This is a genomic window from Trichormus sp. NMC-1 (assembly GCF_001858025.1).
Taxonomy (GTDB): domain Bacteria; phylum Cyanobacteriota; class Cyanobacteriia; order Cyanobacteriales; family Nostocaceae; genus Anabaena.
This window is the reverse complement of sequence record NZ_LZQD01000003.1, coordinates 247,692-363,034: the sequence shown is the minus strand read 5'-3', so window position 1 is coordinate 363,034 and position 115,343 is coordinate 247,692. Positions and strand designations below refer to the sequence as shown.

The following is a 115,343-nucleotide window of genomic DNA, read 5'->3' as shown; positions in this document are numbered from 1 at the left end:
GCACTTCTTACTCTTTTGCTTTAATATCAGTAGCAGCGGCTTTAGAATTGGCTGGGGAAAAAATTACAGATGTCCGCTTGGCTCTAGGTGGAGTCGCACATAAACCTTGGCGAGCCACAGCCGCAGAAAAGTTTTTAATAGGTAAATCGGCAGATATCACCACATTTACACAAGCCGCAGATATCGCGTTACAAGGAGCAAAACCCTTGGCTGATAACGGTTATAAAATTGAACTCACAAAACGGGCAATTCGTCGCGCCCTCAAGGTTTCGGCTCAAGGAGGAGGCATCGCATGAATAATACAATAATTGGGACTGGCATTAACCGCAAAGATGGACAAGCAAAGGTAACAGGTACAGCAACCTACGCAGCCGAACATCAAATACCCAATTTAATACATGGTTATCTCGTAACTGCTAGTATCGCCAATGGGAAAATTAAAAGTATCAATACCCAAGCCGCAGAAAAAGCACCAGGGGTAATTACCGTTTTCACCCATAAAAATGCCCCGAAAATTTTTAAGCCCACCAACAACTTTGTCAACTCCAAAATCTACGAAGCACGGCTACCATTAGCAGATGACACAATTCATTATGCTGGGCAGATTATTGGCTTAGTAGTAGCAGATACCTTTGAACAAGCAAGAGACGCAGCCCATTTAGTTCAAGTAGAATACACCACCCAAAAACCCATTTTAGACCCCAAGCAAGCGACCTTTAAAAATGCTCCTTCCATGTTTGGGGAAGAAATGAAATTTGAAAAAGGGGACTTTGCCGATAGCATGGCAGGTGCAGCAGTAAAGATTACAGCTACCTACAAAACAGCCACAGAACTGCACGCCCCAATGGAACCTCATGCCATTATTGCTCACTGGCAAAATCCCGATTCCCTCACTGTCTATGAAGCAACTCAGTGGGTAGCTGGTAGTCAGAACACATACTCAGAACTTTTTGGACTCACACCGGAGCGAGTGCGGATTGTTACGCCATTTTTAGGGGGAGGATTTGGTTCTAAAGCTTTTCCCTGGCCTCATGGAATTCTTTGTGCAGCAGCGGCTCGGAAACTCCAGCGCCCTCTGAAAGTAGTTCTCAGCCGCCGACAAATGACAGCCAATTCTGGACACCGTTCGGCAACTGAGCAAACAGTTCGTTTAGCTGCAAATACTGATGGTAGTTTGCAGGGAATTGAACATACTGCTAAATCCTATACTTCCCCAGTTGATGTTTTTACTGAACCCTGTACAAATATCACCGCAGTCATGTATGCTGCCCCAAATCTGCGCCTCCAGCAAGAACTAGCAGTCATGAATATCGGTACACCCACATTTATGCGTGCGCCTGGAGAAAATCCTGGTTTATATGCCCTAGAGTCAGCAATGGACGAATTGGCCTGGGAGTTGGGAATAGATCCCATAGAACTACGGTTAAAAAACGAAACTAAGGAAAATACCCGGCGTGGTTTACCTTTCTCGGCTAAACATTTTGCCGAATGTCTGCGGGTGGGTGCAGAACAATTTGGTTGGCAAGAAAGACCGAAAAAACCTCGTTCTCTGACTCGTGACGGTAAATTAATTGGTTGGGGAATGGCTAGTTGCACTTTTCCCGGTTTACGAGGTGCAGCTTCCGTGAAAATCAGGCTTTTAGCAGATGGTACGGCTCATGTTCTCACCAGTGGAAATGATATGGGTACGGGTGCATATACTATTGTTGCCAGTACAGCAGCCGCAGGTTTAGGGCTACCTGTGGAAAAGGTGCGGGTGGAATTGGGTGATTCTCTATTCCCTAACGGTAGTATGGCTGGTGGTTCGCAAATGACTGCAACTTTAATTCCTGCGGTCATGGTAGCTTGTGAGGAAGTTCTCAAAACTGCCCAAGCCAAAACTGCCGAGGAGGCTTTTGCAAGTCTGCGTCAATCTCAACGGGCGGCTTTTGAAGCAACAGGCTCTTCTGCTCCTAGTCAAGAGGGTAGTAAATGGGCTTTTCAGTCCTGGGGCGCACATTTTTGCGAAATCAGTCTCGATGAGGAAATCGGGCGCTTACAGGTGACGCGGTGGGTATCTGTGATGAATATTGGTAAGGTGATGAACGCTAAAACCGCAGCTTCTCAAATTCGGGGGGCTGTAATTATGGGGATTGGGCAAGCTTTGATGGAGGAGTGCCATTTTGATCCCAATATCGGTTATCCCGTGGTTTATGATTTGGCTACTTACCATTACCCAACTCATGCAGATATTCCCCGGATTCAAGTCTCTTTTGTGGGTGAACCGGATTTGAATTTTAATCCTGCGGGGGTTCGTGGTGTAGGGGAAATTGGGATTACAGGTGTTGCACCAGCGATCGCTAATGCCATCTATCATGCTACAGGTAAACGCATTCGGGAGTTACCAATTACGCCCGATAAGTTAATTTAGCGGTGTTTTTGCGTCTGTGTGGGAAATCTTCTTTTTTCTCACGCAGAGGCTCAGAGGCTCAGATAGAGTTTAGACTTGACAAGACTTAAAAGGTATTGTATGATTATGTTATGAGTGGGAAAGTGTGCGCCCATATATATAACGGGTTTTTGGTTATCAAGATTATTTTGTCAGAATCAGGATGTCCAGGATTTAAAGATGTTCAGGATGGGTAATTGGTAATTGCCAAAATGCCCTAAAAAAGCTTCAAGCTCAACCTTGATATAGGATAGGACTTAGTGAATTCTGTTTAAACTTGATATTAAATATGAAAGAGTTAAATACTATTCTGGCAGTATTTGCAGAAAGTCAACACACTAATGAACCAGTCTTTCTCGCAACGGTTGTTAATGTTCAAGGCTCTACCTATCGTCAACCAGGGGCGCGGATGCTGATCACGTCATCAGGTAAAATGGTGGGAACGATCAGCGGTGGTTGTCTGGAAAATGATGTATTAGAGCATACTCGTGTCTCAATACCAGATGGACAAGCAATTGTTGTTACTTATGACACCACTGCTGATGAAGATATTGTCTGGGGGTTTGGTCTGGGTTGTAATGGTGTGGTAGAAGTTCTGATTGAAAGTCTTAATAAAGATGATCCACGTAATCCCTTAGCTTTTATTAATAAGTGTTTTTCTCATCACCAACAAGGCATTATTGCCACGGTTTTTGCTGTGGAGGGTACAGTAAATGTACAAGTGGGAGCGCGTTTAATCCTCAACTTAGATAATAATATAAGTACTAATATTGCTGAATCTAGTTTAACTAAAGTCTTAATTAAAGACGCGCAGACTGCGTTAAAAAATCAACTTTCAAGTTTTCATAAATATCAACTTTTATCAGGTAAAATTAGTGTTTTTATCGAGTTTATTCAGCCTCCTCCACACCTGATTATTTTTGGTGCAGGTCGTGATGCTGTACCAGTAACAGAGTTTGCCAAAGCTTTAGGTTGGCAAGTGACTATTGTTGATTGTCGAGCCTCAGAGGCTACTCAGGAGCGTTTTCTCATAGCTGATGAGGTCATTCTTACCCGTCGAGAAATTCTCCATCAACAGATATGTGTAAATGAACATACTATTGCTGTGGTAATGACACATAATTATCTCGATGATTTAGAAATTCTTAAAGTGCTACTACCATCTCCAGCATTATATTTAGGTTGTTTGGGATCGAAACAGCGCACTGCAAGATTAATGATGGATTTACAGAAAGAGAGTGGAGAATATACCCCACAAGAATTACAAAAGTTATCCGCTCCTGTGGGTATGGATATTGGTGCAGATACACCAGAAGCAATAGCATTATCTATCATGGCAGAAATTCAAGCCTTACTCACAAATCGTCATGGTGGTTTTTTAAAAGACTGCACTGAACCAATTCACCCCCGAAATCAGGTGCAGGAAATTAAAATTGAGCAATCAGAACCAATTTTCATGGAACAATGACTGAATCAAATATTGCAATGATTATTCTGGCAGCTGGGGCATCAACCCGCATGGGTAAACCGAAACAACTTTTACTTTATCGAGGACAGAGCTTAATTAAGCATACAATTGAAAATGCGATTGCTTCGGTGTGTAAACCTATAGTAGTAGTGTTAGGAGCAAATGCTGAAAATATCCGTTCTGAAATTAGCGAACCTGCTATTAGAATAGTTGAAAATCCAGATTGGTCTTTGGGAATGAGTTCCTCAATTCGTCGAGGAATTTTATCAATTATAACTGATTATAAAAATATAGATGCAGTAGTTATTACTGTTTGTGATCAGCCGTTTGTTTCTTATGAAATTATCAATCATCTAGCCTCAACATACAATTCTACAAAGAAACCTATCATTGCTTGTGAATACGCAGATACATTAGGTGTACCTGTTTTATTTAGTCAGATTTTTTTCTCAAAATTAGCAATTTTGAGTGAGGATGTAGGCGCAAAAAAATTAATTAAAACCCACTATCACGAAGTTTTTAGTATTCCCTTTCCTTTGGGTGCAATTGATATTGATACACCTCACGATTACCAACAAATTGAGTAACTGCCTCAATACCTTCGCCAAAATCCTGCAACCCAACAAAAGTCCGTCAACTCAACCTATAGCAGGAGTCAGGAGTCAGGAGTAAAACCCTCTTGTAGTGGGAGTTTCATTATCAATTGATGTCCTAACCACCCTGTCCACGGCTATACCTGATTTAATGTTTTTAGGTAAGAATTCAGGATGGAGAATACTTACGTTTTTAGCTTAACAATACCTTAGCCAAAAAAGAGTATGGAGAGAGGTTGTAGCAATATTAACTTCCCAGTTGATCCTTACTGCTAAGGTGGGAGACGTTGCTGAATAAGGAGATGATTGAGGCTGACACGGAGACGCGGTGACGCGGTGACGCGGTGATTATATATTGATGCAGATTCTCAAATCATCCCGCAATTATGCAATGCCAGGTGGGAATACCTTTCATTGCGTCGTAAAGCCCTAGCAGACGTTGTTCAAACTGCTGAAATTCTTTAGTACCTTGAGGCGTGATTTTTTTAAACTCCTGACGGTAAAGTTCCCCATTGCTATAAACTGCAAAAGTACCTTCAGGAAAGTGATAATGTCCTAAAGGATCATAAGGTATAACTTGGAGAGATTCACCAAGAACATCCAGAACTTGTTTAAGGGTATTTAAACTCTGGGAGTCCGTAAGACCACAATAAAAGGAGGGAAGGGATCAGAATCAAACTCAAAGCCTCGTCTTTTAAAGCTGTCGGCTGCACCACTGGAAATGCAATGACTTTCACAGAGAATGACCCATTTTCCATAACGAGCCAATAATCCAGCCGCATATAAGCCACCGATAGATACCGCTACCAATCACTAAAATATCAGTATCTTGCACAGTTGTCAAAAAATATTACCAATTATCAATCACCCATGACAAATGACAAATTACCAATAAATAAAGCATTAATTCAACTAAAAGGAATTTCTAAATCTTTTGGGACAAATAAGGTTTTAGATAATGTCGATTTGACAATTGAGAGAGGGGAAGCACTAGCCATTATTGGACCGTCAGGAACTGGGAAATCGACAATTTTAAGAATAATTGCCGGGTTATTACAACCCGATGAGGGAGAAATTTATATCCAAGGAGTACAGCGAGATGGGCTGATTGAAGATGGTGCAGAGTCTGTGGGAATTGGCATGGTATTTCAACAAGCCGCCTTATTTGACTCATTGACAGTGGAAGAAAACGTCGGATTTTCATTGTACCAAAATTCCAAATTAGAGCGATCGCACATTCGCCAACTAGTAAATGAAAAATTAGAGATGGTGGGTTTACCAGGAATCGGTCATCTTTACCCAGCAGAACTTTCTGGAGGAATGCGAAAACGGGTAAGTTTTGCCCGTGCAATTATGTCTAATCCCCATAATCCCGCAGATAGTCCAGAAGTTTTATTGTACGATGAACCCACAGCCGGACTTGATCCCATCGCCTCCACGGTAATTGAGGATTTAATCCGCAATTTGCAACGTACACAAGGTATCTGTAGTACTTATGCCATTGTTACCCACCAAGAAAGTACCATTCGGCGCACAGCTGACAAATTAGTATTTCTTTATCAAGGTAAAGTGCAATGGCAAGGTAAAGTGAGTGAAATAGATCACACTGACCATCCTTTGATCAGACAATTTATGAGTGGGAGTATACATGGACCAATTCAGATAGCAGGTTAATACAATCTGGGATTTTAGATTTTAGATTTGGTATTGTGAAATATTATTCTTAGCTTTTCAGAGTTCCATTTGTCGCCAATCAGGACTAGTTTTTCAGGGGAGGGAAAAATGCAGAATCTAATTAACAGCTTCACATCTAGACGAACATTAAGAGAAGGCTCAGTGGGATTGTTACTTCTACTGGGTTTAGGTGCATTTGGGATAATTTTGCTGTGGTTGAATCGAATCACCCCTGGACGCAGTTCTTATAAAGCTGTAGTCGAATTTGTTAACGCTGGAGGAATGCAAAAAGGCGCACCAGTTCGTTATCGTGGTGTAAAAGTGGGTAGTATTTCCAATATTAAAACGGGAGTAAATGCCGTTGCAGTGGAAATTGAAATTACTGATCCTAACTTACTAATTCCATACAACTCATCGATTGAGGCAAATCAGAGCGGATTAATTAGCGAAAGTATTATTGATATCACACCAAAAGCCAGCTTACCTACTGAAACAGTTATTTCTAAACCTCTAGAAAAAGATTGTAATGCCAGCCTGATTATTTGCAATGGCGCTACTAACTTAAAAGGTCAAATTGGTATCAGCGTCGATGAATTGATTCGCCAATCATCTGATTTTGCGGCTCAATACGGTGACGAGAAATTTTTTAACAACGTTAATCGACTTTTAGTCACCTCTGCTGATGCTGCTACTAGTGTTGCTAATCTGAGTCGAGAACTCCAAACGGTCAGCAAAAGCTTTAAAGGACAAATAGGCACATTTTCTAGCACTGCTGCTACAGTACAACAGGCAACAAATCAACTGACGGCAACTAGCGCAAAAACTGCAAATCAATTAGGTGTCACAGCCAGCGACTTTAGTGTAACAGCAAAACAAGCCGGTCGTTTGCTGAATAACTTAGATGACTTATTGACAACAAATCGTTCTTCCTTGGTTGGTGCTTTAAATAATATTACCCAAACCAGTAATCAATTACGTCAGACAGTTACTAGTCTATCCCCTGCGGTTAATCGTCTCACAGAAGGGGAATTATTGAAAAATTTAGAACTTTTGTCTGCTAACGCCGCCGAAGCTTCAGCTAATTTAAAAGATGCTTCCAAAAATTTAAATGATCCTAAAAATATTGTTCTTTTGCAACAAACCCTAGACTCAGCCAGGGTGACATTTGAAAATACACAAAAAATTACATCTGATTTAGATGAATTAACGGGAGATCCCAAATTCCGGCAAAATCTTCTGCAACTTGTCAATGGTCTCAGTAAATTGGTTTCTTCTACACAAGATATGCAGCAACAAGCAAAAGTAGCTGTCACCTTAGACTCTATTAGAACATCATTGAATCAACCAGAAGTTGCAACCCCCATACCAACCCTAAAAGCATTTGTAGCTAAACCCAAATTTGTAACTCCCACCCCAACCCCGAAAGCATTTGTAGAACCACCCGACGAAGTTGTCACTCCCACCCCAACTCCGAAAGCATTTGTAGAACCACCCGACGAAGTTGTCACTCCCACACCAACCCCCCAGGAAAGGGAGCAGGGAGCAGGGGAGACCGTGGGACACGGAGAGGGGGAGACGCGGTGACGCGGAGAGGGGGAGACGCGGGGATTGGGTATTGGTTGTTTCTCCAATGACCAATGACCAATGACCAATGACTAATTCCAATCTTGCTCTTCTTTTTTGCCGCGACTTTTATAAATTCCGCCCACTTCGTGTAGCTGGCGGGTTTTTTCCAACAGTTCAGCTTCCGTTAAACCCCAGCGTTGCAAAACTTTATCTAGGTCTTTTTGGATGTCCCGTGCGCCCGGAAAGCCTTGATAGCGAATTTTCAGCCTAGCCAATTCGGCCAAATTGTAGTCCGTTGCCTCTTGAGAGAGTAAAATATCAATAAAGGGGCGATCCCGATTGTATAAGGGATGTTGTTGATCTTTGTTTCCTGAAGATTCTGTCATAATTCTTACAACTGTTAGGATTTAGGAGTCATCAAGATCAAAGGTTTCAGATTCTCCCAATTGCGCCTTGATTGGTGAGTGACGGCAACCACACCCTAGCTAATACGGCTCTCACCACTGCCATTCAATCTTAAATAAAGATACATTATCTTTAAGAAAATACAAGAAACTTTACATGAGGGTGAATTTATCTCACCCACAGTACAAGCAGCAAGGGAGCAAGAACCCGCTATGTTTGAACACTTCACTTCCGAAGCCATTAGGGTAATTATGTTAGCTCAGGAGGAAGCACGCCGTCTGGGACACAACTTTGTAGGAACGGAACAAATTCTCCTGGGTTTGATGGGAGAAGGAACTGGGGTTGCTGCTAAAGTGCTGGCTGAGTTGGGCGTTAACCTCAAAGATGCACGTCGAGAAGTAGAAAAAATTATTGGCCGAGGTTCTGGTTTTGTCCCACCAGAAATTCCGTTTACACCCAAAGTAAAAAGCCTGTTTGAGCAATCATTTAGAGAAGCTCATAGCCTGGGACACAACTACATAAACACTGAACATTTATTGTTAGGTTTAACAGAGGCTGGGGAAGGAGTCGCCGCCAAAGTACTACAAAATCTGGGAGTTGATTTACACGCTATCCGCTCGGCTGTAATTAGCCGTTTGGGTGAAGATGTGACCGTTTTTGCGGGCGGAGGGAAGAATTCCAAGCGTACCCAAAACCTCACTATAGAAGAGTTTGGCAGAAATCTCACCAAACTGGCTCAGGAAGGCAAGCTTGACCCTGTAGTAGGTCGTCAAAAAGAAATTGAACGCACTGTGCAAATTCTTGGTCGCCGCACCAAAAATAACCCAGTATTGATTGGGGAACCAGGAGTTGGTAAAACTGCGATCGCAGAAGGTCTAGCTCAACGTATCATCAACCAAGATGTGCCTGAAGTTTTGCTCAACAAGCAAGTCATCAGCCTGGATATGGGTTCTGTAGTTGCGGGAACTCGGTTCCGTGGGGATTTTGAGGAACGGCTCAAAAAAATCATGGAAGAAGTTCGCACAGAAGGCAATATCATCCTCGTTATAGACGAAATTCACACCTTAGTCGGTGCGGGTGGTACAGAAGGTGGTTTAGATGCAGCTAATATTCTCAAACCAGCCTTAGCACGAGGTGAACTCCAATGTATCGGCGCTACCACCTTGGATGAATACCGTCAACACATCGAACGTGATGCAGCTTTAGAGCGTCGTTTTCAACCAATTTTGGTCGGAGAACCATCGGTAGAAGAAACTATCCAAATTCTCTATGGTTTGCGCGGTGCTTATGAACAACACCATAAAGTCCATATTTCTGATGCTGCGGTAGTAGCTGCGGCTGAGTTGTCAGATCGTTATATTAGCGATCGCTTCTTACCAGATAAAGCCATAGACTTAATTGACGAAGCTGGTTCCCGCGTGCGCTTGCGTAACTCACGCACCTCCACTGACAAGGAACTCAAACGCGAACTAGTTGGTGTTACCAAAGCCAAAGAAGAAGCAGTTAGACTTCAAAACTTTGACAAAGCTGGTAAACTGCGTGACCAAGAAGTAGAAATTCAAGGTAGACTCTACACCGAAGAAACCGAGAAAAACGCTAAAGCCCCCATTGTAGACGAAGAAGACATCGCCCAAATCGTAGCTTCTTGGACAGGCGTACCAGTTAACAAACTGACAGAATCAGAATCAGAGTTACTGTTACACCTAGAAGATACCCTACACAAACGCCTAATTGGTCAAGAACAAGCCGTCACCGCTGTTTCTCGCGCTATTCGTCGCGCCCGTGTTGGCTTAAAGAGTCCTAACCGCCCCATAGCCAGCTTTATCTTCTCTGGTCCCACAGGTGTTGGTAAAACTGAATTAGCGAAATCATTAGCCGCTTACTTCTTCGGTTCCGAAGAGGCGATGATTCGCTTGGATATGTCCGAATACATGGAAAGCCACAACGTTTCTAAGTTGATTGGCTCACCTCCTGGTTATGTTGGCTACGACGAAGGTGGACAACTAACGGAAGCAGTGCGGCGCAAACCATACACAGTGCTGCTATTCGACGAAATCGAAAAAGCGCACCCCGATGTATTCAATATGCTGCTGCAAATCTTAGATGACGGACACCTCACCGACGCAAAAGGTCGGAAAGTGGACTTCAAGAATACATTGATTATCTTAACTTCCAATATTGGTTCTAAGGTAATTGAAAAAGGCGGTATGAGTTTAGGCTTTGAATTTGATAATCAAGCCGACGCTAGTTATCACCGGATTCGTAACTTGGTAAACGAGGAACTGAAAGCTTACTTCCGTCCAGAATTCCTCAACCGCGTTGATGACATTATCGTCTTCACTCAACTTAATAAAGCTGAAGTCAAGCAAATTGCTGATATCATGCTCCTCGATGTTGCTAGTCGCTTGACGGATAGAGGAATTAAACTCGAAGTCACCGAAAGCTTCAAAGACCGGGTAGTAACCGAAGGATATGACCCCAGCTATGGCGCTAGACCGTTACGCCGAGCAATTATGCGCCTGTTAGAAGATTCCCTGGCTGAAGCACTTCTATCTGGTCAAATTGTAGATGGAGATACAGCCATTGTTGATGTAGACGATGATGGTCAGGTGGTAGTCAGAAAAACAGAAACACGCGAATTGCTGACTGTTAGCTAAAACAAAAAATCATCTCAAAACTACTTGGTTAATAGGGTAAGGGGTAAACCTTTACCCTTTTTCTTTTATATCTAATATTCAAGAGCGATAGAATTCATACCTTAATAGTCATTATCAGCTACACAAATACCTTTACATTTAATACCGTTTGTAGCAGTGCGCTGACAATGAGAACATAGAACTTCTTCCTTTTCTGTTTCTTTATTTATTTTTATACTATCAATTGCCTGTAGCTTGTCTTTTTCGGTTTGGAGTTGTTCATTCATAAGAATGGAGGAATTTCTTGCTGTTTAAATTTTATAACCATTGTAGGTTGGGTTGAATAAAATGAACCCCAACAAAGTTATCAACAACAGCGATAATGTGAATGTTGGGTTGCGTTCCTTAACCCAATTTACAAGATTAGCGATCACTCTAAGTGAACTTGCCGCTAAGATTAGTTCCAGCCCACCTCGAATTGCTAAAGCTGAAAATGGTGATGCTTCAGTATCAATTGAATTGTTAATTCGGGCAATATTAGCCACAGGTGCAACTCCTCAAGATATTAGCCAGGTTATTGCTGATGTGGGGTAAAAGAAATTCAATCCTCAACTCTCCAACTTTTTTCCGCATTTGCTTTACCCCAACACCTGCTTAAAAAGATGCAGCGTACAATTTATCACCAATAATCCCGCGAATAGTCTCAACTAGTTGAGTGTAGACAGAATCGGATAAAACTGGTTGAGAGCTTTGTAACCGAACTTGTTGATCTAAATCAATCCATGATTTACAACCACCGTATTCATCTAAATAAGGAATATCCTGCGCTTGGGGTAGTTTGTAAACACGTAGCAAGAGGATATATAGCGGCTGACGTGGTTTCCATTTTAAGCGATCGCTAATAAAATACTCATTCCAAATATGAAAGGGAAGTAAATCACCCACAATAGACTCATCCGCAACTGGCAAAATATCCGTAATTTCTGCCCAACTACCGATGCGAATTGTTTCTGGATGCCAACCGGAAGTTACTGGATAGACAAGATTCGCATATTCAGCCTTGAGCATGAAAGATTGTTGATGCTCGTAAGTAGGATAGAGCAAAACCTGCTCATGGGCAACTTGAAAGCGTCCGTATCGTTCATGAATACCGCCTTTACGAAGCAGCATAATCGTTTGGCCGTCTTCCAACGCATTTACGGCCACAGCCCATTCCTTAAGAGCATGAAAAGTGGTAGTCAATTCCATGAGCATCTACTTTGACTCTGATTTAATTTCAGTCTAAGACGGTTAAAGTATAAAACTAGTCAGGGAAATAAATTCGAGAAAAACCATGAAAAAACGCACACTGGGTACATCAACCGTACAAATCACACCCATCTTAATGGGAACTTGGCAAGCCGGAAAAAAAATGTGGGTAGGAATTGAGGATGATGACTCAATTAAAACCATCCGCGCTGCCTACGAAGCCGGAATCACCACAATAGATACTGCTGAAGTTTATGGTGAAGGACATTCTGAACAGATTGTAGCTGAAGCACTAGCTGATGTGCGGGATAATGTCGAATATGCCACAAAAGTTTTTGCAAATCATCTCAAATATCAACAAGTAATAGAAGCTTGTGAACGTTCCCTAACAAATCTGAAAACAGACTACATCGACCTTTACCAAATTCATTGGCCTGCCGGTGCATTCAATAGTGAAATTGTCCCAATTGCAGAAACAATGAGCGCCTTAAATCACCTTAAAGAACAAGGTAAAATTCGAGCCATTGGAGTTTCTAACTTTTCTCGTGACCAATTAGCAGAAGCAGCCCAATATGGACGTATTGATAGTTTACAACCACCCTATTCTTTATTTTGGCGGCAAGTAGAAAAAGATGCTATGCCCTATTGTGTTGAAAACAACATTTCAATATTAGCTTATTCACCTTTAGCCCAGGGATTGTTAACCGGTAAATTTCTATCTGGGCATAAATTTGATCCAGCCGATAACCGAGCTAAAAATAAATTATTTCAAGACGAAAACTTTGAACACGCTCAACAAGCATTAAACGAACTTAGTCCCATAGCCGAATACCATAATTGTAGCTTGGCTCAGTTAGCATTAGCATGGTTGATTGCCCAGCCGCAAACAAATGCCATAGCCGGTGCGCGTTATCCTGAACAAGCAATAGCCAACGCCCAAGCATTAGAAATTAAACTTTCTGCTGAAGCAATTGCAGAAATAGATCAGATTGGACGCATTGTCACCGACAATCTTGATCAGCAATCAGTTATGTGGAATTGGTAATTAGGATCAAGATTCCAAGATTATAGAACTAGGACTTACGCATTGACAAGTAATACCAAATATATGGTATGGTTTTTGTGCATTCAAACTTGAATTTTCAACGATTTTTGAGCGATGGCTAGGTTATACTACGCCTACACTCTCTATCTGAGTTAATTGCCAAAAGCCGGAAATGACCAAATTACGTTTGTTCAGATGATGGTTAATTTGTACAATGCGTCAGTCCTAAAACTATAGAAGTAGTAAGACTGAATAAAAGAAAAGTTAGTAGTAAGGGCTTTAGCCCTATCAAACCTAGCAAGAGAGCGATAAATCGCTCACTACGACCAAAATTTTATCTGACATTTAATTCTGTCTACCTACTTAGCAATCCTATTGAAATAACTAATTTAAAGTTTCAGTTGATAATCCACTTGCCTATGTTGCTAAGAGGTTGTTTGAAAAGTATTAGATGAAACCGATAATCAAGAGAAACCTAACCCCCCTTCCCCCTTCCCTACGAGGGAATGGGGGTTTCAAAGCCTCTCCCCGTGTCGGGGAGAGGTTTGGAGAGGGGTTGATTTATACATTAAAAACTTGTCAAACATCCTCTAAATGAAACAAAACATCAAGTTTAGTAAACAAAGGATTGCATCTCAAATAGGGGTGTAAGAGTGTCCCTGTGTCCCCGTGTCTCCGTGTCCTCTTGTCCCTGCCCCCTGCCCCCTATTGCGGCATCTTCATATACCTTTCTTGTCCTTGGGAATTGTAGATGAATAGGGGTAATTGGGCATTTTCACCAATTACTCCTAGGGCATCTCGGAGAGGGGTTGATTTATACATTAAAAACTTGTCAAACATCCTCTAAATGAAACAAAACATCAAGTTTAGTAAACAAAGGATTGCATCTCAAATAGCCAATGCTAAATTATATTCATAAGGACACAGAACTAACTACAAACAACCCACCGGGCAATGACTTAGTGTCCCCTGTCAGCAGCCCAAGCAAGTTTTAGCAGATACAATTAAAGTGGCCAAAACACCTTTTATCAAGGTCGAGCCAAATCCCTAGGCGGAAAAACGGATAAAATGCTGAACTTGCCAGTTTTAACATCCACCCTAGTTATTAACTTTCAATTACTCACTTAACCTTAACAATTTGAAACTTCTGAATTCGCTAGAACCTGGTCAACCCTGACCAGGTTTTTAGATTTTGGTGATCACAACAGAGTGGATATCAGTCTTTAATAGATAAAGCCCAATTACGTAAATATGAATTTACTTGTTCAGGTACTTCATCATGGGGACAATGACCCGCAGATAGGAAGTATTCTGTTAGTTGGGGATAATATTGGTGGAACTTTTGAGAACGTTCTCGCGCTTTCATCCAAGGATCAGCTTCACCCCATAATAACAACAAAGGACAAGTTAATTGCTTTAGCAAAACATCAACTTTTTCTCCTTGGGGAGTGCTAAAAACAGAAACAAATACATCTAAAGCACCTATATCATAAGCAGGACGATAAATTTCTTCTACTAATTGGTCAGTAACGGCACTTTTATCAAGATAAACTTTTTCTAAAGTGCGCCGAATTACCCAACGTTGACGCATATATTGAAATAATAACGACTGAACTAAGCGTTGTTTAAAAGTCCATTGCACAGTTTTACCTAATAGTTTCTGTGACGGATTTTTAGGAGGTTGAATTTGGCTTTTTACTCCTTCTGACTCGGAAAAAGGGCCTGCACTATTCAGCAAGACTACACCAGAGACATTATCAGCACACTGGGCTGCAACACATAAACAAGCATAACCACCCAGGGAATTACCTGCTAATACTGCTTTTTGACCAATTACTTCACTGATAAAATCGTTAATTTGGTCGCGCCATAAGTCGCCACTATACTGTAATTTCGGTTTTGCTGAACGTCCAAATCCCAAAAGGTCTACGGCAAAAACTTGAAAATCTGCACACAGTCCTGTGATATTCTTTCGCCAGTGGTCTGTGGAAGCACCAAAACCATGTACTAAAAGCAAGGGGGGACGCTGAGGTTGTTTCTCTCCCACCTGTACATAGTAAACATTGTGTCCGCGCCATTCCCAGTATTGACCAGATATTGGGGTTGTAGAGGGTGCTATATTTGTCTGCATATTACAAATAAATGTTAAGAGTTGTTAATACTCTTAGGGTAGCAGTGAAATTAATAATTTAGGAAAATACTAAATCATGGAAAATCAAAATCATAATTATTGTCTGAATATTACAGGTAAAACAAAACTGTTAGGAGTAATTGGACATCCTGTAGAACATTCCCTTTCTCCAGTTATGCACAATGCAGCATTGGCTAAATTGGGATTAGATTATGTGTATTTGCCTTTTCCCATAGCACCAGAAAATTTAGAAACTGCTATGGCAGGTTTTGCCGCGATTGGTGTTGTCGGGTTTAGTGTTACAATTCCCCACAAACAAGCAATAATACCTTATTTATCAGAAATTTCACCCATCGCTCAAGCTATCGGTGCAGTCAATACCGTGACTCGTCAAGGGAACGGGTGGGTGGGAACAAACACAGATGTAGAAGGGTTTATTGCCCCTTTACAAACAACGTATCACCAAGATTGGAGTCAGAAAACCGCAGTTATTTTAGGGAATGGTGGTGCAGCGAGAGCAGTTGTTGCAGGTTGTATTCAGCTAGGTTTGGCAGAAATTCATGTGGTGGGGCGAAATTTGCAGAAGTTATCACAATTTCGGCAAAGTTGGCAGAATTCAATCTTTGCAGATAAATTTCAAGTGCATTATTGGGAAGAATTACCAAAACTAATTCCCCAAGCTAACCTGCTAGTCAACACAACTCCTGTAGGGATGCATCCCCATATAGAAAATTCACCTTTAAGTGTAGATGAAATGGAGTATTTATCACCCAATGTTATCGCTTATGATTTGATTTATATTCCTAAACCAACTCGGTTTCTCCAACTAACAGAAAAACAAAAAGCAATTCCCATTGATGGCTTAGAAATGCTAGTTCAACAAGGTGCAGCAGCCTTAAAAATTTGGTTGCAACAGGAAAAAGTACCTGTAAAAGAAATGCGCCAAGCACTACAAAATCATCTGGGTTTATAGAGGATGGGGAGATGGGGAGATGGGGAGATGGGGAAGAAGAGGACGCGGAGAGTGGGAGACGCGGCGACGCGGAGAGTCGCCTGTGTCCGACGTTCGACGCAAATGGTTTCCAGCCCCCGACTTGAGTCTTGGAGAAGAAAAAAGACATTCCTTGCTGGAATCCCCTGACTTTAGACATGGGGTGTAAGAGTGTCCCTGTGTCCCCGTGTCTCCGTGTCCTCTTGTCCCTGCCCCCTGCCCCCTATTGCGGCATCTTCATATACCTTTCTTGTCCTTGGGAATTGTAGATGAATAGGGGTAATTGGGCATTTTCACCAATTACTCCTAGGGCATCTCGCAAGGCTTGGAAGTGACTTTGGATATTAGGGTTGTCACTTTCTAGTTGTTTGTCATATTCCGGGGTTAAACGGACGATAATGCCTTGGTTTTCGATGTTAAAAACGCAAAACCGTATCCCATTAACACAAGTGGTGTTCAGATCAGCGCGAGTTTTTGTCAAATTACCATAGAGTTGGAATTTTTCTTTTGCCTGTCCCAGGGCAGTCGAATAGGGTGGAATCAGAGATTGGGCTTGATTGTAGTAAAAGCTATCTTGGGGAATCTTGTTAGCCATATCCAAAGCTTGCTGCCAAGATGCTACGGCTTCCTGCCATTGATTTTTTTGTCCTTGAACTTTAGCTTGATTAGCTATGTTTAAAGCTCGTTGGTAGATTGTAGAGGCATCACTTTCTTTTTTAGCGCGATCGCTTGCAAACCTGAATTTTGGTTGATAATCTGTGAGCAAGTTTTGTGCTTCTTGGTATCCTGTACTACCTTGGGGAATACTTTTTAAAGTATTGACAACCGTCTGCCAATCGGATTTCACCTTTTGCCAGTCATTCCCGGATTTGGCAGTAGCTTCGCGCTTGATATTGGCATCGGCTAAAACTTTCGTTGTGGCTAGTTTTTTCAGCCATGTTTCTTCCTTGAGCAACTGCTGATTTAAAGTTTGTAAATTGCGTTTATAATTGGGCAAAATTCCCTGCACCAGCCCATAGAGTTCGTGACTAGATTTGATAGACTCTAGTGGAGCGATCGCTTGCCGCCATAAACTTTGTCGAGTGCGTAATTCTTCGAGTCCATTGGCAGGAGTTTGAGTTTTTTGCTCTGCCAAAGCTCCTGTCTGTAAAGCTTTTATCACCAAGCGAATTTTTTCTGACAGCCCTGAAACACTTAAAGTCAGTTCCTGAGCTTGCTGGTAGCGAGGAGACCATTGAGGAATTACTTTGAGACTAGAGACTGTAGTTTCTAGCTGTTGTTGCACTGCTAACAATTCTTTTTCTGACTTAGCTCGGCGCATTAGTTGCTGAGACTCGCTTTGAGTTTGTTCGGCACTTTGCAATTCTTGACATCCACCAATTACACAAGAGCGAGTTAGAAAGAAAGCACCACCACCGAAGATGACAGTCACCCCCAATAAAGCACCTAAAAGGATAGGTAAAGGTGGAAGTGATAACTTTTTGCCCTTTGATAAATTTTGCCCACCTGCAAAGGGGTCAAACTTATCTTCCTCCTCCAAATCATTCTCTCTCTCATCAATAATGGGAGTTTCGGAAAATCGATTCTCGGAGATATAGTCGTCCGAGATTGAGGAAAAGGAAGTATCGGAAATATGGTCGTCCGTAGAGGAAAAAGCAGTTTCCGAAATGTGCTTGTCCGTGATTGAGGAAAATGAAGTTTCGGAAATGTGGTCGCTCGTGATTGAAGAAAATGAAGTTTCGGAAGTGTTGTCGTCCGTGATTAAGGAAAACGGATTCTCATTCTCAGAAATGTAGTCGTCCGTGATTGAGGAAAACGGATTCTCATTCTCAGAAATGTATTCGTCCGTGATTGAGGAAAATGGAGTTTCGGAAATATAGTCGTCCGTGATTGAGGAAAATGGAGTTTCGGAAATGTAGTCGTCCGTTGCCGAGGATGAAGCGTCGGGAAGATAAGGGGGTGGAACAATTAGGAAATTATCTTCAGCAATCGGCTTGGCAGCATCGCTTTCTTGTGTTCTCTTCATCTCCTCATCTAACTGTATCTCCTTAGCCTTCACCATTAGGGATTGTTTGGCATAGGGTAGCTTCTCTCCAGAAACTCTGACATAAAATTTTACCCTTTGACCGTGGTATTGGGATTGCCACTGGAAGGCATCTTCAAGTACCACAAATATTTTTTCCGTATCAACTGTCACACCAGGAGGATGTTGGGTCAAAACCATCAATTCGTCATTCTGCACAGCGCATTTAACATGGAAAACCTTGCCAGATGGAACTTCCAGCAGTAATTGTTCCTGCAAAATACCTGCTAAAAGCTGTATATCTTCTTGTGGGAATGCGATTTTCATAGAGTGTTACTGTTAATTTTCTATATAGTTTTATGGTTGTTATATAGCATGACTTTTTTTCATAAATGAATTGAGGGGCTTGTATCCCTGATGGCAGAGGAATAATTCTTTTTTTACCTTCTGCCTCCTCCCCTCTGCCTTTCTTCGGTCACGCCAGCTATCAGTAATAAGCCGGACTCCCATATTATTTTTGACCAGATGAGATAAAGTACTTGCGTTTGTTACATACAGATGCATAGTTTCAGTATCCCTAGTTTCACGTCTCCTAGAACAAATTTTTAACACAAAGTTTCAATCTGTCACCAGAAAGCAACAGAGCAGTGATTATTTATCCTTTTAATTTTTTATACTGCTAGATGAGAAATTAGACAATCCAAATGCGAGTATAAGTTATCTAAGCAAAAATATACAAGAATATTCCCGTAATTTTAGAGCGAAGCAAGTTGACAGAAGGAGATAGATTAGGTCTAATCAACCAAATAGCAGAGGTCGTTGCTTCCAGAAATGAATTTACCACTTTTGCCGAATTCGATAAAATTGATTGGTGCTAAATAAGTTTTTCTAGTCAACCAAAGCGTGTTTATGTAATCCAAGTGCTGTACAACCTATAAGACAGCATTAGATACCTGCTTTGGAATTGTTAATATAAGGTGTGTGTCAATGGATTTATTGGAATACCAAGTTAAAGAATGGTTTGGAAAGATGGGCATTCCCGTATTACCATCCCAACGAATTGACCATCCTACAGATTTAAAACGCTTAAAAATTCGTTATCCGATTGTACTAAAATCGCAAGTACACGCAGATGAAAGGGTCAAAGCTGGTGGAGTCAGGATTGTGGAAACCACCATTGATGCGATCGCAGCTGCCCAAAATATCTTTAATTTACCAATTTGGGGAGAATTGCCGGAAGTTCTACTGGCCGAATCAAAATATGATGCCAAAGATGAATTTTATCTTGCCGTTATTTTAGATACGGCCCTCTGTCGTCCAGTACTTTTAGGTTGCAAAGAACCGGATATAGATTGGGAATCCCCAGGGGAGAAAATGCAATATGTGGTTGTAGAACAAGAATTCTCGCCATTTTATGCCCGAAGATTGGGGTTAAAAATGGGCTTGCAGGGATCACTAATGCAGTCAATAAGTGACATTGTGGAAAAAATGTACCAGTTATTTGTGCAGAAAGACCTAGACTTGGTAGAGATAAATCCTCTAGCAGTCAGCGCATCTGGACAAGTGATGGCGCTCAATGGTAAAGTCCGAGTCAACGAGCGGGCAATTAACCGTCATCCAGAAATAGCCCAAATGGCGGCCAAGATGTTGAGTCGTAATAGTAGAAATAAAAATAACGGTATTTTGGGTGACTGGGATAGCTTAGAAATGCACGGTAAAATCGGTATCTTAGGCAATGGTACTGGTTCAGTCTTGACAACCTTAGATGCAGTCGCTAATGCTGGTGGTAAACCTGGTATTTCTTTAAATTTACGACATTCTTTTTTAACTGATACCTCACCAACGACCTTTTGCGATCGCTTGGAAACAGGGCTGAAAATTTTAGCTGCTGACAAAACTATTCAAGTGATTCTGATTAACTTTCTGGGTACTATTCCTCAATTGTGCCAAATGCCAGAAGTCATTGCCAACTACCTACAACTAGACCCCAAGGAACTCAAATCTCAGGTGTTAAACTCCAATATAAGTAAAAGTAAGTTGTTACACTTACCACGCTTAGTTATTCGTCTTGCTGGTAGTGATTTCAATAGCGCCAGAACAGATTTAGCCGCACTGAAAACCCAAAGTGAAACTCTCATATTAGTAGAAAATTTAGATGCAGCTGTGTCGGAAGCAGTCCGTTTAGCCAAGTTACCTGCTTATAGAAAATAGTACGCTTTCGTTTGTGATCACCAATGACCAATGATATCGTGTTCGGTTAAAGACTGATAATTAAGGCCGACGCGGAGAGGGGGTGACGCGGTGACGCGGAGAGGGGATGACGCGATGACTAATGACCAATGACAAATGACTAATGACCAATGACTAATGACCGAATTTTATGAACTTAACGCCAGACAGCAAAGTTGTAATCCAAGGGTTCTCTGAATTTATATCAGCAACTCATATTTCTCAAATGAAAGCATATGGAACTAATTTGGTAGCTGGTGTCAATCCTGGATGTGGGGGACAGCAAATGTACGATCTCCCAGTATTTGACTTAGTAGAGGAGGTGACAGCCAAATTCGGGGCAATTGACACCACGATCATTTGTGTACACCCTTACCAAGTGCTAGATGCCGCATTAGAAGCGATCGCTTCTAATATTGGGCAGATCATTATTATCTCCGCTGGTGTTCCACCTTTAGATATGGTGAAACTACTCCGCAAAACTGAGACTCGTGAAATCTTAGTGGTAGGCCCCAACAGTCCGGGAATTATCGTCCCTGGGAAAATTCTCTTAGGTACTCAACCTAGTGAATTTTATATCCCTGGACGAGTGGGGATTGTGAGTCGCAGCAGTACTCTTACCTATGAAGTGGCTTGGGAATTAACCAAAGCAGGTTTAGGTCAATCGATTAGTGTCAGCATTGGTAGTGATGCAATAGTTGGTTCATCCTTCCTCCAATGGCTGCAAATTCTGGATGAAGATGAAACCACAGAAGCGATCGTTTTAGTCGGTCAACCAGGAGGTAGAAGTGAAGAAGCCGCAGCGCAGTATATAACTGAAGCTATTGATAAACCAGTCATTGCTTACATTGCAGGTATACACGCACCACCAACCAAGAATTGGCGACAGATGGGAACGGCAGCAACTGTGATTAGACGCGATACTAATTTTGGAACAACCAAGAGTAAATTAGCAGCTTTTCAAGCGGCGCAAGTTCCAGTTGCTGAAAGTCCGGCTCAGATTCCTGAATTGCTGAAAAAGCTAATTATAGCAAAGTGCTGAGTGCTGAGTGCTGAGTGCTGAGTGCTGAGTGCTGAGTTCTCCCCCTGCCCCCTGCTCCCTGCTCCCTGCTCCCTGCCCTAGAAAGGATGGGACATCAAATTCCCCAATTGATGCTGACACCAAAATTAGTATCTGGTTCGGCTGTCACCGTTCCCAAACCACCTTGTCCAATGGCGTTACTGGCAAAAACGTCAAATGCCAATCCTGCTTTTGGTAAAAAGCGTAAGCCAGTACTCCAAACATCTCTTCCTTCACTCAAGATAGGTGTATATTCTCCAATCAATTGCAGTTTATCGGAAAGAGCCTGGTTAATCCCAAAACCCACACCAATGCGGGAAACTTTCCCAAAAAATCCACCTTTGGGATTAATGGATATGGAAGTTTGGGGACTGAGTTGATAACTAATGGGCAACTCTGTATACAAACTGCCGGTTAAAGATTGACCTTTGAAAGTTGTCTCACTGATGCCTGCAAGTTTAAAACCCAGAGATAGGGAATCGCCTTGTGCTTGATTCAAAAACCGCAGTTTCATCGCACCGCCAATTTTGACACCCGAACCAGATACATCTTGAGCAGAAATGCGATCGCTTGCCCCAAATTGATCAACCATAAGTTCTAACTGTGCATCATTTGTCAAGCCATAGGCCAGGGCAAAACTGGCACTACCATGAGTACCAAGACCGCCTCTAACTTGAAACTTCCCAGTTGGTAAAGTGTTAGCGCTGGCAAGTGTGAAACCATCAAATAGAAGCGTCTGATCTCGATAGGAAAGCGGTGTTTGGGGACGATTGTCAAAATTAGCTGCGTATCCTTGTCCGAAATCAATCACGTGCTTGAAGCGAATCCCCACCTGGAATTCATCACCATCAGGAAGAAAAGCCAGCAAGCCAGTCGTCGGTGTTGTCCCATAACTGTTAGTAGCATAAACCTCTGCCCCCAGTCTGGGATTAACAGCATAATCTACACCTAGAGTCCACAGTAACTGCCGAGAGATAGAGCGGTCTTTGGAATTAAAAGTATTGCCTCCAGAACCAAAAGGCGCTTGAATATTGCCAAACAAATTCAGTCTTTCTGAAGTTTGCCAGCTAAATCCTGTCCCAATGTTGAAAAACGTTCCAAAAAAATTCGCTCCCCTAATTGTTTCCGGGAAGAAAACCACTCCCGGAGTCAGATGCAGTTGCAGATTTCGAGATACGTTATAACTAGCGGGAAACTGCAAAGCGCCCACTGGTCTGGTAATAGAAAACTTTCCCCTCGAACCATTGGGTGAGGGATTCTCAAAAAGATCTGAACTCGCAGATAAGTTCAATAACTGAGCCGTAGCCATCACACCTACAGCCAAACGTTCTGAGGTGATTAATCGATATTTTAACTTTGTTCCATAACTTACGGTTGTCAAATCACCGCAATTGCCTTTAGTTTCGCATTTTGCATAATCATCAAAAATATCACCTGTAAAACCTATTTGGAAGTTATCTGTCACTCCCCAGTCGATATCAACTTGATAGGTTTGCAAACCTGTCCCCGACACAGAATCATCGGTTGGTAGAACTTGCAGAAAACCCGCTTCTCCTTGAACTGCACCCTTTTTCAGCTGGTTGGCTGTTTCCAAGTTATGCAATTTGGTGGGCTGTTCTTGCAATGGAGAAAGGGGAGCTACTCTCTGTACATCTTTGGTAGGATTGGGAGTAGGTAATGGCTGTTCTTGCTCTGTCTGTGCGACTGTTTCCGGAGAAAATACTAAGGGAACCTCCGGCTGTAAATCTTTGGCTTGATTACTAACAGGTAAAATCACAACACTAGGTTTTTCTGCAACTTCCTTTGGCATAGTTTTGATATCAGAAACTATGGGTGCTTCGTCAGATGCATAACATACACTGGGAAAGGCAATAGTTAGCAAGGCACAGGAAAGGATTTTGAGAATATGCATATTTTTTTTGTAATGCTCGAATAAATTATACATTAGACAATGTGTAAAACAGTCCAAAAATGTGGTATCTATAAAAAATTAGATACACGATTTTTTGGGTATTCTATGGCAGAATACGATCAAGTTAAGAGTTTGTGTCACATAAATTTTTAATTGGAAGACTCAGGTTGTAGAAATGACCAATTCTATATGATAGCTTGCGTGGTGTAGCCATAGTTGCGCCAAATACTATCTTTTTTTAACGCAAAGGTACGCAGAGGTTTTCTCAAGATAATTGGCTATGTTCCCAAATAATTAGGTGCATCTTCATGGTATAGCAACGGACAAGGCGGTTAGGACATCAACTAATCCTAAAACTTAGACACTAAAAGGCTTCTAGCACTGTCACCTGTCACCTGTTCCCTGTCACCTGCTATATTACATATTTTCTTTGTATTTTTCTAACAATTTGGGAATATAATCATAGCCATCTACACCAATCACAGTAATCATCTTCGGGCGATTTTGTTGTAAGAGAATTTGGAATTTCTCAGCCCCAATTTGTCCTTTTAAAATTGTTAATAAACCTGCTGCTTGTCGCCACTCGTGGGAAGAAATTTGCTCTAGTAGATACATTCCCAAACTACCAGTATAAATGGCTTTTTCAGAATTTTTAAGATGATAATAAGCTTCTGCTAAATAAGCTAAATTCCGCCCTTGGAGATACAAATCACCGGAAACTTGTGCTGTTTTAAAACCAGCTTCTAAATATTTGATAGCAGCTTCGTATTGTTCTATTACTAAATAGGCAATTCCTAAACTGCTAAAACATAAAGCTTGACTTTGAATATCACCTAATTTTTCTGCTAACTTTAAACCTTGTTCTAGATAATTAATTGCGGATTCATATACTTCTGGTTCGATGTTTTCCAGCTGCTGTGCTTGCATAACTTCGCTGTAACCTAAATTTACCAGCGCGTTGGCTTCTCCAGTTTTGTCACCTGCTTGCCTACTTAAGATTAAGGCTCTTTGACTATAGTTAATTGCTTCTGGATAATTTTTTTCTTGGACATAGGTACGACTGAGGTGGTTGAGATTGGCAATTTCACAAGGACGATCTTTGGCATTTCTGGCTATTTCCAAAGCTTGCTGATGAAAATTAATTGAGCGGGGATATTTGCCTAAAGCTCGTTGAGAATAACCTAAAAGAGTCAAAATTCGGGCTTTTTCCTGTGTTCCTTCTACAGTACGCAAGGGTTCATCTAAATAATCGAGAGCATCTCGCAAAGAACTACCAGAAAAGGAAGCAAAAATCCCACCGTAGAGGGGGAAATAAGGACGCTGGGCAAAGGTTCTCAGAATTTGGAGCATTATTTGTGAAGCGCCATTGCTGTATGCTACTGCTTGGGTTTGAAAAGCGATCGCTAATTGACTCCAAATTACGGCAAAGGTCAAAAATGTAGATATGGATAATTTGGGGCCAGCTTGGATATCATAAGCTTGTTGATCAAACCAGGTAATTAACCCTCTTTGTAGGAACTGTAAAACTATTGCTAGTTCTACCCAATTGCTCAGGGTGATTTGCTGTTGCTTTTGAGTAAATTCTATTGCAGATTGCTCAAGTGCTAAGGTGCGGAAAAATGCTTCTGGAAATTCGCTTTTGACTAACTTTGCCCAACTTGCCCAAGGGCCACGTTCTCCCGGTACACCACCAAATCCTAGAGAACCTTTTTGTTCATACATCCAACTCAGTAGGTTTTCTTGAATTCGCTGCCAAGAAGCGACACCACGAGTAATGCCTGTGGATATTTCCGCTAAATCGGAATTAGCTGCACCAAATTGCTGTAAGGATTTGGCTAACTGCTGTAATTGGGATAAATTTAAGGTATGTTTTTGATTAGGGTCAATCAAACGCAAGAATACGCCTAAACGCTCATCATTGCTGGCAATAGTAATTTCACGGACTGCCAAAATTATCACTTCTGTGGCTTTATTTTGTTCTTGCCAGCGTTGCCATTGTGTTTGAATAGTTTTAATGGCTCTTAAACTGCGCGTGGCCTTAGATTTTTTGAGTTCGTCTGGTTCGTTGTCTACTTGTGCTTGAATGGTATTCAAGCGATCGCTCAAAGCTAACTCAAACACTTCCCCTGTACCGTTCGTGATACCTTTGAGTAACATTTGATATACCTGCTCTACAGAGCTAATCTTACCCTTGAGAGTGGTTTCAACAATTTCATCAATTAATGCAAGGTAATGATCGCGCAAAGGTAGGGAGTCTGACACTTTAGCTAATAGGAAACATCACAACAATTCTAATTCTATAGTAATCCATAAAATATCCGACTTATCTAAGCAGTAGGGTATATCCAGGATCTGTTGTCTCACTTGCCATTACCTTGAATTACTTGAGGAAAAGTACTATTGTGGTGATGTTCACTTTCTTGATCTCAATCAGAAACAGTGGATTTTCTTCGTCCTCGGTTGATCTGTTAAGTAGGTGGGCGTTAAAAATTGTCGTTGGGGCAAGGGAACAGGGAACAGGGAACAGGGAACAGGAAGAGAGCTTTGGGCGATTTTACTTTTCTTCACATACCTTTAAATTTTTCTGTTAACCTACTTATTGAAATCAGTAGTAGTAAGTTACAAAAATAGAGCGATCGCTGTTGTAGTGACAGTAAAAGGCTGTAACAAAGCGCTAGGAGTCAAAGCTATTCACAAAATATCCGGTATCCTCATCCTCTAACAGGATGCAAGGATTTTGGATTGATTTCCCGGATAAATCCGGGAACTTGTACCATCAAGGAATGATATCGTGTTCGGTTAAAGACTGATAATTAAGTCCGACGCGGAGATAGGGAGACGCGGTGACGCGGAGAGTTTTTTTGGATAAGTACTTAAGCGAACATGATATGATTGGTCATTTCTGAAGATTAAAAAAACTGCTGAATTTAAGGATATGCCTTCAGCAGCAATCAAAACCGATAAAATACCGTCTAGTAAAAATTAATTTGATGATTGTTCACAAAATTTACCAATTTTTTGATAAATTTAAAGTAGAGACAATAATTTATAAAGTTGTCTTTTAATTCCTTGCTAGAAAATGAGGTAACAAGGTATGGATACCGCTATTAAATATGACATTGGTATGATAAAGGAAGAAGCACATGAACTTGTGAAAAGGGGACTTCTTAACCGTCAACAGCCAATTTATACTCTTTGCAAATATCTTCCTGACCGTGAATGGACTTATTTTGAGCATGAGCTAGAAAAAAATGAATATCTACTCAGAGACAGGATTATTGACCTGCTTGGTTGTGAAGATTGGCAAGAAGATTAAAACAATACTTAGAATCAATAACAAATAGACAACATCCGAAATCAATTTCAAATTAAGATATAAACTCTCAAAACATACAGCCCTTGAATTAATTCGAGGGTTTTCCAGTCGCAATTCATGCAAAACAAGTAAGTCAATTTAAACAATTCAAAAAACAATTCAAACAGTCACCATCATTTTTTCCTTGCTAAGAAGGTCAACATAATTAAATATAAAATCTACACAAGATAGATTCCCTATTTCCTTGAGAAGTCGGGGATATGTCCATTACATTTTTTTTGGGTTGAGCGACTTATCAGCCCAATTCTCCGATTTTCCGCAGAAGTTGTTGGGTATTTTCTTCTGTAGCCATTCTTGTTGAAGTGATGATTTCAGGAATAATCTGACATTTTTGCCAGAAATTAGCCGCTTTCATTGGCGTGATTGCAACTCACAAAATATCTTCCTGTTGGGGTATGTTCTTCATATTTCATTTTATTATAATTGTCTGGACTCGTGTCACCGCAGGTCTGCCAAATTAGAGTGAGTGGGCAAAAATTGATATGAAGACATTCCCAACAATCAACAGAGAAATTACGCAAATTTCATTTGAATCATTGCAATTGATGGAATGTCTTCCTGTTGGAGTGTGTTATTTGCAGCGTGATGGCATAGTCAGTTTTTGGAACTCATGCCTGGAAAATTGGACAAATATTTCCAGAGAAGAAATTCTTGGTAAGAACCTGTTTTTATATTTCCCTCATCTCAATTGTCAAAATTATGTCGAACAATTAAACCAAACTTTGCAATCTGGAAAAGTGACTGTTTTTTCACCCCAGTTGTACCCGCATTTTTTGACTTGTCTAACTAAAGAGGGAAGGTTTCGTTCGTTGCAAGTCACAGCAACGCCAATTGTGTCCACAAAAAATACAGGTTTTGATGCCTTGCTGTGTATGCAAGAGATAACTAACTCATTGGATCTTTGCCATCAGTGTCTTACTGCTCAAAATTTACAACCAAGCCAAGTAACTTACCCGCAGATGTTTGAAAAAAACCGAGCGGTGCAAATATTAATCGATCCTCTTACTCTGGAAATCTTTGATGCTAATCCAGCCGCAAGTCAATTTTACGGCTATGGACGCGAAGTTCTGCAACAGAAAAAGCTTTCAGATTTAACTGTGTTAGTGGATGGTTCTCCTCTTCCCAAGAAAGCTGTAAAACAATTTGCTTATCCGGGGAATTTTTTATATTTTCATCAGTTAGCATCTGGTGAAATTCGTCAAGTCGAAATTTATTCCAGTCGCATTAATATCGAAAGAAAGAATCTACTCTACTGTATTATTTCTGATCTGACAGAGCGTTTGCAGGTAGAGGCAACTCTTAGACAAGCTAATTCTGAATTACGACGTTTAGTCAATCTCGACGGATTAACGCAAATTGCCAATCGACGATGTTTTGATGCAGTGATCAATTTGGAATGGCAGCGACTGCAACGGGAAAAAACGCCTTTATCATTAATTCTTTGTGATATAGATTATTTTAAAAGCTACAACGACTGTTATGGTCATCCTGCGGGTGATGAATGTTTGCGAAAAATTGCTCAAGCAATCGCTCGCACCTGCAAACGTCCGGCTGATTTGGTGGCTCGTTATGGTGGTGAAGAGTTTGCTGTTTTACTTCCTAACACCCCTTTAGAAGGAGCAGTTTATTTTGCTCAACAGATTCAACAACAAATAGCCAGCTTATCTATTCCTCACCATCATTCTTCAGTGAGCGATTATGTGACATTAAGTATGGGCATTGCTAGTATGGTTCCAGTTCCCGATTATTCACTAGAATACTTGATTAAAAATGCGGACATATCACTATATGCCGCTAAAAATCAAGGACGCAATACATATTCTTATCAGCTTACTCATTAAGTGTAAAACTCAGATACTTTAGCCGTGAGATATTAAGAAGCGAATCTGCGTTTTTGTTTTTTTGCCTATTTTGGAGCCATTAAAAATAATACCAATAAAGAAAAATGATGGCGACAGATGGAAAATTGTAAAGTTAATGCAGTAAGATTTTGAAAATCTAAAATCTCAAATTTAAAATGATAAAGCAATTCCCATTCAAGTGAGGTACGAGCAGTAATAATTAAACGCAGATGGACGCAGATAATTTTGTACTTAATTAGACTAGAAAATGCTTATAAATATTTATACTTTTACAGTGTAGTTTGCAAATGTGAGGAAACTGCCAAGCACAATATCTTTAGTTATATTTCTAAATAATGTCATGATATTTACGTATTTTCCGTTTTTTTAAACAGTATAGCAACGGACAAGGCGGTTAGGACATCAACTAATCCTAAAACTTAGACACTAAAAGGCTTCTAGCACTGTCACCTGTCACCTGTTCCCTGTCACCTGCTATATCTTCACAAGTTCCTCAAATTATTGGGGTATAAAAATAATTGTGTAACTCAGAAGCATCGATTTACGCAAAATATTTGTAGCTTTTAAAGGACTCGAAAATATGCTAGAAATACGACAAAATCAAGAAAATGAGCGCCTATTATCCAAAGAACAAGCCCTAGTCCTACCGTTTAATAGCGTGGGGATTGCAGATATTCCCTTCGTAGGTGGAAAAAATGCCTCTTTAGGAGAGATGATTCAACAACTGAGTTCCAAAGGAGTAAAAGTTCCCACCGGGTTTGCTACCACCGCTTATGCTTATAGATTTTTCATTACTGGGGCAGGTTTAGAAGCTAAATTGAGAAAGATATTTGCTTCTTTAGATGTAGAGGATATAGATAATTTGCGACAATGTGGTCAACAAGCTCGGTCGCTGATGCTCAACACGCCATTTCCGCTAGAATTACAAGAAGCGATCGCACAATCCTATCAAAGTCTCTGTCAAGAATACGGTGAAGATACCGACGTTGCCGTTCGTTCTAGTGCCACAGCCGAAGACCTCCCAGATGCTAGTTTTGCCGGACAGCAAGAAACCTATCTCAACGTTTACGGATTCAAAAGCGTATTAGAATCTTGCCATAAATGCTTTGCTTCTATTTTTACCGACCGTGCTATTTCCTATCGACAAAAAAAAGGCTTCGACCACTTTGAAGTAGCCTTATCAGTCGGGGTACAAAAAATGGTACGCTCTGACTTAGCTTGTTCTGGTGTCATGTTCTCCATTGACACAGAAACAGGTTTTCAAGATGCAGCTTTAATTACCGCTGCTTATGGTTTAGGTGAAACCGTCGTTCAAGGTGCAGTTAATCCAGATGAATATTTAGTATTTAAACCAACTCTCAAACAAGGCTTTAAACCAATTCTCCAAAAACGTTTGGGGACTAAAGAAATTAAAATGGTTTATGACTTAGGCGGGATGAAATTAACCAAAAATGTCTCTGTTCTTGCCTCAGAACGCAACCAATTTGCCCTGAATAATGACGAGATTTTACAACTTGCAACCTGGGCTTGCATTATTGAAGACCATTATTCCCAAGTCCGTGGTATAGACACGCCAATGGATATTGAATGGGCAAAAGATGGGGTGACAGGTGAATTATTTATAGTTCAAGCTAGACCAGAAACAGTACAATCTCAAAAAACGAAAAATGTCCTAAAAAGCTATCAATTAAAAGAAAAAAGTGAAGTTTTATTAACAGGTCGTAGCGTCGGCGAAATGATTGGTCAAGGTAAAGCCAAAGTTATTCTTGATGCGTCGCAAATTCAACAATTTCAAGCCGGAGATGTGCTAGTTACAAACCGCACAGATCCAGACTGGGAACCAATCATGAAAAAAGCTAGTGCTATTGTCACCAACTCTGGTGGGAGAACCTGTTTTGATGGAGATACAAACATTATCACCAATCAAGGTTTTATGACCATTCAGCAAATCTATGAACAAGGATATCAAGGATTATCAACTTTAGCCCTCAACACCAAAACCCATCAAATAGAATGGAAACCCATTACAGATGCGATGAAACGTACATCTCAAGTAATTGGTGTGAGTGTATCTCAAACTGGGAAAGTTACAGATAATATTCTGCGTTTAACTCCTGATCATAAAATGGTCAATCTTCGTAATGGTGAATATACCAAAACTGAGATTCAAGAAATGTTAGATAGCCAAGAAATGGTGCTTGTATCTCAGAATATTCCTAAATTAGGTAACAACAAAAATCAAGAAGCTGATTTGGCTTATCTGATTGGAGGAATAATCACAGACGGCTCAATTTATACTAGTCGAACTCATGGAGAAGTCCAGTTTATTCAAAAGTGTTTACCAGAAAAACAAGCATTCATAGCTACTATGAATGAAAAAATGAATACAGTTTATGGTAAATCCTTTACTTCTTACGAGAAAGCCGAATCTTCAGGTTACATAAGAGGAAAACAGGTAAAAGGGCAAGCTACAGCTTATCGTATTTATTCTAAAGCTATCGCCTACGACTTAAAAGAAAAAGAGCAACAGATTACTCAAATTCTCCTCGAAAATACTCCAGAAGTTTCCTATCAATTTTTAGGCGGTGTAATTGATGGTGATGGTTGCTATGCTAACAACCGCATTAACATCTATATCTCTGAAGAAAATTTACTACAAGCTGTCATTATTGCTTGTTTGAAAATTAATACTGTTCCTCAAGTTACCAGAAATCGTCACATCTACAATGTGCAGATTGTGGAAAAATTAGAGCGAATTTTAGAATATACTCAACGAGTCAAAGGAGATGTTAATCGAAGAACTATTCAAACCCGTTTCTTTGCTACTAATCAACTATTCGGTGACAATGTAACAGGTCAAATCAAACTTAGAAAAGATAAAAATCTCCTGATTTCCGAGCAACAACTCCGTGAAACAGGTCAATTTGAGCAACTTCTGCAAGGTGATATTCGGATGCAACGAGTTGTTAAAGTTGCAGATGCAGTAGAAGCTGAAGTTTATAATATTACTGTTGCGGATCATCATAATTATCTAGTTTTTACCAGTAAATACACTCCTGTAGTGGTTTGTAACTGTCATGCCGCAATTATTGCCAGAGAAATGGGAATTCCGGCTATTGTTGGCTGTGGTAATGCGACGACATTATTACAAACTGGACAAGAAATTACTGTGAGTTGTGCTGAAGGTGAAACAGGCAAAGTTTATGCAGGTTTATTGAACTTTGAAATTCAAGAATTAACACTAGATAACTTGCCACGCACTCGCACCAAAATTATGATGAATGTGGGCAACCCAGAAGAAGCACTAGGTTTAACCGCAATTCCTAATGATGGTGTAGGTTTAGCAAGGATGGAATTTATTATTGCTAACCACATCAAAGCCCATCCTTTAGCATTACTGCATTTTAACGATTTAGAAGATGAACTTGCTAAATACAAAATTGCTGAGTTAACTGCCCAATACGAAAATAAAGCCGAATTCTTTATTGATAAACTAGCACAAGGTATTGGAACAATTGCCGCCGCTTTTTATCCTAAACCTGTCATTGTCCGGTTGTCGGATTTCAAGAGTAACGAATATGCAAACCTCTTAGGTGGTAGACAATTTGAACCGAAAGAAGAAAACCCAATGCTTGGTTGGCGTGGTGCTTCTCGCTACTATGATCCCCGTTACCGCGAAGGTTTTGCCTTAGAATGTGAAGCCATGAAGCGGGTAAGGAATGAAATGGGTTTAACCAACATGATTTTGATGGTTCCCTTCTGCCGAACTCCCGAAGAAGGAAAACGTGTATTGGCAGAAATGGCAGCCAATGGCTTAGTGAAAGGTGAAAATGGCTTGGAAGTTTATGTGATGTGTGAGTTACCCAGTAACGTGGTACTAGCTGACGAATTTAGCCAAGTCTTTGACGGCTTTTCCATAGGTTCCAATGACTTGACACAATTAACTTTAGGACTAGATCGGGATTCTGAATTGGTGGCACATCTGTTTGATGAACGCAATCCAGCTGTCAAGAGAACAATTGCCAAAGCGATCGCTACTGCAAGACAGTTTAAACGCAAAATCGGTATCTGCGGCCAAGCACCCAGCGATTATCCAGAATTTGCCCGTTTCCTGGTTGAAGAAGGCATAGATTCTATTAGTCTCAATCCTGACTCTGTACTCAAAACTCTGTTAGAAATTGCCGCAGCTGAAGGTAATATCATGTCCGCTTGAAACTTATCATTAGACATCTTGTGGTAAATATTGTATGTAGAGACGTTCCATGGAACGTCTCTACAAGGGTTTTAGCCTGTCATAGCCATCCGGTTTGATTTGTGAATTGACTGGTGTAGACAGGTAAGGGACTTCCAACTAAAAAAATATTCAATCGTGTTGACTAATTTAACAATAGAATTAAGTTTGATAACTAAAAAATTAAATCAGTTTCCTACTTTAGTGATTAACTTATCCCCTATTCTTTACCAACTTAGTAAAAATTCGGATTGGTAGTCATCAATAAAATTGCTACATACTGACTGCTTGGGTGAAATCTTCCCTTATTCTCAATCACCCAGTGCAGCGCGGCAAAATCACTACTCAGTGAGAGATTTAACTCAAAAGTTTGTTTGAAGGATGTTTTAATTTTTAATTATGAGAAAGCGGTACTAGTCAATTTTTAATCAACAAAATAATGAAAATAGACTATTAACTATGCAATTAAAGAATCAGATGATTGATTTGCCTTCTTTACATAAACTGATTGATCATCATCCCTTGAAGATTAGTCCTAATAGTCAGGTAGTGGATGCTATTACTTTAATGAATCAAGAACAAAGTAATAGCTTAGAACTCATCAACTTTTCAGCATCATTATCATTGCCATGCCGCAAATCGAGCCAAAAAGTAACTAGCTGTGTTTTAGTGGTAGAAGAAACGCAGTTACTAGGAATATTTACTCTTAGAGACGTATTGAAATTAACAGCATCTGGCATCGATTTATCCAGTGTGACAATGGCTGAAGTGATGACAAAACAACCTGTCACATTAAAACAATCAGAATTTCAGGATATTTCAACAGCCTTTTTGCTTTTAAAGCAGTATCAAATTCACCATTTACCAATTGTAGATGATGGGGGAAAATTGCTAGGAATAGTCACTGAATCTAGCTTGTTAGAAAAGTTAGATCTAGTGAAAATGGTCGGTATTGCCAAAGCGACACAGCAATTTTTAGAAAATTCAACAGGTGAATCCCCACAAAACAATCAGCAAATAGAAGGAGTAGTCCGCGTAGAGGAAACTAAACGCAAACAAGCAGAAGAAGCACTAAGGATGAGTGAGGAGAAATTTCGGCACTTTTCCGAAAACACTCAGACGCTGATCTGGATGGCCTCTAAAGATGGCAAGGAAACCCTCTATATAAACCCGGCTTATGAGAAAATTTGGGGTCGCTCATGCCAAAGTCTGTTCGACAATCCTCAATCATGGAAAGAAGCAATTCATCCAGAAGAAAGCGATCGCATCTTAACAGAAATAAAAGAGCATCATCAAAAAGCTGAACCCACTAGTTTACAGTACCGCATTATCCAACCTAATGGAGCAATACGCTGGATTTGGAGTAGATGCTTCCCTATTAAAAATGAACAAGGCGATCTGGAATATTTTGGTAGTGTTACCGAAGATATCACGGAATACAAGCAAGTAGAAGAAGAACGAAAAAAGACTCAAGAACGACTGACTTTAGCCCTAGAAGCCGCCAACATGGGTATATGGGATTGGGAGATCCAGACCAACAAAACCCTATGGTCTAGCAATATGGGGCTAATCTATGGTTTACCGAATAATACATTATGTCCCAGCCCTGAAGAATTTCTCTATTTAATCTATCCAGAAGACCGTGATAATTTCACCAAAGCTGTAACCAGCGCCATTAAGCAAAAAGTTGAATTTGTCGCCGAATATCGAGTAATTTGGGCTGATGGTAGCCTACATTGGTTAAGCACCAGAGGTAAGGTTTATGATGACGAAAACGATCAGCCAGCCAGGATGCTCGGTACAACTAAAGACATATCGGAACGAAAGCAGGCAGAACAGAAAATCCACGAACAAGCTGCCCTATTAAATATCGCTACCGATGCAATTTTCGTGCGAGATTTCCAGACGGAAATCTTATTTTGGAATCAAGGTGCAGAAAGGATATACGGTTGGAAAAATCATGAAGCTCTGGGTAAAAACCTCAAAGATATTTTCTACTCTAAAACTTCGCAAAAGCAAGAAGTCATCCCTCTCCAGACTGTAGTTAAGTCTGGAACTTGGCAGGGTGAGTTACGTAAAAAAACCAAATTAGGCACAGAAATTATCGTTGAAAGTCGTTGGACACTGATGTTTGACAGTGAGGGACAACCCAAATCTATCCTGATTGTAGATACTGATATTACCAAGAAAAAAGAATTGGAAGAACAGTTTTACCGCACCCAGCGTCTGGAAAGTATCGGGACTTTAGCCGGTGGCATCGCCCACGACATCAACAATATATTGACACCTATTTTATGTGCAGCGCAATTACTCAAAGGTAGATTTGCCAAACATGAAGAACGTCATCCGCAACTATTGACAATTATCGAAAATAATGCCAGACGCGGGGCAAGTTTAGTCAAGCAAGTCTTATCCTTTGCGCGAGGATTAAAAGGAGAACGGGCAATTGTACAAGTTAAACATTTAATTGCAGATATTATTCAAATTGGTAAACAGACATTTCCCAAATCTATCGAATTTGTAGCCCAGATACCCGAAGAACTATGGGCTGTTTCTGGAGACACTACACAACTACATCAAGTCCTGATGAATTTGGCAGTTAATGCCCGTGATGCTATGCCAGAAGGAGGCAATCTCCAAATTGCTGCGGAAAATCTATTTATTGATCAAGCCTATACCCGGATGCATCTTGAATCCAAAGTTGGGACTTACATCGTCATTACAGTTACAGATACAGGGATGGGAATGCCACCAGAAATATTAGATAGAATTTTTGAGCCATTTTTTACCACCAAAGAAGTAGGTGCTGGAACAGGATTAGGTTTGTCAACGTTACTGGGAATTATTAAAAGCCATGACGGTTTTGTGACAGTTTCTAGCGAAGTTGGTAAAGGCAGTACATTTAAGATATTCTTGCCATCTGTAGAAGTTGCTCAAATTCCTAGTATAGAGAACTTGGAAATGGCTTCTGGACAAGGAGAATTGATTTTAGTGGTGGATGATGAACCTGACATTCGTAATGTGGCGACAATCATTCTGGAACAATACAATTATCGGACGATGACTGCAAGTAATGGAATTGAAGCGATCGCTCTCTATGCCCAACACAAACAGGAAATTAGTGCAGTTTTGATGGATATGATGATGCCAGAAATGGATGGTATGACTGCTATCCGCACTTTGCAAACAATAGATCCAAAGGTACAAGTTATTGCTTCTAGTGGATTAAGTACCACAGATATATTGCCTCAAGCTGATAAAATGACAGTGCAAGCAGTTTTATTAAAACCCTATACAGCCAATCAATTATTGCAAAACTTAAACAACATATTGAGAACGGAGAATGGTTAGCCATTTCCAGGTTATAATACAAGAGAAGATCAGAAAAAATTTCAATCCCTTGAAAGTTGCTTCTTGCATAATTGCACCAAGGGTTTTCTAAAGGTTTTACAACCCATTCAATATTGGAGATTACAGTTATAAAAACGAATGTTGGTTCGTTAGATGGCTTAATCCGTCTGTTGTTGGCTATGGCATTGTTTTATCTAGGACTTTTTATTTACAGCGGTACAGGATTAGGCATGGGAATTCACTCATCGACTTTTAAGGAGTTCCATACGTGGACAATAGTATTCCACTCGAAAGTCCATCCCTATCAAGACGGCAACTACTTAACTTTATTACAGGAGCAACTGTTGCTGTCACTGCTGGTGCTGCGCTTTATCCTGTTGGCAAATTCTTCATTGCTCCAGCCGAAAAAACGGGAGCAGGGGGTGCTATTCTTGCTAAAGATATTTTGGGGAAACAAATACCAGCCACGCAAATTCTGGCAGAACCCCCTGGAACCCGCGCCTTGGTTGCAGGTTTGGCAGGAGAACCCACTTACCTAATTGTCAAAGAAGATAATACACTAGATCATATTGGGCTGGTGGATAACTGCACTCACCTTGGTTGTACCTTCCCCTGGAATCCTCTGGATCAGGAGTTTCAGTGTCCCTGTCATGGTTCGCGCTATGCTCCAGATGGAACGGTGGTGCGTGGTCCGGCTCCTCTGCCTCTGAAGATTGTCCAAGTTGCAGTGATCAATAATAGTATTTTGATTTCGCCCTGGACCAAAACCGATCCTCGCACTGGAAAGAAACCCTGGTGGGTCTAAGGATGAAGTGATATGGAACCGATTCGTATTTTTTACTTTTCCGATGTTCTCTGCGTTTGGGCTTATATTGCTCAAATCCGGCTAGATGAGTTGAAAACAACCTTTGAAGACAAGATTGCTATTGCACACCACTTTGTCCCCGTCTTTGGTGTTGCTCGTGAAAAATTGGAGAACCGATGGCGAGAAAGAGGGGGATTGCAAGGATACAGCGATCATGTTCAGGGGGTTGCCAAAAAATTTGATCACATCAGCCTTCATCCTGATATTTGGACTAAGATAACACCATTTTCATCGACATCCTGTCATTTGTTTCTCCATGCGATTCAACTACTAGAAACGAAGGATTTAGTAGAGCCAACTCAACAGGTATTTGAAAAAGCAACCTGGGCATTTCGAGAAGCGTTTTTTACCCAACTGGCAGATGTTTCTGACCGCAAGGTGCAATTTGGAATTGCCGAGGAATTAGGACTGCCGATCGCAGCTATCGAAGCTCAAATTGATAGTGGTGAGGCTTATGCCAAGCTATCCCAGGATTTTGAATTAGTTAAAGAGCATACAGTTACAGTCAGCCCCACCCTGATTTTTAATGAAGGACGGCAGAGACTCAACGGCAATGTGGGCTATCGGGTCATCGAAGCCAATATTCGGGAGTTACTACACAATCCGCCGGGCGAACAATCTTGGTGTTAGGAATGCAAACATAAATGAAAAGATGCGATGCCTTCTCTACGAGACGCTACGCGTAGCTTGCTTCCCCGGAGGGGTACGGCGAGCGCAGCTATCGCCATCCAACAGACTGGATCATTATAGATGTAAAAGAATGGTTTACTTGCCTTTAGCTTTGACCCTGTTTTTGGTCGCTCCAGCAGCTGCGGCGATCGCCATTCTCAGATCACCTTCGATGCGTGGGTACTTAGCTTTATTTGGCTTTTGTATCTTTTATGGAGCCTTTCCACTCCTACTAGCTTGGGGAGGGCTACGTTTATCTGACCACTTTGGTTGTGAGGCGGAAGCGATCATCTTTGTTTGTCCAGGCCCATCCTGGCACGGAGACCTAGTTGCAGGGATGGTATTTGCCCATTGGCTGGCGATCATCACCATACCATCGGCTGTTTTGGGTGTGATTGGACTCCTGATGTCTTGGGTGATCAAAGTCAAGCGTTTGTCTAGCCTCTCCTCTATTTACCGCAGTCGTCGCCACAAAGTAATTGCAGGGATATGTGCAGCGATCGCCCAGCATTGGCGACTACCCATTCAAGGCGTTCGGATTGTCACCGTTATTTTAGCCGTTGCTATCCCTGGACTGATTTTATTTCTCTACCTTTGGTTATGGTTGGCGTTCCCACTCAAACCCCTACCGCAGACCATTTAGTAGGTGCTGGAAATCAAGAAGTCTGAACACCGACCGCTAGGAGAACCCCATGAGTTTACCCACTAACCATCGAACTTCTCATTCCAAAAGTAGAGGCTTAAAGAAGCCATTAGTGTGTCCCTATTGCCAGTATTCTTTTCCCTTAACTTGGCGGCAATACTGGGCTGCACCATTAGGAGGTTATCGATGTTCCCAATGCGGAAAGGTGTCTCATGTCAAAGCTAATTCTTTGTGGGTATGGACAACAATCATCACGGGGGTGATGGTAAGTGGAATAACATCATTTACTTTGGCACTATACATTTTTAATAATCTGTGGATAGGGACACTATTCTTCTTGATTGGCGGATTTGGAGTTGGAATTCTTATTGATCAATGGATGGATGGACATTTAAGACACCTTGAGCCAAGGTAGGCAAATCATGAAATCTAATCTATCCAGTTTGGTTGCGTGTTTAACAGCTTTGAGTCTATTAACAGGCTGCTCTCTCAGTTTGGGTGGGGTTAGAGGCTCTGGAATAGTTAAGACCGAATCTAGAGAAGTGGGTAGATTCTCATCTATTTCTAGTAAATCTATCGGCAAAATTACGATACAGCAAACAGGAAAAGAGTCCCTCACGATTACCGCCGACGACAACATTCTGCCGTTGCTAGAAAGTCGTGTAGCTGACAAGGTGCTGTATCTCACCATTAGAAAAGATACTAGTATGAATCCCATCAAGCCCATTGAGTTCCTTGTGGAGGTGAAGAGCCTAGAGAGCTTGAATATAGATGGTGTCGGTAGTGTTGAAGTAAAGGATATCCAAGGTAAACGGTTGTCAGTTTTCCTTGATGGGGTGGGTAGCATGACAATCGCCGGCAGTGTCGATGTGCTGGAACTCGATCTTTCGGGGGTTGGAAGTTTCCAAGGTGAGAATTTCAAGACTAAGCAGGCGACGGTTCGCAATAGCGGCGTGGGGAGTGCTGTGGTTAATGTCACTCAGCAGTTAGATGCGACTGTATCCGGCGTGGGTTCAATAGAGTATATTGGCTCTCCTCAAGTTCGGGAATCTCGGCGGGGCGTGGGGTCAGTCAAGAAACGTTAGCGATAAGCCAGAGGCTTTACGCTGCGCGTATCGCTTGGATTCAGTAGAGAGAGAATTGAATTAGAATTCTTATCTGATGGCAGCGCCAATGGTAAATGAGGTTGCTGTTATCCTTCTCTGGGGATTGTTTGGGTTGAAGGTGACGCTGATCTATATTGGCTTTGGCGTGGGTTTAGCGATACCTTCGGTCAGCGCAGCTATCGCCTCTGGATACATCATCGGACTCCTGAGATTAGAAAAATGGGTAGAACCATTTGTTTGGGAATTGCAAAAATCTCATCAACAAACAATACTACTCGGTTAAGGCTAAAACGTTGTTATATCGTAGGTTGGGTTGACGTAAGGAAACCCAACAAAACCCCTGATGATGTTGGGTTTTGCTGTCGCTCAACCCAACCTACATTTCCTTAACCGAACAGTATTGCATCAACAAATACCTCTAGAAGGGGAAGACAACCTAGAAGCAGTGGCGTTAACTTGGAGGCAAGTTTTAGCTTTCAAAATGGCAGTAACAGCACTATCTCTTCCTGAAATGGTGATTCTCAAAAAAGTGCTACGACTCCAATTATTAGCTGTATTTGTCGGGTTAATAACCGTTGGCATTATCAGCATCGGCTACATATTCAACGCCATAATTAATTGACTTGTTCCCTTACAATTGCGAAATTATATGATATTTAAGAAATCAATTCAGAGCGTATTACTGGCATTTGCGATCTGGTTTTGCCTCTTGCTTGGTATTGGACAAAACCCGATCCTAGCAGCAACTCTCACGGAAGCTGAATCAATATCTCAAGCAAAGATGCAAACTCTGCCTAAACCAACCAATCTGGAATCGGGAGTTGATAGCTTTCTCACATCGATTCCAGCAGGCTATTACACAATTGCCAATGTCGAAGAGTTAAAAAGCCTGTTAAAGAAATCTCAACCCATGTTAGTAGATGTGCGAGAACCTTCTGAGTATCGCTCTGGACACATACCTAACGCCATTAACATTCCCCTGCGAACCCTGTCACACAATCTAAATCAGATTCCGCGCGATGCCTTCGGCGGGCTACGCCTACGCCCTGTGGTGTTGTATTGCTCCTCCGGTTATCGCTCGGCAATGGGGGTAATGACACTTCACCTATTAGGCTACGAGAATGTACGGGGTTTTCCGCCTAGCTTTGCAGCTTGGAAAACCGCAGGAGAAGCGATCGCCACCGGTCGGTAGTTCTAAATTATCTCATGCCCACCTACTTGTCTTAAATTTTCCCATTTGACACCTGCTAGGCTAGATAAAACAACATCAGCAGCCCCGACTCTCTCAACAGGCCCTAGTCCTACCGCCCACATTCCCGCTGCTTTAGCTGCCTGAATACCTGCCGCTGCATCTTCAAAAACTGCACATTGACTAGGTGGGATTCCTAGCTGTTTGGCGGCATAAAGAAATAAATCCGGGGCTGGTTTGGGTTCTTGCACACTATAACCATCAGCCACAGCATCAAATTTATCCGCAATTCCTAATCGTTCAATGACCACACGAGCATTTTTACTTGCTGAACCCAGGGCTATTTTGATTCCAGCTTGGCGCAAGTCATCCAACAGAGAAACCGCCCCAGGTAACAAATCCTTAGACGTAATATTGTGAATCAATTTCACATAATAGTCATTCTTGCGTTCCATCATCTCCTGAATTTGCACTTCTGAATATCGTCTATCACCAATAATCAACATTAGAGAAGCGCGACGAGAAACACCCCGCAATGCTTCATTAGCTTGGCGGTTAAAAGGTATACCCTCTTCATCTGCTAACTTTTGCCAAGCTTGGTAGTGATAGTCTGCGGTATCTGTCAACACACCATCTAAATCAAAGATAATTCCCCGGATGTTGGGAACTTGGGGAGATAAAGCGGAGGGACGTAAATCAAAATCGTGCCATTTACCGTGCCAGTGTAACTTAAATTGGAGACGTGTCCAACCTGCTGGTAGGTGGGGATTAGCTACGGGGATATTATCCTGAAATTGGATACCACCAAATCCGAAAACTACAACCTGCCAAATTCCCCCAGCACTAGCACCGTGAATTCCATCTTGAGTGTTACCGCGTTTATCTTGCAAATCCACCATAGCGGCTTGCATAAACAGATTATATGCTGCCTGTGATTTGCCTAAATCGGCGGCTAAAATCGCGTGAATTGCCGGTCCCAGAGAAGAACCATAGGTGATATCTGTGCGAGGTGCATAGTAGTCCCAATTTGCTTGTAATGTTTTCTGATTGTAGGGAAATTCAGCCGATTCTCGCATGAGATAAATTAGCATTAACACATCTGGCTGCTTGAGGACTTGGCGTTTGTTGGCTCCTTCAATTCCCAAGACGGTTTGCATTGACTTTTGGCGTGGTTCGTAGTCGGCTAAATTGATATCTTCTAATTGGAAAAATCCCTCACATTGCTCAATTAATTCCGTTTCTGGGTTATAAGAAATCCAAATTTTGTTAATGATTTCTTGCCAATGAGTTCTGATTTCGGTTGTCAGTTGCAATTTCTCGGCTAATTCCGCTGATTTTTCTGGGAACTGACCACGTAACCAATCATCAACTAGACAAGCTTTTTCTAAATGCCATTGCACCATGCGGTTAGTAAAGCTATTGTTATGTACTAACTCGTGGTATTCATCTGCACCTATCACCCCGCGAATTTCATACCGTTGAGTTTGAGAATTAAACTCTACGCGGCTACTCCAGAAAATAGCGGTATCCAATATCATCTCTGCGCCATAATCTCGCATCCACTCGTCGTCCCCAGTTACCTGCCAGTAGTTCCAAGCCCCATAGGTAATATCTGCGCTAATATGAATTTCCCGATCACGACACCAAATCCGCACATCTTCAGCATAAAAATCATTCGGTAGTGACCATCTAGGTGTGACTTCATCCCCTGTCACAGCACTTTCCCAAGCAAACATTGCCCCTTGATATCCATAATGAAGCGCCTTGCGTCGCGCTCCATTTAAAGTGTGATAGCGGTAACTGAGCAGATTTCGAGCTATGGCTGGTTGGGTGAAAGTAAAAAATGGCAGGATAAAGATTTCTGTATCCCAAAAAACATGACCATGATAGCCAAATCCAGACAGAGTTTTAGCGGGAATACTCACCTTGTCATCATCACGTTTCGCAGCAATTAGTAATTGAAATATGTTGTAGCGAACTGCAAAAGCGGCGGTAATATCACCCTCAATCACAATATCACTTTGTTGCCAAACCTCAGCCCAGGCTTTTTCATTGGCATTGCGGAGGGTGATATAGTCTGGTAGTTGAGCGAGTTTTTCTAGTGCTGTTGTTACTGGTTGCTCAACATCCCGCGAGGTAAAAACTGTCACAATTTTCTCTAATGTCACAGTCTGTTCTGATTCAGCGAAAAAAGTGGCGCTGACAGTAGGATAGCCAGGTGCAGTATTAACTTGCAGCACCGCTTCAGTTCCTGATATGGTCATCCGCGCCGCCATGCTGATATCTATCTGCGTGTTGCGGGTGCGACTGTGTAACCAGAACCCTTTGTCAATCTTACCTTGATCTAGTCCTTCCCAATGATTGAAACCTTGATTTTCCGGGTAGCCATTAATACTAGCTTCTATTTCGATTAACCCATGAAAATCTACTGGTGTTAACTGGCAGCGTTGCCCTAAGACATGGTGATCTGCTAGGCTGGCGAAGCGTTCAAAATTGATATCTATGGTCTTCCCTTTGGGACTACGCCAACGCACAGAACGGCTGAGAACTCCCTGACGCAGGTCAAGTTGTCTGTTATATGTTAATATTTCACCTTGGTTAAGGCGGAAGCGTTCCCCATCAATTATTACTACCAATGGTAGCCAATCTGGACAATTGGCGAGTTCCGTATAAACTACCGGCACATCATCATAAACACCATGAATAAAAGTCGCTGATAAAGCGCGAGGATAGCCTTCTTCAAAACTTCCCCTTGTCCCCAAGTAGCCGTTACCGATGGTGAAAATTGTTTCTCTAGGGTGCAATAACTCAGGGTTAAACTGGTTTTCAATTAATATCCAGTCTGTATAAATAAAATCGTGATAAATATCTGTCATATTCATATTTGGGATAATTAAATTCTCATACCATTTTGGATTTTAGATTGTGAAATATAGATAGCTAATGGCTTTGTGCTATCCAATTTTTATAGCAGGTGAATCTTGACAGAGTTGAAAGTCTGTTTGTGTCTAAGTTTTATCATCTATTGATATCCTAACTACCTTGGCGTTTGCTATACAATCATTTTTAAGTTGGGATAAATTCTCATGTTAGTGAGGGCTTTAAACCTGAAATTCGGGCTAAAGCCCTGACTACGAACTTTTAATTATTTACGTTACTCTACTTAATTTGTTAATGTTCAATCAGAGCATGGCGCTCCATATGTTGAGCCAGAATTTTTTCGGCTCTGGGTTTATAGATGAGATGGAATAAAGTTTCCATATATCGATCTCTGGCTTCGTGATCTTCTGGAGCTACAAAATTCCAGAAACTAAACATTTTCGCCAGTAAGAGCAATTTTTCGGTGTGTAAATTCCAGTTGTATTTATGGCGAATTCTTTCGATCATCCATTGGGAAGTTGTCTGCCAATATTCAGGGGATTTATCACATTGCTCTATAAAGTCTAAAATTGTTTTCGCTGTTCCTGCTAAATCCGTTGGGTTAAGATGAAATTTTCCGTCCTGATTATCAATAATTTCTAATGCTCCACCAAATTTAGTTGCAAAGGTTGGTAAGCCAGAAATCATCGCTTCTAAAATACTGCGCCCGAAAGATTCATAAAGGGCAAAGTGGACATAAATACCTTGATGATCGGCAATTATGCGGTAAGCTTCACCTATGTTCCGGCTAGGAAAGCGCATTCCTATCCAACGAATTTTACCTTGGATATTATATTGATTAATAATATCATGGAGTTTTTCTATTTCTCTTGCGTCTTCTGAGTTAGTTGATTGATCAGGATGTACTTTGCTAGTTAACAAAATGAGGTTACAGCGTGCTTGTAATTCCTGACTTTGACCAAAACATTCAGCTAAACCAGTGAGGTTTTTAATTGATGTAACTGGAGTAACCGCAAAGACTGGTATTTTTTTTAGGTCATCTAAGTGACCAATAATGTTGTCATCCTCACGTCTAAAAAGTAGGTCTTCAATATCTTGGCGCAGGAGTGAATTTCGTTTTTCTGTTTGGCTGTATGGAAAAAAGAAAGTTTCACTTACTCCCGGTGCTACCATGTTGAATTTAGGACTAAATAAATCAATCCCATTAATTACATGATATAACTGGGGCATGGTAAAACAATTGTAAGATTCGTACTGCCCCATGCTGTCTGGTGTACCGAGAATTTCTTGATAGGATGAAGCGATAATAAAATCCGCTGAATTCATGCTGATTAAATCGGCTGTGAATTGGGCAGAGAAATGATATTGTTCTTCTAAGTCCTGCCAATATAAGTTACTAAACAAATATTTGGGTTTTTCTAGAGAATGAGCAATGTTGCATTGAGTGACTTTCAGTCGGCGAGAGAGGAGAAAGGCGACTAAGTTACCATCACTGTAGTTGCCGATAATTAGATTAGGTTTACCTTTAAATTGGGCTAATAGTTCTTTTTCGGCATCGTGGGCGAATGTTTCTAGATAAGGCCAAATTTCAAATTTAGAAATCCAGTTATTAGTAACTTCTGGATTAAATTCCCCAAAGGGAATCCGCAAAATCCAGGCGTTTTCTGTATTGTGAACTTTTTCTAAACGCAAGTCGCAAAATGTCTCTTCGCAATTGGGAATGAGGCGAGTAAGAATAATTACATGAGGTTTAATACCTAATATGTCCAGACCTGCAAGTTTGATTTCCTCTCGCAGTTTGTTTTCTAAACTGCGTGCTTGTTCGAGAACATAAATAACTTGACCTAACGTTTCATCTCTTCCTAAAACATCTTCTTGAGCTACCCAGCCATGTATGGAAATGAGGACGACCCGAAAAACGGCGGGGATACGCGCTACAAAGGCTTCTAGGATTGAGGGTTGGGGGGTGTCGATAAGTCTTTGTAGCAGTTCTAGAGTTTCTCGAATTCGCCCTGCATTGTTACCCCAGCCTGCTTCTAAACCGAGTTCTTGGAGGTGAGAGCGAAATTCTGCGTAGGGTTCGTCAGGGGGTCTTTCACTCAAAAAGGTAATGGCTGGTTTAATTTGTTTGGCTAATTCGATTCCTGAGTGAATGCGTAGACCGATTAGTAGCCGTATGCCATTATATTGCAATCTTTGTAATGCTTGAAACAAAAGCTCTAGCCAATATTCAGGACTATTGACAACTTGATTGCATAGGTAATGATTGAGGAAGGCTAGACCTTGACCAATGTTTCTGGGGTCGCTGATACTGGGGGATTTTTGGTAAAAGGGGTGGAGGTCGATTGCTAAGATGTCGGGTTGGTAGCGGTTGACTAAGCGATCGCGCACATCTAATATTGCTTTGGGTGTCATGAGATCAAACCCACTACCATCTGCGGTTAGTCGCCACACTTCTTGGCTTGCTATCCTGGGTCTGACTACAAACCAAGTACTTTCATGGTCGAGAATTATTTCATGGGTGTAATGTAGGAGTGTGCCGATAGACGAAGAGTGATAAAAATAAGCAGGCTTTTCGGTTTGATGACAGTAATTGGCAAAAGCTTGCAAAATTTCATTTCTCAGAAAGTAAGATTTCTCCGTAGTAGTTAAAGTGAATATAAACTGCTGAAGTGCAGTTTTTTCTTCACTATTTAAAACAGTTTTCACTAATTCATACATAGCGAATTCCTATATTATAGCTAGATCACAGCCTCATTTTTTCTCTCCTCAAAAACTGTAGTTCTAGATGATGGGTTTTGTGAGGTGCATTTTCTGTTTAAATGATAGAGAACTTGTAATATTTATCGCATCTAGCTTAGGGAGGAAACCGCGTGTCATTCCTCAGATATAGAACTAAGGGAAATGTGGGTTTCAGCGCAGAGTGCAGTTCTCTGTGGCTCTAGCTGGCGTTGAACTTACGCCCCATGAATACACAAAAATCAAATAGGAGTCCTTTCCTATCCCATGACTATGTACAGCAGTTTTGTAGACTCTTGTCAACTATAATTATTTTGGATAAAATTTGCCAACTTGGCTAAATACATCCAAAAAAAATAGTATTCTGCATATCATATGGGTGTCTGTGTTCCCTATTTTCTAATCACAAGATTGACTTGGACGCTAAAGCCAGGGCATAGGTCTAGAATTTGCGTCAAGGTCAGGAGAAATGGGTAAGTGTAAGTGGTGCAAAGTTTTGAGTAAAATCCCATAACTAAAGTTAGGTGATGGGAGTAAGGATGCTTTTTTGTCAGTAATTGCTAGGATCACGATCAGTTTATACGCTAAAATCACTGATAATTCTTGAGATCATGACAAGCGATCGCTAAATCTTTATGACTCGGTTTTTTGGGGTTTTGGACATCTGTAACAGATAACAATATCCCGCACATATGCAACGCTAAACCTCCATTGATACACAAAACATCAGGGTTAGTTATGAACTACCAAATTTCCTCTTCTCAGACAAATTTTCAGACTGCGATTACTCCTGAAGAATTAAATCAGATCATTGAAACAATTGCTGATGGTAAATATTCCTGGGCTTGTGTGCTGATTTTACGTTTTATTGGGTACAATCCACTTCATTATATTCCCCAGCGTACTTACAGTCGTTTAATGAAAGAAAACAGCCCATTTGAGACAACATCAATCACCAATTCACAGAAAATCTCAGCAAATAATATCACATCTTCTATAAATAGCCCTCATTGTGTGGCCTCATCTCAGATTTTTAGCACAAACTAGTACTGACCGGAATCAAAGAGGCAGTAGAGACGTTCCGGCGAAACGTCTCTACAATTATCAAAGCACCTTTTTCAGCAAACCCTAATTATTGTAAATAAACAATGATTAAAAAATTAAGTTACCAGGGTTAGCGAATTAATAAATTATTTTTTTAGTAAACATAATTTGCTAGTTTGTTGCCATGCTTGTTCAAAATCAATTCCTTGTTTAGTAGCTATATATAACAATACTATACCTGCCGAACGGATAGAAATATCACAATGTATCAGCATTGGTTTAGGGCATTCACTAATAGTTTGAAATACCTGGAGTGCAGCTTGATGATTGAGATTTTCAAGTTTTATAGGTACATTCACATAAGACAATCCTAGCAATTCAGTATTTTCCTGTTCATCTTCCCACCAACATTCTTCATCAGCAAAACACAAATTAAGGACTGATTTGTAACCCTCTTCAACAATTTGGTTTAACTGATATTGGCTAATTTGCCCACTGATTGCTAATTCCTGATTAATCTTCCTAACAATATTCATGAGCGGCACATTTTCAATCATGGCTAATGTGTTACAAGCAAAGGGAAGAGGGAACTCTTAACAGATAAGAAACTTTATTTCTAAGTTTAAAGCTCAGTCAAAAAAAAGATGTTTTTAAAAGATGCGTAGCACGAAAAAACAGTGCGGAGCCGCTCCGCCTCCGGTGATTATTTCAATCTCATGTTTTTCAACATGAGTTTTTTCTGTTAAGAGTTCCCTCTGAACGTAGAATAACTATCAACTTAGAGCAACAATTTGAGGAAGTTGTGAGGAAATAATTTTTGGTGAATAATTTAATCTATATTGCCATTATGGATGATCAATTTATCCATTGCTGCTTGTGCGGGGGCATAATCTTGCATTAATTCCCGCATTTCTTGGATTTCTTTAGTTGCTATACTGCAAATGGTTCACAGTTTAACCAAATATGGAACCCCTCTGGTAAACCTCTCCCCCCACCCCTCCCTAACCCTCCCCTACAAGGGAGGGAAGAGGAGAAACTTTTAATACGGGAGAGGCTTAAAACTGGGTTTTTGTATACTCAAAAAGTCAAATTTATAGCCGTTTTGAGTGTAATTGAGCCGATACCATAGTCATTTGTTCCTAAGTTCAATTTCCGCCCTTAATACTGTGGCATCTGTTGTAGGTTCGATTCGGAAACCGAGTTTTTCACATACTCGCTGCATACCTAAATTATCAGCCAAAATATCAGCATAGATACAGCAGATTTTCTCGTTTTTACCAACTTCTAGTAATCTGCGGACTAATTCTGTCCCTAAACCTTGACACTGAAAGCGATCGCTCACCAGCATAGCAAATTCTGCCGCATCACTACCATGTGATTTACTCAATCTTCCTACTGCTAAGATTTCCCTGTTTTCTGTTTTGGGATTTTGGTATTCTGCGACTAAAGCCATTTCTCTGTCATAGTCAATAAAACATATCCGCGTCAGTCGTTCATGGGTGATGCGTTGACTCAATTTCATCAGGTGGAAATATCGGAAATAAACGCTTTCTTCCGATAGGGTTTTGTGAAATTGTACCATTAATGGTTCGTCTTCAGGACGAATGGGACGAATAGTAATTGGTGTGCCATTTTCCAATTTCCAATCACTAATATATTGACTAGGATAGGGACGAATTGCTAATTTTGGTAATTGATGTTTTTCAACATCAGCAGAATGGAGAACTATTCTGGCATCTAATGCTATTAATCCCCCAGGATTTGCAGGGGTAGGAGGAACAGCTAACAATGGATTAATATCAATTTCTTTAATCCAAGGTTGCTCCACAACTAATTGACTAAATTCTACCATTAGTTGTTCAAGAGCAGCGATGTCAATACTTTTACGTCCTCTGACTCCTTGCAAGGCTTTGTAAATCTTGGTTTGTTCCATCATCCGCCGTGCTAGGGTAGTATTGAGGGGAGGAAGAGCAATAGAACTATCTTGAAAAACTTCTACCAATTGTCCCCCAGCACCAAATAATAACACTGGTCCAAATTGGGCATCTAAACTACTGCCGATAATCAATTCATAACCGTCGGTTTTCACCATTGGCTGTACAGTTACACCGAGAAAATCTTCAGCTTTGGCTTTCTCATTTACCGATGTTTCAATAGTTTGATAAGCACGTTTTACAGCTTCGGCATTTTGCAGATTTAACTGGACACCACCCACATCAGTTTTGTGGGTAATTGTGTGAGAATAAAGTTTTAAAACAACCGGATAACCCAGATTTTCTGCACATTCAACCGCTTTATCTACAGTTTGAGCAATGCAACCTGCAACCACAGGAATACCATAAGCGGCTAAAACTTGCTTAGATTCAAATTCCGTGAGAATTGTTCTTCCTGCTGTTCTTGCGGCTTGAATAATATTTTCGACTATGGCATAATTGCGAGTATTAGCATCACCATTTAATGCAGGTAAAACCGGAGTTTCATAAATACCGCGCAGGTTATAACTCGACTTCCACATATAACTAAATACCCGCGCTGCTGTATCAGGATAAGCATAAGTGGGAATACCTTGACTGTTAAGAATTTGTTCCCCAGCAGCCACATCAGCACCACCCATCCAACTTGCTAAAATTGGTTTACCAGACATTTGCGCGTAGGGTTTTAATTGTTCTGCTGTTTGGGTAGGATCTGTCATCGATTGGGGTGTTAAAATCACCAACAAACCATCACTATTAGGATCTTTTGCAGCAATTTCTAAGGCTTTTGTATAACGTTGCGGATCTGCATCTCCTAAAATATCAATAGGATTATTGTGACTCCATTGTGGGGGTAAAATTTCATTGAGAGAAGTGATTATTTCCGGAGAAATAGCTGCAAGTTCTCCCCCACTTTCAATTAATGTATCTGTTGCTAATACTCCTGGCCCACCAGCATTAGTTAAAATCGTCAACCGTGAACCTTTAGGACGAGGTTGTTTTGCTAATACTTCCGACATATCAAATAAATCAGAAATACTATTGACTCGTAATACCCCACAACGCCGAAAAGCTGCATCTAATACAGCATCACTTCCTGCTAATGCACCTGTGTGTGAGGCTGCGGCTTTTGCTGCGGCTTCAGTACGACCGGCTTTAATCACAATTATCGGTTTTGTTAATGCTACTTCTCGTGCTGCGGAGAGGAAAGAACGCGCATCTCCGATAGATTCCATATAAATGACAATACTTTTGGTATGGGGATCATCACCAAGATAATAAATCAAATCACCCCAATTTATATCTAACATGGAACCGATAGAAACGAAGGCACTAAAACCTACGTTTTCTTGTAAACTCCAGTCCAGAATTGATGTACATAAAGCTCCACTTTGGCTAATAAAACCGACATTTCCCGGACGGGCAATTTTACTAGCAAAGGTAGCATTTAAACCTGTGCGGGGACTCATTACTCCTAAACAATTAGGACCGATAATTCTAATTTTTCCTCGGTATGCTTGTTGGAGGATTTCTTGTTCTAAAGCTATACCTGTTTCTCCGGCTTCTTTAAAACCAGCGGAAATAATAATTGCTCCTTTGACACCAATATCTACACAATCAGATATAATTTTAGGGACAGTGGCTGCTGGTGTGGCAATTACTACTAAATCTATCTTTTCGGGAACATCAAAAATAGTGGGATAGGCTTTAATTCCTAATACACTATGACGGTGAGGATTAATCGGAAAAACGGTTCCTCCAAAAGGATTAGTAATTAAGTTCCAAAGTAAAGTTCTGCCTACGCTTCCTGGTTTTTCAGTAGCACCAATTACAGCTACAGTTTTGGGTACAAAGATTGCATCTAAAGGATTAATTCTCTCTGTTTGCAAGATATCATAAGCTCGGTCGCTGCTTGGTTGAAGAGATTTTTGCATCATGGCTCGTAATAGGTGACAGGGGGAATGAGGAGTTGGAGCGACGCGGAGAACAATGTACTATATCATGGTCGTTTAATTACTTATTTTAAAAACTCTCCGCGTAAGAGCGTCAGTCCTAACTATAAGTCTTTAAACAAACAGGATATTACCTCTTGCCTCCAGCATAGCTGCCTTCCGCCTTCTTTAATTTTCTATTGCTTCTGCAAACTGCATCCATAAATTTTTACATTTATCCAGAATTTGGATAATTTTTATGCGTGCGCGTGCGAATCGCAATTCCTTGTCACCTATCCCGTGCTATGCTTATCTGAGAAGCTAAACCCGTAAAAGCGTGGGTTCCTAATTATAAGTTTTTAACCGGACACAATATTACCTTAAGCTCAAATCTTTGTCCCACAGCCGTTCTACCCCACCCCTTAATCTTCTCCCCTCAAGAGAGGAGGGGAAATTTTGCTTTACCCCCCACTGTATAACTAAGGATACAAACCTCTATCAGTCAAAGCCTGGGCGACTCTACCCACACCCAGAGTATAAGCAGCTAACCGCAGATTAACCCGCCGTGCTTTTGACTGTTCAATTACCTTGCGGTAAGCCTGTACCATCAAATGTTCCATTTCCCGGTTCACTCGTTCTTCATCCCAGAACAAGTAAGAAAGACCCTGTACCCATTCTAGATAACTCACCACTACACCACCAGCATTGGCTAAAATATCCGGTAACACCTTCACACCACGCGTTTCTAGAACTTGATTTGCTTCCAATGTCACAGGGCCATTCGCAGCTTCAGCAATAAACTGCGCTTGTATCTGATGGACATTTTCCTCAGTAATTTGATTTTCCAAGGCTGCGGGAATCAAGACATCACAAGCTAAAGTCAGTAAATCTGCATTACTAATTGGTGTAGCTTGGGGGAAACCGACAACACTTCTGTGGTTTACAGCAGCGTAGGCTTTCAAAGCCGGAATATCAAGACCAACTTCCGAAAATACACCTCCAGCACCACTGGAAACAGCGATAATTTTTGCTCCTGCATTGTGTAATAATTCGGCCGCAGCGCCGCCCACATTACCGAAACCCTGAATTGCAACTCGCACACCTTCAAGGGATTTACCTTGGTCTGCCAGGGCTTCACGGACAATAATCATTACACCTCTGCCCGTAGCCATTTCCCTTCCGAGAGAACCACCAACAGAAAGCGGCTTACCAGTCACCACACCTGGTACAGAATGACCAACATTAACAGAATAAGTATCCATCATCCAGGCCATTTCACGGGCAGAAGTACCCATATCTGGTGCGGGTATATCTACCGAAGGACCAATATCTTTAATTAACTCACTAATATAACGGCGGCTAATGCGTTCTAATTCCCCCACGCTGTACTGTTTAGGATCTATGGGAATTCCACCCTTGGCACCACCGTAGGGAATACCCAACAACGCACATTTCCAAGTCATTAACATTGCTAAAGCTGAAACTTCCCGCAGTGTTACAGCCGGATGGTAGCGAATTCCACCTTTATATGGGCCTAAAATATCAGAATGCTGTACTCGATGTCCAGCGAGAACTCGCACTTCCCCATTATCCATTTTTACTGGAATGGAAACTGTCACAACTTTCCGGGGATGACTAAGTATTTCTACTATACCACCATCTAGTTTTAATTCTTTTGCAGCCCATTCTAAATAACTACAAGCTTGGTCAAACGGGCAAATATGCGCTGGAGATTGATTTTCCCATACTGGGCGAGACGTTGTAACCATACTATTTACTCCTAATCACGGTATCTTTATGAACCGGATTTATATGATTAGCTTACCCTCTTTTTTCCAGAAAATATCAATTTTGTAGTTTTTGTTACAGTTTTATTAACGCGGGGATGAAATGAAGGGTAGACTCAAATGCATAACAGCTTATCTAGGACTTACACACAAGTCACGTCAGATTAATCTATATAACTATTTCACAGAAATGGGTGTAAGTTATATTATGTATATGATTACGTAATTTGACGAACATACAAGTTTAAACACTATATCGGGGCTGTATTTAGAAGCCATAACACTAATGTAATAATTATATATAGCGATCCTATTTGAGTTGAGAACTGATTGGTGGGGGCAGGGAATAGGGAATAGGGAATAGGGAAAAGAAAGCGTTCATAAATCATTTAGGATTGCTATAGTAATCCTAAATGATTTGTGAACGCTAAAAGATTCAGATCCCCGACTTCTCTCAGAAGTCGGGGATCTTGTTGTTTACAACTAATTTAGGACGGCTATATATTGTGATATATTAGCTAATCTCCGTTTAAGATTTTGGGTAATTTATTTTTTGGCGTTCTCTAAAAGAAAAATTTGATTTGTAAAACTTCCATGCAACCCATAGGGAATATGATGTTTAAGATGCAGTTTTGCAATTACACCTTTTTGGAAATCTTGAGCATCTAAAATCACCACATCTGAACGATGATATTCTGCATCATAAACTAAAGCGATTACCCAACCATCATCTTCTTGTTGAGCATTTGGACGAGGGACAAAAATCGGTTCACCTACAAAACCGCGAGGTGCAAAACTCCATATTTGTCTTTGTTGTGACTCTAAATCAAGCTTTAAAATCCCTTGTAAAGGTGCATTTCCAGTTTCTGCATGAGCCGCACCACAGTATAAATAACGATATTGTCTGCTGACATGATTCGGGTGGATAGTGGGAAACTCACAACAACGACTATCTATTAACTGAGTTTCTACTTTATTCTCTTGTAGATTGAGATGAAAACGCCAAAGTTGTCCCGGTGAATTAGCATCAAAATCTGTTTGCCGATAATCGCTTTCAGGTTCAACTTCTGTTAAAGATTCATAACAGATAGAATCAATGATAATTTCATTTTCTACCTCAAAAGCATTGACATGGTGGAAAATAAAACCAGCTTGAGTTTCGAGGATCTTTACACCTTTTGCTTCTGCTTCCGGGTTACGGGGAATAACGATAATCCGAGTTGGTTGATTTTTTAGTAACTTAATACATTGTCCTGCACTGGATATTCCTAAAGCAAAAGGTATGGGATTGAAATTAACAGGATTTTGAAAAAAGATACAGTAATTAGGGGTAATGACAAAATCATGAATGAAGCAGAAACCCGGAACACTATGAGTTTTTTTTCTGATGATTTTACCGTCTGGGTTTAATTCAAAAATGGTGATTGTCGTAGTTAATCCTGGCTTAATAGCAAAATTTACTAAGCAAGGTGCGCCGTTATCTTGGGTGCAACTGGGGTCAATTCGAGGATGAGCGCTAAAGGCTTCACCTGTAGATAAAACCCCATTAAAATATTCATTACCTAATGTTTCTAAACTTTGGGGATTAAGTCGATAAGGTTCTGCTGCTTCCCACAATGCTAAAAGCTTATCACCCCAATAAATAATATTAGTATTGGCAATATGTTTAATTTTAAAATCGAAGATATTAGCTAACCAACCTCCGGATTTTTGTGTACCAAAAACACCACGATAAAGGATTTTACCTGCTTTCTTTTCTTCTAAATAGCCAGGAGTTTGAACAAAGCGGTTGCGAAAATGGGCGCGGCTATTAATAAAAGTAATCCGGCTAATCATGCCATCACCATCAAAAGGATGATGTAGGCGTTGTCCGTTGATATCTAATAAACCAGGCCCATTTCTAAATAATGTTCCTTGTAATTCTGGAGGAATTTCTCCTTCTATATCATCAATCCAATAATCAAGTTCTTCGGTGAGAGATTCATATCCTCCTTGCCAATCTTCACGAGTATAGGATTTTGGTAAAGGTTGAGTTTCTTGAGTTGGTAATGTCTGCATATGTTTTTGATTTGATAGATGCAAAAAAACTTGTTTGCGTTTGTGTGGACATCAATTATTAATTGGAGTTGCTGGCAATGTTGCCATCTCAGATTCCTCTTTTTCAACAGGTAGCCAGTTGAGGAATGGAAGAGGTAACAAAGCACTGAGATTAGTAATTATCACTAACAGCCATAGGGCATCAAAGTTAGTATCGGTGATTCCTAACCACTGCATAGTTAATGCTCCAAGCTCTCTGGAAATAGCCCCTCCTAAATTAAAGATGGACATTAAGAGTGCAAATAATGTTGCTTCTATTCCCAAAGGACAGATTCTTGCGGCTAAAACCATCACAGGCATAAATGCAATTTGTCCCATAACGGCGAGAATTAAGCTATCACCTAAACTGAACCATTGGTCATCTATTCCTAATGTTCTATTTGTGTGAGTTACTAACAGGAGCATTGTCATTCTTAATATTGCGGAAATGACGATACTCCAACCACAAATTACCCGAAAGGGAACAGTTTTCAGAAAACGTTGAAAGATCCAAATGCCAATTAATGAGGCTAAACTTGTAACAAGATTGACTCTGCCTAAAAATTCTGGTTTAAAGTGGAGTTCATTGGTGAAGAAGAAGAAAAAAGCTGAGTCTCCACTGGGTGTAGATTGCCAAAGAAATATAAATGCTGTGGGTAGCCAAATTCCTTTTTGGATAAAGGCTTGGCGCACTTGAATGATTTGATTTTTGACGTTGAGAAAGTTGGTTTGATGATTTTCTGACTCAACTTTGCTAATTGGTGTTTCTGCAATTAACCACGCTGCCACTGAAATAATGAGGGGGAATCCAGCGGTAAATAAAAATACTGTGCGGGTAGTGAAATGTTCTAACAGTAAGCCACTAAAGTAAGCTGTCATTAAACCCCCAAGGGCAGTAGCACCCCAGCACAGGGATTGAAGGGAACCGGCTTTAGCTTGGGTTTCTAGTCTGGCTCGTTCGACAATGAGGGAGTCAACTATGACATCACTGAAGGCGACAGAAAGGGAACTCAGAGCGATCGCTATTGTTGCCCCTAAGCTAGTATGAACTACAGTACCCAAACTCACCCAAGCCGCAGCCCCCAATATTCCTGATGACACTAAATACGGTCGGCGGCGGTAGCCAAAGATGGGCAACCCATCGGAAATAAAGCCAAATACGGGCTTAATCATCCACGGTAAGGCGACTATTCCCAACAGCGCTGATACCTCAACTGGGCTTAGATGCAATTCATCTTTGAGGAAGAAACTCACGGCTAGACGCGCTAACCCTAAGATGCCTTGAACAAAGTAGACTGCAAGAATGGCAATTAACTCCGGCTTAGGTTCGTTGCCGAAGAGAATTGTTTTGGTTACTGAGTCTTTGACTTTGGACAAGCCAGAGGAGTCAATCAGCATTTGATAAATATTTTTTAAGTTTTATCTACTTTTCTATCATAACGAGATACGGATGAGGTTATCAGCTATCTTGGTCACAAACTTTTTTTGATTGCTCAAAGCATAGCGCCAGCATCACTTACATGACACTGGCGCTAAATCTCGGCTGATTGTGTTTTGACCAGTAAATATATATTTACGATGATGAAATTTATGTACTTGGGCTACCTGTAAAAAATTTCGCTGGGTTAGAAGCTATTGAATGGTTTAATTCATTGTTTGAGCGATGTGATCCGTATACAATGCAAAGGTTAACTAATGCACAACCGCAACCTCGACCCAAAATGTAGAACTTATTACGATTCCCACTCTCTTACTAACTCACTTGCTTCACCAGGATAAACAGAATCAAAATTGAAACCTAGACAGCAAGACAGTTTTACTCCTGAACGGCAGTTGCTTTATGCCGGGGAACCCGTCCACCGCACTGCCTCCTCCTGACTCCTGACTCCTGACTCCTGCTATAAATTCAGGACGATGCCAGGTCAACAGCCGGCTGGGTAAGCACTGCGGTTGTATTACGGGTTTCTGAATTAGACAAACGATTAATGCTTAACAATGGAACTTCTTGTCGGCATGATGGGCAAAACCAATATAGTTCGCCGTAACGGACATGACGCAATATGGAACCACCGCAGCAGGGGCAGATATTAGCTCTCTTATTCATACCAATTTCCTCTTCAAAAAAATTATTGTCGAAATCAGGCAAAAAAATTTTGATTAAACCCAAACAAATGAATCAGTTGCTTCCAGCATCAACTACTCAGCGAGAGCAATATACAGCAGAATTGAGGAGCCATACCGTTTTACTTTAAGATTGATACAAATGGACAGACACACAGACGCGAAAATTCATTTGTAGCTTTGATTAAGTGAATTGATATCAGGAGTCAAACCCCGTTGATACCCTATTTTTGGTGGAAATTTTTACCGCCGGCAACCTGCAATCTGCTGTCAATGGCATATACTAATCTCTTTTATAAGAGGATGTTTTAAAAGTATCCTTATCAACATCAAAACCCGAAAGACTTAACCCCTAACCCCTTTCCGGCAAGGAAAAGAGAACAGAAAATAGTAATCTCAAGACTTCTCGACTTGTGGGAGAGAAGAAAGACAGCGGGAAGCCGCTGAGTGCTACGCCAACAGGTCTATGGAGAGTTTTTTGCTAAACTTGATGACTTTTGCCAACATCGTCTAATAGAAAGGATCATAAAAATGCTAATTATTGCAGTTATTAAGTAATAGCTAAAAACTAACAGCACTCTTAAACTATAACCGAGCATTTCCGATTTTCATCTACCTTGGGGATCATAATCAATTAAAATATTATGTAGTCTAGCTAACAAATTCACCGATTTTGTAGCCAGACATACTAAATTACAAATTAGATCAATTAGTTATCGCCAGTGTTTGATGGATAAAGAAACAGATTGTAACAATTATCAAGGGTTTTGGGTCACAAGGCATTTACATTTTTTATAATTCTTAATCTAAATAAATTAGCAGAATTAAACCTAACAACAGCAGAATTCAGGAGTCAGGAGTCAGGAGACGCTTCGCAGACCTTCGGTTCAGGAGTCAGGAGTAAAACTGGCTTGCTGTCTAGTTTTCAATTTTGATTCTGTACCTCATTGATCTGCAATCTGCTATATGTAAATAAAGATTAATTTGCCTGAAATCCACTTCCCTGCGGCCGCCTAGCTGATATCAACCATAAATATTCAAGATTCAAGCCTACTTACTTAATTTCACACAGGGAACTAATGAAAATTGCTACTTGGAATGTAAATTCGATTCGTATACGCTTAGAACAGGTGATTGATTGGTTAAATCAAAATCCTGTTGATGTCCTGTGTTTACAAGAAACGAAAGTTATAGATAAAGATTTTCCGATTTTAGCTTTTGAAAAAATAGGCTATTACCCTTATATTTCTGGGCAGAAATCTTATAACGGCGTTGCTATCATTAGCCGTCAACCTTTAGAAGATGTGAGTATGGGTTTCACACCAATCTTACCAGAGATAGACCCAGAATGGAATGAGCAAAAGCGGGTAATAACCGGCGTGATTGACAAAGTTAGAATTATTAATCTTTATGTTCCTAACGGTTCAGCAGTGGGAAGTGAGAAATATGAATACAAGCTGCGCTGGTTAACAGTGTTGCGGAAATATTTGCAGGTGCTGTTGTTATCAAACCAGGCTATTTCTATGTGTGGTGATTTTAATATCGCTTTGGAAGATATAGATATTCATGACAAAGTAAAGATAGAAAATCATATTATGGCATCTGAACCAGAACGCCAAGCTTTACGAGATATTCTTTCGCTGGGTTTTGCGGATGCTTTTCGTAAATTCAACAGCGAAAAAGGACATTATAGTTGGTGGGATTATCGTACTGCTGCTTTCAAGCGTAATTTAGGATGGCGGATTGATCATCATTATCTCACACCGGTTTTGTGCGATCGCGCCCAAAGTTGCATTATTGATGTCGCACCCAGGAAGTTAGAACAGCCTAGCGACCATACACCAGTGATTGTAGAGTTTTAGAACAAACCCGCCCGGAACTTAAGTTCCGGTCTAAAAGCTAAAGTGCGTTAAAACGCACTCTGGTTAACTCAAAATCAAAAATTATCCTATTGATACCAAAATAGTCGGTTTTAACCGACTTTAGCTTTTAGACAGGGAATTTATTCCCTGGCTTTAACTCACATCTTGCACCTGGCGACTGGAAGTCGCGGCTAGACAGACAAAACCCGCCTACGCGGGTTTGAAACCACTGATTTTCCGTGAGTCCGCGCAGGCGGACTTAGTTTGTGTAGCCACGAATTCTATTCGTTAGGGCTTGGTGCAAGATATGTATTAAGGAACATCGATTTACATTAAGTAGCTAAAACATTCGGGATTATTTACGATGATGAAATTTATGTACTTGGGCTACCTGTAAAAAATTTCGCTGGGTTAGAAGCTATTGAATGGTTTAATTCATTGTTTGAGCGATGTGATCCGTATACAATGCAAAGGTTAACTAATGCACAACCGCAACCTCGACCCAAAATGTAGAACTTATTACGATTCCCACTCTCTTACTAACTCACTTGCTTCACCAGGATAAAAGCGATCATCTAATATTTCTGTCAAACTATAAGGAGAATCAGAGGGAAAAGTGCGACCAGCTAGATCCTCATCTTAATCCTGTTAATCCTTAAATCCTGGAAATCCTGATTCAGACAAAATAGTGATTAAACTTAACTAGAGGAATAGCCCATACTCAAATCCAAAAGCTATGATTCTAGTTACTGGAGCAACGGTCGGAATTGGTCGCCGCGTCGTGCGACTCTTACGCCAACAACAGCAGCCTGTACGTTCGTTTGTCCGCTTGACTTCCCATTACAGCGAGTTAGAACACCGGGGTTCTGACATCTTCATTGGTGATTTGCGACGAGAACAAGATATCCAGAAAGCTTGTCGAGGCGTAAAGTATATCATTAGCGCTCACGGTTCCGGGAATGATGCTCTATCTTTAGATTATCGCGCTAATATTGAACTCATTGATCAGGCTAAAGTCCAGGGTGTTGAACATTTTGTCTTTATATCCGTTTTAGGTGCTGACAGAGGATATGAAGATGCACCCGTGTTCAAAGCCAAACGAGCCGTAGAGAGATATCTGCAAAGTAGTGGCTTAGATTACACTATTTTACGCCCTGCTGGATTAGCATCAAACTTGCTACCACTAGCGGAATGGTTTCGAGAAACGGGTTTGTATCTACTTATTGGTGATCCTAAAAACCGCACATCTATTGTTAGCACCGATGATTTAGCCAGGATAGTTGTAGATTCTTTGACCGTTGCAGATGCTTGTAACCAAATTTTATCAGTAGGAGGTGCGGAAATTTTATTGCGAGAGGATATTCCGAGAATTTTTAGTCGCATCTTTAACAAAGAACCGATAGTCATAAACGTTCCTCTGTTTGCTGTTGATAGCTTCCGGGGAGCATTAGGTTTATTTAACTCCTCAACACAAACAAGTTTAGGAACTTTTCGCACCTTACTAGCTAATGAATTTTTTTGTACATCAGAAGAAACAGCCAATTTAGAAAGGATTTTTAACTTCCAATTGGAAACATTAGAAAACTTTTTGCGCCGTTATTTAGAAATTTAGAAAATAGTCATTAGTTATTGGTCATTAGCAATCAAACAAATGACCAATGACCAATGACTAATAACTTATAACAAAGGACAAAAATTATGAAATATTCTCTAGCTGCAAATGCTGTTCAAGCACGTCAAACAAAAGAGAGATTTGCAAAACCAGAAGAACAATTATCTTATGAATTGGGTAAAGCTGTACAGGAATTACCTCCACTTTATACAAGATTATTAGCGGGAACAATTAGCGTTATTATATTTGGGGCAATTTCCTGGGCGCATTTTTCAGAAATTGATGAAGTAGCGACAGCACCAGGAGAATTAATTGCTTCTACTCAAGTCAGACCGGTGACATCTTTGGGTAATGGCTCTATTTTAGCAGTGAAAGTGAAAGAAGGCGATCGCGTCACCAAAGATCAAGTTTTAATTGAACGTGATCCTAATTTACAACAAACTGATGTGAACCGATTGGCTAAAGCTAGTAAATTAATTGAGGACGATTTACAACGGTTAGAAGCAGAACGTACTGGGGGAAAGATTGCGGGGACAAAATTGCAAGATGAATTATTAAATTCCCGTTTGTTAGACTACAGCGCCAAACAAGCAGCAGCAGCAGCAGAAGCACAACGCCAACTTTCAATTATTAATCAAGCCAAAGTCCGTTTGACTCGATTACAAGAAAATTTAGCAAACGCCAAAACCAGTGTTATTAATGCTCAAACTAACTTAGTTAATGCCAAAAGTATCCGTGTTAAAGTTGAAAATAGTTTAAGCATTGCTCAACAAAGAGAAGAAAATCTTCGCACTCTATTAAATCCTGGTGCAGTTCCTAGAGTTGATTATTTAGACGCGCAAGAAAGATTAAATCGTGCCAATACAGATATTATTAAAAGTTCTGATGAAGTCACTAATACCCAAAATAGGTTAACAGAAGCACAAGACAAAGTTGCATCTTTAGAAAAAGATATATCTGCTCAAATTCAAGAAATTAAACAAGTTGAACAGGCTTATCAAGCTGCACGTAATCAAGGTTTACGTTTAAGATCAGAACGCCAAAGTGAAATTCTTACCCAAATCAACAAGCGCAAAGAAGAATTAACCAATGTTGCCGGTCAATTAGAACAAGCGAGAAAGCAAAAAGACGGAGAAACAATTAAAGCACCTGTTGCAGGGACAATTTACAAAATTAAAGCTACTAAAGGGCCAGTTCAATCTGGTGAGGAATTGCTATCAATTGTCCCTGAAGGGGAAGAAATGCTATTAGAAGTAAAAGTCCTTAACCGAGATATTGGTTTTATTCGTCAGGGGATGAAAGCAAAGGTGAAATTAGTAACTTTCCCTTTTCAAGAATTTGGAGTTGTTGATGGTGAAGTTATGCAAATCAGTCCCAATGCAACTGTGGATAAAGAATTGGGATTAATTTTTCCAACGCAAATTAAGTTAAGTAAACACTCAATTAATCTCCGAGGTCAAGAGGTAGAATTTACTCCGGGTATGGCTGCAAATGCTGAAATTGTGACTAGGAAGAAGTCGGTTTTGACGTTTATTGTTGAGCCAATTACCCGCAGGTTTAGTGAAGCATTTTCTGTGAGGTAAAGAATGTTGGTGTTTCTCGTTCCCATATTCTGTATGGGAATGAATTCCAGAAGGCTCTCTTTCATGGTGGGTTCTTTTGACGTGAAAGCTATGCTGACAAAGCATTACAGCGGTTTATGCTCTTATGAAGTACATCTTAGCCCCCTCATCGCTTGCTCTTAGGGGGTTGGGGGTGGGGTTCTTGTACCTCATAACACCGGGAAGTGCTGTATACTTTTTGTTACCTTCTCTTTTGTCTAAGTCCCACTAACGGTATCACTACGTAAGGTTACTTAAATTATATCTTTACAGTAATTTCACATACTAATGAAACTTGTAACCCCACCATATTGCATAATAGTGATAAATAAAGTGAATAATTTTATGAAAAGAAGTTTATTTAGGCAATTAGTCACATATGTGATGCAATCTGTTACCCTAGGTTCCCTGACGGCATTAGCCACAACCGCAGCTATCAACCAACCCAGCTATGCAGGAAGCGCAACCTTTTTCTGTGGTAAGAGTAAAGGTGTACCGGTCACCTTTGCCCGTACTCAAGATGGGAGGAAAGTCACAATAGTTCGTTGGACTTCTAATAATTACTTTCCACCACCTTGGACTGCTCAACGCCGTTGTGTAGAAGTATCGCGCAGATTTCAAAGGAGTAATGACAACGGTACTCTGAAAAATATCACCACTGGGACGCTCAGAGGTGAACCTGTTGTTTGTGCTGGTACTAGCCAAAATCCTCGTTGTGTAGATGATAATTTGTTATTGACTCTCAAACGTGGGGTTAATCCCACTGATACTCTACGCAGACTATTAGACCGTCGGGGTTTAGCTGCTGGTAATATACTCAATGAATATGACCGCGACACAATTAATATTGATTTCGAGCTTTACCTCGATAATGCCACTGTTGAACCGGATTAAATTAACATGATTTGGCGGATATTAAAAATTGTCGCCTGTATTGGCGGTTTGTCAATGTTGCTTTCAAGTTCGGCAACAAGTATCAGTATTTCTGCTGGACAAAGTAGCATTACACAACCGCCAACTTTATTATCAGTAGAACAGTTGCAGGAAAAAGCAACTGCCATTACTGTGAAGATATTATCAACAGAATTCTTGGGATCAGGAATATTACTAAATAAGCAAAATTCAGTTTATACAGTATTAACTAATGCCCATGTGTTGAGAGCAGATAATCCACCCTATTTTATTCAAACTCCAGATGGTGAACTCTATCAAGCTGATGTGCCAAAAGATGTGAATTTTCAGAAATATGATTTAGCACTATTGCAATTTTCTAGTATGAAAAAAGTCTATCCTATCGCTGATTTTGGTGCTTCTCCAAAGGCGGGAGATGAGGTATTTGTTGCTGGGTTTCCTGTGCAGGAAGAAACAGAGAAAATTAACTTTGTGTTGACTAGCGGTAAGGTATCTCTAGTATTGGAAAAAGCCTTAGAGGAAGGTTATAAAGTGGGATATACCAATGTTTTGGAAAAAGGAATGAGTGGAGGTGCTTTGTTGAATAAACGGGGTGAGGTTGTGGGTGTGAATGGTATGCACGCTTATCCTTTATGGGATGTTCCTTCTATGTTTATTGATGGTTCCCAAGCTGAGGAAAAGTTACATCAGCAAATTGTGCGTTTGAGTTGGGCTGTACCAATGAATAAGGTGATGCAAATAATGGGAGAATCTGAAGAAAATCAAGATTGTCCATTGTTAAATAAGACTAAATAGAGGTTAAATCATGAAGCTTAATCATGGACTAGCAACAGTAATTATTGGGGTAGCGATCGCATTTAGTCAACCAGAAATTGCTGTAACATTAACTGCTCAGGATGTCGGTCAAATTGCTAAAGAGATTACAGTCCTGATTAGTGGACCAAAATTAGGAACTGGGGTGATAATTCACCGGCAAGGTAACACTTACACCGTTTTGACAAATTTCCATGTTGTCGATCAGCGAGGAACCTACAAAGTCCAGACTGTTGATGACCGTAAATATCAATCTAACCTGATTACCCCTGTACAAAGCGTAGATTTAGCCGTTTTAAAATTTACCAGCAGTGAAAAATATACTGTTGCTAATATTGGTAATTCAGATGGAGTTAAAGAAGGCGCAACTGTTTATGTGGCAGGATTTCCAAAGCCCAAACCTGCTTCTATTTCTCGGTCAACTTACATTTTCACTGATGGTAAGATAACAGGTAATGCTGCCGAACTATTTAAAGATGGCTATGGCTTGGTGTACAGTAATATTACCTTACCAGGGATGAGTGGTGGACCAGTTTTGAACAAGAAAGGACAACTGATCGGAGTTCATGGGAGAGGAGATGGAGCAGATGGAGAACACTCAAAGATTGGTGACAAATCAGGTCTTAATTTGGGTATTCCTATTAAATACTTTACGACTTCAGAAGTAGGCAAAAATTTGGGAATAATCACACCAACAGGCCTTCCTCCTAATGCAGTAAGACCTCTACCTTTTCCTGGTGATGAATATTTTAAGGATATTCCTTGCCCTGGGAGACGGTGTTAATTAGGCAAATAATTGAATTATGGAAAGGACAATTTTATGTTTAAGAATTGCTTGAAATCTAGCCTTATGGCTGTAGTGTTAATTACAGGATTGCTGAATGTAGTTGCTCTTAGAGCGATCGCCCAAAATTCAATTGATGAGGACAAACTTGATACTGTTAAAGGAATATCTTGGGGTGGTCGTGGTTTATCTTTCAGTAAAGTCCTCAATATCAAGGATACATTGGTGAATGCCCCTCTTGGTAAAGTAGTCATAGATCGCCACGGTGAACCAACTGGGCTTCTTGACAATCCCCTTGCTGGTCCAGACCCAGGTAGATTTGCGATTGTTTCTTTGTGGGGTAGCAAGATAGAAGGGTGTTTTGCACAAATGATTGTCCAAAGTGCTCCAGTAAATGGTAAAGCCAATTTGAAAGAACTCGTTCCTCAACAGATAGAATTAGGTATTGGTAATCAAATTCTCAAACTAACTCTTAACCCCAATACTAGAGTCAGAGGATTTTCAATAAATTACACCTACACCAGATACAAAAACAATGTAAAAACCAAATATTCCAGCACTTGGTATATGACAAACACAATATTTGCTGTTAATGCTGATACTGCCAATTTGCTCAGGAATGCACCAGCCAAAGAAGTTCGTGTCCGTTTAACTTTTGCTGATGGTGATACTAAAGTATTCCCAATTGGTGAAGGAACTGTGAAAAAGTGGCAGGAAAGTTATGGTTTTAATTCTGCTTGTGCTGCTCCTAATTAGTTATCAATATTTGATTTATTAAAATATGAAATTTAACTACACACTTCCAGCAGCAATAATTGGCTTATCAATTGTCTTGGTACAACCAAATAAATGTATCAATGAATTCTGGGAGAGCTTAGAAAGCTTCAGTAGCAATAAAGCTTAACTAATTCATAATTATCTCAAGCAAAGGTGGAAAGAATGTCAGAATCAGGATGTCCAGGATTTAAGGATTAACAGGATGTTTAATTGTAATTGAATGATGAGATTTTGATAATTTTCTATTATTCTCACAGTTACTTTCTTTTTTGCGTCTTTGCTCCTAACGCACTTCGTGCTAAAGCCTACGGCACGCTTTGCGAACGCTTCGCTGGTGCCACTTTGCGCGAAACATAACACACACGGATACACGAAAAGAATGTGATTTTTATCCTAAAAATCCTTAAATCTTGGACATCCTGATGCAGACAATTAATTAATTTCCACTGATTTAATCATCTTTTCTGCTGTTTCCACAAACTCATCATAATCATCTATTTTTGCAGTATAAGTAATTGTATAAGCCTGTTCACCTTTTAAAATTACAACCTGCATATTCTTTAAATTATCATTTCCACTTTTACCAGTAAAGATTAATTGACTAGCTGGTTTATTTGCCAGAGTTGTTTTACCTTTATCAATAATCTTGCTTCCTACCAAGGTATTGATAATTTCCTTAATATTCGATTCTTGCAAATCCTCTAATGTGCCAGAAAATTGATCAACGCTAATTGTGACATTTTCTTGAAACTTATCTGCATCACTTTGTTTAGGAGATATAAAAGTCACAACTTCAGCAAGAATGGGATTGTCTAAATCTTGTCTTTCCCAGGTTTTTGGATATTTTACCTTTATCCCATATTGAGAATTTTCATATAAATTAAAATCATCTTTTTTAGTAATAAAGAAAATAGTTAAGCTGATAACTATTGTCATTCCTAATCCCAGCAGCAACTTCCAATTTATAGGCTGCGGTAATAATTTTTTAACTTCTTGTAATGCTTCCTTCGCTGTACGGTAACGCTGACGAAAATCATAACTTACCATTTTATTCAAAACGGTTGCTAATTTTGGGCTAACATTGACATGGTTACGCCAAATTATTTCTCCTGTATTCGCATCTTCTTCTAATTCTTGAGGAAGTAAACCTGTCAGTGCTTGAATAGCAATTATTCCTACTGCATAAACATCACTGCTAAGTTGTGGTTTACCTCTTTGTTGTTCAAGTGGCATATAACCAGGAGTACCAATAACCACTGTAGAAGTAATTTGTCCCTGACTATTAACTACCTGTGTACAAATTTGTTTAACTGCACCAAAATCAATCAAGACAATTTTCTTATCTGACTGACGACGACGGATATTATCTGGCTTAATATCTCGGTGAATAACTTTGTATTCATGAACAAATTCTAATACTTCTAAAATTTCTATGAGAAGTTTAATAACATCAGACTCACTCATTTTTTGACCTGATATTAATTCAGCACTCAAATCATGACCTTCGATATATTGTTGAACTATGTAAAACTCTTGATTTTCTTCTATGTGGGCTAAAAGTTGAGGAATCTGTTTATTAGTATTATGCTTACCCAAAGTTTCTAGCGTCACTGCTTCTTGGTCAAAAAACTTTTTAAGTATTGTTAAGGTAGCTGGGTCTATACTGGCTGGTGTAAACTGCTTAACAACACATTCAGGATCTTCTGGTCGTTTGGTGTCTTTTGCTAAAAAAGTAGTCCCAAACCCACCTTTTCCCAAGGGTTGCACAATTTCATAACGTCCATCTATCTTCATCTTCAGACTCACCCCTACTCAAAAAGTCATCTTGGCTTATTTATTGTTAATTTTGGCACAAGTTGACCTTTTAGTAAAATATCTACACCAGGAATTAGAAATTATGAAAAATCTAGTCTGCTTATGGGAACCAATAATAAATTATGCCAGTTCATTTATTCCAGTTATTACCTTTTCTTAACTAACTCATCACCCTCAATATCCCCATCATTAACACTAGTAAAACTCAAACCTGGACTGTCATAATAACGCAATTCCCATTTATCATTATTCTCACCGTAATAACTGAAATTTGCTATCTTTTGCGTTCCCGTACCAACATCACGAAACCGAAATTCTAAACTATTTTCACCAACAGAAAGAACAATCGGCGGTAATTGGATAGTTGATTGTCCTTGTGAACCGAGGGGAAATAGTGAGCCTATATTTGGTAGTAGTGAACCTATATCTAAACTAAAAGGTAATAAGTCAATAGGAAATGGAAACGGCAGAGAAGGAGATGGATTTGAAGGCTGACTAGGCGCTGGAGTTGGTGTAGTATTGTTTGCCGTACTCGTGATAATTTCCCGTACTTGACTATCACTTAAGCTGCGGTTAGCGCTGAGTATAAGAGCCACTACCCCCGCAACATGAGGGGCTGCCATAGAAGTGCCATCATAAGTAGTATATTGATTATTTGGGACTGTGGAGTAAATACCTTTACCTGGAGCAGTAACGTATTTAATTTCTTGAGAACCAGAACGGTTAGAGAAGTCAGCCAGGTTATTATTTCTGTCTACTGCACCCACAGCAATTCCTGAATTGTAGGCATAGCGGGCAGGATAAGATGGTGTAGAGTCGCCATTATTTCCTGCGGCCATAACAACAATTACACCTTTGCTGCTGGCATATTCAATAGCTGACTTGAGAATGTCGTTAGAAGAATTACCTCCTAAACTCAGGTTAATTACATTAGCCCCATTATTTACAGCATAATAGATACCATTAGCAATATTTGAATAAGAACCTGAGCCATTTTTATCTAAAACTTTGACCGGCATAATTTTGGAATTATAGGCAATGCCAGTTACACCAATACCGTTATTTTCCCCAGCAATAGTACCAGAAACATGAGTTCCATGACTATTGTCATCTAAAACATTATTGTTGCTACTATCAAAGTTCCAACCTTGAAAATCATCAATATAGCCGTTGCCATCATCATCTATACCATTACCAGCAACTTCTTTATTATTTGTCCAAATATTATTTTTTAAATCTTCATGGTTGTAGTCAACTCCAGTATCTAAAACCGCAACAATAATACCCTGTCCTGTGTGTCCATGTTCCCAAGCTGCTGGAGCATTCACCAAATCTGCACCCCAATTATTTCCACCCAAATCAGGAGCATCTGCATAAGGACTTTCACCAGCGGCTCCACTTACTGCTTTGCCGGCATCTACTAAACCATAGCCATTATTGGAATTATAGCTATTAGTTGTGGCAATAGTTTCTGTTGTTTCCTCTTTCGGCAAACTGCTACGATTACCCCAACTTAAGCTACTGTCAGCCGCAGTATTAAAGGTATCAACTGGGGAAATAGGAGTAAAATTCAATTCCTTTTTGGAGGAAAAATTATTAGTAATATCAAATGTCATGATAATTTTAACCTCACAAATAGTAGTCTTTTTGTAACAGCCTGATATTTTCAAACCTTTGTCTAGCAAAAGCTGGAAACTGCGAGTTATTAGTGTATATCTAAAATTACTATGAATTGACTAATATAAAAAGCTAATTTGATTACGAATTCAGTAAATTTAAAACAAGCAATCATGACAATTGCCAAGTCATGATTTAATAACTTAATAGTAAGAATTCAGGAGTCAGGAGTCAGGAGACGCTTCGCAGACCTTTGGTTCAGAATGCTTATGAAATGAAGAATAGAGAGAAGTGAGATTTTATCAAAATCATCAAAGTTGACTAAAAAAGACTTTTATTCTCTATCCTGAATACTTACGCTTAATATAATAAAATAATAATAAAATAAAACTCAAGTTTAGTAATTCCAAAAATGCAAGTGAGTAGCATTGTAAAAATAAAGGTCAATAGATCCAAGAATATGAATTAGGCTAAAACACTCTTCCCTCCTGCGTTAAACAGTAGAATACACCCAAATTAGCAACAGTGATAACTATAAATTAACTAGATTGTCGCCAACTAGCTGGGGGTTCGATATAATCAGGGAGACGAGTAGTGCAATCGCCCAATGTCATGATTATCTGTTCTGATTCCAAGTTTTTTGCACCAGTCAAAATCGCCCCAGTGAGATTAACATCACAAAGTTGAGCGCCAGATAAATTAGCACCCATCAAATTTGCCCAAGACAAGTCAGCTTGATCAAAAATAGCCCCACAAAGATTAGCTCCCATGAGATTAGCTTGTTGCAAATCTGCTTCTGTCAAACTAGCTTGACTGAGATTAGCAAAATAGATATCTGTTTCTTGTAATTTAGCAGAATTTAAATTTGCACCTTGCAGATTTGCACCATTAAGATTTGCACCTTGCAAATTAGCCGCAATTAAACCAGCTAAATGTAAATTAGTTTTCCCCAACTTTGCACCTTGCAAGTTAGCCAGAAACAACTTAGCACTAGAGAGGTTTGCAGCTTTCAGGTTTGCTTGTTGTAAATTAGCTTTATATAAGTTTGCAGCTTGTAAATTAGCTGAACGCAAACTTGCACCAAACAAGTTAGCTGAAAGTAGGTTGACTCCATATAAGTTAGCCAAATTGAGGTTAGAACGACTCAAATTCGCTCCTCGCAAACTCGCTTTAAATAAGTTAGCTTCATAGAGAATCGACCCTATAAGTTTAGCTCCATCCAATTCTGCTTCACTTAAATCTACTTCCCTTAAATTGGCTCCAGATAAATCAGAACCTCGCAAATCTACCCGTTGCAATTTTGCACCAGCTAAGTTTACCCGCCTGATATTGGTATTACTTAAATCCAGCTTTTGATTTTCTCGATCTTGCTGAAAATTGCGTCTACCAATAACAGTTAAAGCTGCTTGAATATCCGTGCGAAGTTTGAAACTATCTGATGGAATATAAGAATCTACTGACTGTTGACGACGTACCCTATCTCGATGTTGACCCATATCAATGGCCATGAAATCTTCTGGTTTTTGTTGTTTTCTCTCTACTTGTATAGGTGCATTTTCGCGAACAAAAGCAGTGAGAACTTCCATAATTGTCCAATGTTCTTGAGGGAAATCCTGAGCAATTCTTTCTAATGCATAAATTGCACCAGTCCGCGTTTCTACTTTGTCATGTCCTAACTGGGCAATTCCGCCAATAAAGCGTTCAGTAATTAATCTTTCTTGAGTGAGTTTAGTATTTTCAATTCCCGTCGCTAGTGCTTTTTCCGCTGTAATTGCACTTTTTTGCATTGTTTGATTCCGCTTGGCTGCATAATAAGCATTAAGCATGACAGCTAAACCGAGAAAAACTATAGCAGTCGTAGTTAATGCTTGATTTCTATCAGCTATTCGCTGCGGAAGTGATAACTTATCAATATTAGTAGATGCGAAGACAATCAGTATCAAGGACATAGCAACAATAACTATGATGGTGATAAACCAATTCAAAGTTGCGTCTGTCTTTTTAGCAGACATACCAGAAAGATGCTTCACAATAATGATTTCTTACTGAGATGATTGAAAAAAACAGTATAGCATTTAGCTTCCAAGTTGGATATGTAAAATCGTGTTTGGTTGAATACTTATGATTATGGCTGGCCAAGAGACACAGGAACGCGGTAAGTTTTATGATCAGCAATTAGCCGATTTTGATCTAAGGGAACACCAAAAAATAAATTACCCAAAAATCGTAGGGTGGGTTAGGATGGTAGTCCGTAACCCACCATAAATTTAGGGGATAATAATGGTGGGTTAAGCTGCGCTAACCCTGGTACTAATTCGTGATACAATACTGTTCGGTTAAGAGTTTTTGTAGGTTGGGTTAAGCGACAGCGCAACCCAACAAAAGTCCGTAAATGTTGGGTAACAAGAACGTCAAACGCCATTCGCCTCTCTACGAGACGCTACGCGAACAAGCCGGGAAACCCGTCCACAGCGATGGCTCCCCAACCTACCTGATTTAATATTTTTAGCTTAACCGACAAGTATTGATTCGTGATAGTGACAATAACTATACTCTGTAAAAAAATATCAGCGTCTGAATAGTTACAATATATTCCTAATATAGCCATTTTTGCGGAGGTTGTTAACACCTTGTCCGTTGGGTAAGATGCGGTAATTACCTGATAACCCTCACAGATAAATCCCTAAACCACTTCTTAACCCAACATCCACTATCAAAGAGGTGTACAAGATTCCTGACGGATCGTTATATATTTACTCCTATATAGGAGTAGTTGTCAATAGCTGGAAAGCAAAAATTTTAGTTGTAAGATGCTAAGTGCGGAATTGAAATAACCTGGTATATATTATTTCTTAAAAAGAAAACTTAGTTTCTCTCAGGTTTGCACCATCAAGCATTGTATCATTCAAAATTGCATTTTGTAAACTAGCCAAATACAAGTTAGCTCGATGCAAGTTAGCACCGGAGAGATTCGCACCACTGAGATTTGCTGCACTGAGAATTGCCCCAGACAGGTTGGCTAAATTGAGGTTAGCACCAGTGAGATTTGCTGCACAGAGGATCGCTCCTTCTAAATTGACACCAGCAAGATTTGCATTCGATAGATTAGCTTGATAAAGGTTAGTTTGTGCTAGGTTTGCACCTGACAAATTTACCCCTATTAAGTTTGCATAACTTAAGTCAATCTGCTCATTTTCTGGGTCTTTTGTGATGTCTCTCCTGCCAATTACGGTAATAGCGGCTTGAATCACTTCCTGGATGTTTGTAGAAGAATTAATCATCAGTTCTTCTGGGGAAAGAATGGGAGATTTATTTCGTACAAAATGAGTCAGCATATCCATAATTACCCAGTGGTATTGCGGTTGGATTTTGGCGAGATGCTCTAAATCATTAATTGCAGATAGACTGGTTTCAATGGAATTATTCTCAAGTCTTGGTATGACATTCATTAAATATTGTTGATATGAGTTATTTTGTTGAGTATGTTTTAATCGTTCTCTAATTTCCAGCATCCACAGGATGATTTTTTTGAATGAGGCATTTTGAATTAATACACTAAGCTTAAGCATTTGAGAATTCAGATATCTAAAAATAGAAATGGAGTGTGACACTTTATTAAGTCCTAATCACAAATTCCTCACCAATGGACGGACAGAATGACGCGCTAATGAAGAAATTCATTTGTAGCTTTAATTAAGTGAATTGAACTCAGCATCTGGTTGAGACATAAACATATGTGCTACACATATTTATCAGTTTTTGGTTGTGATTCACTATTGCTTAGTATTCACCGACAATAGAGAACAATCATGATAAAATTGATTTATATTTAATCGATAATCAAATTTACTTAAATCTGCAAATGCAGGAAAATTACTATCCAAGGCAAAAAAAGTTGGTGCTGATTGGTGGGGGTCATAGTCATGCTATCGTTTTGAGACTTTTAGGTAAAAACCCCCTACCCGGACTAAGTTTGACCTTAATTACTCCAGATCAATATACACCCTACTCTGGGATGTTGCCAGGACATATTGCTGGATTTTACAATTATGCTGAATGTCATATTTTTTTACAGAATTTATGCAAATTTGCTCATGTAGAATTGTATCTTGATCAAGTAATTGGGCTGGATTTTAAAAATCACCACGTGCTTTGTGCTAACCGACCTGCGGTAGATTTTGATATCCTGTCTATTGATATTGGCAGCACTCCGGCAAAATTATCTGTATCAGGTGCAGCAGAATATACAATTGGCGCTAAACCTGTGGCGCAACTTTTAGAACATTGGTATAAATTACAGGAAACAGTTGCTGAAAATCCCCAAAAACAGCTAAGTATTGGCATTGTTGGTGGTGGTGCAGGTGGTGTCGAATTGGCATTATCAATGCAAGCAGGTTTACAGAGATTGGAAACTAAAAATTTGGAAGTGCATTTATTTCAACGCAGTGGGGAATTAATGCCAAATCATCATTTATCAGTACGGCAAATCATGGAGAGAATTTTAATTAACAAAGATGTGAAATTACATTTAAGTGAAACCGTGTGTCAAGTTGTACCAAGAAACGACAAGTTAGAGATTAAATGCGAATCTGGGTTAGTAGTTGAGTGCGATCAAGTCTTTTGGGTAACACAAGCATCAGCACCAAATTGGGTGAAAAATTCGGGTATTGGTACAGATGAAACAGGGTTTATTTTAGTAGATGATAATTTACAATCTGTTAGTCATCCCCAAATTTTTGCAGCGGGTGATATTGCGACAATGATAAATTATCACTTACCAAAAGCGGGTGTGTTTGCGGTGCGTCAAGGTAAACCGTTGTATGATAATTTGCGAAGGATGGTTTTGGGTAAATCACTTCAACCTTATAAACCACAAAAAGACTATTTAAGTTTAATTAGTACAGGTGATGGACGCGCATTAGCCACGAGAGGGGATTTTACCTTACCACCCCATCAGTTATTGTGGCATTGGAAAGACTGTATTGATAGGCGTTTCATGGCACAATTCCAGTAGATCACAAAGAAATCATGTAGAGACGTTCCATGGAACGTCTCTACAGTTTCGATCTTGTTCTACAAAAACCTGATAAATTGCACTATCAGTCGCAAGATAGAGTAATGGAAATTACTAAAAAATCATGAAACGTAGACAAATTATCAATACAGGTGCAATTGCTACAGCAACTGCTGCACTCACCGCAGCTTGTGCCAAAACCAGTACATCTACCACTGTACAAGGTAGTTTACCTACTGTCAGATGGCGCATGGCGACAAGTTGGACAAAGACTTTAGGGACTTATATCGGTGCGGAAACCATCGCTAAACGAGTCAAAGAAATGACCGGTGGCCGTTTCACCATTACCCCTTTTGCTGCTGGGGAATTAGTACCGGGATTGCAAGTATTAGACGCTGTGCAAGCTGGAACTGTAGAATGTGGACACACAGCTAGTTATTACTACATTGGTAAAAACCCAGCATTAGCTTTCGCTACCTCCGTACCCTTTGGCTTAAATGCCCAACAACAAAATGCTTGGTTGTATCATGGTGGTGGACTAGAAGCCATCCAAAAAATATATGCTAATTTCAATATTATCAACTTTCCTGCTGGTAATACTGGGGCGCAAATGGGAGGATGGTTTAAAAAAGAAATCAAATCTGTTTCTGATTTGAATGGGTTAAAAATGCGAATTCCCGGCTTGGGTGGACAAGTCATGTCTCGTTTGGGGGTGAATGTGCAAGTGTTACCCGGAGGAGAAATATATTTAGCATTAGATCGGGGTGCTATTGATGCGGCTGAGTGGGTTGGCCCTTATGATGATGAGAAACTAGGTTTAAATAAAGCCGCGCAATTTTATTATTATCCTGGTTGGTGGGAACCGGGTCCAACTTTAGATGTATTGGTGAGTCGTAAAGCTTGGGATAAATTACCTAAAGAATACCAAGAAATCTTTAGATCAGCAACTGTTGAAGCTAACGTAAATATGTTAACTGAGTACGATGCTTTGAATGGGGAAGCAATGACAAGATTGCTGGCTGGTGGGACTAAATTAACTCCTTACAGCGAAGAGATTATGCAAGCTGCAAAAAAAGCTGCTTTTGATATATATGAGGAAAATGCTAGTAAGGATGCAAGTTTTAAACAAGTTTATGAACAATGGAAAACCTTTAGACAGCAGATTTTTAACTGGAATCGTGTCAATGAATTAAGCTATGCCAATTTTGTGACGACTGATAGTAAATAGGGATTAAGAATCGTAGGGGCGAAGCATTCGGGCGATAATTTATCGGGTTTTCCCCAAGTTTATCTTCCGAATGCTTCGCCCTTACAAGAGTCAGGAAAAAGAAAAAGTTATTTTTTGGAAGTCTCTAACGTCCCAAAGAAGGTAGAAAACTCACAATTCCTGGAAAGGTAATAATTAAAAGTACCACCAACAATTGCAGCAAAATAAAGGGAATTACTCCCCGATAAATATCACCAGTTGTAACTTCTGGAGGTGCGACACCGCGCAGATAAAACAAAGCAAAACCAAAGGGAGGAGTCAGGAAAGAAGTTTGTAAATTTGCCCCTAATATTACACCATACCAAACTAAATCAATGCCTAAAGTTTGGGCGACTGGTACAAATAAAGGCACGATGATAAAAGCGATTTCAAAGAAGTCGATAAAAAAGCCCAGGAGGAAAACTACTGTCATACTCAGGGCTAAAAAACCGACTTTACCACCGGGGAGATTAGAAAGGACATCAAACATAAATTGATCGCCATTTAATCCCCGAAATACTAAACTGAAAGCTGTCGAACCTAACAGGATAAAAATTACCATGCTGGTGATTCGCAAAGTGTTATCACATACCTGACGCAGAGATGCTAAAGTTAGTTGACGGTTAGCAGCAGCCAGTGCGATCGCTCCCCCACATCCTACCGCACCCGCTTCTGTTGGTGTCGCAAACCCAAAAAAGATACTTCCCAACACTAACAAAATCAAAATCAACGGCGGTAACATCACCTCAACTACCCGCTTTCTCAAAGCCTTACCGCCAATTTCCCGCACTTCGGCTGGTAAGGCTGGCGCTACCTCTGGCTTCAAAAATGCCACAATTAGCACATGAAGAGCAAAAGACCCCGCCATCATCAAGCCAGGAATGACTGAACCGATAAATAAATCACCGACAGACACACCCAATTGATCACCCAAAACCACCAATACCACACTAGGGGGAATAATTTGCCCCAAAGTCCCCGAAGCGGCAATCACACCAGTAGCTAATTCTTTGTTGTAACCATAACGCAGCATAATTGGTAGAGAAATCAAGCCCATTGCTACCACAGTCGCGGCTACCACACCCGTAGTCGCTGCCAGTAATGCACCTACCAAAATCACAGCTAAAGCCAGTCCACCCCGCAACCGTCCTAGCAAAATCCCCATTGTTTCTAAAAGTCTTTCGGCAATGCCGGATTTTTCCAACATTGAACCCATAAAGATGAAATAAGGAATGGCTAACAGGGTATAATTGGCCATGATGCCAAAAATCCGCTGTGGCATAGCCGTGAGGAATACCGGGTCAAAAACACCCAAAGCAATACCGATGATACCAAATAAAATCGCTACACCACCCAGAGAAAAAGCGACTGGATAGCCCACAGACAGCAGCACTAAAGCCCCTGCAAACATCAACGGACCAAGCCATTCATAGTCCAGCGTCATGATTTTCCTCCTGGGGTGCTATTCTGTTTTGAAGAATTGCCAAGTTTTTAATCGCCTCGGAAATGCCTTGGAAAATCAGCAAGACAAAGGCGACAATAATCATAGCTTTAATGGGGTAACGCGGTAAACCACCGGGATCTGGAGATGTTTCCAGAATTTGCCAAGACGCAATAATGCTATCCCAGGAAAAAATAATCACCATAATGCAGAAAGGAATCAGAAAAAATACTGTTCCAAATAAGTCTGCAATTGCTTTGCGTTTACCTGACAAATTACTGTAAAAAATATCCACCCGCACGTGTTCGTTATGTTTGAGGGTGTAAGCTGCACCTAACAAGAAAACTAAGTCAAAAATATACCATTGTGCTTCTATATAGGCGTTAGATGTCAGATTACTACCAATTAGCCGCCCAATGTATCTACCTGCAACATTCCATACACCGAGTATCACCATCACCAAGACTAACCAACTCGTCCAGCGGCCAATGCGTTCAGTGCAGCTATCAATAAAGTTTGAGATTTTTAATAACTTTTCCAATGCTTTTCTGACCTCCTGAGTGACTGTAAATGTAGTTTACATTGTTCAGGGATTGAGATCCCCGACTTCTTAAAGAAGTCGAGGATCTGTGTGTTGGTCTTTTTTTTATTGCACAAATACGGTATGGTAATTTTGAAGACTTTTAGCATCAGAGTAACTGGTTATGAATATGCAAATAAAAAACGTTGTCATTGCATCTTGTTTATTAATAACTACCCTAGCTATCCCGAATAGTGCAGTAGCTCAAAGACCTGGTACTCCTGGTAAATTTGATTTTTATGTTTTAGCATTATCCTGGTCGCCTGATCATTGCGCGAAAAATGGTAATCGTAACCCCCAGCAGTGCAGCCAAGGAAGAAAATATGGTTTTGTTTTACATGGACTTTGGCCACAATATCAAAAAGGTTATCCCGCTAACTGTACAACTGAAAAATTACCTTCCTTAATCAAAGAAAAATTTAGAGGTTTATTTCCCAATGATAAACTTTATAATCATCAATGGGTAAAACATGGAACTTGTACAGGTGAAAAACCTATGGAATATTTAACATTAAGTAGACAGTTAAAATATTCTCTGGTTATTCCTTCAGCTTATAAAAGTCCTGAAAAACCTTTTCGCACTACAGTTAAAGACCTAAAAAGTGCCTTCGTGAGTGCTAATAGCAAATTTACTGCTAATGGTATTGCTCCCTATTGTTCTGATTCTGGTAGGTTTTTACAAGAAATATTCTTTTGTTATTCTAAAGATGGTAAAGCAGGTATTTGTAGCGAAGATATTTTGAGACGTTCTCGAAAAAGTTGTGGTCAGGCTAACTTTTTGGTGAGAAATGTGAGGTAAAATTAAAGAAAATTAAGGGATGGTTTGAATCATGAACTGGAAAAAATACATTCATTCAGATCCACAAATTTTATCAGGTAAACCAACTGTTAAATATTATGGAATCTTTACCCAATAATTGGAAAGATATTCAAACTGAAATTGTATATGTTGTATATCTTTCCACTGGTGATTTGCCAGTTTTATTTAGTCAGGAACAGATAAAATTAGGTATAAAATTTGATCAAAAGAGTAAGCATTTAAAGGCAATTATGAAAGGACTAGTACACCCGCGTGGTAGTATTGGGCTTGTTGATTCTCAAGAAAAAGGATATGATTTAAAATCTAAAGTATTAGGTAAAGATGGCGATAGAAGGTTTCATGCAAAATATATTAATGGTATCTTGCATTTTCCTGGTTTTATAACAGAACATTAATCCATCTAAAAATTATGACTACACTCCAATTGAAAAATCACCCAGTTTGGCAAGATTTAACTGAGATATTAGAAAATTTAGATACTAATACTCTTGTTAGACAACTTCTGTCCGAATGCTTTTATACAATTTCTGGTTATTGGGATGAGCAGGATGAATATTATGAAGCAATTACCTTACCTCAAACCACAAAAGCAGAATTAATCAGTAGTTCTGTAGGATTTAGCAGAAATAAACGATTTCTTAAATTACAATTTTCTCTGTTAGCTTATGACTGGTCTATACAAAAAGCTTTTGAGGCTTCGTGGTTCCCAGAAGATAAATCTTACCAAAAAGAAAATCAGCCCCTAGAAAAGATAGGTGAGCTAGTTCTTATCTATAATGAAAATATGGAATTTGTTGATGAAAATTGGCTTTTAGATATAGATTCTCCTCTGCTTCAGAAGAGATAATTTACTGGTTGAGATAAAAAAAATTTTCCCTCTTCCTCTCTTCTCTTAGTGTCCTATTCCTTCGGAGCGCTACGCGAACGCTTCTTCGTGGTTCATTAAAAAAACAAAATTATCTAAATCATTACGAAATATAACACTTATGTCCTAAGATTTAAATTGCACCCATTGATACCTGTAAAATTCTACCCCATGAGTCAAATCATCTGGATCGCAAGACACGCCAACCGACTCGACTTTGTCAACCCTGATTGGTTTCTCACAGCCGAAAAAAGGTATGATCCACCTTTATCAGATGATGGCATGGTGCAGGCGCAACAACTAGCGAAACGACTCAAAAGTGAAAAAATCACCCATATTTTCGCATCTCCATTTCTGCGAACAGTGCAAACAGCTAACGCCGTAGCAGAAGCATTAGATTTACCGATTAAACTAGAAACAGGCTTAAGTGAGTGGCTAAATCCAGAATGGATGACAGAAGAACCAGAAAGACACTCTACTCTAGCTTTAGCTGCATTATTCCCCAGAATTGACACCAGCTACACATCACGGATAGCCGCACAATACCCCGAAACCCATGAAAAAGTGAGACAACGTTCTGGACAAACAGCCAGATGTCTAGCAGCTGAATTCTTCCCAAATGATATCCTACTGATAGCACATGGCGCTTCTGTACTGGGGGGAGCAATGGGACTAGTTGGCGAAATTGCCAAAACAGAAGTTAAAGCTTCCTTATGTTCTTTAGTGAAAGTCGTGCGTCAAGAGTCAGAATGGTTGCTAGAACTAAAGGGAGATACCTCCCATTTAACTCAAATAGAAGAAATGGTGAGATTTGTATAAGTCAGGAATCAGGAGTCAGGAGTCAGGAGTCAGGAGTCAGAATATTTGATAAATCAGTAGATGATCAAGTAGTGATTTTTGGCGTAAACCTGAAAAATCTAACTGCTGTTTGCTGATAGCTAAATAATTACAGCACAAGTAACTAACTGATAAACTTTATGACATTGCTACTAGCAGGAGATATTGGTGGGACGAAAACTATTTTGCGCTTGGTGGAATCCTCCGATTCACTAGGCTTAAAGACTCTTTATGAGGAGAGTTACCGCAGCGGTGATTTTCCCGATTTAGTGCCGATAGTGCAGAAGTTTTTGGCAACTGCGAATACATCTACACCCGAAAAAGCCTGTTTTGGAATTGCCGGGCCAGTAGTCCAAAATACTGCCAGACTAACTAACCTAACATGGTTTTTAGATACAGAACGTTTAGCCCAAGAATTAGGAATTCTCTCCATTTCCCTAATTAATGACTTTGCGGCTGTGGGTTATGGCATTTTTGGTTTAACTAAACAAGATTTGTTGACTTTGCAAGTTGGTAAACATCAACCAGAAGCACCAATGGCGGTTATTGGTGCGGGAACCGGGTTAGGACAAGGATTTTTAATTAAACAGGGAAATCATTATCATGTTTTTCCCTCAGAAGGTGGACACGCAGATTTTGCACCTCGCACCGAGTTAGAATTTCAATTGTTGAAATACCTGTTGGATAAACATGATATTCAACGGGCTTCTGTAGAAAGGGTTGTTTCCGGGTTGGGGATTACTTCCATTTACCAATTTTTGCGAGATAGACAATTAGCCACCGAATCACCAGAAATTGCCCAAGTTGTCAGAAGTTGGGAACAAGAAGCGGGAAAGCCAGAAAAAACTGTTGATCCTGGTGCGGCTATTGGGAGTGCAGCCTTGGCTAAAAGCGATCGCCTTTCTGAACAAACTATGCAACTATTTATAGAGGCTTACGGTGCGGAAGCCGGCAATCTCGCCCTCAAACTCTTACCCCACGGTGGATTATACATTGCCGGTGGTATCGCGCCCAAAATCCTGCCTTTAATGCAGAATGGAAGCTTCTTATTAAACTTCACCCAAAAAGGCAGAATGCGCTCGATTTTAGAAGAAATTCCCATACACATAATTCTTAATCAACAAGTAGGATTAATTGGTGCTGCTGTGTGTGCAGCTAGGTTATAAAGAGCAGGAACGTGGCTTGACATACTCCCCATCCTAGAAGGATGGGGATTCTGGGGTCAAATGGCAATTGCTGGCTTGAGCCAGTCTCACATCACCTAACCTTTCGGGTTGATGCCCCAACCATTTGAATATTTTTAGCAGCATTTTCATCACGTCCATTAACAGAATTGCATGATGGACAACGTGTCTAACAGATAAATCTAGATTTTCTCAAATATGCCCACAATGAGAACAAGTTTTACTAGATGGATACCACTTATCTACAAAAACAATTTGTTTGTTTTTCTTTTTGGCTACATTATTGTTAATGTGATTTAATTTACTTGGAGGCTAGAAAAATATTTTAGCTATGCCTGTAGTGCGAGTAGCTAAAAGCACTTTTTTTTTGCTCAATCTCACAAAATCGCGTTGCTCCCTGTTATTTGACTAATCTCCCCCAAAATTTTTTGCTCTCGCTAAGTTTATGATTTGCTTTAAAGCTAGGCATATAAAAACCGGAATAGTTGTACTGTATCGACTAAATAGTCTCGATGGTTCCTGAATCAGACGATATAACCACTCACACCCTAAATGACGTATCCAATAGGGCGCTCTTTTGTGGCTTTCTGCAAATACAGGAAATGCTCCCCCCAAACCAATCATTACAGCCTGAATTTTGTCTTTGTGTTGGTTCATCCAGTACTCTTGTTTTGGACATCCTAGAGCAACGAAAACTATTCCAGCCCCACTATCATGAATTTTTTTGATAATAGCTTCATCCTCTGTCAATGTGAGTGGACGGAATGGTAAAGGCTCCATTCCAGCAATTTTCACGTTCGGAAAGACACGTTCTAAGTTCTTTCTCATCTTCTCTAGAATTACTACATCAGAACCCAAGAAGAAAAGATGAATGTCTCTTAGGGGAGCTAATTTACACAAAGATAAAAGAATATCCATACCAGCAACGCGGTTTTGAGTACCTGCACCCATTAGTTTCAACATCCAAACTAGCGGCATCCCGTCAGGAGTAACAATATCTGCACTCTTTAAAACAGAAGAAAATTCTGGATGCCAATAAGATTCTATGAGCATATGAGTATTAGCTACGCAAATAACTTTGCTAACTTTACTCATCGCCCATTCTAATATGAAATTTATTTGTACTTCAAACGGTGAAGCAGTAACAGGAGAGCCTATTATATTTATTTTTGCAGGGATTGTTGAAACTTCAAATTCCTGAGATGGATTTAAGTATTGAATTTGAATTTGTTTTTTTGCAGTTAGCATCTCTTTTTTATATTGTTGTGGTGTAAAAGTCTTAAACTGGAGTTGGACAATTCAAAGCTAGTAAAAAGATCATGAAAATCCTTAGCCATTTGTTATTTGACAGGGACGGAAACCTAATATTTTTTCCTTATATATCGACAGTGATCGCACCCAAAATAGGAGTAGAAGAAAAATTTAATTGCTCTAATACTTTGGCTAAAACGGAACACTTTGTTTTACCTACTCCTATAGTCAAAATACTTGCATCTGTGTGCCTAGTTAGGAGACTAGTATCTGCAAAACCTAATAGATGTGATGTGTCATATATAATTAAATCAAAATTTTCCTTAAATTGTTCTGTCAAGTTTTGCATCTGAGGATCTGAAAGTAAAATTGTAGGATTTGGGGTAATTTGACCAGTAGTTAAGATAAACAAGTTATGCTCTAAGGACAATTCTTCTGTATTCTTTGAAGTTTTTTTCTGTGAATTATAAATTTGTTCTCTGATGTAGCTATAGGGTCTTTGTATAACATTCTCAAAATTTAGCCCTTCAGCAATGAGGTTGCTTAATCCTTCTGTGTTGGGTAAATCCAACATTTTATGTATAATAGGATTACGCAAGTTTCCATCTACTAATAGCACACGTTTACCCATTACTGCTGCTGTCTGAGCTAAGTAAAAAGCAATTGTCGATTTACCATCTCCAGGAGCGGCTGAAATAATTGCTAGAGAGCGGATAGCATTCTCATTATTGAGAAGGCAAATATTTGTATAAATAGAGAGGAAAGATTCCCAAAAGTTTGAGCTATCATGTTTTTGAGAAGGCTTACCATTCTTGCCAAACCTAATATGAGGAATATTCCCTAATATTGGTAGTTTAATTTTATCTTTTACTTCCTCAAGTTTATAAAAGACGTTGTTGAGCTTGTCTATAATTAAAGCAAATCCCAGACTTAATAATAACCCCAAAACTAATCCTAAAATTAAATTACGACTAGTACTTGGTGCAAGATTCTCAGGTTTACTCGGCGGAGTCAGTATCTGCCAAGGAACCTGCTTTTGCGCTGCATCTATTCGTAATTTCTCACGTTCGGTTAAAAAGTGATTTAGGTTATCAACAGTAATTTTTAATTGTCGTTCTAAATCATCTTTTTGACGGATGAGAGCCGGAAACTGTTTAACCTGATGCTGCAAAAAAAATTCAGCTTGACCAAGAGATTGGACTTGGGTTGTTAATATCTGAATTTGCTTATTTGTATCAATAAATTTTTGAATTTCTTGCAGGCGAGCCGAATTTGGGGCAGATGAATTTAAGGAATTCATGGTTGTGTTTGAGAATTTACTTCCCAAAATTCGCCTTTTTTCTCCGTCTATTAAATCCAGTAAATTTTGTTTTTGAATCAGCAAATTTTGAAGGTTTGGGCTATTTTCCGTATATTGAGCAGATTGTATGGCGATTGTAGCTTCTACATCTTGTAATTTGCTTAATAGTTTCTGATAATCAGGAGACTCACTCAAAGTTGAAATAGCCTCTGCTTCATCAGCTTCTAAATTTAACTGTTTTTGCAAACTATTGTAAAGTGTTTGATTTCTAGCCAATTGTATTTCGTTATCTAGCTGTTTCTGCACAATTTGGTCAAGTTGATTAGCAAGCTGCTGGCTTTGAACTTCAGCATTAATCAGTCCATATTTTTGACGAAAAGCTTGTAGCTGTGACTGAAGATTTTCAACTCTATTTAGCATTTGTGGTAGTTGCTCTTCCACAAACTTAATTGCTAACTTAGTATTTGTTTGGCGTTCCTCTAAACTATATTGTAAGTAAGATTCAGATGCTTTATTTAATACAAATAAAACTTTTTCAGGGTTTGAATCTTGGTAACTAACTTCTAAAATTTGAGTATTTGGCAGGAGTTTGATTTTGAGTTGAGGTGCGCTGCTGCCTGGATAATACATCTGAACTTCTTGAGTGATAGGAGACATCAGCTTAGGACTTTGTAAAATCTTCAATTTGGTTTCATCAACTTTGTTATAATCTTCCTGTCTGTTGTCTCTCGCTACTTTATCTTCAGCGGTTACCGGCTCAGTTAAAAGTTCAAATTTAGAAATATACATTGGAGGACTATTCAGAGCAAATCCTATACTGGCACAAGCAATAGTAGTTGTGCCAATTCCAATTATTAGTATTCTGCGGCGAATAACTGCAAATAATCTGCCTATATTCAATCCCCCTTCATTACTTTCTTCATGCTGAACTGTGTACATGAGAGGCACAGATTGATACTGCTGTTCATTTATTTCAGACATAGATAAATTCTGCTGAAAATAGTTTTTTTTTCTCATTTTAAAAGTTTAATATCTTGCTGGCAGCATAAAGGTTTTAAAAGTCTACCAAGTTGGAAAGTAACACTTATGTAGGGGTTATTGTGGTCAAATTGGCAGAATTTCTAGGCTCATCTCTATCAATAAATACAGCCAGACAATTAATACAATCAAAATAGGTGTCATCGGCTATGGCTACTGGGGTCCAAACTTAGTCCGCAGCTTTGCAGATGTAGCAGGAGCAGAGGTCATAGCAGTTAGTGATTTCCAGGTAGATAGGCTGGCAAAGGTGCAATCACGATACCCAGCCATACAGCTAACGACAAATAGCCAAGACCTTTTTGCTGATCCAAAGATTGATGCGATCGCTACCCCAGTTTCTACTCATTACGATTTAGCCTTAGCCGCTTTGCAAGCCGGTAAACACGTATTAGTAGAAAAACCGATGACTGTTTCCTCTGAACAGGCAATGAGACTGATAGATGAGGCTCAAAAGCGTAATTTAGTCTTGATGGTAGATCACACCTTTGTTTATACAGGTGCAGTGCGGAAGATGCAAGAACTGGTAGCAACAAAGGCCATCGGCGATGTCTATTATTATGATTCTGTCCGTGTCAACTTGGGGCTATTCCAGCACGATGTCAATGTGATCTGGGATTTGGCAGTCCATGACCTCTCAATTATGGACTATGTATTGCCATCAAAGCCTTATGCTGTCTCGGCTACAGGGATGAGTCATGTTTCTAGCGAGCCAGAAAACATTGCCTATTTAACCTTATTTTTTGATAATAACTTGATTGCACATATTCATGTGAATTGGCTCGCACCAGTAAAAGTGCGGCGGACAATGCTGGGTGGTAGTCAAAAGATGGTCTGTTATGACGATTTAGAGCCGAGTGAAAAGATTAGGGTATACGACAAAGGAATTACAGTGAATGGCAGTCCTGAGAACGTTTACCAAATGCTAGTTGGTTATCGCACCGGTGATATGTGGTCTCCCAAGTTGGATATGACAGAAGCTTTACAAACAGAGGCATTACATTTTATTGATTGTATTCGACAAGGCCATCGCCCCATCACAGATGGAGAAGCGGGACTGCGGGTAGTGAGAATCCTAGAAGCTGCTACCCAATCTATCAAACAGCAGGGACGATTAGTTGAACTAGATTTAGCAAAGGTAGCAGTATGATTCCATTTGTAGACTTGAAAGCCCAGTACAAAAGCATCAAAAATGAAATTGAAGCCGCTGTTTTGAAAGCCCTAGAAAGTACACAATTTGTTTTAGGTAGTGAAGTTGTTGCTTTAGAAGAAGAGTTTTCCCACTACTGTGGTGCTAAATATGGCATTGCTGTAAATACAGGTACTAGTGCGTTGCATCTAGCATTATTAGCTGCTGGCATTGGCCCTGGTGATGAAGTAATCACCACACCTTTTACCTTTGTCGCTACCGTAGCCGCAATTGACTATACAGGAGCTAAGGCTGTTTTTGTAGACATTGACCCTGTTTCTCTGACTATAGATGTAACGCAGATTGAGGCAGCTATTACCGAACGAACTAAAGCAATTCTGCCAGTTCATCTCTACGGTCAGCCGGCAGACATGAACCCAATTTTAGAAATTGCTCAACGTTATGGTCTAATTGTCATTGAAGATGCCGCCCAAGCGCACAGGGCTGAGTACAAGGGGCAACGAGTTGGTAGTATTGGGGACTTAGGTTGTTTTAGCTTTTATCCTGGTAAAAACTTAGGGGCTTATGGTGAGGGAGGGATGGTAGTTACCAATAACCCTAAATACGCCCAGATAATTGAGATGCTGCGGGACTGGGGACAAGAACGCAAGTATCACCATGTCCTCAAGGGTTATAACTACCGCATGGATGGCTTGCAAGGAGCAATATTACGGGTTAAATTACGTCACTTATATGCCTGGACCCAGGCTAGGAGAGCGATCGCTGCCCAGTACGATCAACTCCTAGCAAAAGCAGACGTGAAAACTCCAACTGTTATGCCTTACAGCCATCACGTTTACCATATTTATGCTGTGCGCTCTAAAGAAAGGGATGTACTACAACAGCGGTTACATGAGCAAGAAATTCAGACAGGCATTCACTACCCAATTCCTGTGCATTTGCAACCAGCTTACGCAGATTTAGGATATAAGGCAGGTGATTTTCCTCACTCAGAACTAGCATCCAGGGAACTGTTATCCCTGCCTATGTTTGCAGAACTATCTCCAGTGCAGATAGAAACTGTTAGTGCTGCCTTATGTGAGAGGATACCATGTCTCAACTAGTGAAAAGTAGGATAGTGCAAGCTGTACATGGCTCTCAAGACTTAAAACCAGATCCAGAATTTGAACTAGAAATGGCAGCGTGTTTCCGCCATCAGTATAACCATCAGAATTTAATCGAACTGTATACCCGATTTACTTTAGGGGAGACTGATTTTGATCTTTTGATGCGGCGAATTATTTGCCGTGCAATATCCTGTAAATTTGGACATGGTGTTCATATTGGCAGTAGCGTAGGTTTTAAGCATCTAGAAACCTTTGAGATCGGCGATCGCGTTTTTATTGGTTCACAAACCTACATCCAGGGGCGATTCGACGGTAAGTGCATTATTGGTAATTATGTTTGGATTGGACCACAGAGCTATTTTGATGCTCGGAACTTGATTATTGAAGATTACGTAGGATGGGGTCCAGGTGCAAAAGTCCTGGGTTCAACTCATACCGGATTACCAATTGACATTCCCATCATCAAAACAGACTTGGAAATCAAATCAGTAAAAGTGGAAACAGGAGCAGATATCGGTATGAATGCAGTTATTATACCTGGAGTCACAATTGGTAAAGGCAGTATTGTTGGTGCTGGAGCGGTTGTCACTCAAGATGTACCACCATTTGCCATTGTAGCTGGTGTTCCTGCTCAGTTTTTACGCTGGCGAGAAGGATTTGAAGCATCGGAGAACAGAGAATATGCAAAATAAGCGAATTTTAATTACAGGTGGTGCTGGTTTAGTTGGCTCTCACATTGCCGATTTATTGGTGAAAGAAGGAGTATCGGAGATTATTGTTCTAGATAACTTTACGCGCGGATGTCGTGACAACCTAGCTTGGACACAAGCCAATGGTCCCTTGGTTATTGTGGAGGGAGATATCCGCGATCGCCAACTTCTGGCTGATATCATGCAAGGTGTGGATATAGTCTTTCATCAAGCAGCAATTCGCATTACCCAATGTGCTGAGGAACCCCGACTAGCATTGGAAGTTCTCGCCGATGGTACTTTCAATATTTTAGAAGCAGCAGTTAAAGCCGGGGTGAAAAAGGTAGTTGCAGCCTCATCAGCTTCAATATATGGCATGGCAGAGAATTTCCCCACAACTGAATCTCATCATCCCTACAATAACCGCACTTTATACGGTGCTGCAAAAACCTTTAATGAGGGACTATTACGCAGTTTCTATGAAATGTATGGACTCAATTATGTAGGATTACGCTACTTCAATGTCTACGGATCACGAATGGATATTTACGGTGTTTACACCGAGGTATTAATTCGCTGGATGGAGCGAATTGTTGCCGGACAACCACCATTGATTTTTGGGGATGGTGAGCAAACAATGGATTTTGTCTATATCGAAGATATTTCTAGAGCTAATATCTTGGCTGCTAAAGCTGATGTCACAGATGAAGTGTTCAATATTGCTAGGGGTGTAGAAACTAGTTTAAATGATTTAGCCCATAGTTTACTAAAAGTGATGGGTTCTGATCTCCAACCAGAATATAAACCAGAACGTAAAGTTAACTCCGTACAACGCCGACTAGCAGATGTTACCAAAGCCAAAGAATTATTAGACTTTGAAGCACAGGTATCTCTAGAAGAAGGGTTATCTCGCTTGGTTACTTGGTGGTGTCAGCAAAAGCTGAGGAAGGAAACAAGCCATGTCTAAGCAGATGCAAAATATCCCCATTGCTAAACCTTGGCTTGGCGAACCAGAAGCAGAAGCAGCAAGACGGGCTATCATGTCTGGTTGGGTGACTCAAGGACCAGAAGTTGCAGCATTTGAACAGGAATTTGCAGCTTATGTAGGGGCAAAATATGCTTGTGCTGTCTCCAATTGCACTACAGCCTTGCACCTAGCACTGTTAGCCGTAGGTGTGCAACCAGAAGATGAGGTGATTACTGTCAGTCACTCTTATATTGCCACTGCTAACAGCATCCGCTATTGTGGCGCGATTCCAGTTTTTGTGGATATTGAACCGCAAACATACAACATCAACCCCATCTTAATTGAAGATATGATTAGCGATCGCACTCGCGCTATTCTTATCGTTCATCAGATGGGAATGCCTTGCGACCTCAAAGCTATTTTAGCGATAGCGAAGCGCTGCTGCAAGCAGATCGCCCACCGCCATAATTTACCAGTGATTGAAGATTGATGTCTCCTATTACACGAATTTGGATGCAAGTACCAATCCTTTGCAATTGTATTCTCATCAGATATTCCTCTCTGTCGGTCACGATGAGTACTGGTCGCTGGATGAGCGCAATAACGTCCAACAAGCCAGAGACAACGGCATCAACTTGGCCTTTTTCTCGGCAAACACTGCCTACTGGCAAGTCCGTTTTGACCCTTCCCATAGCGGGCAAGCGAATCGCGTGATGACTATCTATAAGGATATTTCAGGGATCGGACTTAATGCGTCAATTGACACAATTGCTCAAACTAATCCTGTAGCCGCAACCACACTGTTCCGTAGCCCTGAAGTCAATCGACCGGAGAATGCCTTACTGGGAGTTGGATACGTATCAGACCACGGTAATATTTATGGTGGATATGACTTCGTAGTTAGCAATGCTTCCGATCCTTACTATGCCAATACTGGTCTCAAGAATGGAGACAAGCTCAGGGGTTTGGTGGGTTATGAGTGGGATGCACTTTTAAGTAATGGCTTCACCCCACCTGGACTCGTTGTTCTGTCCCAATCACTAGTCCAAGCCAACAGCATATTGCCACCACTTCCACCTGGAACAAACCCGAATATCTCCAATGCAGTACGTTATACAGCGGCGAGTGGTGCCAAAGTCTTTTCAACTGGCTCAATTCAGTGGGTATGGGGTCTTGATAGCGACTGGATTGTGAGTCCTTCTGTTGAAAGTATTAGTTGGTTGAGAAGGATGAAAAAACTGTGGATTCTTGGCTTAAATAGCCCAAAAGTTACGAATCCTCGTGTTGATTCCAGGGCGCAGCAGATAGCAGTTAATGTGTTCGCTGATATGGGAGCAAAACCTCAAACCCCATCTGTTGGGATTGTTTTAAGCTGATTTATACCAGTGAAAAGTGCTGAAAATTCGACTGAAACCGCAAAAAATTAATTGAGTAGAAAACTTAATTATGGGATATGGGAAGCGCACATATGGACATTGTTACAAGCTGCACAACACAACGTACCTATCAGCAACTCCTTGACATCTGGCAACACTGTCTCACTGGCGATCGCTTTACCGAACCGCAGGAAGGGGTCGTCGATGAACTCAGCAGGTTCTTTGGGCTGCCTCCTGAGAAAGTCCGTTGGATATGCGAACACTCCGCAGAGATTATAACTGAGGAGTGGCTTAAGACAGGACAATCGACACCTGACGAAATCTACCGCTTTTATCAGGCCCAGACATATTGGCTGTTCGGCACATTACGGTGGCACGCAAATCAGGATCAGCCGTATGCTGTGAAGATTGCAAACGCCCTACAGCATCTGCCCCCTGGTCATCACCTCGATTTCGGTTGCGGTGCTGGAACTGCTAGTCTCTTTTTCAATGCGCTCGGCTGGCAGAGTTCTCTTGCTGACGTTTCTGAATCGGCTATAGACTTCGTGCGGTGGCGGTTTGAACACCGAGGAATACATGGTATATTTTACAATTTTGAAACCGAGCAACTTCCGCCAAACACATACGACCTGATCACTGCATTCGATGTTATGGTGCATATTTCCGATATTCCTGCGGTTTTGCGCCGACTACAGGAGAGTCTCAAACCTAACGGGTATCTGGTGTTCAACGTTGATAGTCGCAAACCAGCAGCTATGACTCAGTGGCACCTCTACGATGCTCACTATCCAGTGATACGTCATATCCGGCGGTCAGGTTTCCGTCAGATGCCAAAGATCCTACCCTTCTACTGCTATCAGAAAATAAATCGTTCGCGACTCAATGCATCCGCTGTGGGTATCTTTGATTACTTGCGACACAATCAATTTCAGACGGCAATCTTTGGATCTGCTCGTCGGCTGCTGTTCCTTACAAAGAAGACTTTATCAAGGATCGCACCCGGCATTCACGAAGATCCTTAGTAATTTTCTTTACTTTATCGTCAGGGGCGCATACTAAAAAATATCTTTTTTATTTGTATCCAATCATGTCTCTTATATCTGTTATCATTCCTGCTTACAAGCGCGGTTACGTAATTGAGAGAGCGATACGAAGTATCCTGGGACAAACCCATCAAGACTTTGAGATTCTTGTTGTTGATGATGGTTCTAAAGATGACAGGAACCCCGACTAGCATTGGAAGTTCTCGCCGATGGTACTTTCAATATTTTAGAAGCAGCAGTTAAAGCCGGGGTGAAAAAGGTAGTTGCAGCCTCATCAGCTTCAATATATGGCATGGCAGAGAATTTCCCCACAACTGAATCTCATCATCCCTACAATAACCGCACTTTATACGGTGCTGCAAAAACCTTTAATGAGGGACTATTACGCAGTTTCTATGAAATGTATGGATATCAATAAGGGCGATTCAATCTCAATAATGACCAAAATATTCGCATTAACGACCACTTATTGACAATATTTTAGTCCATTACTATGATCCTGAAAAAATCAATCAAACGATAAATAGGGATTTCTTGGTTTATACATGAAAACGGTATTTTGTCAATAAGATTTAGATGCGTTTCCCCTGTGCGTTTCCCCTGCTGGAAGTGGTGATAATTCGTTAACAAGTTTCAAAAAGGATAAAATTTATGGATGCTTCATTCCCAGCAGTTTCAATTATTATTCCAGCTTATAAGCGAATTGATTATCTAAGGCAAGGGCAAGTAATATCAGCTTTATCTTATTACGGTCAAGCTATAAAGTACCATTTTTGGGGATAAACAATATAAGTTTTATTTATTCAGGAGGAAGTAACTTTGAATATGGATAGGCATTCATTAGTTAGTATTATTATTAATAACTACAACTACGATCGCTTTCTCCCAGAGGCAATCAATAGTGCCATTAACCAAACCTATTCTCACATTGAAATTATTGTTGTTGATGATGGTTCAACTGACAATTCTTGTGATATTATCGCTGGATATGGTAATCGCATCATTCCCATTTTGCAACCCAATGGCAAACAAGCTGCGGCTTTTAATAGTGGATTTGCCAAAAGTAAGGGCGAAATTATTATCTTTCTGGATTCAGATGATTATTTATTCCCTGATGCTGTTGAACAAATCGTTGCCGTTTGGAAACCAGAACTTTCTAAAGTCCACTATCGCCTAAAAGTTGTTGATACGCTAGGGAAATCCCTTGGTTACTCTTGTCCCCAAGGAAGTGCCTCTCTTTCAAATGGTGAGGTATGGAAAATTCTCTTAGATAAAGGTGGATATGTCAGCACTCCAACTAGCGGTAATGCACTAAATCGTCGCTTTCTGGAAAATTTATTTCCCATTCCTGATGAATATAAGCTGACCGCAGATGACTATTTATCTTTTCAAATTCCTTTTTATGGCAATGTTGTCGCATTAGAAAAACCGCTAGGTGCTTACAGAATTCATGATATGAATCAATGGGCATTGGCAACTGTCACCAGTAGTCGTTTCCAACGGTTTGTGCGTCATGATTTACAGAACTTCGCTCTGTTAACCCAGAAAGCAAAAGCATTGGGCTATGAAATTCCTGCTGATTTAGAACAACGTTCAATAGGACGTTTATGGTCGCGGATTATTTCTTTACGCCTAGATCCTCAAAAGCATCCAGTTCCGAGCGATCGCACAGTAAATTTAATTTACTACGGAATTCGCTGTCTCTGGAAATACTCAGACTTTAACTGGCAAAAGCGACTGTTCTACAGCCTCTGGTTTATCTGGGTTGGTTTGATGCCATTACCTCTAGCTGAACCTGCAATGACATGGTTGTATGCACCCCAATATCGTCCCAAATTAGTTGATTGGACTGTAACTAGAATTCGGGCGCTTGTTGCTTAAAAAACTCTTTTCTTGAATAATAATCAACCAAAATTAATGAGGACCAAACAAAAACACTATGACAATTTACCCATAGCCCAAGTCAACACTACACCTAAAACTTTAAAAGTTCTTTTTGTCAGTCATGCCTATGTTGTCGGTGTTAACCAGGGTAAATTGAATGCGATAGCTTCGCTTGCCGTAGGCATCGCAGAGATTAACAACGTCGAAGTTGCTCTTCTGGCTCCCAGTAACTGGAAAGCTTCAGAATGGAATCGTCTCATCCCACTAGAAACACCCTATTCTCATATCCGCACCTACTCCGCACCTGTCTTATTTAGTGGGCGTGGCGGCGCACATATTTATACTCCTTGGACACTGTGGCAAGTGCTGAATGATTTTCGTCCCGATATTGTTCAGGTTGAGGAAGAAGTATTTTCCTTATGTGCTTATGAATTTGCCATCTGGAGCAGATTTACAGGTAAACCCCTCGCTATTTTTGGTTGGGAAAATATTAATCGACAACTATCCCTTCCGCGTCGCTGGATTTCTCAGTTTGTTCTCAATACTGCTCGTCTCGTGCTTCCTGGTAATCATGATGGGGCAGAAATTATTCGCCGTTGGGGTTACACAGGTTTGTTAGAAGTCATGCCGCAGATGGGTGTTGATCCTGAATTTTTCGTCTCCCGTCAACAGAAAGCAGGTAATCGCCTATTTCACATTGGGTTTCTGGGACGGTTAACCCACAGTAAGGGAATTGACCTAATTTTTACCGCTGCTCACCAGTTACGGGAACAGGGTTTTAACTTCCGCGTCCTGATTTGCGGCTCTGGTGAAAGTGAAGCAAAACTCAGACAAGTATCCCAAGAACAAGGGGTGGCAGATTGGGTGATCTGGCAAGGTGCAGTCCGTCATGAACAAGCACCAGAGGTAATTAGTGAGTTTGACGTGCTGGTGCTACCTTCCCGCACTACTCCTGAATGGAAAGAGCAATTTGGTCATGTTCTGATTGAAGCAATGGCAATGAAAGTTCCCGTCATTGGTTCTAACAGTGGAGAAATTCCCAATGTGATTGGACGAGAAGACCTAGTATTTGCAGAAGATGATACCAGAGGATTGACAGCAATTCTCAAGCGCATGATCCAAGAACCAAAATGGAGGCAAGAAGTAGGAAATTATGGATTTGAGCGGGTGAATCGGTTGTATACCCACCAACGAATTGCCGAACGATTAATTGATCTTTGGCAGACTATACTAACTCCTAAAATTGCAGACTATACCGTGAGTGTGACTGGACTGAATAAATCGGTGAGGAGATTAAACTGATGCGGATTGCGATCGCACGGACAATGGCTGAATTCAGCATTGATGTTTATACCAATGGCTTGATTTCCGGTTTAAAAGCTGTTCGTCCAGATTGGGAGATTATCGAACTCGCACCCCGTTCTTTTGATAGAAGTAGTTCCTCTTGGTCTCTCAGAATCCAAAAATACTACGAACGCTTTTGGCGCTATCCTCATACAGTTAAGCAGCAAATAGCAGATATTTACCATATCATTGAACCTTGCGACGCTCATCTAGTTTATTCATTGAAAAAAACTGGTAAGCCGACTGTCGTCACTTGTCATGATCTCATTAACTTTTTTTACCCTGATAATCTTCAAGGTTCTGTACAATTACCTCTGATCAGTAGAAGTGCATGGCTATACTCTGTTAAAGGTATGAAATTTGCGGATCACATCATTGCAGTTTCTGCTGCCACAGCTAAAGACACAACTCAAATACTTAATATTGAACCAGCACGTATTACTGTAATTCCTAATGCTGTTGAATCAATATTTAAACCTTTGCTTACAGAAAACATTGAGTCTTTTCGTAAACAACAAGGAATTTCATCTGCAACAATTTGTCTGCTAAATGTCGGTGCAAATCATCCCCGGAAGAATATTTATGCTATTCTTCAAGTAGTAAAAATTTTAATCCAGAAAAGGTTGCCAATCAAGTTTTGGAAAGTTGGGGCAGATTTTACAGATGAGCAGAAACAATTCATAGAAGACTCAGAACTTGTCAGCCATATTAAATATTTAGGAAAACCAGATAAAGCAACTCTAGTACAAATCTACAACGCTGCTGATATTCTGATGGCTCCTTCACTGCATGAAGGTTTTGGAATAACTATTTTAGAAGCAATGGCTTGTGGAACTCCAGTAATTACATCAAATATTTCTGCCATGCCTGAAGTTGTAGGAGATGCTGGAGTTGTGGTTAACCCAAGAGATGTGAAAGAAATAGCAAATGCTGTAATTCATCTTCAAGAAAATCCTATTTATTACCAACAAATGAGACAAAAAAGTTTAACAAGGACTAAATCATTTACTTGGAGAAAAACAGCAGAAAACATAGCTTTAATTTATGAGAGCTTAAGAAAAAACATAAATTGAATATGCTTAATAAAAATGTAAAGCAAACAATAACTATTGTAATTAAGGAAGTAATAAAATGCTCACAATGTCCACAAAAGAATTAGTTAGAAAAATCTTACCTCCTTCAGCTATTATTCATTTAATGGCTGCAATGAACTACCGAAATGGTGAACCAGAACTGAAACTCCTAAAATCTCTAGTTGATCCAAAAAAGAATAGTATTGATATTGGTGCAAATAAAGGTGTCTATACTTATTTCCTTTCTCGACTTTCACATCACGTATTTGCTTATGAGCCTAATCCAGAACTTGCAGAATTCATTATTAAATCAGTTTCCTCAAATGTAAGTGTTTATTCCATTGCCCTTTCCAATAGAGAAGGACAAGCAATTCTATCAGTACCACTCGTTGATAATTTCTTATATGACCAACTGGGAACTCTGGAAGAAAAGGCTACTTATCAAAAAGGGACAATTTATGAAGTTCCCTTAAAACGACTTGATAATCAGGGTCACAGGAATATTGGTTTCATAAAAATTGATGTTGAAGGACATGAAGAATCTGTAATTGATGGAGCATATAATTTATTGATTACACAACGCCCCAATCTCCTCATTGAAATTGAGCAAAAACATCATCCCGATCAGGATATATCTGACATATTTTTCAAAATTTTAAAATTGGGTTACGAAGGATACTTTTTTATGAACGAAGAACTTAAGAGTTTGGAGAAATTTTCTCCAGAAAAACATCAAGATATTAGAAATTACGCGGGATTATCTTCTTTAGGGAAAACATACATCTGCAATTTTATCTTTAAGCCCCGCTGATGTGGAGAATGAGAATCAGGATGTCCAGGATTAAAGGATGAACAGGATGAAAAAAGAATTTAACCACAAATCCAGTCCCCCTCATCCCTTGCAAGGAGGGTTTCTTGTATCTTACTCAACTACTTGCGTTAATCCCTAAAGCAAATATTCTGCATTCTAAAGCCGATATATCCGAATGACATTTGAGTTTTATTCAACAGTTTTGAATTACCAGTATTATGTATTTGCAGACACACACAACCAACAAAAAGAAGGGAGTAATTGATAACACAAGCTTAATTATTTTATCTTTTTGTTCGGTTTTTTATTCGCGGATTTTTTGTTCAATTACTCGCGCTCCTTCAATCCTTAATCTTGCTCATTTTGTAATTGTTCCTTTTGTGTTAGTGGTTGTATTATTTACAAGTAGGACAAAAGATCACAAACAAATTGCAATTGCATATTCTTTTTTATTGAGAATCTTCATTTTTCTAGTCACCATTTTGGTTAGTGCATTATGGAATAACACAGGCTTGATTAACGCAATTGTCTCTTTCATGATGCTGGCCGAACCCTTCATGTTCCTGTTGGCTATAATCTGTATTTCCATGTCTTCTGAATCCATTAACCGCATCAAGAAGTGGCTGATCTGGTCTGTTTTAATTAACTTTGTCCTCGCTGCTGTCCAGAAACCTTTAATTGATGCCGGAAAACTCTATGCTAAAGGACTTAATGGTACGGATGGATGCGGTGGAGTTTTTTTCGTTTCTGGGGCGGGGGGTTATGTATCGGCTTCGGTATCAGTTGCTTTTGCCCTCTACTTCTTCACTAATGAAAAGAATTTTCCTCTATGGAGTAGAATAATGGTAATTATTGCCGCTTTCTGGCAAATCCTATTTTCTGATTCCAAACAACTTCTGCCTGCTTATCTAATTGCCTGGTGTCTTCTAATCTTCTTGAATTCAAAGGATCTTGGTAAAACTATAAAACTTCTGAGTGCGATCGCTCTTTTTGGATTTGGATTCCTTTGGTGTGTGCAGAACTTAGAAGCTTTTGCTGGATTTACAGCCTGGGCGCGACCGGAACTTTATGGACCAGATGGTGAAGCTTGGTATGCCAAATTCTACTCAGTCCGTGCGATCGCATCCTACTATCAATCTCCTTTAAATTGGTTATTTGGTCTTGGTCCAGGACATACTGTTAGCCGCTTAGGAGTATGGTTTCTTAGAGATTACTGGTCTATACTCGGACCACTAGGTGCTACCACCAGTTCTATTGGTGAAGAAGCAATGCAATTTGTGAATAGTTTTTGGATTTGTTATAGTTCCAGTCTCTTTAGCCCAGTTTTTGGTTGGGCTGGAATATGGGGAGATTTAGGACTTTTGGGTATAGGATCATACCTATTTCTATCCTATTTAGCTTGGCAACACTTTGGTCTAGATGACTCCTTAAAAGTTACTTTACTAACTGTCATCGTCCTGGGTTTTATTTTTACTCAAATGGAAGAACCAGGCTTCATGCTGGCGATCGCTTTTATCCTCGGACTAGCGTGGCAAGAACGACAACTAAAGAAACAGACAGAACAGGCTTTTAGAAAAGCATACCGACAATTGCTAATACTCTAAAAACAACGAAAATAACTTGCTGGAACAAGCGATCGCTAATTTCCAAAACTACGCTGCTAATCTTAACAACGAACTGAACGACACCAACTGTATATTGTTTAGTTAATTACTACAACCATGAAGATTTTAATATCTGCTTACTCTTGTGAACCAGGTATGGGTTCTGAACCTGGTGTGGGTTGGAATATTGTCCGAGAAGCCGCTAAATACCATGAAGTCTGGGTACTCACCCGACCAGATGAGAGCCAGGATATCATCAACGCAGAATTAGCACGCAACCCCATTCCCAATCTTCACTTTGTTTACTTTACTCTGCCCTTTTGGAAAGATAGCAGACGCTGGGGACAATCTGGGGGAATGCAGCTTCACTATTACCTCTGGCAAATTCAAGCCTACGTTGTCGCTCGTCGTTTACATCAGAAAATTGACTTTGACTTAACGCACCATGTCACTTTTGTAAAATATTCCAATCCTTGCTTCCTGTCACTACTACCCATTCCCCTAGTTTGGGGTCCTGTAGGTGGTGGAGAGACTGCACCAGTAAGCTTTTGGCAGGATTTTAGCTGGAAGGGCAAAATTTACGAAATTGCCCGTAGCGGCGCTGGTTGGCTGGGAGAGCAAGACCCGTTTGTACGTCTTACTGCTAAAAAAAGTGCTGTAATCCGAGCCACAACTAAGGATACAGCCCAACGACTCTATCAAATGGGTGCAAGTCATGTGCAAATTCAATCTCAATTAGGGTTATCAGCGGAAGATATAGAGCATCTCAACCAATATGAAATACCTAATGAGCCAATAGTGAAATTTATCAGCATGGGTAGACTTCTCCACTGGAAAGGCTTTCACTTAGGACTGCGTGCCTTTGCTCAAGCGAATCTACCAAATACAGAATACTGGATAGTCGGAGATGGACCTGAATGGTATCAACTTCAAACGTTAGCATCAGATTTAGGAATTGCTAAAAAAGTTAAATTTTGGGGCAGATTGCCTCGTGAAAAAGCTTTAGATTTATTAAAGGACTCCCATGTGCTAGTTCATCCCAGCTTGCATGATTCTGGAGGGTGGGTGTGCATGGAAGCAATGGCAGCTGGTCGTCCCGTGATTTGTCTAGATTTAGGCGGACCTGCTGTTCAAGTTACAGACGAAACTGGCTTTAAGATTCCTGCTGATGAACCATACCAAGCTGTACGTGACCTAGCGGCAGCGATGATTCATTTAGCTAAAGACCCAGAACTGAAAGTTAGTATGGGTCAGGCAGGTCGAAAACTAGTAAATGAAAACTACAGTTGGCAAGTTGTAGGTGAGCGTTTGAATAAACTTTATCTAGAGATTGCCAGCAGAAAAGTCTCGGAAACTGATGTTGTATCTCAAGTTTTTTGAATCTACTTTTAACTAATTCATTTTGCTAACTTTCATAATATGCACATATTAATTGCTGCTTTACACAGACCTGCAAAACCAACAGGTATTTGCCGATACGCTGCAAATCTTGCTCAATGTCTGGCTGATACTCAAGAAGTTAGCAAAGTGACCTTAATTGTAGGAGCATGGCAGAAGAATTACTTTGAACTATTGTTTCATTCCCCTAAAATTCAGTTAATTAGTGTAGATATTAAAAACAGTTCGTTGGCAAGAAATATTTGGTTTTTATTTGGCTTACCAAAATTGGTCAAGCGTCTTAGTCCTGACATTATTCATATGTCATTTCCATTTCCTTTTTTGCGGTCACTTTTCTCATCTCCTGTTTTTTCTACAATCCACGATTTATATCCCTATGAAAAACCTGAAGTTTTTGGATATCCAAATGTTCTTTTTAACCGAGTTTTTTTAAACCAATGCATAAAAAATAGTGATGGACTTACCTGTGTTTCTAAATCTACGCTAAATAGCCTCAACTCATATTTTCCACATCTTCAATCATGCAAAAACTTGACGGTTATTTATAACTATGTCAATTTTAGTCATATTACTCCTACGCCACCGATTGGTTTAGATATTGGTAATAATGATGCTTTTTTGTTATGTGTCGCCCAACACCGTAAAAACAAAAATATAGATTTGTTGATACAAACTTTTTCCTTTTTAAAGAAACATGGGTATCTGCAAGATGCTACTAAGTTAATTATTGTTGGTAATACAGGCCCAGAAACAGAGAGTTTATTCAATCTAATTCACAATCTTTCTCTTCAAAATCAAGTGCTGCTAATTCATGCTCTCAAGGATAATGAATTATGTTGGTTGTATCAAAAATGTGAACTTTTTATTGCTGCTTCATCTCAGGAAGGATTTTGTTTACCCTTAGCAGAAGCTCTATACTTTTCGTGTCAGGTAGTTTGCTCTGATATTCCCATATTCAGAGAAATTGCTGGTTCTAGCTGTTGTTATTTTTATCTTCAAGATGATGCTATCAACAATCTCTCACAAGCCATTATTTGTGCTTTAGAACAACCCCTGAATAAAACTACTGATAATTTTCGTTTTTCACAATTGGAAGTAGCACATCAATATCTAAAATTGTACAGCCACAACAGCTAAGAGGGGTATCGGCTCCTTACTTCTGATTCATTTGTGAATAACTCTAATGCTTCAATAACTTTATTAGCTTTGTCTAGTGCAGTCACTATCGCTATCTAAGCTAAGTTAAAATTGCACGCTTTGTCTCGTCTTTTATCGCCAATATTTGTCTGCAATGATATGTATTACTTACTTCCTTTTTGAGTACGCTTTAGTCCAACATCTTTAGGACTATCTTTTTGTGCTTGCTTGAATAAATCCAATAAATGGTGATATCCATTATAAAACGTATAAGACATAATTTTTTCCTCACTCGATAAGTTTATCAGTGGAGAAATGAGGTAAAGTGGTATCTAAAAATACTATTTGTAATTCTTGATCAACAAGTAGGATTAATTGGTGCGGCTGTGTGTGCAGCTAGGTTATAAATAGCAGGAACAATCAAATCTGCATCTGCGAATGCTATAAATATGACTATCAAAATTTTACTCCCTTTCATTGCTGCCACTTTTTTATACAGTGGTTATGTTTCAGCCGAGACGCGTCAACCCAAACCGGTGGCTTCTCCTAGTAAACCTACTGTTCCTAAAGTAGTGCAGCCAAAATGGCAGGTATTCACTCCCCCAGATCAGAGTTTTCAGGTTTTAATGCCAGGAAAACCGAAAAGAAAAACTCAAGTCCAAAAAACCTACATGGGAGAAATAAAATTAGAAATATTTGTCGCCCAACCACCAGAACAGGAAGTTGCGTATTTAGTAACTTACAATGAATTTCCTTATAGCTATGCTCAAATGACTAACCCCCAAAAAATATTGAATCAAGCCCAGGATAACACCTTAAAAGCTACACAAAGCAATTTAGTTAGTCAACGTAATATTCGTAGTTCCAATGGGCAACCGGGGAAAGAAATTGAGTATGTAGATTCGGCTGGTAAGGTAACTATCAACAGAATGTATGTGGCCCAAGGGCGCTTATATCAGGTCATAGGTATAGTTTCTAAAAAACAGCGTTCGACTTTAGCTAAAACCATCACGGGGTATTTGAATTCCTTTCAATTGGTTTTGAGAAAGTGAAAGTCTGGGGCTACACAAGCAAAGCCCGCCTACGCGGGCTAAATTCGTTTTTGGTGTTTTTCTCCTCTACTTCCAGTTGTCTGGGATGAGGGGAAATTGAGCGCGCCAAATTTAGTTATTGAAGTTGCTCATAATTCCCTGGCTGATGATAAGGGAATTTTTTACTGAAATTGTCAATTTTTCCCTCTGCTACCCTCTGCCTCAATTAATTGCATTTGGGTGAAAGCTAGATATATTCTATCTTGGAAGAGGGCGTTAATAATTAATTTCAGATTATGGCAGGACATAGTAAATGGGCAAATATTAAGCGTCAGAAGGCTGTAGTAGATGCCAAAAGAGGAAATATCTTCACTCAACTGTCACGGGCGATAATTGTTGCTGCTAGAAATGGTGTACCAGATCCTGCTGGTAATTTTCAACTGCGGACAGCAATTGACAAGGCCAAGGCGGCGGGGATTCCTAATGATAATATTGAAAGAGCGATTGCCTGCGGCACGCGAGGCGCGAACGCTAAAGGTGCAGGTACTTTTGGCGGTGATAACTCCAGTTTAGAAGAAATTCGCTATGAAGGTTATGGCGCTGGTGGTGTAGCAATTTTAATTGAAGCCCTCACAGATAACCGCAATCGCACAGCCGCAGATTTGCGTGTAGCTTTTAGTAAAAATGGTGGAAATCTGGGGGAAACAGGTTGTGTGGGTTGGATGTTTACCCAAAAAGGCGTTTGTGTGGTTGAGGGTGTGGTTGATGAAGAACAGCTTTTAGAAGCTTCTTTAGAAGGTAATGCTGAGTCCTATGAAATGACGGCAGATGAAACCGCTGAAGTATTTACTGAGGTAGCAAATTTAGAAACTCTCAGTCAAACACTCAAAGCAAAAGGCTTTAAAGTCGCAGATGTTGAATTGCGCTGGATTCCTGGTAATCAGGTGGAAGTTACAGATTCTGAACAGGCGCGATCGCTCTTCAAATTGATTGATACCCTAGAAGGATTAGATGATGTACAAAATGTGACAGCCAATTTTGACATGGCGGAAAATCTCATGGCTACTATGGTTTAGTAGCTAATGATTAACGTAAGTTGCTAGTTAAGAAACTCTTAACGGGAAACAAATGAAATCCGGGTTAATTACAAATTACGAATTATTTTAACTTGCTCTCTTCGGGGAGTTGCGTAAAAATAATAAGTAAAACGCTGTAATCTCTCTTAACAATGTCCCTGACTCAGCTTACTCAAATTCTTCCTCCTCCCCACACACCCACAAACCAAAGGGAATATGATTACGATTTGGTAATTGTCGGTGCTGGGATTGTTGGCTTAACCCTGGCTGCTGCTTTAAAAGACTCTGGCTTGAGTGTGCTACTAATTGAAGCTAAGGTGACATCAGCCGCAGTCGCTAAAGGACAAGCTTACGCCGTACATCTGCTTTCAGCCCGAATTTTTCAAGGAATTGGTATTTGGGAGAAAATTCTGCCTCATGTCGCTAAATATAACAAAGTGCGGCTATCTGATGCAGACTATGCCGATGTGGTGAAATTCCAAACTTCTGATTTAGGGACTTCAGAATTAGGTTATGTGGCTGAACATTATGCACTGTTACAACCTTTACAGGAATTTGTACAGAATTGTCCGAATGTAACTTATCTCTGTCCAGCCGAAGTGGTAAATACGCAAAATGATCAAGATATAGTTACTGTTAATATTAAAGTTGATGGTGAAAATCGGACAATCCGCAGTAAATTACTAGTAGCAGCAGATGGTTCCAAGTCGCCGATTCGCCAAGCAGCGGGAATTAAAACTAAAGGCTGGAAATATTGGCAATCCTGTATTGTGGCTTTTGTCAAGCCGGAAAAATGCCATAACTATACAGCTTACGAAAAGTTTTGGACTAGTGGCCCCTTTGCAATTTTACCCTTACCTGGGAACCGTTGCCGAATTGTGTGGACTGCACCTCATGAAGAAGCTAAGGCTTTGTGTGCTTTAAATGATGAAGAATTTTTGGCTGAACTCACCAAACGCTATGGTGAGCAGATGGGTAAATTGGAATTATTAGGCGATCGCTTTATTTTTCAGGTACAGTTGATGCAGAGCGATCGCTATGTTCTCCCCCGTCTGGCTTTAGTCGGTGACGCAGCACACAACTGTCACCCTGTCGGTGGACAAGGTTTAAATTTAGGTATTCGTGACGCAGCAGCTTTAGCAGAAGTCATCCAAACAGCGCACCAAGCCGGTGAAGATATTGGTAATATCCAAATTCTCAAAAAATATGAACGCTGGAGAAAAAAAGAAAATCTCGCAATTTTAGGTTTCACCGATTTGTTAGATCGAGTTTTTTCTAATAACTTTTTACCAGTAGTAATTATCCGACGTTTGGGTTTATGGTTTATGCAGCGAGTACCAATGCTGAAAGTATTTGCACTCAAATTGATGATTGGATTAAAAGGGAAAACTCCAGAATTAGCAAAACGGTGAATATTCCTAATTCAAATTGACCAATCTCTCAACTCGGTTTTAATATCAACCGAGTTTTTGTGATCGAACAGGTAGTTCGCACCCATTTATTGAGCGATTATGATATTCAGGTAGATACAGCGGTTTCCGCTCTTATGAGGTACATCTTAGCCTCCTCATCGCTTGCTCTTAGGGGGTTGGGGGAGGGGTTCTTGTACCTCATAACATCGGGAAGTGCTGTAATTTAACTATACTAAACCTGGTGACAAGATTGTTAAACCAAGAATATTGTTAATTGATAAGAGATTATATTAAAACAGTGTAAATACCCATAAAAATCAGCAAAATTAGTTAAAAGTATTAGTGAATTTAGTGATTGAGAGTCATATTATTATCAAAGTAATAAGTATTTTATTTCTGGTTATTTTTGTTAATAAATTCAAATTATTTTTGATGTTGTATATAGGCTTGAATTTTTGAATTTGGGAATTTATTATATTTGCTAACGCCAGGTCTTGTTGGCATAGACAGATAACTTTGCTTAACATCAAGTGGATTAGTTGATAATTCACCAATTATTGCTGTTAACGTCACCCTTTATGCATAGCTTAACAACCTAAAATACCTGATAAATACCCAAACCAAAACAATTTGTTATCTCTCTATGGACAAACTTATTGCTCCTTCAGAAATTTTGATAGATTTATCAATCAAAAAAATGCTAGGCTGTATCAGCAAAGAACGTGTAATAATAGAAGATAAGCTGATAAGTATACATGATGATTTGCTTTGTTACCATGATTTATATCATTTTGAAGTTTCCTGCTTACCAAGAATTAAAATGGGAAAATATCAGGTAAGTGGAATTCATGGTATTAATTCACCCATGTTTCATCATACAGAAATCATAGCAGAGTATGACGCTGTTTTAGATGAAGCTCGTGTAGCATTTCATGAATGGCTAACTCGCATATCATTGTTCAACACTTTTAAACTGATTGGTTGGTCAATTTGGTTAATTAATCAAGAGATAAACCCGATAGAAGTATTAATTAGTCATCTGCGAGTTTTGAATCGTGATCTTATTTTTTATCCAGCACGCAACCAGGGGAAGAAATCCCAATTAAATCAGGAAGATTTTGAGAAAGGTATTCCCTACCTTTTTAAAGATCTAGAGGCGATATGGATACAATTGTAGAATTTTAAAACATCCTCTGATATTGACTTCTGACTTCAGGGCTAAATATCATTTAACTACAGACAATTTTAACAGGGTAGAAACCACCTGGGAGAGAGAAAATTATTGTTTTCTCTCAAAAAAACTCAAACCTTTAACTCAAAAGTGATAACATTTCCCGCCAGTAGTGTTACAGTTGCAAGAAATTGATCAACAACTTTCTCCTTGAGACGCTACATCAACAGCGGGTATCCATGCTGAAGAAACCACAAAACAAGCAAATTTATCTGATTGCTGGCGCAGGACTATGTGCCTTTTTAGTCGGCGGTATGGTATCAGCCCCACAAGCTGGAAAAACCCTGAGTAAATGGTTAAACGTAAGTCAGAGTCAACCTGAGCAATTATCTGAGACGAATAAATCAAAGTCTGTTGTCTTTAGTTTAATATCTCAATCTTTACCAGAAAGAGCAGCAAAACTAAGTGAAATTGCTAAAGCCAGCAATTCTCCAGATCAACAAAGAGCTAGTTATCTTTTGGCCAGCGATTACCTGGAAACCAACCAAGGGGAAAAAGCGCTAACTTTACTAGCAGGACTAGAAAAAGATTATCCGGTTTTAGCACCTTACATTTTGCTCAAACAAGCCCAGGCACAGGATATGCTGGGTGAAAAGGGTAAAGCTTCGGATTTGCGGCAAAAAGTGCTAAAAGATTATCCCCAAGAAGCAGCGGCAGTTAAGGCCATATACTTGATTGGGCTACCAAAACTACATGATCAAGCGATCGCACGATTTCCTTCTCATCCCCTCACCTGGGAAATTATCCGCAAACGCTTAAAAGATAATCCCAATCAGCCCAAGTTGCTATTGATCTTAGCCAAATATGCCGCCAATGAACCGGGAATAGTCGGTATATTAGATCAATTAGTCAAACAGCCTCAACTCACACCCGCAGATTGGGAACTAATTGGTTCAGTCTACTGGGATAATAATCAATTTACCAAAGCGGCTAATGCTTATACTAAAGCACCCAAAACAGCCCGCAATCTCTACCGCACCGCTAGAGGGATACAGTTAAACAAAGAGCGAGATAAAGCAGTTGCTCTCTATAAACAACAGGTGCAACAATTTCCCACCGCTGAGGAAACAGGAACAGCCCTGTTGAGATTAGGAGAAATTTCCCCAGGAAAAGCCGCAATACCTTATCTTGACCAAATAATTAATAAGTTTCCTCAACAAGCGCCGAAAGCACTCGTACAAAAAGCTAAATTACTGGAAACTCTCAACGATAACCAGTCAGCGAATACAACTTGGAAATTACTTTTAGGTAAGTATAGCAGTTCTAACGAAGCGGCAGAATATCGTTGGAAAATAGCCCTAAATAAAGCCAAAGCCCAAGATTATGTAGGTGCATGGGAATGGGCGCAACCAATAGCTGCTAATAATCCTACCAGCATTTTGGCTCCTAGAGCCGGGTTTTGGGTAGGTAAATGGGCAACTACACTGGGAAAACAGCAGGAAGCTCGCACTGCTTATGAGTATGTACTCAGTCAATTTCCCCAATCTTATTACGCATGGCGCTCTGCCAGCATTTTGGGGTTAGATGTAGGTAATTTTAACAACCTGCGACTGATGAACCCGGAAGTTGTCCCACATCAGCGTCCTGTGCCAACAGCAGGTTCTGATACTTTTAAAGAATTATATCTGTTAGGTCAAGATCGTGATGCTTGGTTACAGTGGGAGACAGAATTTCAGAACAAAGATCAGCCTACTGTAGCCGAAGACTTTACCGAAGGGTTGATGCTGTTGGCAAAAGGCGAAAATCTCATGGGTATTGATAAAATTTCTAAATTGGAAGATCGGGAAATACCAGCAGAAAAAGCCGAATATGCAGCTTTAAGTCAACAAATCATTTACTGGCAAGCTCGTTATCCTTTTCCCTATTTCCAAGAAATTGAAAAATGGTCAACTACACGTAAACTGAATCCTCTGCTAGTTACAGCCCTGATGCGTCAGGAGTCGCGGTTTCAGCCAAAAATTAAATCTGTAGTCGGTGCAACGGGTTTAATGCAGGTAATGCCCAGTACAGCAGCATGGATAGCCCCGCAAATTAATGTCGATATGAAAACCATTAGTTTGGAAAACCCCAACGATAACATTATGCTGGGTACTTGGTATTTAGATCATACTCATCAGCAATATGGGAATAATTCCATGTTAGCGATCGCTAGTTATAATGCCGGACCAGGTAATGTTGCTAAATGGTTGCGAACCATACCTAAACAAGATCCAGATGAGTTTGTGGAAGAAATTCCTTTTGACGAAACCAGAAATTACGTCAGGCAAGTTTTTGGTAATTACTGGAATTATCTACGACTGTATAACCCATCAATTTCGGCTTTGGTTGCTAAATACTCAGCCGCACACCCCAAATTACCAACCCAGTAAAAAATTACCCTCTCCCCCTCTCCCCCTCTCCTCTTCCCCCCGTCCTCTTCTCCCCTTCTCAAAGTCGCTCTCACAGATAAAATAGTTAAGGAATGTTGCCTATTAATTAACTCATGACACCTTCACCAGATGTAGATACTATCAATTCTCCTAATATAGATACAGAAGGATACGGAAATTCAGAAGTTAATTCTCAGGATGAGTTACCAGATGATGTGGAAATGTCATTTTTTGACCATCTTGAAGAATTACGGCAGCGGATTTTTTATTCTTTAATTGCTGTAGCCGTGGGTATTATCGGCTGTTTTCTCGTTGTTAAACCTCTTGTACAGCTACTAGAAGTCCCAGCGCATGGTATAAAATTTCTGCAACTAGCACCAGGAGAATATTTCTTTGTCTCCATCAAAGTTGCAGGTTACAGTGGTTTGGTGCTTGCTAGTCCGTTTATTCTTTACCAAATTATCCAATTCGTACTTCCTGGACTAACACGTCGAGAACGTCGTTTCTTAGCACCTGTGGTTTTCGGTTCCAGTGTGCTATTTGTTGGCGGGTTAGTATTTGCTTACTTGCTACTTATTCCCGCAGCTTTACAATTTTTTATCAGCTACGGTGCAGATGTTGTTGAACAAATATGGTCAATTGAAAAATATTTTGAATTTGTGCTGTTATTGTTATTCAGCACAGGGTTAGCATTTCAAATTCCCATTATTCAATTGTTGTTAGGTAATTTAGGTATTGTCTCTTCCGAAAAAATGCTGGCTGGTTGGCGTTTTGTGATTATGGGAGCAGTAATTTTGGGTGCTGTACTTACACCTTCTACAGATCCCCTCACTCAAAGTCTTTTAGCTGGGGCGGTTTTAGGACTTTATTTTGGTGGAGTTGGTTTAGTGAAACTTACAGGAAAATAAACAATTCAGTCAGACTTCAAATTGCTTGTGCATTGATTTTTATTCAAATTCATAAAAATACCTGGTATGGGGGAAACTCAGCCAGGAAGCGTGCTGAGAGGAAAGCGACTCAAGAAATGAATTTTCATCCCCAGATTTGAGAATGTCAAAATATCCATTCGGAAGTGCGATCGCCCAAATCTAGGGGGATACTAACAGCTTTACCCAGTCGAGGACGCTCTTTAGTTTGGGCAATAAAAGTTTGCACTTGTATTGTTCCCCCCAAAGCATGGAGATAATTAGCAATACTGTCAATATGCTCTTGGTACTCAGTTTCGCTTAAAGGGAATGAGGCTTGCTCAACGTATTTCCACATGACTTGCAGAAATACCTTTCCCTGTGTCCGACGAAACTGGACATCATAGGAGTATCCCCACTTATCAATCAACAGTTGACGTAATTCCTTTCCTGTCATATCAATTCAATTAAAAATTTGGGATTTGGGATTTGGGATTTGGGATTTGGAAAACTTATGAGCAAGGCTGTTTGATCCCTGGGAAACATCACAGCCTATCCCCTGATGGGATTCAGCGGTTTTCTCAATTAGATTTTACATTTAGTTATGATGTTAAGTTCCGTAACTCCAGTATGATAAGGATATAAAGAAATGTAATGCTAACAGAAAAGATGCTAGACAGGTCTTGCAACAAAGAAGTGTGGCATCCCTGGGGGCGTTAGCATTTCGACTCAGGCAAGAATTGCTTAAGTACTAGCAAGCTTGTCAAAATGTTAAAAAAATTACACAAGTGCGCGTAGATTATGGCTCAATTTTCTGAATCAGTGGACGTTCCTGATATAGGTCGTCGTCAATTCATGAACCTGCTCACTTTTGGGACTGTAACAGGTGTGGCTTTGGGAGCATTATATCCCGTAGTCAACTACTTTATTCCCCCAGCAAGCGGTGGCGCTGGCGGTGGTACAACAGCAAAAGATGAACTGGGTAACAGCGTTAAAGTTAGTCAATTTCTTTCTAGCCATAATGTAGGCGATCGCACTTTAGTTCAAGGACTCAAAGGCGACCCCACTTATATTGTCGTAGAAAGCAAAGAAGCCATCGCTGATTACGGTATCAACGCCATCTGCACTCACCTGGGTTGTGTCGTTCCCTGGAACGTAGCTGAGAACAAGTTTAAATGTCCTTGTCATGGTTCCCAGTACGATGCAACTGGTAAAGTTGTTCGGGGGCCTGCACCGAAATCTTTGGCTTTGGCTCACACCACAGTTAATGATGACCAAATTGTTTTGACCCCTTGGACAGAAACCGACTTCCGCACCGGAGAACCCGCTTGGTGGTCTTAAACAGTACCGAGTACTGAGTAATGAGTTATTAGTCTGAAGTCAACAGTCCAGAATTTTTAATCAACTCTTGACCAATGACGAATGACCAATAACCAATGACGAATGACGAATGACGAATGACCACTGACTAATGACTTTATAGAGATGAGAAACGCCTGTACACCTGCGAGGTTAACTCGCATTGCTAAAGCAATGGTAAACTCATTGCTGATTGCGATCGCCACCCTGACCTTTTTCTTCACCAGCGATTTAGCCCTACCCCAAACCGCTGCTGCTTATCCCTTCTGGGCGCAAGCCGCCTATCCTGAAACCCCCCGCGAACCTACAGGACGGATTGTCTGCGCTAACTGTCACCTAGCAGCCAAACCCACAGAAGTGGAAGTACCCCAATCGGTATTACCTGACACCGTATTTAAAGCGATTGTCAAAATTCCCTACGACACCAGCGCGCAGCAAGTAGGTGCTGATGGTTCTAAAGTTGGCTTGAATGTTGGTGCTGTATTAATGTTGCCTCAAGGCTTCAAAATTGCACCAGAAGACCGCATTTCTGAAGAACTGAAGGAAGAAGTAGGCGATGTTTACTTCCAACCCTACGGTGAAGAAAAAGACAATATTGTCATCGTTGGACCATTACCAGGCGAACAATATCAAGAAATCGTCTTCCCTGTTCTTTCACCTAACCCCGCAACCGACAAGAGTATCCACTTCGGCAAATATTCCGTTCATGTAGGCGGAAACCGGGGACGTGGACAAGTTTACCCCACAGGTGAAAAGAGCAATAACAACATTTACAACGCTTCTGCTGCTGGCACAATTAGCAAGATTGCCAAAGAAGAAGGTGAAGACGGTAATGTTAAGTATGTAGTCAGCATCAAAACTGAAGCTGGTGAAGTTGTTAATGATACAGTTCCCGCAGGCCCAGACCTGATTGTTTCTGAAGGACAAACAGTTGCATCTGGTGATGCTCTTACCGTGAATCCCAACGTTGGTGGTTTCGGTCAAAAAGATGCAGAAATTGTGCTACAAGACAGTTCCAGAGTCACATGGTTAGTGGCTTTCATCTGTTTGGTGATGTTAGCACAAGTGATGTTGGTACTGAAGAAGAAGCAGGTGGAAAAAGTCCAAGCTGCTGAGATGAATTTCTAAGATTCTCTACTAAATAATTAATTGTGGGACAGGTGAAAAGCCTGTCTTTTTTTTATTCTGCTCTGTCTGATTTTATGTTGGGGTGTTTATATAAAATTTGAACGCAGATAATATGATTCATATTACTTGTCGGCTTCTGTAATTTTTACATATTCTTGGAAAATAGGAGACAAGTTAAATAGGGTTTTTTCTGTTTCTATAGTTGTCAATAAATAACGTCTATTTAAGGACTGTAAACCATTAATTAATTCGGTAGATGATAAGGATATGGTTGCTTTTAAATGTTCTCTAGCCACAGGTTGAGAAAATTTACCTATAGTAGAAATAATGTTTTTTTCTATGGGTGATAGTCTGTTAAATAATTCATCAAGTTGAAATTTCATGTCTTCTGTTAACAGGAAACCTTCATTTATAAAATCAGCTACACTACCTTGAAATATATTTTTGATGACGTTGCTAATATCTTTTAAATAAACGAGATTCCCTCCATACAAATCTATCAAGTTTGACCAGATTTGCTCATCTTTTAGTTTTAGTTTGTGGAAAATATCAATATTACTTAAACCGGATAATTCTAAACATTTGACAGAATATAATTCTTCATCTAAGCAGAGCATTTCTTGGCATTGTTCCTGACTGATTAAGATTAAACTACTTTGATGTTCGATTTCTGCAATTTTGGTGAAAAAGGTTTTGTAGTCTTTATATTCAGGTTTATATTGTCCTGCAAATTGTCCAAGAATAAATATTTCTTGGATATCGTCAAGAATAATTAAACATCTTTTTTGATTGAGGAGATTTAAAAATTGAGTTAATTTATTATTTTCACTATGATTAGATTTGGTAAATGTTAATATTTCTGTGAGGATGTTATCCAAGGAATGAGAGAGTTTAATACTTTTCCAGATGACTAAATCGAATTTTTGTAAATTTAGGTCAATGAAATGTTTAACAAGGGTGGTTTTACCAATTCCAGGTAATCCTAGAATTGAGATGAGGCGGTTATTTTGATTGATTAACCAATGGGATAATGTTTGCAGTTCGGTTTCTCTTCCGTAAAAGTGGGTGATTTTTGGGGATAGGGTTAAATCGTTAGCAAATAATTGTTTTTTATCATCATTTTTTATAGTATTATCATCATCTTTAGTTTGATAAGATGAGTAAAAATTAAAATTATGATTATTATTTTGTATAATTACAGGAGATGATGTGATTTGCAACCTTGATAAAACAGAACGAAAATTGCGTTTATTAATATCTTCATTTAACTGTTCAGATAAAATTTGCCAAAGTTTATAACCGACATCTCTCACATGACTTTCACTGCGATTACATTGCGCTGCTATTTCTTCATAAGTATGTCCTTGCCAAACACCTTTAATTACAGTGTCCTGAATATCATCTAAGTGTTTTCCCGTCTGTACAAAAACTAACTCGTCAGCAAATTGTAAAACTTCTTTAATATCCATATAGGGTATATTATATAAGCATTTCAGCTATTATAGCTTAATTTATGTAAGTATTATCCGGCATTTTCGGACAAAGTAGTTAAAATTTTGTTACAAAAGTCCCGATGTAATCAGGTGTTTTCCTGTAGAAACAATAATTTAGTGATGAGACAATTAATCACAGCAGTCTCTTACTGACTTCCATCTTAATAAAGGATTTAGATAGTCTTTTCAGTACATTACGCTAAGTCTAGTTTGAGGCTATCAACAGAGGCTACTACCAATCAAAACCTACTTGACGCAGTTATGAACTATACCATCAAATCAGCATCATTTACGCGAACTATCAAAAACTTTTCTGCTATGGGACTAGTGGTGTTTTCTTCTTTGATTGCACCCTTTTTTGCACATGAATCTAGTTATGCTTATAGCACTTTCAACAAAAATAGTACCAGTGTCTCTAAAGAGGAAAAGAGCCAGAAAACTATGATGGCGCAGAGAGCAAGTGCCAATCTAGATGTGCAGGTAGATGTTCTGGGCATTACTAACCTGATTATATCAAGTATCAAATCTTCTAGAGACCGCAGTGGATTTGTAAAAAATCTCATGAATGGGGCTTTTTATGGTGCAGGTGAGAGGTATAACGTGATGGTTTTTAATTTGAGTCAAAATTATGAACAACGTTTTAGAGGAGTGAAATTCTATGGTTCGGCAGTCTATGACGGTGTCACTTTCGGTATTTGGGTTTTTGAAGATGGTGAATTCACTAATCAAGGTGATGGTGGATGGATTAACTGGGCTTTTTCAGGGTGGTTTGACAGAAATGGTGGGAATGTAAGATTCAAGAAACCCTAAGATTGTGGTTCTAACTTTGCGGCTCAATTTCCCTTTTGTGTCCGTACCTTTATGGTAATTAGGGCGTGCTGCAATAATCAATAATCAATAATCAATAATCAATAATTGGTAAGTTAGGTTGAGCAACGAAACCCAACATTAACTTATCTATTCCCAATCTTCATAATTCAAACCCTCAATACGGCTAAATTCGCGGGTATTGTGAGTAACTAGAGTGAGATTATTTGCTAATGCGAAAATAGAATGTTTTTATATTTCATCAGGGTAAGCACTCAGAAAAACTAACTGATTTATCATATCTTCTGCGGATTTATCTGCCATCAACTTGAGGACTCTTCGCATTTGTTCACCAATAGAATAATCTTGAGAAGAAATGATAATTCCTCCATGACTGTGTTGTTCTTCTATATAGCTACTGTGTAGCTGGCAAAAGTCACCAACATTAAATGTGTAGAAAACTCTTTGCAGTTCAGTGGCTAAAATTAGTTGTTCTTTATCACTAGAACTGATAGTTTCAACCTCAGCAACAGTAATAACATCTACTCCTCTAGCTCTTAATGCTTTAATAAATCTTTGATCCATTGAATCTTCATCAATGAATAATTTCATTAAACTCATATCGCTTGCCCTTTTGCTGCTGCTAATTTTTGATAATCAGCTTTTTCAGCAGCAATATAACCTTCAATTTCTTCTCGATTAGCATGATAATAAGTTAACGCTGCATACACTTGAACAAGAGTTACATTTCCCATGCGTTCAGTGATTTCTTCCGCATTTAATCCCATTTTGTACCAAGCTGCAATCCGTTGTACAGAAACCCTAGTACCAGCAATACGAGGGCGACCTCCTAAAGTTTCTGATGACTTAATAATTAGTGTTCCAATATCAGTAGCTTGCATAAATAAATATTATTATGATTATTTACTGACTAAATTATAACATAGGTTTGTAGATTAGCTTGAGAAACTTTATTAACAGGTGATTTTCTTAAATTGAGAATTTGAATACAGGCATTTGTATCTAAGAGATAGGCCATTGAATTTCCTCCCGTTCCTCAAACTGAAGCTGTTCTGGACGCTCAAGTGGCTCACCTTCCCAACTACCTATCACTTCATCTAAAAACCTACGAGAATATCCTAATTCTTCCGGTGTTTTGGTTGCAGATTGTAATGATTTTTCTGCAATACGTTGAAATACAATTACTATTTCTAATTCTTCATTGGCAAATTCAGCCGGAAGTTCAATTTTTACTATTCTATCATTGCCAATGTGTGTTTTAATCTTCATACTTTCCATATCCTTACCTCCTTGTTCATGATTTTATTAGTGGTTTAATAATTGTTGACTCATCAATGATACGGTATATCCAGAATTTCATAATCATAATTTATAAGATTCAAAGATGAACAGGATTGTTTTTAATAACAAATCCAAAATCATCCAAAATCAGAAGTTTTGCCCTTTTCATTATCTATCACCAAACATCCCATAAATCCTGATATGGCTACGCTACGCTATCAAACAATTTTTTCAATCATATTCTCGCTTATATTGAAAATAAAAGTTAAATACAGTTTATATTATATTTATAAGAAATTTGGCGTGTTTGGATTTGGTTGCGAAAATGATCACAGTGTGGAAGACCCTACCCAAACTATCGGTTAGCACACCTTATGAACAGTTTGCAAATTTTGTTTACATTTGTTATATTTATTTACATAAGGAAACACAAGTTAAAACAAGAGGTTCCGAAATGACTATCTTAGTTGCATTATTGGTTGTCGGTTGGGTAGCTGCTTCAGTAGTTGGTTCTTTGGCTTACTTCATGGGTGAACAAAGCAAGCCCATTCATGAACGTAACTGGCGTTCTGAGTCCTTTGAACAGTTGGCGAAATCTATTACTGGTATGGAAATAGACTATAGCAATCGCACTCCTGCCTATGTAATGGATGCTTACACCAGCCGCAATCTACCTCAATAGTAGTAAAAACAGTCTAAGAAAATGTCCATAAAAATAACCCCCAGTTCCGTAATTGGGGGTTTTGCTTTGTTAATGGGAATATAGCAACCATCAAGGTGGTTAGGACATCAACAGATGATAAAACTTAGACACAAACAGACTTTCAACTCTGTCACCTGTCACCTGTCCCCTGTCACCTGCAACTACATCGGACGGTAAGCGCGATAGTTGATATTGGGGAAAATATTATCCATTAATTCGACTTTCTCCAGCCAACCGCTATCAACTTTACCGATTTTCACATCTTCATACAGTTTATTAAACCGCATTAAGTGCGATCGCGTTCTTCTCACCGCATAAGGAACCATT

At 39.9% G+C, this 115,343-nt stretch carries 100 protein-coding genes and 4 pseudogenes (1 of these 104 only partly in view); 69 read left to right on the top strand and 35 right to left on the bottom strand.

Annotated features, from left to right (window positions below; genetic code table 11):
* The 4 genes from A9Y75_RS12920 to A9Y75_RS12905 form a co-directional block, all read left to right on the top strand.
* Positions 1 to 296, top strand: the 3' end of a protein-coding gene (locus tag A9Y75_RS12920) for a xanthine dehydrogenase family protein subunit M (protein WP_071189962.1). 700 nt of this gene lie to the left of the window's left edge; the window shows 296 of its 996 coding nt (coding positions 701-996); its start codon lies beyond the left edge, outside the window; its stop codon occupies positions 294 to 296.
* Positions 293 to 2,410 carry a xanthine dehydrogenase family protein molybdopterin-binding subunit gene (locus A9Y75_RS12915; protein WP_071189961.1) on the top strand — a complete coding sequence of 706 codons (2,118 nt, stop codon included), beginning with the start codon at positions 293 to 295 and terminating at the stop codon, positions 2,408 to 2,410. Before A9Y75_RS12920 ends, A9Y75_RS12915 begins: the two co-directional genes overlap by 4 nt.
* A 307-nt stretch (positions 2,411 to 2,717) precedes the next feature.
* The gene (locus A9Y75_RS12910; RefSeq protein ID WP_071189960.1) at positions 2,718 to 3,896 is read left to right on the top strand and encodes an XdhC/CoxI family protein; all 1,179 of its coding nucleotides are present in this window, start codon (positions 2,718 to 2,720) and stop codon (positions 3,894 to 3,896) included.
* On the top strand, positions 3,893 to 4,483 hold the full coding sequence (locus A9Y75_RS12905; RefSeq protein ID WP_071189959.1) for a nucleotidyltransferase family protein: 591 nt from the start codon (positions 3,893 to 3,895) through the stop codon (positions 4,481 to 4,483). The genes A9Y75_RS12910 and A9Y75_RS12905 overlap by 4 nt, the downstream gene beginning before the upstream one ends.
* 403 nt (positions 4,484 to 4,886) lie before the next feature.
* Here the strand turns inward: A9Y75_RS12905 and A9Y75_RS26460 are convergent.
* Positions 4,887 to 5,324 (bottom strand): annotated as a pseudogene (locus A9Y75_RS26460) (NAD(P)-binding protein); the annotation flags it as partial.
* Between the two features lie 35 nt (positions 5,325 to 5,359).
* Here A9Y75_RS26460 and A9Y75_RS12900 point away from each other — a divergent pair.
* Entirely contained in the window at positions 5,360 to 6,163 is an 804-nt protein-coding gene (locus tag A9Y75_RS12900; RefSeq protein WP_071189958.1) for an ABC transporter ATP-binding protein, read from the top strand.
* Positions 6,164 to 6,271: 108 nt separating this feature from the next.
* On the top strand, positions 6,272 to 7,747 hold the full coding sequence (locus tag A9Y75_RS12895; protein ID WP_071189957.1) for an MlaD family protein: 1,476 nt from the start codon (positions 6,272 to 6,274) through the stop codon (positions 7,745 to 7,747).
* Between the two features lie 71 nt (positions 7,748 to 7,818).
* Here A9Y75_RS12895 and A9Y75_RS12890 read toward each other — a convergent pair whose 3' ends face one another.
* Positions 7,819 to 8,115, bottom strand: coding sequence for a DUF3288 family protein (locus A9Y75_RS12890; RefSeq protein ID WP_071189956.1), 297 nt, complete (start codon positions 8,113 to 8,115; stop codon positions 7,819 to 7,821).
* 231 nt (positions 8,116 to 8,346) lie between these two features.
* Between A9Y75_RS12890 and A9Y75_RS12885 the strand changes: the two genes are divergently transcribed.
* Positions 8,347 to 10,791 carry an ATP-dependent Clp protease ATP-binding subunit gene (locus A9Y75_RS12885; RefSeq protein ID WP_071189955.1) on the top strand — a complete coding sequence of 815 codons (2,445 nt, stop codon included), beginning with the start codon at positions 8,347 to 8,349 and terminating at the stop codon, positions 10,789 to 10,791.
* 101 nt (positions 10,792 to 10,892) lie between these two features.
* Here the strand turns inward: A9Y75_RS12885 and A9Y75_RS28465 are convergent, their stop codons facing one another.
* A complete protein-coding gene (locus tag A9Y75_RS28465) occupies positions 10,893 to 11,057 on the bottom strand; it encodes a hypothetical protein (RefSeq protein WP_177176175.1) in 165 nt (54 codons plus the stop codon).
* Between the two features lie 61 nt (positions 11,058 to 11,118).
* Here A9Y75_RS28465 and A9Y75_RS12880 point away from each other — a divergent pair, with 61 nt between their 5' ends.
* On the top strand, positions 11,119 to 11,364 hold the full coding sequence (locus tag A9Y75_RS12880; RefSeq protein ID WP_143046416.1) for a helix-turn-helix transcriptional regulator: 246 nt from the start codon (positions 11,119 to 11,121) through the stop codon (positions 11,362 to 11,364).
* Between the two features lie 60 nt (positions 11,365 to 11,424).
* Here A9Y75_RS12880 and A9Y75_RS12875 read toward each other — a convergent pair whose 3' ends face one another.
* Positions 11,425 to 12,024: a DUF1802 family protein gene (locus A9Y75_RS12875; protein WP_071189953.1), complete on the bottom strand. Its 600-nt coding sequence runs from the start codon at positions 12,022 to 12,024 to the stop codon at positions 11,425 to 11,427.
* A gap of 79 nt (positions 12,025 to 12,103) precedes the next feature.
* Here A9Y75_RS12875 and A9Y75_RS12870 point away from each other — a divergent pair, with 79 nt between their 5' ends.
* On the top strand, positions 12,104 to 13,063 hold the full coding sequence (locus tag A9Y75_RS12870) for an aldo/keto reductase (RefSeq protein ID WP_071189952.1): 960 nt from the start codon (positions 12,104 to 12,106) through the stop codon (positions 13,061 to 13,063).
* A gap of 1,216 nt (positions 13,064 to 14,279) precedes the next feature.
* Here the strand turns inward: A9Y75_RS12870 and A9Y75_RS12865 are convergent.
* Positions 14,280 to 15,194, bottom strand: a complete 915-nt coding sequence (locus A9Y75_RS12865; protein WP_071189951.1) for an alpha/beta fold hydrolase — start codon at positions 15,192 to 15,194, stop codon at positions 14,280 to 14,282.
* 76 nt (positions 15,195 to 15,270) lie between these two features.
* Here A9Y75_RS12865 and A9Y75_RS12860 point away from each other — a divergent pair, with 76 nt between their 5' ends.
* Positions 15,271 to 16,167 (top strand): shikimate dehydrogenase, encoded by an 897-nt coding sequence (locus A9Y75_RS12860; protein WP_071189950.1) that lies wholly within the window; start codon positions 15,271 to 15,273, stop codon positions 16,165 to 16,167.
* 19 nt (positions 16,168 to 16,186) lie between these two features.
* On the top strand, positions 16,187 to 16,354 hold the full coding sequence (locus tag A9Y75_RS28460) for a hypothetical protein (protein WP_177176174.1): 168 nt from the start codon (positions 16,187 to 16,189) through the stop codon (positions 16,352 to 16,354).
* Between the two features lie 54 nt (positions 16,355 to 16,408).
* On the opposite strand, the gene A9Y75_RS12855 is transcribed toward A9Y75_RS28460, so the two are convergent.
* Positions 16,409 to 18,535 (bottom strand): hypothetical protein, encoded by a 2,127-nt coding sequence (locus A9Y75_RS12855; protein WP_071189949.1) that lies wholly within the window; start codon positions 18,533 to 18,535, stop codon positions 16,409 to 16,411.
* 660 nt (positions 18,536 to 19,195) lie between these two features.
* On the opposite strand from A9Y75_RS12855, the gene A9Y75_RS12845 reads away from it, so the two are divergent.
* Both A9Y75_RS12845 and A9Y75_RS12840 read left to right on the top strand, forming a co-directional pair.
* Positions 19,196 to 20,419, top strand: coding sequence for a succinate--CoA ligase subunit beta (locus tag A9Y75_RS12845; RefSeq protein WP_071189947.1), 1,224 nt, complete (start codon positions 19,196 to 19,198; stop codon positions 20,417 to 20,419).
* Positions 20,420 to 20,588: 169 nt separating this feature from the next.
* Entirely contained in the window at positions 20,589 to 21,479 is an 891-nt protein-coding gene (locus A9Y75_RS12840) for a CoA-binding protein (RefSeq protein ID WP_071189946.1), read from the top strand.
* Between the two features lie 94 nt (positions 21,480 to 21,573).
* On the opposite strand, the gene A9Y75_RS12835 is transcribed toward A9Y75_RS12840, so the two are convergent.
* Positions 21,574 to 23,409: a hypothetical protein gene (locus tag A9Y75_RS12835; RefSeq protein WP_071189945.1), complete on the bottom strand. Its 1,836-nt coding sequence runs from the start codon at positions 23,407 to 23,409 to the stop codon at positions 21,574 to 21,576.
* A 417-nt stretch (positions 23,410 to 23,826) separates the two neighbouring features.
* Positions 23,827 to 25,671, bottom strand: coding sequence for a tetratricopeptide repeat protein (locus A9Y75_RS12830; protein WP_071189944.1), 1,845 nt, complete (start codon positions 25,669 to 25,671; stop codon positions 23,827 to 23,829).
* A gap of 337 nt (positions 25,672 to 26,008) precedes the next feature.
* Between A9Y75_RS12830 and A9Y75_RS30170 the strand changes: the two genes are divergently transcribed.
* The 13 genes from A9Y75_RS30170 (at position 26,009) to A9Y75_RS12770 (ending at position 40,704) form a co-directional block, all read left to right on the top strand.
* On the top strand, positions 26,009 to 26,131 hold the full coding sequence (locus tag A9Y75_RS30170; protein ID WP_269086295.1) for a hypothetical protein: 123 nt from the start codon (positions 26,009 to 26,011) through the stop codon (positions 26,129 to 26,131).
* A 372-nt stretch (positions 26,132 to 26,503) separates the two neighbouring features.
* Positions 26,504 to 26,725, top strand: a complete 222-nt coding sequence (locus A9Y75_RS12825; protein WP_071189943.1) for a DUF4327 family protein — start codon at positions 26,504 to 26,506, stop codon at positions 26,723 to 26,725.
* Positions 26,726 to 27,267: 542 nt separating this feature from the next.
* Entirely contained in the window at positions 27,268 to 28,626 is a 1,359-nt protein-coding gene (locus A9Y75_RS12820; protein ID WP_071189942.1) for a diguanylate cyclase, read from the top strand.
* Between the two features lie 601 nt (positions 28,627 to 29,227).
* Complete coding sequence (gene ppsA / locus A9Y75_RS12815) at positions 29,228 to 32,860, top strand: phosphoenolpyruvate synthase (RefSeq protein ID WP_071189941.1); 3,633 nt, start codon at positions 29,228 to 29,230, stop codon at positions 32,858 to 32,860.
* Positions 32,861 to 33,337: 477 nt separating this feature from the next.
* A complete protein-coding gene (locus A9Y75_RS12810) occupies positions 33,338 to 36,229 on the top strand; it encodes a PAS domain-containing protein (protein ID WP_071189940.1) in 2,892 nt (963 codons plus the stop codon).
* Positions 36,230 to 36,497: 268 nt separating this feature from the next.
* Positions 36,498 to 37,034, top strand: a complete 537-nt coding sequence (locus A9Y75_RS12805) for a cytochrome b6-f complex iron-sulfur subunit (protein ID WP_071189939.1) — start codon at positions 36,498 to 36,500, stop codon at positions 37,032 to 37,034.
* Positions 37,035 to 37,046: 12 nt separating this feature from the next.
* Positions 37,047 to 37,724 (top strand): DsbA family protein, encoded by a 678-nt coding sequence (locus tag A9Y75_RS12800; RefSeq protein ID WP_071189938.1) that lies wholly within the window; start codon positions 37,047 to 37,049, stop codon positions 37,722 to 37,724.
* 130 nt (positions 37,725 to 37,854) lie between these two features.
* Entirely contained in the window at positions 37,855 to 38,406 is a 552-nt protein-coding gene (locus tag A9Y75_RS12795) for a PspC domain-containing protein (protein ID WP_071189937.1), read from the top strand.
* Positions 38,407 to 38,455: 49 nt separating this feature from the next.
* Positions 38,456 to 38,821, top strand: coding sequence for a hypothetical protein (locus tag A9Y75_RS27590; protein WP_143046415.1), 366 nt, complete (start codon positions 38,456 to 38,458; stop codon positions 38,819 to 38,821).
* Between the two features lie 7 nt (positions 38,822 to 38,828).
* A complete protein-coding gene (locus A9Y75_RS12785) occupies positions 38,829 to 39,491 on the top strand; it encodes a DUF2807 domain-containing protein (RefSeq protein WP_071189935.1) in 663 nt (220 codons plus the stop codon).
* Between the two features lie 76 nt (positions 39,492 to 39,567).
* Entirely contained in the window at positions 39,568 to 39,795 is a 228-nt protein-coding gene (locus A9Y75_RS12780) for a hypothetical protein (RefSeq protein WP_071189934.1), read from the top strand.
* 60 nt (positions 39,796 to 39,855) lie between these two features.
* Positions 39,856 to 40,134, top strand: a complete 279-nt coding sequence (locus A9Y75_RS29595; RefSeq protein ID WP_071189933.1) for a hypothetical protein — start codon at positions 39,856 to 39,858, stop codon at positions 40,132 to 40,134.
* 159 nt (positions 40,135 to 40,293) lie between these two features.
* Positions 40,294 to 40,704, top strand: a complete 411-nt coding sequence (locus A9Y75_RS12770; RefSeq protein ID WP_236721393.1) for a rhodanese-like domain-containing protein — start codon at positions 40,294 to 40,296, stop codon at positions 40,702 to 40,704.
* Positions 40,705 to 40,706: 2 nt separating this feature from the next.
* Here A9Y75_RS12770 and pgmB read toward each other — a convergent pair whose 3' ends face one another.
* Positions 40,707 to 43,583, bottom strand: coding sequence for a beta-phosphoglucomutase (gene pgmB / locus A9Y75_RS12765; protein ID WP_071189931.1), 2,877 nt, complete (start codon positions 43,581 to 43,583; stop codon positions 40,707 to 40,709).
* A gap of 289 nt (positions 43,584 to 43,872) precedes the next feature.
* The gene (locus tag A9Y75_RS12760; protein ID WP_071189930.1) at positions 43,873 to 46,302 is read right to left on the bottom strand and encodes a sucrose synthase; all 2,430 of its coding nucleotides are present in this window, start codon (positions 46,300 to 46,302) and stop codon (positions 43,873 to 43,875) included.
* Positions 46,303 to 47,058: 756 nt separating this feature from the next.
* Here A9Y75_RS12760 and A9Y75_RS12755 point away from each other — a divergent pair.
* Complete coding sequence (locus A9Y75_RS12755; RefSeq protein WP_071189929.1) at positions 47,059 to 47,367, top strand: HetP family heterocyst commitment protein; 309 nt, start codon at positions 47,059 to 47,061, stop codon at positions 47,365 to 47,367.
* Positions 47,368 to 47,510: 143 nt separating this feature from the next.
* Here the strand turns inward: A9Y75_RS12755 and A9Y75_RS12750 are convergent, their stop codons facing one another.
* From A9Y75_RS12750 to A9Y75_RS26455, 7 genes are all read right to left on the bottom strand, one after another.
* On the bottom strand, positions 47,511 to 47,900 hold the full coding sequence (locus tag A9Y75_RS12750) for a sulfur transferase domain-containing protein (RefSeq protein ID WP_071190139.1): 390 nt from the start codon (positions 47,898 to 47,900) through the stop codon (positions 47,511 to 47,513).
* Positions 47,901 to 48,493: 593 nt separating this feature from the next.
* Positions 48,494 to 51,271 carry a bifunctional acetate--CoA ligase family protein/GNAT family N-acetyltransferase gene (locus tag A9Y75_RS12745; protein ID WP_071190138.1) on the bottom strand — a complete coding sequence of 926 codons (2,778 nt, stop codon included), beginning with the start codon at positions 51,269 to 51,271 and terminating at the stop codon, positions 48,494 to 48,496.
* 476 nt (positions 51,272 to 51,747) lie between these two features.
* Positions 51,748 to 53,037, bottom strand: a complete 1,290-nt coding sequence (locus A9Y75_RS12740) for a Glu/Leu/Phe/Val dehydrogenase (protein WP_071189928.1) — start codon at positions 53,035 to 53,037, stop codon at positions 51,748 to 51,750.
* Between the two features lie 564 nt (positions 53,038 to 53,601).
* Entirely contained in the window at positions 53,602 to 55,113 is a 1,512-nt protein-coding gene (locus tag A9Y75_RS12735; protein ID WP_071189927.1) for a carotenoid oxygenase family protein, read from the bottom strand.
* 51 nt (positions 55,114 to 55,164) lie between these two features.
* Complete coding sequence (locus A9Y75_RS12730) at positions 55,165 to 56,529, bottom strand: folate/biopterin family MFS transporter (protein WP_071189926.1); 1,365 nt, start codon at positions 56,527 to 56,529, stop codon at positions 55,165 to 55,167.
* A 387-nt stretch (positions 56,530 to 56,916) separates the two neighbouring features.
* Positions 56,917 to 57,057, bottom strand: a complete 141-nt coding sequence (locus A9Y75_RS28455) for a hypothetical protein (protein WP_177176173.1) — start codon at positions 57,055 to 57,057, stop codon at positions 56,917 to 56,919.
* A complete protein-coding gene (locus A9Y75_RS26455) occupies positions 57,038 to 57,235 on the bottom strand; it encodes a hypothetical protein (RefSeq protein ID WP_083389598.1) in 198 nt (65 codons plus the stop codon). Before A9Y75_RS26455 ends, A9Y75_RS28455 begins: the two co-directional genes overlap by 20 nt.
* Positions 57,236 to 58,019: 784 nt before the next feature.
* On the opposite strand from A9Y75_RS26455, the gene A9Y75_RS28450 reads away from it, so the two are divergent.
* The 8 genes from A9Y75_RS28450 (at position 58,020) to A9Y75_RS12690 (ending at position 65,592) form a co-directional block, all read left to right on the top strand.
* Positions 58,020 to 58,187 carry a hypothetical protein gene (locus A9Y75_RS28450; protein WP_177176172.1) on the top strand — a complete coding sequence of 56 codons (168 nt, stop codon included), beginning with the start codon at positions 58,020 to 58,022 and terminating at the stop codon, positions 58,185 to 58,187.
* A 144-nt stretch (positions 58,188 to 58,331) separates the two neighbouring features.
* Complete coding sequence (gene xth / locus A9Y75_RS12720) at positions 58,332 to 59,114, top strand: exodeoxyribonuclease III (RefSeq protein ID WP_071189924.1); 783 nt, start codon at positions 58,332 to 58,334, stop codon at positions 59,112 to 59,114.
* A 736-nt stretch (positions 59,115 to 59,850) separates the two neighbouring features.
* Positions 59,851 to 60,726, top strand: coding sequence for an SDR family oxidoreductase (locus A9Y75_RS12715; protein WP_071189923.1), 876 nt, complete (start codon positions 59,851 to 59,853; stop codon positions 60,724 to 60,726).
* Between the two features lie 86 nt (positions 60,727 to 60,812).
* A complete protein-coding gene (locus A9Y75_RS12710; protein ID WP_071189922.1) occupies positions 60,813 to 62,309 on the top strand; it encodes an HlyD family efflux transporter periplasmic adaptor subunit in 1,497 nt (498 codons plus the stop codon).
* A gap of 363 nt (positions 62,310 to 62,672) precedes the next feature.
* A complete protein-coding gene (locus tag A9Y75_RS12705; RefSeq protein ID WP_071189921.1) occupies positions 62,673 to 63,221 on the top strand; it encodes a COP23 domain-containing protein in 549 nt (182 codons plus the stop codon).
* Positions 63,222 to 63,227: 6 nt separating this feature from the next.
* Positions 63,228 to 64,034, top strand: coding sequence for a serine protease (locus A9Y75_RS12700; RefSeq protein WP_071189920.1), 807 nt, complete (start codon positions 63,228 to 63,230; stop codon positions 64,032 to 64,034).
* 10 nt (positions 64,035 to 64,044) lie between these two features.
* Entirely contained in the window at positions 64,045 to 64,836 is a 792-nt protein-coding gene (locus tag A9Y75_RS12695; RefSeq protein WP_071189919.1) for a serine protease, read from the top strand.
* A 66-nt stretch (positions 64,837 to 64,902) separates the two neighbouring features.
* Positions 64,903 to 65,592 carry a hypothetical protein gene (locus A9Y75_RS12690; RefSeq protein WP_236721392.1) on the top strand — a complete coding sequence of 230 codons (690 nt, stop codon included), beginning with the start codon at positions 64,903 to 64,905 and terminating at the stop codon, positions 65,590 to 65,592.
* Positions 65,593 to 66,045: 453 nt separating this feature from the next.
* On the opposite strand, the gene A9Y75_RS12685 is transcribed toward A9Y75_RS12690, so the two are convergent.
* The 5 genes from A9Y75_RS12685 to A9Y75_RS12670 form a co-directional block, all read right to left on the bottom strand.
* A complete protein-coding gene (locus A9Y75_RS12685) occupies positions 66,046 to 67,407 on the bottom strand; it encodes a serine/threonine-protein kinase (RefSeq protein ID WP_071189917.1) in 1,362 nt (453 codons plus the stop codon).
* A 167-nt stretch (positions 67,408 to 67,574) separates the two neighbouring features.
* Complete coding sequence (locus A9Y75_RS12680) at positions 67,575 to 69,044, bottom strand: S8 family peptidase (protein WP_071189916.1); 1,470 nt, start codon at positions 69,042 to 69,044, stop codon at positions 67,575 to 67,577.
* Between the two features lie 540 nt (positions 69,045 to 69,584).
* Positions 69,585 to 71,057: a pentapeptide repeat-containing protein gene (locus A9Y75_RS12675; protein WP_071189915.1), complete on the bottom strand. Its 1,473-nt coding sequence runs from the start codon at positions 71,055 to 71,057 to the stop codon at positions 69,585 to 69,587.
* A 224-nt stretch (positions 71,058 to 71,281) separates the two neighbouring features.
* Positions 71,282 to 71,467: a hypothetical protein gene (locus A9Y75_RS27575; protein WP_143046414.1), complete on the bottom strand. Its 186-nt coding sequence runs from the start codon at positions 71,465 to 71,467 to the stop codon at positions 71,282 to 71,284.
* 430 nt (positions 71,468 to 71,897) lie between these two features.
* The gene (locus A9Y75_RS12670) at positions 71,898 to 72,614 is read right to left on the bottom strand and encodes a pentapeptide repeat-containing protein (protein WP_071189914.1); all 717 of its coding nucleotides are present in this window, start codon (positions 72,612 to 72,614) and stop codon (positions 71,898 to 71,900) included.
* Positions 72,615 to 72,907: 293 nt separating this feature from the next.
* Here A9Y75_RS12670 and A9Y75_RS12665 point away from each other — a divergent pair, with 293 nt between their 5' ends.
* Positions 72,908 to 74,059 (top strand): FAD-dependent oxidoreductase, encoded by a 1,152-nt coding sequence (locus A9Y75_RS12665; RefSeq protein ID WP_071189913.1) that lies wholly within the window; start codon positions 72,908 to 72,910, stop codon positions 74,057 to 74,059.
* 124 nt (positions 74,060 to 74,183) lie between these two features.
* Complete coding sequence (locus tag A9Y75_RS12660; protein WP_071189912.1) at positions 74,184 to 75,287, top strand: TRAP transporter substrate-binding protein; 1,104 nt, start codon at positions 74,184 to 74,186, stop codon at positions 75,285 to 75,287.
* 124 nt (positions 75,288 to 75,411) lie between these two features.
* Here the strand turns inward: A9Y75_RS12660 and A9Y75_RS12655 are convergent, their stop codons facing one another.
* Together A9Y75_RS12655 and A9Y75_RS12650 are read right to left on the bottom strand one after the other, a co-directional pair.
* Entirely contained in the window at positions 75,412 to 76,749 is a 1,338-nt protein-coding gene (locus tag A9Y75_RS12655; protein ID WP_071189911.1) for a TRAP transporter large permease subunit, read from the bottom strand.
* Positions 76,733 to 77,287: a TRAP transporter small permease subunit gene (locus tag A9Y75_RS12650; protein WP_071189910.1), complete on the bottom strand. Its 555-nt coding sequence runs from the start codon at positions 77,285 to 77,287 to the stop codon at positions 76,733 to 76,735. Before A9Y75_RS12650 ends, A9Y75_RS12655 begins: the two co-directional genes overlap by 17 nt.
* Before the next feature lie 163 nt (positions 77,288 to 77,450).
* Between A9Y75_RS12650 and A9Y75_RS12645 the strand changes: the two genes are divergently transcribed.
* The 6 genes from A9Y75_RS12645 to A9Y75_RS12625 all read left to right on the top strand — a co-directional run bounded on the left by A9Y75_RS12645 (position 77,451) and on the right by A9Y75_RS12625 (position 81,014).
* On the top strand, positions 77,451 to 78,125 hold the full coding sequence (locus A9Y75_RS12645; protein WP_083389578.1) for a ribonuclease: 675 nt from the start codon (positions 77,451 to 77,453) through the stop codon (positions 78,123 to 78,125).
* Positions 78,126 to 78,223: 98 nt separating this feature from the next.
* A complete protein-coding gene (locus A9Y75_RS12640; RefSeq protein WP_071189909.1) occupies positions 78,224 to 78,541 on the top strand; it encodes a hypothetical protein in 318 nt (105 codons plus the stop codon).
* Positions 78,542 to 78,555: 14 nt separating this feature from the next.
* Positions 78,556 to 78,993 carry a hypothetical protein gene (locus A9Y75_RS12635; RefSeq protein WP_071189908.1) on the top strand — a complete coding sequence of 146 codons (438 nt, stop codon included), beginning with the start codon at positions 78,556 to 78,558 and terminating at the stop codon, positions 78,991 to 78,993.
* A gap of 189 nt (positions 78,994 to 79,182) precedes the next feature.
* Positions 79,183 to 79,830, top strand: a complete 648-nt coding sequence (locus A9Y75_RS12630) for a histidine phosphatase family protein (RefSeq protein ID WP_071189907.1) — start codon at positions 79,183 to 79,185, stop codon at positions 79,828 to 79,830.
* Positions 79,761 to 79,946, top strand: coding sequence for a hypothetical protein (locus A9Y75_RS27570; protein ID WP_143046413.1), 186 nt, complete (start codon positions 79,761 to 79,763; stop codon positions 79,944 to 79,946). The genes A9Y75_RS12630 and A9Y75_RS27570 overlap by 70 nt, the downstream gene beginning before the upstream one ends.
* Positions 79,947 to 79,988: 42 nt before the next feature.
* A complete protein-coding gene (locus A9Y75_RS12625) occupies positions 79,989 to 81,014 on the top strand; it encodes a glucokinase (RefSeq protein ID WP_071189906.1) in 1,026 nt (341 codons plus the stop codon).
* A 33-nt stretch (positions 81,015 to 81,047) separates the two neighbouring features.
* Here the strand turns inward: A9Y75_RS12625 and A9Y75_RS26450 are convergent.
* From A9Y75_RS26450 to A9Y75_RS12615, 3 genes and pseudogenes are all read right to left on the bottom strand, one after another.
* Positions 81,048 to 81,311: pseudogene (locus A9Y75_RS26450) on the bottom strand (transposase); the annotation flags it as partial.
* A gap of 129 nt (positions 81,312 to 81,440) precedes the next feature.
* On the bottom strand, positions 81,441 to 82,280 hold the full coding sequence (locus A9Y75_RS12620) for a WecB/TagA/CpsF family glycosyltransferase (RefSeq protein WP_083389576.1): 840 nt from the start codon (positions 82,278 to 82,280) through the stop codon (positions 81,441 to 81,443).
* A 127-nt stretch (positions 82,281 to 82,407) separates the two neighbouring features.
* Positions 82,408 to 84,564: a tyrosine-protein kinase domain-containing protein gene (locus A9Y75_RS12615; RefSeq protein WP_236721391.1), complete on the bottom strand. Its 2,157-nt coding sequence runs from the start codon at positions 84,562 to 84,564 to the stop codon at positions 82,408 to 82,410.
* Between the two features lie 175 nt (positions 84,565 to 84,739).
* On the opposite strand from A9Y75_RS12615, the gene A9Y75_RS12610 reads away from it, so the two are divergent.
* From A9Y75_RS12610 to tatC, 22 genes and pseudogenes are all read left to right on the top strand, one after another.
* Positions 84,740 to 85,768 carry a Gfo/Idh/MocA family oxidoreductase gene (locus A9Y75_RS12610; protein WP_071189904.1) on the top strand — a complete coding sequence of 343 codons (1,029 nt, stop codon included), beginning with the start codon at positions 84,740 to 84,742 and terminating at the stop codon, positions 85,766 to 85,768.
* The gene (locus A9Y75_RS12605) at positions 85,765 to 86,871 is read left to right on the top strand and encodes a DegT/DnrJ/EryC1/StrS family aminotransferase (RefSeq protein ID WP_071189903.1); all 1,107 of its coding nucleotides are present in this window, start codon (positions 85,765 to 85,767) and stop codon (positions 86,869 to 86,871) included. Before A9Y75_RS12610 ends, A9Y75_RS12605 begins: the two co-directional genes overlap by 4 nt.
* A complete protein-coding gene (locus A9Y75_RS12600) occupies positions 86,859 to 87,566 on the top strand; it encodes an acyltransferase (RefSeq protein WP_071189902.1) in 708 nt (235 codons plus the stop codon). Before A9Y75_RS12605 ends, A9Y75_RS12600 begins: the two co-directional genes overlap by 13 nt.
* Positions 87,556 to 88,530 carry an SDR family NAD(P)-dependent oxidoreductase gene (locus A9Y75_RS12595; RefSeq protein WP_071189901.1) on the top strand — a complete coding sequence of 325 codons (975 nt, stop codon included), beginning with the start codon at positions 87,556 to 87,558 and terminating at the stop codon, positions 88,528 to 88,530. Before A9Y75_RS12600 ends, A9Y75_RS12595 begins: the two co-directional genes overlap by 11 nt.
* Positions 88,523 to 89,017 (top strand): annotated as a pseudogene (locus A9Y75_RS12590) (aminotransferase class I/II-fold pyridoxal phosphate-dependent enzyme); the annotation flags it as partial. The gene A9Y75_RS12595 and the pseudogene A9Y75_RS12590, both read left to right, overlap by 8 nt.
* The gene (locus A9Y75_RS12585) at positions 89,010 to 89,906 is read left to right on the top strand and encodes a N,N-dimethylformamidase beta subunit family domain-containing protein (RefSeq protein WP_071189900.1); all 897 of its coding nucleotides are present in this window, start codon (positions 89,010 to 89,012) and stop codon (positions 89,904 to 89,906) included. The pseudogene A9Y75_RS12590 and the gene A9Y75_RS12585, both read left to right, overlap by 8 nt.
* Positions 89,907 to 89,998: 92 nt before the next feature.
* On the top strand, positions 89,999 to 90,928 hold the full coding sequence (locus tag A9Y75_RS12580; protein WP_177176171.1) for a class I SAM-dependent methyltransferase: 930 nt from the start codon (positions 89,999 to 90,001) through the stop codon (positions 90,926 to 90,928).
* A 65-nt stretch (positions 90,929 to 90,993) separates the two neighbouring features.
* The gene (locus A9Y75_RS26445; protein ID WP_083389574.1) at positions 90,994 to 91,140 is read left to right on the top strand and encodes a glycosyltransferase; all 147 of its coding nucleotides are present in this window, start codon (positions 90,994 to 90,996) and stop codon (positions 91,138 to 91,140) included.
* A gap of 2 nt (positions 91,141 to 91,142) precedes the next feature.
* Positions 91,143 to 91,367, top strand: a complete 225-nt coding sequence (locus tag A9Y75_RS12575; RefSeq protein ID WP_071189898.1) for an NAD-dependent epimerase/dehydratase family protein — start codon at positions 91,143 to 91,145, stop codon at positions 91,365 to 91,367.
* Between the two features lie 407 nt (positions 91,368 to 91,774).
* Positions 91,775 to 92,830: a glycosyltransferase gene (locus A9Y75_RS12570; RefSeq protein WP_071189897.1), complete on the top strand. Its 1,056-nt coding sequence runs from the start codon at positions 91,775 to 91,777 to the stop codon at positions 92,828 to 92,830.
* Positions 92,831 to 92,866: 36 nt separating this feature from the next.
* Entirely contained in the window at positions 92,867 to 94,135 is a 1,269-nt protein-coding gene (locus A9Y75_RS12565; protein ID WP_143046411.1) for a glycosyltransferase, read from the top strand.
* Positions 94,135 to 95,250, top strand: coding sequence for a glycosyltransferase family 1 protein (locus A9Y75_RS12560; RefSeq protein ID WP_071189896.1), 1,116 nt, complete (start codon positions 94,135 to 94,137; stop codon positions 95,248 to 95,250). The genes A9Y75_RS12565 and A9Y75_RS12560 overlap by 1 nt, the downstream gene beginning before the upstream one ends.
* 67 nt (positions 95,251 to 95,317) lie before the next feature.
* Positions 95,318 to 96,061 carry an FkbM family methyltransferase gene (locus A9Y75_RS12555; protein WP_177176170.1) on the top strand — a complete coding sequence of 248 codons (744 nt, stop codon included), beginning with the start codon at positions 95,318 to 95,320 and terminating at the stop codon, positions 96,059 to 96,061.
* A 482-nt stretch (positions 96,062 to 96,543) separates the two neighbouring features.
* The gene (locus A9Y75_RS12550; protein ID WP_201788412.1) at positions 96,544 to 97,665 is read left to right on the top strand and encodes a hypothetical protein; all 1,122 of its coding nucleotides are present in this window, start codon (positions 96,544 to 96,546) and stop codon (positions 97,663 to 97,665) included.
* A gap of 117 nt (positions 97,666 to 97,782) precedes the next feature.
* Entirely contained in the window at positions 97,783 to 99,045 is a 1,263-nt protein-coding gene (locus A9Y75_RS12545) for a glycosyltransferase (protein WP_071189893.1), read from the top strand.
* A 39-nt stretch (positions 99,046 to 99,084) separates the two neighbouring features.
* Positions 99,085 to 100,200: a glycosyltransferase family 1 protein gene (locus A9Y75_RS12540; RefSeq protein WP_071189892.1), complete on the top strand. Its 1,116-nt coding sequence runs from the start codon at positions 99,085 to 99,087 to the stop codon at positions 100,198 to 100,200.
* Positions 100,201 to 100,649: 449 nt separating this feature from the next.
* Positions 100,650 to 101,252 carry a hypothetical protein gene (locus A9Y75_RS12535; protein ID WP_071189891.1) on the top strand — a complete coding sequence of 201 codons (603 nt, stop codon included), beginning with the start codon at positions 100,650 to 100,652 and terminating at the stop codon, positions 101,250 to 101,252.
* 275 nt (positions 101,253 to 101,527) lie between these two features.
* On the top strand, positions 101,528 to 102,307 hold the full coding sequence (locus A9Y75_RS12530) for a YebC/PmpR family DNA-binding transcriptional regulator (RefSeq protein WP_071189890.1): 780 nt from the start codon (positions 101,528 to 101,530) through the stop codon (positions 102,305 to 102,307).
* 152 nt (positions 102,308 to 102,459) lie between these two features.
* Complete coding sequence (locus tag A9Y75_RS12525) at positions 102,460 to 103,719, top strand: FAD-dependent hydroxylase (RefSeq protein ID WP_071189889.1); 1,260 nt, start codon at positions 102,460 to 102,462, stop codon at positions 103,717 to 103,719.
* 643 nt (positions 103,720 to 104,362) lie between these two features.
* The gene (locus tag A9Y75_RS12520) at positions 104,363 to 104,896 is read left to right on the top strand and encodes a hypothetical protein (RefSeq protein WP_071189888.1); all 534 of its coding nucleotides are present in this window, start codon (positions 104,363 to 104,365) and stop codon (positions 104,894 to 104,896) included.
* Between the two features lie 233 nt (positions 104,897 to 105,129).
* Positions 105,130 to 107,319: a transglycosylase SLT domain-containing protein gene (locus A9Y75_RS12515; protein ID WP_071189887.1), complete on the top strand. Its 2,190-nt coding sequence runs from the start codon at positions 105,130 to 105,132 to the stop codon at positions 107,317 to 107,319.
* Positions 107,320 to 107,432: 113 nt separating this feature from the next.
* Complete coding sequence (gene tatC, locus A9Y75_RS12510) at positions 107,433 to 108,227, top strand: twin-arginine translocase subunit TatC (RefSeq protein WP_071189886.1); 795 nt, start codon at positions 107,433 to 107,435, stop codon at positions 108,225 to 108,227.
* Between the two features lie 145 nt (positions 108,228 to 108,372).
* Here tatC and A9Y75_RS12505 read toward each other — a convergent pair whose 3' ends face one another.
* Positions 108,373 to 108,681 (bottom strand): DUF3067 family protein, encoded by a 309-nt coding sequence (locus tag A9Y75_RS12505; RefSeq protein WP_071189885.1) that lies wholly within the window; start codon positions 108,679 to 108,681, stop codon positions 108,373 to 108,375.
* Between the two features lie 344 nt (positions 108,682 to 109,025).
* On the opposite strand from A9Y75_RS12505, the gene A9Y75_RS12500 reads away from it, so the two are divergent.
* Entirely contained in the window at positions 109,026 to 109,565 is a 540-nt protein-coding gene (locus tag A9Y75_RS12500; protein ID WP_071189884.1) for a cytochrome b6-f complex iron-sulfur subunit, read from the top strand.
* 56 nt (positions 109,566 to 109,621) lie between these two features.
* Here the strand turns inward: A9Y75_RS12500 and A9Y75_RS30165 are convergent, their stop codons facing one another.
* Positions 109,622 to 109,747 carry a hypothetical protein gene (locus A9Y75_RS30165; protein WP_269086302.1) on the bottom strand — a complete coding sequence of 42 codons (126 nt, stop codon included), beginning with the start codon at positions 109,745 to 109,747 and terminating at the stop codon, positions 109,622 to 109,624.
* Here A9Y75_RS30165 and petA point away from each other — a divergent pair.
* Positions 109,710 to 110,711 (top strand): apocytochrome f, encoded by a 1,002-nt coding sequence (gene petA, locus A9Y75_RS12495; RefSeq protein WP_071189883.1) that lies wholly within the window; start codon positions 109,710 to 109,712, stop codon positions 110,709 to 110,711. The genes A9Y75_RS30165 and petA overlap by 38 nt on opposite strands.
* A 122-nt stretch (positions 110,712 to 110,833) precedes the next feature.
* On the opposite strand, the gene A9Y75_RS12490 is transcribed toward petA, so the two are convergent.
* Positions 110,834 to 112,180, bottom strand: a complete 1,347-nt coding sequence (locus A9Y75_RS12490; RefSeq protein WP_071189882.1) for an NB-ARC domain-containing protein — start codon at positions 112,178 to 112,180, stop codon at positions 110,834 to 110,836.
* Positions 112,181 to 112,465: 285 nt separating this feature from the next.
* On the opposite strand from A9Y75_RS12490, the gene A9Y75_RS30340 reads away from it, so the two are divergent.
* Positions 112,466 to 113,014 carry a hypothetical protein gene (locus tag A9Y75_RS30340; protein WP_201788411.1) on the top strand — a complete coding sequence of 183 codons (549 nt, stop codon included), beginning with the start codon at positions 112,466 to 112,468 and terminating at the stop codon, positions 113,012 to 113,014.
* A 147-nt stretch (positions 113,015 to 113,161) separates the two neighbouring features.
* Here the strand turns inward: A9Y75_RS30340 and A9Y75_RS29585 are convergent.
* From A9Y75_RS29585 to A9Y75_RS12470, 4 genes and pseudogenes are all read right to left on the bottom strand, one after another.
* A pseudogene (locus tag A9Y75_RS29585) lies at positions 113,162 to 113,248 on the bottom strand (type II toxin-antitoxin system VapC family toxin); the annotation flags it as partial.
* Between the two features lie 15 nt (positions 113,249 to 113,263).
* A complete protein-coding gene (locus A9Y75_RS12480; RefSeq protein ID WP_071189881.1) occupies positions 113,264 to 113,632 on the bottom strand; it encodes a DUF5615 family PIN-like protein in 369 nt (122 codons plus the stop codon).
* Entirely contained in the window at positions 113,629 to 113,913 is a 285-nt protein-coding gene (locus tag A9Y75_RS12475) for a DUF433 domain-containing protein (protein WP_071189880.1), read from the bottom strand. The genes A9Y75_RS12480 and A9Y75_RS12475 overlap by 4 nt, the downstream gene beginning before the upstream one ends.
* A gap of 121 nt (positions 113,914 to 114,034) precedes the next feature.
* The gene (locus A9Y75_RS12470; protein WP_071189879.1) at positions 114,035 to 114,310 is read right to left on the bottom strand and encodes a hypothetical protein; all 276 of its coding nucleotides are present in this window, start codon (positions 114,308 to 114,310) and stop codon (positions 114,035 to 114,037) included.
* Between the two features lie 457 nt (positions 114,311 to 114,767).
* Between A9Y75_RS12470 and A9Y75_RS12465 the strand changes: the two genes are divergently transcribed.
* Positions 114,768 to 114,995 carry a hypothetical protein gene (locus A9Y75_RS12465; protein ID WP_071190133.1) on the top strand — a complete coding sequence of 76 codons (228 nt, stop codon included), beginning with the start codon at positions 114,768 to 114,770 and terminating at the stop codon, positions 114,993 to 114,995.
* A 182-nt stretch (positions 114,996 to 115,177) separates the two neighbouring features.
* Here the strand turns inward: A9Y75_RS12465 and A9Y75_RS26435 are convergent.
* Positions 115,178 to 115,343: DUF1957 domain-containing protein (locus A9Y75_RS26435; protein WP_143046409.1), on the bottom strand; the 166-nt coding region annotated here is incomplete at its 5' end.

What these genes read in the sequence shown, in the direction of transcription:
- A9Y75_RS12915 (WP_071189961.1), top strand. Translation starts at nt 293, where the DNA reads ATGAATAATACAATAATTGGGACTGGCATTAACCGCAAAGATGGACAA.
- A9Y75_RS12910 (WP_071189960.1), top strand. Translation starts at nt 2,718, where the DNA reads ATGAAAGAGTTAAATACTATTCTGGCAGTATTTGCAGAAAGTCAACAC.
- A9Y75_RS12905 (WP_071189959.1), top strand. Translation starts at nt 3,893, where the DNA reads ATGACTGAATCAAATATTGCAATGATTATTCTGGCAGCTGGGGCATCA.
- A9Y75_RS12900 (WP_071189958.1), top strand. Translation starts at nt 5,360, where the DNA reads ATGACAAATGACAAATTACCAATAAATAAAGCATTAATTCAACTAAAA.
- A9Y75_RS12895 (WP_071189957.1), top strand. Translation starts at nt 6,272, where the DNA reads ATGCAGAATCTAATTAACAGCTTCACATCTAGACGAACATTAAGAGAA.
- A9Y75_RS12890 (WP_071189956.1), bottom strand. Translation starts at nt 8,115, where the DNA reads ATGACAGAATCTTCAGGAAACAAAGATCAACAACATCCCTTATACAAT.
- A9Y75_RS12885 (WP_071189955.1), top strand. Translation starts at nt 8,347, where the DNA reads ATGTTTGAACACTTCACTTCCGAAGCCATTAGGGTAATTATGTTAGCT.
- A9Y75_RS28465 (WP_177176175.1), bottom strand. Translation starts at nt 11,057, where the DNA reads ATGAATGAACAACTCCAAACCGAAAAAGACAAGCTACAGGCAATTGAT.
- A9Y75_RS12880 (WP_143046416.1), top strand. Translation starts at nt 11,119, where the DNA reads ATGAACCCCAACAAAGTTATCAACAACAGCGATAATGTGAATGTTGGG.
- A9Y75_RS12875 (WP_071189953.1), bottom strand. Translation starts at nt 12,024, where the DNA reads ATGCTCATGGAATTGACTACCACTTTTCATGCTCTTAAGGAATGGGCT.
- A9Y75_RS12870 (WP_071189952.1), top strand. Translation starts at nt 12,104, where the DNA reads ATGAAAAAACGCACACTGGGTACATCAACCGTACAAATCACACCCATC.
- A9Y75_RS12865 (WP_071189951.1), bottom strand. Translation starts at nt 15,194, where the DNA reads ATGCAGACAAATATAGCACCCTCTACAACCCCAATATCTGGTCAATAC.
- A9Y75_RS12860 (WP_071189950.1), top strand. Translation starts at nt 15,271, where the DNA reads ATGGAAAATCAAAATCATAATTATTGTCTGAATATTACAGGTAAAACA.
- A9Y75_RS28460 (WP_177176174.1), top strand. Translation starts at nt 16,187, where the DNA reads ATGGGGAGATGGGGAAGAAGAGGACGCGGAGAGTGGGAGACGCGGCGA.
- A9Y75_RS12855 (WP_071189949.1), bottom strand. Translation starts at nt 18,535, where the DNA reads ATGAAAATCGCATTCCCACAAGAAGATATACAGCTTTTAGCAGGTATT.
- A9Y75_RS12845 (WP_071189947.1), top strand. Translation starts at nt 19,196, where the DNA reads ATGGATTTATTGGAATACCAAGTTAAAGAATGGTTTGGAAAGATGGGC.
- A9Y75_RS12840 (WP_071189946.1), top strand. Translation starts at nt 20,589, where the DNA reads ATGAACTTAACGCCAGACAGCAAAGTTGTAATCCAAGGGTTCTCTGAA.
- A9Y75_RS12835 (WP_071189945.1), bottom strand. Translation starts at nt 23,409, where the DNA reads ATGCATATTCTCAAAATCCTTTCCTGTGCCTTGCTAACTATTGCCTTT.
- A9Y75_RS12825 (WP_071189943.1), top strand. Translation starts at nt 26,504, where the DNA reads ATGGATACCGCTATTAAATATGACATTGGTATGATAAAGGAAGAAGCA.
- A9Y75_RS12820 (WP_071189942.1), top strand. Translation starts at nt 27,268, where the DNA reads ATGAAGACATTCCCAACAATCAACAGAGAAATTACGCAAATTTCATTT.
- ppsA (WP_071189941.1), top strand. Translation starts at nt 29,228, where the DNA reads ATGCTAGAAATACGACAAAATCAAGAAAATGAGCGCCTATTATCCAAA.
- A9Y75_RS12810 (WP_071189940.1), top strand. Translation starts at nt 33,338, where the DNA reads ATGCAATTAAAGAATCAGATGATTGATTTGCCTTCTTTACATAAACTG.
- A9Y75_RS12800 (WP_071189938.1), top strand. Translation starts at nt 37,047, where the DNA reads ATGGAACCGATTCGTATTTTTTACTTTTCCGATGTTCTCTGCGTTTGG.
- A9Y75_RS12795 (WP_071189937.1), top strand. Translation starts at nt 37,855, where the DNA reads ATGGTTTACTTGCCTTTAGCTTTGACCCTGTTTTTGGTCGCTCCAGCA.
- A9Y75_RS27590 (WP_143046415.1), top strand. Translation starts at nt 38,456, where the DNA reads ATGAGTTTACCCACTAACCATCGAACTTCTCATTCCAAAAGTAGAGGC.
- A9Y75_RS12785 (WP_071189935.1), top strand. Translation starts at nt 38,829, where the DNA reads ATGAAATCTAATCTATCCAGTTTGGTTGCGTGTTTAACAGCTTTGAGT.
- A9Y75_RS12780 (WP_071189934.1), top strand. Translation starts at nt 39,568, where the DNA reads ATGGCAGCGCCAATGGTAAATGAGGTTGCTGTTATCCTTCTCTGGGGA.
- A9Y75_RS29595 (WP_071189933.1), top strand. Translation starts at nt 39,856, where the DNA reads ATGATGTTGGGTTTTGCTGTCGCTCAACCCAACCTACATTTCCTTAAC.
- A9Y75_RS12770 (WP_236721393.1), top strand. Translation starts at nt 40,294, where the DNA reads ATGCAAACTCTGCCTAAACCAACCAATCTGGAATCGGGAGTTGATAGC.
- pgmB (WP_071189931.1), bottom strand. Translation starts at nt 43,583, where the DNA reads ATGAATATGACAGATATTTATCACGATTTTATTTATACAGACTGGATA.
- A9Y75_RS12760 (WP_071189930.1), bottom strand. Translation starts at nt 46,302, where the DNA reads ATGTATGAATTAGTGAAAACTGTTTTAAATAGTGAAGAAAAAACTGCA.
- A9Y75_RS12755 (WP_071189929.1), top strand. Translation starts at nt 47,059, where the DNA reads ATGAACTACCAAATTTCCTCTTCTCAGACAAATTTTCAGACTGCGATT.
- A9Y75_RS12750 (WP_071190139.1), bottom strand. Translation starts at nt 47,900, where the DNA reads ATGAATATTGTTAGGAAGATTAATCAGGAATTAGCAATCAGTGGGCAA.
- A9Y75_RS12745 (WP_071190138.1), bottom strand. Translation starts at nt 51,271, where the DNA reads ATGCAAAAATCTCTTCAACCAAGCAGCGACCGAGCTTATGATATCTTG.
- A9Y75_RS12740 (WP_071189928.1), bottom strand. Translation starts at nt 53,037, where the DNA reads ATGGTTACAACGTCTCGCCCAGTATGGGAAAATCAATCTCCAGCGCAT.
- A9Y75_RS12735 (WP_071189927.1), bottom strand. Translation starts at nt 55,113, where the DNA reads ATGCAGACATTACCAACTCAAGAAACTCAACCTTTACCAAAATCCTAT.
- A9Y75_RS12730 (WP_071189926.1), bottom strand. Translation starts at nt 56,529, where the DNA reads ATGCTGATTGACTCCTCTGGCTTGTCCAAAGTCAAAGACTCAGTAACC.
- A9Y75_RS26455 (WP_083389598.1), bottom strand. Translation starts at nt 57,235, where the DNA reads ATGAATAAGAGAGCTAATATCTGCCCCTGCTGCGGTGGTTCCATATTG.
- xth (WP_071189924.1), top strand. Translation starts at nt 58,332, where the DNA reads ATGAAAATTGCTACTTGGAATGTAAATTCGATTCGTATACGCTTAGAA.
- A9Y75_RS12715 (WP_071189923.1), top strand. Translation starts at nt 59,851, where the DNA reads ATGATTCTAGTTACTGGAGCAACGGTCGGAATTGGTCGCCGCGTCGTG.
- A9Y75_RS12710 (WP_071189922.1), top strand. Translation starts at nt 60,813, where the DNA reads ATGAAATATTCTCTAGCTGCAAATGCTGTTCAAGCACGTCAAACAAAA.
- A9Y75_RS12705 (WP_071189921.1), top strand. Translation starts at nt 62,673, where the DNA reads ATGAAAAGAAGTTTATTTAGGCAATTAGTCACATATGTGATGCAATCT.
- A9Y75_RS12700 (WP_071189920.1), top strand. Translation starts at nt 63,228, where the DNA reads ATGATTTGGCGGATATTAAAAATTGTCGCCTGTATTGGCGGTTTGTCA.
- A9Y75_RS12695 (WP_071189919.1), top strand. Translation starts at nt 64,045, where the DNA reads ATGAAGCTTAATCATGGACTAGCAACAGTAATTATTGGGGTAGCGATC.
- A9Y75_RS12690 (WP_236721392.1), top strand. Translation starts at nt 64,903, where the DNA reads ATGGCTGTAGTGTTAATTACAGGATTGCTGAATGTAGTTGCTCTTAGA.
- A9Y75_RS12685 (WP_071189917.1), bottom strand. Translation starts at nt 67,407, where the DNA reads ATGAAGATAGATGGACGTTATGAAATTGTGCAACCCTTGGGAAAAGGT.
- A9Y75_RS12680 (WP_071189916.1), bottom strand. Translation starts at nt 69,044, where the DNA reads ATGACATTTGATATTACTAATAATTTTTCCTCCAAAAAGGAATTGAAT.
- A9Y75_RS12675 (WP_071189915.1), bottom strand. Translation starts at nt 71,057, where the DNA reads ATGTCTGCTAAAAAGACAGACGCAACTTTGAATTGGTTTATCACCATC.
- A9Y75_RS27575 (WP_143046414.1), bottom strand. Translation starts at nt 71,467, where the DNA reads ATGGCGTTTGACGTTCTTGTTACCCAACATTTACGGACTTTTGTTGGG.
- A9Y75_RS12670 (WP_071189914.1), bottom strand. Translation starts at nt 72,614, where the DNA reads ATGCTTAAGCTTAGTGTATTAATTCAAAATGCCTCATTCAAAAAAATC.
- A9Y75_RS12665 (WP_071189913.1), top strand. Translation starts at nt 72,908, where the DNA reads ATGCAGGAAAATTACTATCCAAGGCAAAAAAAGTTGGTGCTGATTGGT.
- A9Y75_RS12660 (WP_071189912.1), top strand. Translation starts at nt 74,184, where the DNA reads ATGAAACGTAGACAAATTATCAATACAGGTGCAATTGCTACAGCAACT.
- A9Y75_RS12655 (WP_071189911.1), bottom strand. Translation starts at nt 76,749, where the DNA reads ATGACGCTGGACTATGAATGGCTTGGTCCGTTGATGTTTGCAGGGGCT.
- A9Y75_RS12645 (WP_083389578.1), top strand. Translation starts at nt 77,451, where the DNA reads ATGAATATGCAAATAAAAAACGTTGTCATTGCATCTTGTTTATTAATA.
- A9Y75_RS12640 (WP_071189909.1), top strand. Translation starts at nt 78,224, where the DNA reads ATGGAATCTTTACCCAATAATTGGAAAGATATTCAAACTGAAATTGTA.
- A9Y75_RS12635 (WP_071189908.1), top strand. Translation starts at nt 78,556, where the DNA reads ATGACTACACTCCAATTGAAAAATCACCCAGTTTGGCAAGATTTAACT.
- A9Y75_RS12630 (WP_071189907.1), top strand. Translation starts at nt 79,183, where the DNA reads ATGAGTCAAATCATCTGGATCGCAAGACACGCCAACCGACTCGACTTT.
- A9Y75_RS27570 (WP_143046413.1), top strand. Translation starts at nt 79,761, where the DNA reads ATGGTTGCTAGAACTAAAGGGAGATACCTCCCATTTAACTCAAATAGA.
- A9Y75_RS12625 (WP_071189906.1), top strand. Translation starts at nt 79,989, where the DNA reads ATGACATTGCTACTAGCAGGAGATATTGGTGGGACGAAAACTATTTTG.
- A9Y75_RS12620 (WP_083389576.1), bottom strand. Translation starts at nt 82,280, where the DNA reads ATGCTAACTGCAAAAAAACAAATTCAAATTCAATACTTAAATCCATCT.
- A9Y75_RS12615 (WP_236721391.1), bottom strand. Translation starts at nt 84,564, where the DNA reads ATGTCTGAAATAAATGAACAGCAGTATCAATCTGTGCCTCTCATGTAC.
- A9Y75_RS12605 (WP_071189903.1), top strand. Translation starts at nt 85,765, where the DNA reads ATGATTCCATTTGTAGACTTGAAAGCCCAGTACAAAAGCATCAAAAAT.
- A9Y75_RS12600 (WP_071189902.1), top strand. Translation starts at nt 86,859, where the DNA reads ATGTCTCAACTAGTGAAAAGTAGGATAGTGCAAGCTGTACATGGCTCT.
- A9Y75_RS12595 (WP_071189901.1), top strand. Translation starts at nt 87,556, where the DNA reads ATGCAAAATAAGCGAATTTTAATTACAGGTGGTGCTGGTTTAGTTGGC.
- A9Y75_RS12580 (WP_177176171.1), top strand. Translation starts at nt 89,999, where the DNA reads ATGGACATTGTTACAAGCTGCACAACACAACGTACCTATCAGCAACTC.
- A9Y75_RS26445 (WP_083389574.1), top strand. Translation starts at nt 90,994, where the DNA reads ATGTCTCTTATATCTGTTATCATTCCTGCTTACAAGCGCGGTTACGTA.
- A9Y75_RS12570 (WP_071189897.1), top strand. Translation starts at nt 91,775, where the DNA reads ATGGATAGGCATTCATTAGTTAGTATTATTATTAATAACTACAACTAC.
- A9Y75_RS12565 (WP_143046411.1), top strand. Translation starts at nt 92,867, where the DNA reads ATGAGGACCAAACAAAAACACTATGACAATTTACCCATAGCCCAAGTC.
- A9Y75_RS12560 (WP_071189896.1), top strand. Translation starts at nt 94,135, where the DNA reads ATGCGGATTGCGATCGCACGGACAATGGCTGAATTCAGCATTGATGTT.
- A9Y75_RS12555 (WP_177176170.1), top strand. Translation starts at nt 95,318, where the DNA reads ATGTCCACAAAAGAATTAGTTAGAAAAATCTTACCTCCTTCAGCTATT.
- A9Y75_RS12545 (WP_071189893.1), top strand. Translation starts at nt 97,783, where the DNA reads ATGAAGATTTTAATATCTGCTTACTCTTGTGAACCAGGTATGGGTTCT.
- A9Y75_RS12540 (WP_071189892.1), top strand. Translation starts at nt 99,085, where the DNA reads ATGCACATATTAATTGCTGCTTTACACAGACCTGCAAAACCAACAGGT.
- A9Y75_RS12535 (WP_071189891.1), top strand. Translation starts at nt 100,650, where the DNA reads ATGACTATCAAAATTTTACTCCCTTTCATTGCTGCCACTTTTTTATAC.
- A9Y75_RS12530 (WP_071189890.1), top strand. Translation starts at nt 101,528, where the DNA reads ATGGCAGGACATAGTAAATGGGCAAATATTAAGCGTCAGAAGGCTGTA.
- A9Y75_RS12525 (WP_071189889.1), top strand. Translation starts at nt 102,460, where the DNA reads ATGTCCCTGACTCAGCTTACTCAAATTCTTCCTCCTCCCCACACACCC.
- A9Y75_RS12520 (WP_071189888.1), top strand. Translation starts at nt 104,363, where the DNA reads ATGGACAAACTTATTGCTCCTTCAGAAATTTTGATAGATTTATCAATC.
- A9Y75_RS12515 (WP_071189887.1), top strand. Translation starts at nt 105,130, where the DNA reads ATGCTGAAGAAACCACAAAACAAGCAAATTTATCTGATTGCTGGCGCA.
- tatC (WP_071189886.1), top strand. Translation starts at nt 107,433, where the DNA reads ATGACACCTTCACCAGATGTAGATACTATCAATTCTCCTAATATAGAT.
- A9Y75_RS12505 (WP_071189885.1), bottom strand. Translation starts at nt 108,681, where the DNA reads ATGACAGGAAAGGAATTACGTCAACTGTTGATTGATAAGTGGGGATAC.
- A9Y75_RS12500 (WP_071189884.1), top strand. Translation starts at nt 109,026, where the DNA reads ATGGCTCAATTTTCTGAATCAGTGGACGTTCCTGATATAGGTCGTCGT.
- petA (WP_071189883.1), top strand. Translation starts at nt 109,710, where the DNA reads ATGAGAAACGCCTGTACACCTGCGAGGTTAACTCGCATTGCTAAAGCA.
- A9Y75_RS30165 (WP_269086302.1), bottom strand. Translation starts at nt 109,747, where the DNA reads ATGCGAGTTAACCTCGCAGGTGTACAGGCGTTTCTCATCTCTATAAAG.
- A9Y75_RS12490 (WP_071189882.1), bottom strand. Translation starts at nt 112,180, where the DNA reads ATGGATATTAAAGAAGTTTTACAATTTGCTGACGAGTTAGTTTTTGTA.
- A9Y75_RS30340 (WP_201788411.1), top strand. Translation starts at nt 112,466, where the DNA reads ATGAACTATACCATCAAATCAGCATCATTTACGCGAACTATCAAAAAC.
- A9Y75_RS12480 (WP_071189881.1), bottom strand. Translation starts at nt 113,632, where the DNA reads ATGAGTTTAATGAAATTATTCATTGATGAAGATTCAATGGATCAAAGA.
- A9Y75_RS12475 (WP_071189880.1), bottom strand. Translation starts at nt 113,913, where the DNA reads ATGCAAGCTACTGATATTGGAACACTAATTATTAAGTCATCAGAAACT.
- A9Y75_RS12470 (WP_071189879.1), bottom strand. Translation starts at nt 114,310, where the DNA reads ATGGAAAGTATGAAGATTAAAACACACATTGGCAATGATAGAATAGTA.
- A9Y75_RS12465 (WP_071190133.1), top strand. Translation starts at nt 114,768, where the DNA reads ATGACTATCTTAGTTGCATTATTGGTTGTCGGTTGGGTAGCTGCTTCA.